Raw genomic sequence first — 87,526 nt, forward strand, 5'->3', positions numbered from 1 at the left:
TTGATTCATCTGTTTAACCATACCGATGGTATGAAGACCTTTTTTAAGTAGGGATGTAATCATCGGTTCATTGGTAAACCAGCTGTCCATCAAAACGTAGTCGGCTGTGATACCGGAATTCAAGGCGTTATCAAGTAAACGGAGGGCATTTTGGGGTTTTTCCATAATGGCCTCTGAACGCCGCTTTGCACCATTAGTTCTTTTATCAATAGTACTCGAAGCATCATTCAGTCTGTTTTGCGTTTTGGCTGAGCTGAGCATGGCAAAATCCACAGGAACGAAGCTGTATCCGTCAGACCAGCCCAGTGTCAGAAGGGTGTATCCCTTTATAAACTGACGGCTTGTATGATCAAAAACACGGGCTAGAAGCTCGGCTTGCTTGCTTCTGGGTCTTGAAAGTATTGAATCATCAAGAATAAATACCCGAACTCTTTTGTCAGAGGTAAGAAGGTTAAATGCATCGGTAACCTTAAGGGCAAGCTGCAACAAGAACTTTCGCCACGAGTATTTAGGATTATTAAGAAAACGATAATATGCATCTTTGCCAGGTAAATCCTGACCACGTTTGCTGGCAAGGAAATTGTTCATTTTCTTACCGTGAAAAACCAGTAGAAAGATGAACTCAAAAATTTGTTGAGTACTTATACCGCTTGCTTTGCGGATATTGGCAGCATGAAGTAGTTGATTGATCTTTAACGCTTTGAATAGCTTTGCCACTTGAGATAAAACCTTTTCAGACGGATCAATTTGGTGTAACATTTACTTGTGCATCCTTTCCGTTTGACATGTTTTGTTTGGTCACTTAACATTTTACCAAACGAGGATGCACTTTTTGTGTCTATAGTGCTTTTTTATCTGTGATAAGCCTGATTTTATATGGCTTAACGGTATTTTCTATGGTGCGAAATTTGAGTTAATAATTGGAGATGAATGTTAGTGATGAAGGTTAATTGAAGAGGTGGGGTTAGTTTCTATGGATTTTTGGCAGGGTCAGTATCTGTTATTCTTAGATTATGTCAATGCTAATTTCCAATTAGTATTAGCTAAATTGATGTACACCGGAATTATTTTTTTAATTACCTATTTGTTGCTTAGACTGCGGCTTACCCTGGTTAATAAAATTTTTGACCGGTCTACTCACGATATTAATAAAGCCAATACACTTAGGACGATGTTGCTTTCGGGAACTCGTTACGTTATTTATATTGTGGCAGTTCTTACTATGCTTGCAGTTTTTGAAATTAACATTGCTCCTCTGCTGGCAAGTGCCGGTATTGTGGGTTTGGCCGTGGGTTTTGGTGCGCAAAACCTGGTTAAGGATATTATTACAGGTTTTTTTATCATGTTTGAAGACCAGTTTCATGTGGGTGATTTCATTGAAGTTAACGATCAAGTATCCGGAACGGTAGAGGAATTGGGTTTGCGCATGACCACCATTAGGGAATGGAGCGGCAAAAAGTTTTATATCGCTAATTCGGAAATTAAAACAGTTAGAAATTATAACCGTGGTCATTTGCGTACCGTCGTTTCAGTTGCGGTACCCTTTGAGGAAGATTTACACAATGTATTTAATACGCTGAATGAAGTTTGTCGGAATATTACCGGTGCACATGCCGATAAATTGATTAAGCTGGGAGACGGTTCATTTGTAGAAGCACCTCAGGTTTATGGCATTACGGATATCAACAAGGATAAGCGGGGTGTGGTGTTCACAGTTACAGCAGTTGTTGACCCAACTCATTACTGGTTTTTAGAAAGGGAATTTAGAAGATTAATATTGGAATATTTCCAGGCTGCGGGAATTGCCATGGCATATCCGCAATTAAATATTAAAACGGACCGGAGCTTTGAGATTTTGCATAATACAAAACAGGGCGGTACAGTTGATTATTCGTAAAGGACTGAAATACTGTCCTTTGATTTTGTACAAGCTATACAAAAATCAAGCAAAGCCCTTATTCCTTCGCGGGAATAAGGGCTTTGGTGGGGAGCTCTATGGTAAAGCCACGAGGGCGTATTTTGCTTAGGATTTTCCCAATTTACCGGCGATGAGCCGCCAGCTATCCGGGTCTTCCATGCCCAGGCGCCACAGGGCAATACCTTTTAAATTGTACTTATTTACCGCGTCCAGCTTAAAAGCCATGCTGCTGGAGTTTTCAAAGTAAACGCAGTGCCAGTTGCCTTTCTGGTCGGTGTAGGTAAAATAGGGAGCCTGTCCGCTTGTGCTCCACTGCACGCTTTTGCCATACTTTCTAGCGGTATCCAACGCCATCTGATAAGAGATATAACGGGAGTTGCCCAGGCCGTAATTCCAATCAAAACCATAGCCGGCAACGCCCAGAAGGATCTTTTCCGGCGGTAGCTTGGTCAGGGCATATTTAATTACTCGCTCCAGATAGGCCGGGGATGCTATGGGACCCGCCTTGCTCCCCGCGGTGTGCTCATCGTAAGCCATCACGGCTACCATATCGGCATACCGGCCAACTTTGGTAAAATCAAAGTTGTCACCCCAGCCGCCGGTAGTTTTGTCCGTTGTCTTGGCAGGCACGCAGACAATTATTTCATAACCCGACGGTTTTAGCTGGGCGGATAGCTCGGCTAAAAATTGGTTATACAGCGTCCGGTCCCAGGCATGCATATCTTCAATATCAATACATACACCATCAAAACCATTATCCTTCAGCAGATTATATATATTCATAACCAGTGTCCATCGGGTTTTTGGGTCGGCCAGAGCTGAATGCAGCACATTCCGCCCCACTGACCCACCGTAAAGCAGGTTATGTATCAGGGCATAATTTTTTATATTGTTTTCTTTGGCCAGCTTCATTACTTGCTGGATTTCCTGGGCAGTATCGTTGCCGTACTTCTCCAGCTGGCCCGGGTTGTTTCTAGCCAACCTGTACCAGAACGGGGATATGGAGGTTAGCTTGTCCTTGTGCTTTTCCACGGTGGCGTAAGAAGATGGTATGGAGGGCTCACTGCCCACGTAGAAGCCAAGCACTTCCTTTGACGATTTGGTCCCTGGAACATTGGACGGCGGTGCGGGTGCATAACCCAGTAATTTGTTGATTATTTGATTGGTTTGCGGTCCGACAACACCGTCAACTTTTAATTGATAATCGGCCTGTAGTTTGACTACTGATTTCGTGGTGATGGGGCCAAAATAACCGGTAGGTTGGGTTTGCAGGTAACCCAGGTGCTGAAGCTGCTTCTGTAAGTCAAGTACAGCCGCGCCCCGGTGGCCTTGTTTTAACGGCAGCGGAGCGGCCTGGGAGGAAGGTACGCTAATTACCAAAAATGAGAACATTAAAGCGGCAAGGGCCAGAGAAAGAAGTCGTTTCCACGGTGCTATCATAATGGCCTCCTTACAAAAATTTTAATTCGCATATAAATTATAGAATAAATGGACGGGCAAAGCATTGAATAAATATATGCACTGTTGACAGATGTTGCAATGCATTAGCAAGTTTGGTATTTAGGAGAAAATAGGCCAGCCTTAGGTGATCAAAAGAGCTGGGTATAGTGGCTATTTAAGGGAGGCCGGCATAGCGGGGGTTTTGTGGCAGAGTATTCAGGTGCTTGACAGAGCATAATAATGCCGGGTGTCTACCATAATAGCATAAAAACTTTGTGGGACGGAGGATAAACAAATGGCAGAAAGACCCTATCACGTAGATTTTAAACATCCTCGGCCCGAGTTGCAGGAGGATATACACCGGCCGGTGGGGGCTCCGCGGGCCAGGGAGATTAAGTCCCAGCAAGCCCAGCTGCACAGCGAGCATCAGCACGACATGAACAAAGGCGTCAAAATGGAAATGTCCGAGAAAACCGGCTTGAAGAATGAGTAAGAAAAAGCCCCGCGCGGGGGCTTTTTCTTACTTTAGGAAATTATGCTTGCCATATTTATGGCAAGTACAAAGATTTAAAGTACTGAAAAGCGCGCGCAGAGGGAACGAAAATGGGCGTGCTTTTCTTGTGTGTCGCCTGCTACTTACTGTCTTCGTCGCAGTTGTCAATTTCGTTCAATTTTAAGCGTAGGTAATCCTGGGCTGCTTCCTCATTGGCTTCCCGGTTAATCCTGTTCATCTCCTGGGCATTTTTGTCCTTAGACACTGTATCACCTCCGAGATTATTTTTTCACCAAAGCAGAGTGATTATTGCGTACAGGCGATGGAAACTAGTTATAATGTAAACAGTAAACAACAGAAGCCTAAATATATGCTGGTTAGGGGATGGATGATGAGCAGCGAAGCTTTGCGAAAATTATTAATCGAGGTACATGAGGGCCGGCTAGATGTCGATGCGGCCCTGGATAAGCTGAAGTCTTTGCCCTATGAAGATCTTGGTTTTGCCAAGCTGGACCACCACCGTGCATTGCGCAAGGGTTTCCCGGAGGTGGTTTTCTGCCAGGGTAAAACAACGGCTCAGGTTGTGGAAATCATTCAGAGGTTAGAGCAAAGCAATCACACTGTTCTGGCTACCCGTGCCGGGCAGGAGGTTTTTACTGCGGTGCAGACTGTTTGTGAGGATGCGGTTTATGTGGAACTGGCCCGTATCATAGTGGTCCGGCGCGGCGAGGGGCCTGTGCCCGGGGGCAAGGTGCTGGTGGTGACGGCCGGCACGGCTGACCTGGCTGTGGCGGAAGAGGCGGCTGTCAGCGCCGAGGTCATGGGCAACCAGGTGCGCCGGTGCTATGACGTAGGAGTGGCGGGTATCCACCGTTTGTTTGATCAACTGGAGATGTTTAAGTGGGCACAGGTGATCATTGTGGTGGCGGGTATGGATGGGGCCCTGGCCAGCGTGGTGGGTGGTCTGGTGGAGCAGCCCGTGATTGCCGTGCCCACCAGTGTGGGTTACGGAGCCAGCTTCCAGGGGTTAGCGGCGCTGCTCAGCATGCTGAACAGTTGCGCTCCCGGGGTCGGCGTAGTTAATATTGATAATGGTTTCGGGGCCGCCGCGCTGGCCAACGCGATTACTCGTCTAGCTTATCATTAATTTCTACTTCCCACTGCATATTGTTTTTCAACGGGGCCATATTGATACTGCGCAGGTGGATGTCGTGCTGAGGAAAGGGGATCTCTATGCCATGTTCCTGCAGCAGTTCGTTGATACGGTAGTTCAGATCGCTTTTGGTCATAAAGCGCAATACAGGTTCCGATACCCAGAAGGACAAGCTAAACTCCAATGAGGACGCGCCAAAATTGAGAAAGCTCACCTTGGGTGCCGGGCTTTCCAGTACGTTTTCGTGCTCGTCGGCGTCCTGCAGCAGCAGCTGTTCCAACAGCCGCACGTTTGAGCCGTAAGCTACACCAAGATGAATGGTTTCCATTATTTTGGGGTCACCGTAGGACCAGTTGGTGACTTGATTTTCGATAAAGTGGCTGTTGGGGATGATAATATGCTCATTTTTGCCGGTGGTCACTACGGTGGAGCGAATATTAATTTGCTACACATCGCAGGGTACGTCGTTGTTTTTATCTCCCACTTTGTTGGGACGTTCAAATAACAAGATCAAACCGGATATAAAGTTTGAGATAATGTTCTGCAGGCCGAAGCCGATCCCGATACCGGCTACCCCGGCAAAAACAGTGAGCGTACTTAAGTTGAAGCCAATCAAGGGCAAGGACACCAAAACAGCAATTACGATAATGATGTAGTGCAGCAGTCGGTTAAATGTGTATTGCATGCCCTGGTCCATTTCATGCCTGATATAAACCCGCTGCATGAAGAAGCGGGACAGAAAGTTGGAAAACTTGATGCTCAGGCTGATGATGATGGCCGGGATGATGAAGGTTAGCGTGTTAACCTCCGTATTTCCAACTTTAGACCAGGTTTTATCTATCCAAAAGGTGTTTTCAAAGTAAACAATGGCGTAGATAATTATGGCGTAAAATGTACCCCAGTTAATCAGGGATTGTATATAAGGAGCCAGGTCTTTTTTATCCCTTCTGTTAGTCAGTGCAGCGTTAAATCTTTTTAGTATCCAGTACCGCAGCAAAAAAAAGTAGCGGTATATAGACGACAAAATTTATCTCGTTATGGTACCGGTAATTATGCCAGAACTCGTACCATTCCAGTATGCCTTCCATGTCGGCCCCTCCGCAAACGTTATTATTGTATCGTTTTCTCCATATCATAACACATTTTTTTTAACTCATACACAAATAACTGCCCGGCCATAATAAGCATTAAGCTAAAATATTTCGTGACAGCTTGTGGTTAGCAATACTATACATGTAAAAGGAAAGGACTGGTGCCTGATGCCGGGTAAATCTGATGACAGGGATACAGCAATGCAGCAGAAAGTCCAACAAATGCTAGATAATGATCAGGATTTGCGGGGTTATGCTTTAAAGGCCAATGTCATTGATGGTGAAGTGCAGGTGAGCGGCGTGGTGGACGCGCTCGCCGAGCAAAACAGGCTGCGGGAAAAGCTTGCCGGGATGCCCGGGGTGAAAAGTGTGGAGCTGGATCTGGCGGTAAGCACGGACGGGGCAATTAACGATAGTGCGGTGAATATGGAGGTCATGGAGGAACTGGAGGCTAATCCCCGGGTAAACTTGCGCCACGTGGGGGCTAAAACGGTGGATGGTACGGTCTTTCTGGTGGGCAGGGCAGCGTCGCCGGAGGAAGAGCAAGAGGCGATAGCCAGCGCATCCAAAGCCCGGGGCGTGATCAAGGTGGTCAGCCAGCTGAAAAGTAAGCCGGATGACGGCTATGATGAAGAAAGCATTGAGGAAATCTTTCACCATCAGGTAAACAATGACAGGGAAAACGATGTGCTGAGAATTTAATAAAGCGAGGGGCTATAATGAGCGAGCCAAATAACGATCCTGAGATCCAATATATTGGCGATGAGAATGAGTTAATGGTGGACAGGCTGGTTGAAAAGGCGGTGCAGGCCCAGCAGGCTTTACTGCGTTTTTCCCAGGAGCAAATTGATGACATAGTCAAATCCATGGCCCTGGCCGGTCTGGACCGGCACATGGAACTGGCCAAGCTGGCGGTGGAGGAAACTAAAAAGGGCGTTTATGAAGATAAGTCGATAAAAAATATTTTTGCAACCGAATCTATCTACCACAGTATTAAATATAAAAAAACAGTCGGCGTGATCAGTCTAAATGAAGAAGAGGACTTAATGGAGGTGGCCGAGCCGGTAGGGGTGATTGCCGCCGTGGTACCCGTCACCAACCCCACCTCCACCACCATGTTTAAATCGTTGATTTGCTTGAAAACAGCCAACCCGGTGATTTTTAGTTTTCACCCCGGAGCGAAAAGCTGCAGTTCGTCAGCTGCCCGGGTGATGTACAACGCTGCGCTGGCTGCCGGTGCACCGGAAAACTGCATTAGCTGGATAGAACAGCCCTCACTGGAAGCCACCAACTACCTGATGAACCATCCCGGAGTGCAATTGATCCTGGCTACCGGGGGAGCAGGATTGGTGCGGGCAGCTTACAGCACGGGCAAGCCGGCTCTGGGGGTAGGGCCGGGTAATGTGCCTTGCTATATTGAAAAATCAGCTAATATCAGGCGGGCGGTAACCGACTTGATACTAAGTAAAACATTCGATAATGGCCTGATTTGCGCCTCGGAACAATCGGTGATCATAGACCGGGATATTTACCAGGAAGTCACTAGCCTAATGCAAGAGTATGGCTGTTATTTTCTGAACGAGCAAGAAACGGGTAAACTTGAAGCGTTGGCGGTAACAGGTGAAAAATGTGCCTTAAATCCCGCCATTGTAGGACAACCCGCCTTTGCAATCGCGCAGATGGCGGGATTTGAAGTGCACATGGATACCAAAGTGCTGGTGGCACCTCAGGAGGAGGTGGGGCCCGGACATCCCCTGTCTATGGAAAAGCTGAGTCCTATCCTGGCCTGCTACCAGGTAGCCGGTTACCAGGAGGGTATCAAGCGTTGTGAGGAAATTGTGGGCTTTGGGGGCCTCGGCCATTCGGCGGTGCTGCATACCGAAGATAAAGATGTGCTGGCCGAATTTTCCCGGCGCATGCGCACCGGAAGGATTATCATCAATTCCCCGTCCACTCACGGGGCAATCGGGGACATCTACAATGTCAATACACCTTCACTCACCTTGGGTTGCGGCTCGATGGGCCGAAATGCCACTACTTCCAATGTCAGCGTGGATAATCTGATTAATATCAAACGGGTTACCGGTCGACGGGACAAGCTGCAGTGGTTCAGGGTACCCGAGCGCATTTACTTCACTTCAGGCTCGGTGCAGTATTTGCAAAAAATGCAGGGCATAACCAGGGCATTCATTGTTACCGACCCGGGGATTGTAAAGCTCGGTTTTGTGGATAAAGTGGTCTACCATTTAAATAAACGCAATAACCCGGTCAGTATAGAAATATTCTCCAATGTAGAGCCGGACCCATCGGTGGAAACGGTGCAGAAGGGTGTCGAGGTGATGAAGCAGTTCCGACCAGACGCCATCATCGCCCTGGGGGGCGGTTCGCCGATTGACGCCGCCAAGGCAATGTGGCTGTTTTATGAGCATCCCGAGGTAGAGTTTGATTTTCTGCGCCTGAAATTCATGGATATTCGCGAGCGCACCTACAAGTATCCTAAAACGGGGAGGAAGGCTCAGCTGGTTGCTATACCAACCACCAGTGGTACCGGCTCGGAAGTAAGCGCCTTCGCGGTAATTACCCACAAGGGCGAGAATATCAAATATCCTCTGGCCGATTATGAGCTGACTCCGGATGTGGCGATTATTGACCCGGATTTCGTCGTTACACTGCCCCCTGAGGTTATCGCGGACACCGGTCTTGATGTGCTGACCCATGCCCTGGAGGCTTATGTTTCAGTGATGGCCTCGGACTACACCGATGCGATGGCTATGAAGGCAACCGAACTGGTGTTTAATTATTTGCCCGCCAGTTTTGGGGAAAAGGATAATTTTGAAGCCCGGAGCAAAATGCATAACGCTTCTTGTATAGCTGGTATGGCCTTTACCAATGCTTTTTTGGGCATCAACCACAGCCTGGCCCACAAGCTGGGCGGGGAGTTTCACATTACCCACGGCCGGGCTAACGCTATTTTGCTACCCCATGTGATCAGGTATAATGCTGGGCCACCCAGTAAGTTCGCCTCTTTTCCGCAATACGAATATTTCCAGGCCCCGGAAAAATACCGGCAGATGGCTGCTTTTCTGGGTATGCCGGCGCGCACGGTGGAAGAGGGTGTGAACAGCCTAATCTCCGGCGTCGAGAAACTGCGGGCCAGGGTTGGTATACCGGATACCATTGCCCAGTGCGGCGTTAACGAAGCACTGTTCAAGCAAAAGGTGCCCGAGCTGGCCGAGAATGCTTTTGAGGACCAGTCTACCGGCGCAAATCCGCGCATGCCCCTGATTGAAGAACTGGCGGGCATTTTACTGCGGGCTTACGACAACCCGCACGCTTAGCCGGTGAAATTAGGGGGCAATCAGAAGCACTGTCTGTCAACCTGCTTTTCGCTTTTTCTTATTTGCTATACTTGGATAACCTTGGGTTTTATGATAAATTGATATCAACGTAGCTGATTAGCATAATCAGGCTGAGTGCATATTAAGTTAATACAGTTAATGGCAGCAAACAGAGATGTTACTTAGTACTAAAACGTAATTAAAGGTAAGCTTCGCCATGGGGATGGTTGTAGGGGTGGGGCTGGCGCCCCACTCGCTGGATGGACCCAAAGGAAGACGACGGAACCGCCCTGTCGCGCGTTTAGGTATTGGTCTTATAATTGGTTGTATATGATTAAATACGCTATAGAAGGGAGTTAGGCCTGGTAGGGAGAGAAGTTGGCAAAGTAGAGGCCAGGCCGCTGTTATGGCGCAAGTAATGCTGGACCGGGCACGTAATTTTAAGCTTACCGAAGCAACGATAACCCGGATTAACGAAAAGTACGGGTCTGCAGAAGCTGCCATTGAGGAGCTTAAGCAAGTGAATTTGCATGCCTTTATTACTGTGGTCTGGGCGCTTTTGGCCGAGGATGACCCGGAGCTTTCCTTTGAAGATACTGCCCGGCTGCTTTACGCTAAGCCGGAGATAATGCAACAGGTTGACGAGGCTATTGTAGCCGCTTTTACCGAACAAATAGTTTCCTAACCGCATTTGGCGCACGGGCCGTCTGCAAGGGTAGGCTGGTATTGGTTTACGCCCTTTTAATCTTCCTTGTTCTCCTTGGCTACGTATACCGCGCCACTGCCGTAATGGTCCGGAGCTGTAGTTTGTCCGCTGGTATCGTCAATATGGACTGATTTGGCATGGTATTTATCAAGATTGCTTTTTTTAATAATTGGCTTGCTGCTGTTTTCGGTTTGCATGGTGTTAACCTCCCTGGCTAAATTTTTGTTGTTGTTCTTTATTCTAACCAGGACAGAGGATAAATATTGTCCCGAAGCAGGCAGCCATGAACATAGGAAGGCTCCATTGCTGAACGGAATTTTACCTGGTAAGCAGCTGCATGGCAAGGAGGTGAGATGCGGAGATGAACCAGACGCTAAAAGTTGAAGGCATGAGCTGCCGCCATTGTGAAATGGCCGTGGAAAAGGCAGTTAAAGGCCTTGCCGGTGTGGAAAACGTAAAGGTGGATTTAGTTAACAAAGAAGTCTCGGTAACCGGTTCGGCAGACCGGGAGCAGATCGCCAAGGCGATTCAGGAAGCCGGTTATGAGGTAGTGGGCTAGCACTGAGAATTAACGAAGAAATGGCCTGGTTTATAAAGCCAGGCCGCTTTGCTTCAGTCGGCTGATTTTGCGTACGATGGTGGACTGGTCTACCTTTAAGGCCTGGGCTGCCCGGTTGGCGCTGCCGCATTCCTTGATGGCGGTGCTGATTAGCTGCCGCTCTACCTCCAGCACCGCGTTTTTAAGCGGCATGATCCCCTTGACATAAACTTCAGGCTGCTTGTCCTCCAGGTTTTCAAAAACATGCGCCGGCAGGTGTTCTACGGAAATTTCATCGTCAGCGGTGGTTACCAGCAGCCTTTCCATCATATTATCAAGTTCCCTGACATTGCCGGGCCAGTAATAATTCAGCAGGGCATCATAAACCCGGGGACTAACTCTTTTACGAATGCCGTATTTTTTCTCATATTTTTGTATAAAGGTACAGGCCAGCGGAATGATATCTTCTTTGCGTTCCCGAAGTGGGCAAATATTTAACGGTACCACGTTGATCCGGAAGTACAGATCTTCCCTGAACTGGCCTTCCTTGACCATTGTTTCCAGGTTGCGGTTGGTGGCCGCAAGGATGCGTACATTTATGGGCTTGGGCTTGCTGCCGCCCACCCGGAGCACTTCTTTTTCCTGGATCGCCCGTAGCAGTTTAACTTGAAAACTGATGGGTAAATCACCAATCTCATCCAAAAATAATGTGCCGTTGTTGGCTAGCTCAAACATACCCGCCTTGCCCTCGCGGTTAGCCCCGGTAAAAGCGCCCCGCTCGTAGCCAAACATCTCCGATTCCAGCAGGTTTTCTGGTATAGCCCCACAGTTGACGGTAATAAAGGGCCCGTTTTGGCGTTTACTGTTATTATGAATCGTTTTAGCAAAAACATCCTTGCCTACCCCGGATTCGCCCAGAATCAGCACTGTGGTATCAACACTGGCCAGGCGTACGGCGGTCTGTAACAATTCCTGCATTTTGGGGGAGTTAAAAACCAACCCTTCTTGTTTTAATAGCCGGCCTCGCAGCTCGTTAATCTCATCCTGGTAGCGCTCGCTCATTTCCTTGGTTTGCCTGAGCTGTTCCCGCAGTTCATTAAGCTCGGTGAGGTCACGAATGTTAATTACAATGCGCTCAGTTTCCCCCTCCTGGTTTTGTACAGGACTGCCGGTGATTAAAAACTGGTCCTTTTCCACCACGGTAACGGGTTCACCTGCAGCGAGCACAGCTTCGACGATGGAATGGGTATAGACTCCTTTTTCTATCAGGTAGTCCATGGGCTGGCCTTGAATTTTGGCCGAGGGTATACCGATGATTCGCTCGTGTGCCTGATTAGCCCTGATGATCATTCCATCGGCATTAGTAATAATAATGCCATCGTAGGATGACTCAATGATTAGCTCAAGCTTTTTGTTTAATTGTTTAACTGAATCAAGTTCTTCCGAAATAAATTCCAATTCGGAAATGTCCTGGAATATAGCCACGGCACCGACAACTTGTCCGTTTTCATAAATGGGACTCTGGTTGGTCAGGTAGGTGCGGTTGCCCTGGGTATAGGTCATGGATAATTTAAAATCTTTGCGGCTCCTGCCGTCTTTTAATACATCCAGCAGTCCCTGCAGGCTGATCACTTCAGACAGATGACATCCCATGGCAGAGCTTTTGGGCAGCCTGGTCATTTTTTCTGCAGCCTGGTTGTACAGGCGGATTACGCCGTTGTTATCGATGGCGATAATACCGTTGTTTACTGAATCTAAAATAGTATCTACCTGGAGTTGTATGGAGTTGGCTTTGTTTAACAGTTCACACCCCACCCTGGTTTTGGCAAGAAAGCCGCACAGGCGGTTATCCTGGTTAACCACGGGAAAAGCCTGCCCGTGTATGGCCCAGGCGTTGGCCCAGGAATCATTTTCGCCAATGGTCTGCACCGGGCTTTGCATAATATCGGCTACTGTGGTGTTCTGTTCAAAAACCTTTGCTCCCCATTCAATGAGATCATTTCTGGTCACCATGCCTATAATTTCTTCGTTTGGGCTTAGCACCGGCAGGCCGGTAATTTTATGCTGCCGGATAAGTTGCCAGGCCTCTGCAGCCGGCTGCTCGGGACGCAGACTGACGCTTAATGGCGTCATGATCTTGTTAACCAGCATTATTTTACCCCCTGAGATGAGCTGCAATATTTTAATAATTGTTTTCCGATTTTCCGGTCACAGATATATGTAATTCCGCATAATAAGTATTTCTGTTTAACCTGTATAAAACCTGCTGTTGTTTAATAAATATTTGCTGTCTGAATTGCTGGAAGGGGCTCAGCCGATGTTAAATAAAAAGTGAACCGGTGATGCTCCCGGTTCACTGCGGTAGTGTGTATGTGGGTCTGTTATTTACATGGTTCTTGGTGTTAAACGGCGGGTGATTTCTGCCAGCTCGTTGGCAAAGCTGGACACAGGCATGCCTTCGGCGATCCCTTTATCAATATTTTTCAGACGGGTAAAAGTATCGGCATCCGAGCTTACAAAAACGGTATTAATGCCGGTCTCAGTGCCTCGAACTTGCTTAATTACCGCTTCCTCAACTGCTTTAGTTTGCTCATTTTCCAAATTGGCTTTGATATCCAAGCCAATATAGGCGGTATTCCCGGCTACTACCACGGTGGAGCTTTTCACACCTTCAACCTGGTCGACTTTCTGAGCAATGTCTCTGGCCTGCTGCCGGGCATCATCATTAGCCTGGTTGTCATTGTTTGTGTCGGTTTGGTTCTGGTTGGGGACAGGCTGTGTGGGCCCTGGTTTTCTAGCCTCCGTACACCCGCTCAAAATAACGAGCGCAGTGATAAACAGTGCTACCAACAGGGTGGAAAAATTTTTAGTATTCATTTAAACGCACTCCTTTTGTAATTAGTTTTTCTTAGAATGCGAAAAATGATTAGATAATATTCAATAGACGAAGCGCTTATAGTGCTGATATGAGAACAGCCCCACCTTATAATGGCTTAAGATGGGGCTGTAGGTTTATTTATTTATTTCTTTCCAGTACGTGGTGCCATTCTTCCTTGTCCAGGAAACTTCCTGTAACATTGGCCTCCATGGCCAAAAACATTTGGTAGGGTACTGTAAATGACAGGATATCTTTATCCACATGCTTGCGGGCCGAAATATCGATCAAACCGATGATAGCCCGGGGGGTTTCCCGCTGTGCTTCTTGATAGGGGATAATACCAATACTGTGGCAGCCTGCACCAAACGGCACAACTACATTTTCATTGGTCTCCCGGTCGTAATTAGCCATAACCGTCAGAGCGGAAATCTGGTCAGGATTGGCCAGGAAAACAATGTTTTGGGGTGTCTCTCCCGCTGATAAACTGTCCAGCGGTTTAAAAACGACATAATCGGTGGGTACATCTGTCATGGGCAGGCATTCAACAAACTTTTTGGCTACGGCAGGGTTTTTCAGGTAGCCTTCGCCATGTTCCAGAGCAGGCATATTTTTCACTATATTCTTGCCTATCTCGGATTGGCAAAAGTCCTGGTTGCCGGTGGAAAGGAAATACTCAATCCCACCGGGGAAGTTGACGTAAGTGTTGCCAAAGCCCAAACCGGCGCCACCACCTAGGCAACCAAAGGTTTTCCGGTCAAATACGGCAGTTCTGCCTTTGGCTGCCGCGCTGAGCATAGCTACTACACAGCCCCAGCGACTTTCCTTAAATTGCAGGGCCAGCTCTGGTTTTTCGTTGGTGAACACTACTGCTACGGGTGCATACTTGAGCTGAATGGCCCGGGCTAATTTACTCTCCATATTTAAACCACCCTTTCTTTCTTTTTGTTAAGCATTATTGTGGTAAGAAATGCGGCTATGAGGCCCATGAGCAAGTTATTATCAGGTTTTCTACAATTCTATGAAAATCCCTGCAGGATGTATCAAAGGCAGTACCTGGTTATTACATCAGGGAAAAATTAACCTTTAAGGATAAAGGTTAACTTACCGGTTATGTCGAATAATATTGGCAAATTATAAAGGGGGAGTAGCATGTTGCATAAGTTAAAAATGCTTTTGGTTACCGTGCTGGTGGTTGTTTTCGGTTCCCTGGCTCTGGCCGGGTGTGGTGGAGAAAAACAGGAAAGCGGCAACGATGGCGACATCCAGGGAGTAACTGCGGGACAAAATGCGCAAAATACGGAGAAGGAATCGGCAGCGGATTTATTCGCTAAAGGGCAAAAAATTGAGGGCATGACCTGTGATTATGTTTTAACGGCGTCCGGCACCACTATGCAGGGTAAAATGTGGGTGCAGGGCGATAAGGTGAAGCATGAAACCTCGGCTCAGGGTGAAAAAGTGATTATGCTTTTTGACGGTAGTGCTTTTTATATGTATAACCCGGCGCAAAATATGGCGCTCAAATATACTAAAAAGGACCTGCCGGGGGGAAGCGAGGAAGTAGATACGCCCTTTGATTTTACGGAAGAAGCTAGTGATGGACTAATTACTGAACTGGAAACTGTAGACTTAGAAGGGCATAAATGCAGGGTCCTTTTGGTTCAAGAAAAAGATTCTAAAGATGAAGTAAAAATGTGGGTGCGGGAGGATTACGGTATCCCCGTGCGTGTAGAAGCTTCGGATGAGAATGGTGGCAAGACGGTCATGGAGTATAAGAATGTTGAGGTGGGAGCTCTGCCGGCTTCTACATTTGCTTTGCCTGAGGGTGTACAAGTGCAGGATATTAGTGATATGATGAGCCAGCTGCAACAGGGTGCCGGCAACTGAGCCGGTGCTTGCAATGAAAAGGTCGCCAAGCATTTTTTAAGGATGGGTGTCTTGGCGACCTTTTATGCTTTATAAATGTTTATATAACGGGTTGCAAGCTGGTTATATGACTTAGTATGATTAGACTAGCTCAATTCAAAATGACGAGGTGCTTATGATGTGTGCGGATAAGACTTTTTGGGAAAAAGCAGTTGAATTTCACGGGCATGCCTGCCCCGGACTGGCCGTCGGGTACCGAGTAGCGGAAATAGCACTGGAGCATCTTAAGGAAATACGCTCGGCCGACGAAGAGCTGGTGGCTATTGTGGAAAATGACGCCTGCGGAGTCGATGCCATCATGGTGCTGACCGGCTGTACCCTGGGTAAGGGTAACCTGCTCTTCCGTGACCTGGGCAAGCAGGTGTATACCTTTGGCAGCCGCAGCAGCAACCGGGCTCTGCGCATCTATGTGGATGATACCAGGGTGCACCCGTCCGACCCGCAAAAGGACCGGCTGCGGGACAGGGTTTTCGCCGGCACGGCCACCGAGGAGGAACTGGCGCAATTCGAACAGGAGCGGAGCCGGTGGATCGAACAACTGTTGCACATGCCCGAGGAAGAGTTCTGCAAGGTGGAGCAAATTGATTTTCAATTTCCCTCAAAGGCGCTTTTGTTCACTTCCGTGCAATGTGCCCGCTGCGGGGAATATGTGATGGAGCCCCGGGCTCGGGTGCGGGACGGTAAGTTTGTCTGCCTGGATTGCTTCGAGGATTACACCCGGGGATGGTAACAGTTGTCATTTTTAATTTGTTTTATACATGGGCGGAATAATTACATAGGATTTTAATTTACCGTATTCGATAAATCTATCGTATAGTTTCAGCTCCTCAATTAAAAAAGTTAAAAACATCTCTCTGATGCTAGGGGAAGTACTATGCATAAAAGCCATAGTATGCGTAGGTAAAAAGGATTGAATACCCCTTAAAACGCGCCGGAATATATATCTATCTGTGAAAGCCTCAATATTAACCGTAAATTGGGTTTGTTTCGGGGGCCTAACTGGAAGCGCGATTCCATAGGCCGTCATATTCTTTTCTAATAAAGAAATATGTTTGTCAAGCGTTTTTTTACCCAGCTTAAGAATTAGCCTTAAATCCTCATCGTGAGCAAAATTTTCAAATATATTTGTCAGATATATTATGTGATATCTTTGGATTAAATGATTCCACAGGTGAAATACATCGGTGACGCTGATTTTTTGTTGTTTATCCGCAGTAGATGCAGTTAGACTACTCAATATTTCTTTAGCCTTTAATATTTTCATTTGCCTTTTACCTCTTTTTAATATTATGCTCAGCTATGCATTATAAGTGGGAGGAATATTCAAATAACCCTTTAGCCTACCGTACTCGATAAGTATCTCATGAACCTCCATTGTAGTTATTAAATGGTTTTTGAATGTTTTTCCAACTATAGGGGAAGTACTTTGCATAAAAGCTCCCGCTAGAATATGGAAGAATGATTGAATGCCGATAAATAAGGTTTGATAGACAAATCTATCTGTTATGTGCTCTAATTTAGCTGTGGTGTTAATAGCGGCCGGCGGGCGACTCGGGAACGGTATACCGTAATTGCTCATGATGCTTTCCATACTGGCCATGCCTTCTTTAATAACAGCGGTTACCTTATCGATAATTAATCTTAAGTCTTTATCTTCAGCAAAATTACCAGTAACTTGAATACATTCCATAATATCTGATTTAGTAACCAGAACATCCCACACATAAAAAACTTCTGATACATTTATGTATTGCTGTCTTTCTTTGGTAGACTTACCGATTTCCCGTATCTTTTGAATCTTATCCATTACATCAACCAAAAGAGATACCTTCTTTGCGTTATTTTTATTGATATATTTTGATTATTTTATGTTGTTTATTCAGATTATATTTGCCTAACATCATTACTTTGATTTATAAACTAGAGTAAAATGGAGATAATGCATAATAAAAGGATTATTGTTGTGGATTTTAAGCGCTTACGGTATTTGCCATTCGTGCTTTAAATGCAATACTATCATTCTATAAGTTAGCACTCGCCGGGGTTGAGTGCTAACAATAGACTACTATATAAACTAAACTAAATTTGCTCAAACCACTTTACCAATAGGGAGGGTATATATATGGCTGATGAAGCTGATAACAAACAACAACAGACGCTGGAGTTTCAGGCCGAAGTTAAACAACTGCTGGATATTGTGATTAACTCCCTTTACACCGACCGAGAAATATTTTTACGGGAGCTGGTCTCCAATGCAGCCGATGCCCTGGAAAAATTAAGATACCGCACCATTACCGATAAAGAAGTAACAGACCCTAACCTGCCGCTTGAGATCACCATCGAGGTTAATGAGCAGGATAAAACTTTGACCATCAGCGATACCGGTACCGGTATGACCAGGGACGAACTGGTGGATAACCTGGGTACCATTGCCCGGTCCGGCTCCAAGGCATTTTTACAGCAGCTGGCTGAAGCGGAACAAAAGGATTTGAACTTAATTGGCCAGTTCGGGGTGGGCTTTTACTCAGCCTTTATGGTGGCCAAACGTGTGCGGGTGCTGACGCGCTCCTTTGTACCCGGTGAGGAAGGCTGTGAGTGGGTTTCAGACGGTGTGGGCAGTTACACCATTGACCAGGCGACGGGTCTTACCCGGGGCACAAAAATAATTCTGGAGCTTAAAGATGACGCCGGGGAATTTGCTTCTCCCGATACCATTAAGCGGATCATCAAGCGCTACTCGAATTTTGTACCATTTCCCATTATTTTAGCGGGTGAAAAGATTAATACAGTGCAGGCCATCTGGGTGCGCAACAAAAATGAAATCACGGACGAGGAATACACCGAGTTTTATAAGTTTATCGCCAATGCCTATGATGAACCTTATTACCGGCTGCACTTTTCTGCTGACGCACCCCTGGCCATTAATGCGCTGTTATTTGTACCCCAGGAAAATTTGGAACGCTATGGTTTTGGCAAAACCGAGCCCGGGGTGGCCTTGTATTGCCGCAAGGTGATGCTGCAACAAAAAGCCGAGGGTCTCTTGCCAGAGTGGCTGCGTTTTGTCAAAGGTGTAGTGGACAGTGAAGACATTCCCATTAATATTTCCCGGGAAACCATGCAGGACAGTGCACTGGTGGGCCGGCTGCGCAAGGTGCTGACTGGGCGCTTTCTTAAATTTTTGGGCGAGCAGGCCAAGACCGATCCGGATAAATACGGAGAGTTCTGGAAGAAGTTCGGTATTTTTCTTAAAGAAGGCGCGGCTTCAGATTTTATCTACAGTCAGGATATCGCGCCGCTGTTGCGCTTTGAGTCCTCCAAATCCGAGCCCGGCAAGTACGTTTCCCTGGATGAATACCTGGAGCGGATGCCGGAAAATCAAAAGCACATTTACTATATTAACGGGCCGACCCGGGAGGTCATTGAAGCCGGACCGTACCTTGAGGCCTTTAAATTGCGGGATATGGAGGTGCTTTACACTCACGAGCCTGTGGATGATTTTGTGCTCACCAACCTGGCGCAGTACAAGGAAAAGAAACTGGTTTCCGCCGACCAGCCCGAGCTTGATTTGCCGGATACCCAGGCTGACCTGGCCGACTCAGGAGACGCCGGCAAGCTGGAGGGCTTGGAATTGAAGAATTTACTGGCCTTTATGAAGCAAGCCCTGGGAGATAAGGTCAGCGAGGTACGGGAATCCAAGCGTTTGGTGGACAGCCCGGCGGTGCTGATTAATATGGATGAGGGCATGACCAGCAGCATGCAGCGGGTGATGCAGGCGCTGCAAAAGGAATTTGGCGGTACGGGGTTCGGCCAAAAGGCACTGGAGATCAACCCCGGCCACAAGCTGGTCAAAAGTCTGGAAGCACTGCGCCAGAATGATGCCGATTTTGCTGCCCTGGCTGTAGAGCAAATTTACGACAACGCTCTCATTGCAGCAGGCCTGCTCACCGACCCCCGGGATATGGTGGACCGCATGTACCGCATTCTGGAGCGGGCACTGGCGGAATAGAAGCCGGTTGCCTCATTTTCCCTGTCAACAGGTGATGAATAATTTAATTACGCTGTTCAGGCCTGATGCCGGTATTAAACCGGAGTCTGGCCTTTTTATGTTTCCGCAACTTTAAGATAACATAAATTTAATTTTAGTAAAAGGTTCAAGCATCGGTCAGGGCGGCACGGGGATATTATCTTTTGAATATGGGAATTTTAAAACAGTAGCTATGTTTTAACATGCCTGGAGGAGCCATATGACAAAAAACGAATTTAAGCGACTGCCCAAGCATATAGGAGTAATCCCGGACGGGAACAGAAGGTGGGCTGTGGGCAAAGGGCTGCCTAAACAAGCCGGTTATCAAAACGGTTTGGACCCCGGTATGATGCTGTATGAACTGTGCGTGGAGTTGGGTATCCCTGAGCTGACCTTCTACGGTTTCACCCAGGATAACACCAAGCGCCCGGCGGAACAGACCAGAGCCTTTCAGCAGGCCTGCGTAGATGCTGTGGATATGCTGGCTAACCGGGATGCCTCCCTGCTGGTCATGGGTGATTATGATTCACCTCTTTTTCCACCGCAGCTGAAGGAATACCGGCAAAGAAAAACCTTTGGCCGTGATTTAATTAAAATTAATTTTCTGGTCAATTATGGCTGGAAGTGGGATTTGCATCATTTTCTCAATGCAGGGGAAGACAGCAGCTGCAGTACCAAACGCCATATATTACAAACTATAGCCTCCCGCGATATTTCCCGCATTGATTTAATTATTCGCTGGGGCGGGCGCAGAAGGCTCAGCGGTTTTTTACCTGTGCAATCAATATATGCTGATTTTTACGTGGTGGAGGATATGTGGCCTGATTTTAAAAAAGAGCATTTTTATGAGGCATTGCACTGGTATGAGAATCAGGATATTACCCTGGGCGGGTAAGTGGCATGGCTTCCAGGAACACCTCCAGGTACCGAAAAATAATCATTCTTTGTTCAAAGTTTGTACCTTAATGCCGGGCATACTAAAACCAGCGCTGTGGAACTGCTCAAAGCTATGGCGCAATAAATCAATAGGAGGTGAAGAATCCTGTTTTTCAGCTGTACGGCGCTGGCGACAGGCTGAGCTGTTGCCGGCTCGAGCAACTGACTTTCACCGGTAGCCTTTCCAGGCTTGTACCGGCGGGAGAGAAACCTGCAGCATTGTATTGCGGTTTCTTAACAGGTAGCGCTGATGAAGAGGAGTATATTGTGTTTAACCTTAACTCTGTTCTTGCTATGCGGAATAGTCCAGGTAGCTGCGGCTGCCGGCACGGGTTGCGGTGTCGGACCTCACTTGCCAGGCAGTGGTGAGTGGGTTAGCCCGGTGGAGGTTTTAGACCTCACCGACCAACAACTGACTAAAATGCGGGCAGTTAACCAAAGCAGCTACGAGCAAATTCGCGATCTACGCATCAAGCTGATGGACAGCAGGCACGAGTTGATGCAGCTGCGATTACAGAAGAAACCTGATCAGGCTGCGGTAGAGGCCAAAATTAAAGAAATCAATGAAATGCGTGAAAAAATTCACACTATTTTTCAGCAAGGCAAGCAGGAGTGCCAGTCTATTCTTACCAAGGAGCAGCAGGCTAAATTACAAGAGCTGCCACACAAAAAGGGTAGCTTCAGGGGTTGCCCCGGCATAGGCAGGGATCAGTAGTTAGAGAAGTTGGCAAGAGGGGCGAGGTTTATCGCCCCTCTTGATTATTGTTGGACATTATATTTATTATTACACTTAAAAAAACAATATAATTGCGTATTTAATTGAATATGGTAGGACTTTATCAATGGAGGCATATGATGGTTGTTTGTCCCATTTGTGGTAACCAGAATCCTGCTGAACAACCATATTGTGGCAGCTGTGGAGGCAGGTTAGGCGGTGCCACTGGGTTAATCAAGAAAGATACCATATTGGAAGGACGTTACCTGATTATTAAACTGGTGGGCCGGGGTGGCATGGGGGCGGTTTATAAAGCGTTAGACCGGCGTCTGCAAAACCGGGTGGTGGCGATCAAGGAGATGAGCACTGGCGCTGTCGGCCAGGATAATATTGCTTTAGCAGTGGAGGCCTTTGAACGCGAGGTCGGCATGTTAATTAACTTGGATAACCCTGCTCTGCCCCGGGTCTGGGACTTCTTTGCGGGGGAGCAGCACCGGCTGTATTTAGTGATGGATTTTATCGAAGGGGAGTCCCTGGAAGCCGTGCTCCAAAGACGAGGGCCTGTACCGGAAGCCGAGATCCTTGATTGGGCCAGGCAAATTTGTGCTGTGCTGCATTACTTGCACAGTCACCAGCCTCCGGTGATTTTTCGGGACCTGAAGCCGGCAAATATTATGCTAACTCCCCAGGGCAGGATCAAGCTGATTGATTTTGGGATCGCGAGACACTTTAAACCCGGGCAGACTACGGACACGGTTACTTATGGCTCCGTTGGCTTTTCAGCTCCTGAACAATACGGGCAAGGTCAAACCGATGCACGGTCAGATATCTATTCCCTTGGTGCAACCCTTTATTACTTGATAACCGGTATTAATCCAAGTAAAAATCCCTTTCAATTTGAGCCGGTGAGCAGCCTGGTAGGGGTAACCAAGCCAACCGAGAGGGCAATCCACCTGGCATTACAGCTGAATCCGGCTGACCGGCCGGCCAGTGTAGGGGAGTGGCTGGCCCTGCTTGACGCTCCAGGTGCGGACAAGCATATTGTTGACGATACTGTGCTGCTTAGCAGTGACCCTGAGTTAACGGTAAAACTGCCTCACTCGGATACCGGCAGCGACTCTACCACCATGTTACCCAAACCGGGCTTCCGGGCTAATTTGAAATGGGTTGCAGGTGCCCTGGCCATGGCATTGCTGCTGCTGGCTGTTTGGTTTGGCTTTGCTGGTGACGAAAGCTTTAAACAGGCGGTTGAGCGGGAGACGGCCGCTCAGCTGTCCAGCCGGTCAAATAATGAACCTGCTCCCATTGAGGGGACCGCTATCGGGGATACTACATCCCCAGCAGTAGTCGAGGAAGTTAAACCGCCGGCAGCTAAAGATAAAGATAAAAAACAGGCTAAACCAAAAAACAACGCTGTTAAAAAAATACAATACCAAAAATATCGGAACGAACGGTTTGGTTATGCCATCGACTATCCCAGGGATTTTACTGCCGGCGTGTCACCGGAAAACGGTGACGGGCGGGTGTTTTCATCTCCCGGCGAAGAAGCTAAGTTAGTGGTTTACGGGGCCAATGTGTTGCAGAACGAATCCCTAGCGGACATCTATCAGGTGGCCAAAAAGTATGCCGGGGGGAAAATAGCTTACCAGCAAATGGGTAATAACTGGTTTGTATTGTCCTGGGAAAAGGATGATATTATTTATTATCTCAAAACATTTGCTGGCCGGGGTTCCGCCAATTCCTTTATCTTTACTTACCCTGAAGCTGAAAAACAATATTATGACCAGATCACTGTCCACTTAGAGTCCACCTTTCGCCCCGGGGACGTTAATCAAATCTGGTAATAGAAAAAGAATGCCACCGGCATTCTTTTTTGAACGCACAAACTTGTGCTCAGCATAATCTATAGGCTTATATAAACATGGTTTTAAAAAGCATAAAAAGGTATTTGCCCCATGTTATGTCGAAATAATACTAAGAATATACTTTAATATTTGAATAATTAAGGGAACAAAATATGCTGGTTATCGTATATAATATATATGTCGGCTAGTTTGTCCAAATGTGGCGTGTAATGCTCGAAAAACCAAATTCCGAAGGGATTGAAAAATTTGCGGTTTAAAAAAATGTTTATCTTGCTGACCTTTGTTGCTTGTTGGGTATTCTATGTGCCTCAGGCCTTGGCTGGTGTGGAAGTTTATGTGACCGGGAAAATCGTGCAGTTTGATGTCCCTCCGGTCGTTGATACCGCCTCGAACCGGACGCTGGTTCCCTTTCGGCATATATTTGAGGCTTTAGGTGCCGAGGTGTGGTTTGATAGCCGCGCGAATGCTGCTTTTGGCAAAAAAGGAGACCTGACCATCGAACTACCGGTGAATCAAAAAGTGGCATACAAAAATAATGAGCACATCCAGTTGGATGTGGCCACTCAGGTGGTTAACGGCCGGACGATGGTGCCGTTGCGTTTTATCAGCGAATCACTGGGTTGTCAGGTGGATGCACACAATACGCCCGATGGTTTAAGAGTGGATATAGCTTGGCTGGAGCCTGACCTGCCGGAAGAGGTAACCTTGTCCAATGAGCGCACTTTAACGGACATCACCACTACAACCAGTGATACGGAATTGATCATTGAACTAACCGTTGAAGATGGCTTGAACAAGGTATTTACGCTACGCGGTCCGGACCGTCTGGTGCTTGACTTGCAAAATACTACCAACAGAGCGGCTAAAGAAGTTAACCTGGAGCATCCGCTGGTGTCTGCTATTAGGACAGGCCAGTTAAACAGTGAAACTACCCGGGTGGTTTTGGATTTAAACAGAGTGGTTAGTTACCATTTTGAAAAAAATAACGACTCCCTGCTCATTAAGGTATCCGGCGAACTGTCTTCAATAGCTGATACCATTACAACTGACGAACCGTCCGGCCAACCCGCACATCCGGTGCTGGTAGTTGATGAGCAATTAATTATCCTTGATGCCGGGCACGGCGGTAGAGATATTGGGGCTACCGGTGTTTCAGGAAAATATGAAAAAGATTTGGTGTTATCTATAACCAATCAATTGAAAACCGCACTGGAGGATGAAGGTTATAAGGTGATACTAACCCGGTCGGACGACACTTATGTGTCGCTCGATGAGCGGGTAGCTATAGCCGACCGGACCAATGCCTTTGCATTTGTCAGTATTCATGCTAACAGTACTGCTAATCCTGCTATCCAGGGGCTGGAGATTTTTAAATATTATGGCTCCGATGGCCGGCTGGCCCAGCATGTTCTGGAGGGGATACTTGAGCGGACCGGTCAGAACAATCGAAAAGTTAAGGAAGCAGGTTTCTACGTGATTAAAAATACATTGATGCCTGCGATTCTGATAGAGACCGGGTTTATCAGCAATATCCAGGAGGAAGCATTTCTATGGGAGCCAAAAAACCAGGCGGATATTGTGGAAGGTATTGTGGCGGGTATTATGGCTTACCAGGGCAGGTAAAAAGCCACTATTCTTTAGCCGGTAAATGGAGCAACTGCTTAGATAATAAGCAGTAAGATATTATAAAAGCCTGTATTATTGATGATACAGGCTTTTATAATTGAAAAAATATTCCATTTATTTCATGATACAATTGTTTTTGCGAAACAAAGAACTTGATGGCGGAATTTGCGATCGAAACATTGACGTATTCAAAGGTTTTTTTGACAGAAAAGTTGAAAAATACATTATTAGTCAGTAATGATGTATTATCAAATGTAAGTTTAGCTTTTGTGCCATATAACTTCTTTACATTGAAGATTGCGTGGTGTGATATGAGCCAGATATTGCTATTTTATCTACAGGGAATTCCAGAAATGACGGGTGTTGTGGCCTGTTGCCTGGCTTTGGCCAGGGTAAAACTGCGCTGGGGGGTGATCCTGGCTTTTGCCTGCGTTTTAGCGACGGTAATTTATATAATTAGGAACCTGCCGGTCACCTTTGGACTGCATAGCGTAGCGGCGATTTTATTAACGGCGCTGCTTATCACCCGGTTTACCAGGGTACCGTTTTCAACAAGCTTTATTGTCGCGTTTGCCAGTTTTGCCCTTTTGGCGCTACTGGAGGTAAGCGTATATGAACTAGTCGGACAACTTTTAAATATTGAATCCAGTTATTTTGCATTTACTCCTTATACGCGAATGCTGATGGGGTTGCCCCAGGCCATTATATTGATTGTCATTGCGCCGGTTATTGCCAGGTATCGCAAACCTCTGGAAGGCATGTGGAAAATATGAGCTATTTATCCTTTAGTAGACGTTGGGCAGGTTACTTAAGCCGTCAAACCAACCTCCCGGCGGAACAGGAAACTGTTCTGACCTATATTATTGAGGTGTTGGCCTTAACCTTTTTGAATGTCTTTTTAACACTTCTGGTGGGAGCATTCCTGGGAGTACTGCCCGGGACCGCAGCTTGTTTGGTTACAACTGCATTATTCAGACATATTGCCGGAGGAGCCCATTCCAATTCCCCCCTGCGTTGCGCTGTCGTTACCATTATCATATACCCTATGCTTGCCCTGTTGAGCACCTATTTTAACCGCTTGGGCCAGGGGGCGGTTGATATGCTGTCGATTGTGGCTTTTGGGGTGGGAATGATGGCTATGATAGTGCTGGCTCCGGTAGATTCTGTAGCCGCCCCCATTATCTCTACTGTCCGGAGAAAAAAACTAAAATATGCCTCCGTTGCTTTTGTGATGTTGGTGATTGTCGCGACGCTGTGGTTTAGGGGCAGTCAGTGGCAGTACGCTGAAATGGTTCGCACCTGTGTTGCCTTAACGTTGCTGTGGGTTAGTTTTATGCTTACCGGTTGGGGCCATGGATTCATGGCAGTAATTGATGGTATTTCATTAAGGAAAAGATAGGAGGTGAAACAATGAAAAAGGTTAAAGCACAATTGTTTGTCCTCGTGGTTTCAGCGTTACTGTTCTTGGCCAATGTCACTGCTGCTTTTGGGGCGAGTTGCGCGATTACCTCATACCAGCCTGAAGTGCCTGAAGCACTGAGGAAATAGAGAAAGAACATTTTGGTGCTATTATGTTTTGGCTATTGCAGGGGTGGTGATTCCACCCCCTATTTAGTGTTCTTTTAAGAAGGTGAAAGGCATGGCAAAGGACAATGTTTCCCACAGGGAAAAAGAACTACAAGAATATCTGCTTACTACGCATATGCTTTGCCTGCTGATTGTAATATCTTCACTGGTGCTCGGTAATAAATTTAACGTATCGGACCAGATGTACCCGCTTAACAATGTGCGTTTATTTATCGTAGCAGGTCTAGTAGCACTGTACCTTCTAATTATTTTAAAAACCAGGAGTATTTCTCTATTGGATGATATTCATGCCATGTCGTTTGCCAAGGCAGTTTATTTATCTTTTCCCCTGTTGCTGACGATAGTTGCCCTGCTGGCTACAGGTGATAGCATTAATAACATTGAAACCATCTTGCTGCTGCCCGTTCTAATAGCTGCTTCTATTACCGGTAAAACAGGCGGGTTAATTATGTCTACTCTGTGTACGATGGGATTGGTCTTTTATAACACCTATATAAGCAGCTTGAATATATACCAGGCCGGAGAAGAAAACTTACTTTTCATTGGTATGATGTATATAATGGGCTGGCTGGTGGGTGGACTGACCGATATGGAGTCAAACAACCGCAAGCATTTAAACCAAAGCCTTCAATCCCTGAAGGAAGAAGTTGCTTCCCGGAAGAAAGCCGAAGAACAGCTCAGAGTACTTTCCAGCGCTGTGGAGCAAAGTCCGGTGATGGTGGTTATTGCAGACACCAGCGGCAGGATACAATATGTTAATAGTAGTTTTACTAGTATTGCCGGCTATTCCCTTGCAGATGTTGCCGGCAAGGGGATTATGGAAATAATGGGTGAGGAAAAAAATCAGCTGGAACAGTTACCGGGGAGTATGAAATCCGGCGGGGAATGGAAGGGAGAAATCACTGGTTTGAAAAAAAATGGTGAGTATTATTATGCCAATACTCATCTTTCCTCCCTAAAAGATTCGGCGGGTAGGATAACTCATGTTTTAGGGATTGCTGAGGATATTACCGCAAAAAGGCAAATGGAACAGGATATGGCCAAACTGGACCGCTTGAACCTGGTGGGGGAGATGGCTGCCGGTATTGGTCATGAAATTAGGAATCCCATGACCACGGTGCGCGGCTTTTTGCAGTTACTGAGCGACAAGGAGGATTGCCGGGACTACAGGGAATATTTTAATTTGATGATCGAGGAACTGGACCGGTCTAATTCGATAATTACGGAATTTCTTGCTATGGCCAAGGACAGGCCCGTTAATTTAAAAAGGCAAAACCTTAACGGCCTGGTGGAGGCGATGATCCCGCTACTCAATGCCGATGCTATAAACTCTGAGAAAAGCATTGAAGTTGACCTGCAGGCGGTACCTGACCTGCTGCTGGATGAGAAGGAAATCCGGCAGTTGCTGTTGAATTTGGCCCGCAACGGGCTGCAAGCCATGCAGCCAAAAGGGAGGTTGACGATACGAACTTTTATGAATAGGGATGCAGAGACGGTTTTAGCGGTGTCAGATCAAGGCTGCGGTATTGCTCCTGAGTTGCTGGATAAAATCGGCACCCCCTTTTTTACCACCAAGGATGAAGGAACCGGCCTTGGCCTGGCAGTATGTTTCAGTATTGCCGCCCGGCATAACGCGAGCATAAAAATTGATACAAGTACAACGGGCACCACTTTTTCTGTTGTATTTAGGCAGCAGGGATAGCGATAACCCTCGATTGCTATGTATAACTCCACTCCCTATCTAGATCTACCTTGCAGATTGACTCCTATAAAGCTTAAAGAATAACCCTTCAAGGATGTTTACCTTTTAAGGGTTTTTTTGTGCTTTTTTTATATTCATTCATGACACGATAATTTATTTTTATCATTTCATAATATACTATAAACATATTGTATCAATACTATAAAGGAAGGTAATGAGGAGATCAAGAATATCATTACGAACATAGAATTATGAAATTTTGAAAGGGGGGCAAATATTTTGCGTTCTAGAACGCCGAAATTGAAATAACCAACAAGCCTAGTAGTTATTATCTAATGAAAAGGACTGATATGGTTACTGATCCAGTGGACAGGATGAAAAAGATACTAAGACGGACATGAAGTTATTGTTTTTGGCTTTGCTGAGGACTGGATTAACTAAATGGATTAACTAAATGGAAGGAAGTAATCTTATGAAACGGTTTACTGTTCTTATTGGCCTGCTTTTCCTGCTAACCTTTACATTGGTAGGCTGTGGCCAAAATCAACAAGGTAATACTCAAAATGAAGAAGAAATACCGGAGGTTAATTTAGGGTACATATTCACCAACCACCAAACACCTCTATTGGTTGCCGCTGCTAATGGCGAAGCTTTCAAGGATATGGGTACCTACCTGAAGGAGGTAGTGCCTAGAGAAAAATATGAACTTATGTCGGATGGCAAAAAGTTGGCTGATATTAATCTAGTTGTAACAAAAAGTGGTTCTGAAACAACAACCCTCTTTGCCCAGGGTAATCTGGATGTTGCTTTGGGATCTGTCACTGCGTTTATACAAGGGGTAGACCAAAATGTTCCTATTAAAGTGCTTTGCCCGATTCAGACTGAAGGTATGGGACTAGTTGTGCCGAAGGATAGCAAGATCAATGATTGGAATTCCTTTGCTGCCTATGTAGAGGAAGCTGAGCAGCCGGTTAAAATTGGTTACCATTCTCCTACCAGTGGACCTAAAATTGTTTTTGAAGGCGCTCTGCATAAGGCCGGCATTAGTGCTACCCAGGACCCCAACGATATGAATGCCGAAATATTGCTGGTTGACCTTAAAGATACTGCTAATCTAAATTCGGCTTTGACCAGTAAGCAAGTTGACGGGTGGGTTGGACCGGCACCCTTTCCTGAAGTTGCTGTTACACAGGGTCTTGGTAAAGTGGCCTTGGAACTCAGGGATCTGCCGCCTGTAGGGGAATGGTACGACTTCCCTTGCTGTGTAGTGGGAGCTCATCAAGACTTTATCGACCAAAATCCCCAAGTTACTGAAGCCATTATGGAAATCATGACTAATGCTTCCGAGTGGTGCAACCAGAATAAAGATAAAGCGGGCGCCATTACTGCCGAATGGATCGGTATTCCTGTTGAGGCAGCAAAAGCCTCCACATTGGTATATAACACAGATCCCTCGGAGGAATGGATGTCTGGAGTTGGTGTTTACATTGACATTTTAAATGATATGGATAAGTTTGAAGGCCAGCTAAAGGACAAGACGCTGAATGATGATGTTAAAAAGTTACTCTTCGACTTTAGTTTTATAGAAGAGCGTTAATCAATATAAGTAGAGGTTCCCGTGGTGAGGCTTTAGGGAACCTCTACTTATGAATCCATGGGTGAGATTAATGAGTAAGAATGTCGCCAATATATGTATAATGCTTATTTTACCTTTAGTATTTATAATTATCTGGTTTTATTTGGCTAAGTCTATCGATAATACCGTCATACTACCATCACCTGCCATGGTGCTACAGTTACTGAGCCATCCTTCGGAAAACTTAATTAGTATGGGTTCACTTACCAATAACATATTTATCAGCCTGCTGCGTGTCTTGGCCGGGTATATATTAGCCGTAATGCTGGCCATACCACTCGGCATACTGATGGGTTATTATGCTAAAATATTTCAGTTGTTTAATACCTTTGTGGGTTTATTTAGGCCGATACCACCACTGGCTTGGGTGCCATTGGTTTTAGCCTGGTTTGGCATCAGCAGTTTTGCAACACTAACAGGAGTAGAAAGAGGAATCCTTTTTATATATCTCAATAACATAAAATTATCAATGGTGTTTATTATCTTCATCGGTGCCTTTTACCCGGTACTGACCAGTGCCATTTATGGTGTGAAAAACGTTAAGAAGACATTAATTGACTCGGCACGAGTACTTGGAGCCAGCGAGTCGGATATTTTTTTCAAGATTTTAATTCCTGCGGCTAAACCATCAATAGTTAACGGGATGAGAATTGGGTTGGGGGTAGCTTGGATGTGCCTGGTTTCGGCTGAGATGTTACCGGGTAGTTTGTCCGGTATAGGCTATCTAATCACACATGCCTATACAATTGCCAGGACAGACGTTGTAATTGCCGGTATGATTAGCATTGGTGTGGTAGGGGCACTCATGGATACCCTTTTTAGGATTTTTGAAGAGAAGAAGTTTAAATGGCAGCGTTTAATAAGGTAGGTATAGTAATTCATGCCGGAACCAATAATTACAATTAACCAGCTAAGTAAAACTTATCATACCGAGCGGGGCAAGGAAATTAAAGCTATCGAGAATTTTAATCTGCAAATCTATGTAAATAATTTCATTTGTATCGTAGGGCCGTCCGGCTGTGGCAAATCCACCTTGCTGAGGATTATTGCCGGCCTTGATAGTGCCAGTTCAGGGCTTGTTTCTTTCCAGGGTCAGCCTATTTCCAAGCCCTCCAGGGATATCGGCATGGTATTTCAGGAATACTCTCTGTTGCCCTGGCTAACGGTTATTGATAATGTTGCCCTTGGCCTTGAGTTTGCTAAGCAATCCAGGTCGGTGAGGTTGGATGTAGCCGTTAGTTTTCTCAAAATGGTAGGACTCGAGGATTATGCCAGGGCTTACCCATACGAATTATCCGGGGGTATGCAGCAGCGAGTGGCCATTGCCCGGGCATTAGCTAATAACCCACAGGTTCTTTTAATGGATGAGCCCTTTGGCGCTCTTGATGCTCACACTAGAATATTGATGCAAAAGGAACTCCTGGCTATTTGGGAAAAGAATATGAAAACCATTGTTTTTGTTACCCATAGCGTTGATGAGGCCATTTATCTGGCCGATACCATTATAGTAATGTCTTCTCATCCCGGAGGAGTTAAAGAAGTCATCAAGGTAAACATGGCTAGACCCAGAGATCGAGCAAACCCTATTTATGGGCAGCTGGCTTCACAAATACTATGCATGCTGGAAGAAGAAGTTACCAAAGTAAAGTAAACGAAAAAGTTACTGCTTATTACATATCCAACTCAGTGAGGTAAACAGATAAAAAGCCTGTACTTGTAATGAATCGCAAGCTTTTCGTTATATTGCCATAAAAATATATTTTATTACGTCCCTATGCAACATAAAAACATTAAATAAACAACATAAAGGAGTTGTATGAAACAATAAAGAAAATACTTTTAGTTTTAGAGGATTTATGTAATTTTACATGGGAGGTTTGAGCTATTGCGTCCTGAAACAATGAGAATCGTCGATGACCTGCGTGATCAAAATATACTTAACCTGGAGCATGCGAAAAGGGATAATCAGAAAATCGTGGGTATGTACTGTGCCTATTCCCCCAAGGAGCTGGTGCTGGCTGCCGGTGCGCTGCCGGTTAGCCTGTGCGGTACCAAACAGGAGCCCATTGCCGCGGCGGAAAAGATACTACCCCGCAATATCTGCCCGCTGATTAAATCCAGCTTTGGCTTTGCCATCACGGATACCTGTCCCTATTTCCGCATGTCTGACTATGTGATTGCCGAAACCACTTGTGACGGCAAGAAAAAAATGTTTGAAATGCTTAAGGATTATAAGCCGATGCATGTGCTGCACCTGCCCCAGGGCACCAACCGTCCGGGGGCTTTAAAATGGTGGACTGATGAACTGTATTTGCTTAAAAGTCAACTGGAGGAAAACCTGGGTGTAGAAATCAGCCGGGAGAGCTTAAGAAAGGCCATCAAACTGGTTAATAAAGAGCGTTTGGCTATGCGCAAGCTGCACGAGCTGAATAAAGTCGACCCGGCCCCGCTCAGCGGTTTGGATATGCTGACCACCCTTTGGATGAAGGGCTTTAATGTTGATGTAGAAGAGGGTATTGAGCTAATCAACCAGCTCGCCGAGGAAGTTGAGGAAATCGTGCGCCTGGGAGCCTCTCCCTTTGCCGCGGGCACCCCGCGGATCTTGTTAACCGGCTGCCCGGTGGGCCTGGGCTCTGAAAAGGTACTGAGGCTATTGGAAGAGTGCGGTGGCAGTGTAGTTGGCCTGGAGAACTGCAGTGGCTTTAAAACAGTAGATACGCTGGTGGATGAAGATGAAGCCAGGGACCCCATGGAGGCCATTGCGGAAAAATATTTGCAGATACCCTGCTCCTGCATGTCGCACAATGAAGGCAGATTCGATTTAATCGACAGGATGATCGAAGAATATAAGGTCGACGGGGTGGTGGATTTGACCTGGCAGGCCTGCCATACCTACAACGTAGAGGGCGAATTGCTTAGCCGGCGCGTCAAAGAGAAATATGATCTGCCCTACCTCCATTTGGAAACGGACTATTCCACCTCCGACCTGCAGCAGCTGCAAACCAGAATCGGTGCTTTTATAGAATTACTCAACAGGAGAAAAGCATAGTCATGATCACAGTGGGCATTGATGTAGGTTCCATGACCACCAAGGCAGTGCTGCTAAACGGACATGAGTGGAGCAGTGTAATCAGGCCCACCGGGTGCAGTCCCCGGCAATCCGCTCGGGAAGCATTTGATGAGCTGTTGCTGAAAGCCGGCCTGAGTGCCGGGGCAATCAGCCATATCACCGGTACCGGCTATGGTCGGATAATGTTGGATTTTATCAATAACGCGGTGACTGAAATAACCTGCCACGCCAGGGGCGCTCATTACCTGGTAGAGGGGACCGACCTGGTGATTGATATCGGCGGGCAGGACAGCAAGGTAATCAGGACGGACGGGCAGGGCAATGTAATTGATTTCGCCATGAACGATAAATGCGCTGCGGGGACCGGCCGGTTCCTGCAAGTAATGGCGTCTGCCCTGGGTGCTGATGTCAGTGAACTGGCTGCGCTGTCCCGGGGTGCCGAGCCGGTGGAAATTAGCAACATGTGTACAGTCTTTGCTGAGTCGGAGGTAGTCAGTCTGCTGGCCCAGGGGGTTACCAAAGAGAACATTATCGCCGGTATCCACCGCTCGGTGGCTCGCAGGGTAGCGGCTATGGCAGGCAGGCTGGGCTTGGGCAGCCTGGTAACCTTTACCGGCGGGGTGGCTAGAAATGCTGGGGTTAAAGCTTTTCTGGCTGAGGAACTGGGAGCTGAAATACATGTGGTGGCGGCGTCTCAACTGGCCGGGGCTCTTGGGGCAGCCCTACTGGCCCGGGAAATGGCCAAAGATTAGTGAGCAGTGGGGCGCGCAGAGGGCGTGCTTAGGTTAAAGGAGGCTTGGTTATGGCTAAGGTCCAGGTTGAGTTTATCAATACCTGACCCAGTTGTGATGAATATGCCCGGGTGATCAGGCATGCAGCCGCAAAATACGGAGATGTTGTTGAGGTATTTATTTATTACGCGGGTAAAGATATGGGTTACCTTAAAAAATACGGCATGGTAACCAGAGGTACGATGATTGTTAACAGCAGAAAGAAATATGATATTCTCTCCAGAGCTGTCATTGAAAAAGCTATCGAAGAAGCAGTTAGGGGCAGTGCATAGTGATAGCAGAACTACTTAACCGGATAATTTTTCTTGCCTTTGATATTCTTAACGGCGCTTCGGTGTGGCTGGTAGCCAGCTTTATCCTGGCCGGTTTGCTGCACAACGTTTTAAGCCCGGACAAGCTGCAGCGGATGCTGGGCAATACCAAAACTTCATCCATCATCAAGGCCACCCTGTCGGGTATGCTGCTGCCCATGTGCAGCTGCGGGGTGATTCCCCTGGCGCTGGGACTGTATTATTCCGGTGCTTATCTTGGCCCGACCCTGGCTTTTATGACCGCCACCCCCATCATAAACCCCGCTGCCGTACTGCTGGCCTACGGTTTTCTGGGGCCTCAGATTGCGACCATTTATCTGGCGACAGGTTTTGTTATCCCGCTGTTCATTGGCCTTACCGGCAATAAACTGGCAGGGCCGGAGCTTCACGCCCCAGGTATTGATACAGAAATTAATTTGGTGGAGTTGGAGTCCGGAGGGGGGGACAGCCTGGCGCAAAAGCTGCGTTCCGGCTTAGAGTGGGGCTTTTTGGATATGGGCGTTTCGGTCAGCAAGTATGTCTGCCTGGGCATGCTGTTGGCCGGTGCGATCATTGCGCTGGTTCCCCCTAGCTTTATCCAGCAGTACCTGGGCAATCCAGGTATGCTTTCCCTGGTTAGCATTGCTCTGCTCGGCTCCATTATGTATGTATGTGCCGTGGGCCATATCCCCTTTATTGCTGCCCTGGTAGCCAGTGGAGCTGCACCGGGACTGGCCATCACCTTTTTATTAACCGGGGCGGCCACCAATTTGCCGGAATTAATCAGCATCTATAAGCTTATTGGCCGGCGGGCGGTAGCTATCTACTCCGTGGTATTGATCGGCGCCTCTTTATTAATTGGTTACCTGACCAATATGCTGCTGACTGATTTTGTCCCTTTATTTGATCTGTCTAAAGTTCGGGATACGGTCGGCATAGCGAATAAATTTATTTTTTCTACACCGGCTGCTTTAGAATACTTGTGCTCGGTGATTGTTGTGGGATTGGGGATTTATTCGGTTTGGCCAAGGCTTAAGCTTTACCTAGCGGAAAGGATGGCCTGATGTTAAGCCGAACTCAACTACTGGTTATACTTACATCTTTATTGATCTTCCTGGGGTGTGGCGGGTGCGGTAATCAGCCGGCAGAAAATGATGCTGTCCGTGCTACTGAAGCGCTGATGCGGAGCGATGCTCTACTGCAACATTTTAAGTCCGTTCATCCGGACAAGGAGGTGATCGTGTTTGCCCGGGCCGATGTAAACAACACCGGTAACGATGACAGGGTGGTGATATATCGGGATACCAGGGATCAAAACATGATGGTAGTGGTTTTTGATGCCGCGGGGAAATTGCAATGCTCGAACAAGGTTCCGGCTCCGGCTACCAACCAGATGATCCAATTCAAGGATATAGATGAGCGACCGCCGCTGGAATTTATCGCCTCGGGTGTCAAAGGCGCCAATTATGGCTACGCCATCTTTCGTCTGGAAGCAGGTGTCCTGAGCGACCTGTTTGGGGAAGGCATGGAAGATTGCTGCTAAAGCTTTTGTAAAGGTAAAATTAAATGTTTATGAGAGGGAGACTACATATGCAAAAAAAGAGCCGGCTAATACTGCTCATCGTTACTATCCTGGCACTCTCGCTGCTGGCAGGCTGCGGCGGTGGGGAGGATAAAACAGCGAGTTCAAACAAAGCGGCCAATAATGCGATACCGGAAAAAGATAAAGATTATGTAGTGCAGCTGGGCTACTACGATTGTGACCATATGACCGGTGCCTGTATCGCCAAGGATGCCGGAATTTTTGATGAATTAGGGCTCAAGGTTAATGTGCTGGGTAACGGCAAAGTGCCGGAAGCTATGGCTGCTGGAAAGATGGACGCCGGATATGTCGGCAACAGCGGCACGATGCGGGCCTTTTTAAAGGGGGCCCCCATTCTAGTGGCAGCTAATAACCATATCGGCGGTTCGTATTATCTGGTGGCTTCAAACGATATTAAAGATCCTCAAGAGTTGATAGGGAAAAAAATAGCGCTGGGTACAGACCCGGAGAAAAATAACATCTCATGGATCGGTATGGCTAAAGAATTAGGCCTCCCCATAGAAGGTAAGAACTATGAAGTGTTTGACATGTCTGACAAAGACGAGTACTTTGCTTTGAAGGCCGGACACTTGGATGCTTATACAGCTTGTGATCCCTGGGGATCGATGGCTGAATACGAGAAAACCGGCCAAATCCTGGCGATAGACGGTAAGCTGCCCTCCGGCGAATGGGGAGAGTGCTGCGCCTATCATTTAAGTAAAAATTTTGCCGCTGAGCACCCGGAACTGGCCAAGTTAATGGTTTTAGCCCATACCAGGGCACTGCAGTATATATACACCAAGCCTGTGCATTCTGCCGAAATCTTTGCGGCCAATTACAATGTACCTCTGGAAGTTGCTTTTATGACGATTTACAAAAAAACTGTTGCTGAAGGTAGAACCCTTACCTGGACGATTGACTATGACTACTGGCAGAGACAAATTGATTTGGAACTAGCCGAAGGAACCCTTGAAGCCGCACCAAACGTAGACGAGTTTATCCAGCCACAGTACCTGAACGAGTGCGGTGCGGATGACTTTGATACTTTTATTAAGGAAAAAGTAGATCCGGTCTTTCCAATCGGCATGAGCTATGCTGATTGGAAAGCCAAAGCCTATCAACTGGAGGGGAAAAAGGCTTAAACCTGAAGATGAGAAATTATCTTGTCCTGGCAGCAGTACTCGGGTTGCTGCTTATGGCCGGCAATGTCACTTTGCCACAACCGGAGAAGGACAATAGACTAGTAAAAATCGGAACACCGGATGATACTGGTGGCTTGATTATCCACTACCTAGTCAATACCAAGGGCTACGCAGGCGCAATGGTACAGCAGGACTTTACCATGTATCCGGTCAAGGACTGTTGCGCCAGCACGGCTCAGTGGGGTCTGTCCACCAATCTGTATGACCTGGCTATCATGTGCCCTGATGCAGCAGTAAGCCTGATAGCCAAGGACAACCGTTTCGAAATTGTTAGCCCAAGCCTGGTGAATTCAGACATCGTCGTCATTAAGTCCGGGCAGGCGCCAAAAAAGATTGGGGTAGCCCAGAACCGGAACCACCAGGTAAAGATAGTCGCCGATCATTTTGCCGGGGACTGTGCCACTGTACCTATGCTGCCGTCAGCGATACCATATGCTTACGTGAAAAATGTCGTTGACGGGGTTGTCGTAGATGCACTAAAAGGCCTTACCATGCAGGGAACTAAACTGCCCGCCACAACTAACGAGTCGGAGGAACATGTCACTTATGTCCTGGTGGTGAATAAAAGTTTTAAGCCTGATCCGCGTTATCATAAATTCCTGCGTTTATTTGCTGAATCAGCTGTTGAATTAAATCAACCGGAGATTCTGGCGACAGCGATTAGTAACTATAAAAATATCGACTTTGGGCATGAGGAGGTGAACCAATGGAACCGGTTGAGAATAAAGCACGTATTTACAACTCCAGGAATTCGCGGCTAATGCGAGAAACATTCATGGGCTCAATGGGCTATAAAAAACTATTCTACCGGGCGATCACTATTGCCTCATTTTTAGCTGTCTGGCAATTGGCCGCTAACTATTACAACAGTGAGTTTATGATGCCGTCACCCTGGACGACAATGGTTACTTTTGCTGCCATCCTGCATGACCCGGAAGTCATCGCCAATCTCCTCCTCACTTTAAAGAGAGTTTTAACAGGTTTTTGTTATGCCCTGCTGATCGGGATTCCGCTGGGCTTTCTGATGGGCTACTCTAAAATAGCCATGCAACTATTTGACCCGCTGATCGATTCGCTAAGACAGGTGCCCATTATGGCCTGGGTGCCGCTGACCATAGTCTGGTTCGGTCTCGGTGACGGACCGACCGTATTTTTAATTGCTTTCGCCGGTGTATTTCCTATCATCATGAATACCATCGCCGGAGTGCAAAACATCTCTAAAGATTATTACCATGCGGCTCGAAGTATGGGAGCTAAGCCTTGGAGCGTATTTGCTCATGTCATCGTTCCCGCTTCCTTGCCCGATATATTAATTGGCAGTAGGGTTGCCATTGGCCTGGGCTGGATGTCTGTCATATGAGCGGAATTTATTGCGACGAGTGCCGGTTTCGGCTACTCCATGGTGGAAGCTCAGACAAGAATGGAGACCGATAAATTGGTTGCCCTGATGATCATGGCCGCACTGGTGGGTTATGGCATCGACCGGGTGATTCAACTGTTCAATAGCAAGGCTACTAAATGGAGGTTTATCCAGTAGTGAATTTAAGTGTGGAAAATTTAAGCAAGGTTTTTATCAATGACGGTAACGTGCATACCGTGCTCTCGGGAGTAAATTTTACTGTTCAGGAAGGTCAATTTGTCACCTTGCTGGGTCCTTCAGGGTGTGGCAAAACCACTTTGTTGACCATTATCGCCGGCTTTCAGAGCGCTACCGAGGGCAGCGTATTGCTTAACGGCCAGCAAGTTAGCACGCCAGGTCCTGACCGTGGCTTTGTTTTTCAAAACTACGCGCTATTTCCCTGGATGACGGTTCGGGAGAATATTCTCTACCCGATGAAAAGGCGTAAAATGCCGAGGCAGCAACGGGAACAGCGCCTGCAGGAACTACTGACGATGGCCCAGCTGGAAGGCAAGGAGGGGCTTTATCCCCAGCAGCTATCCGGGGGGATGAAGCAAAGAACCGCTTTCATCAGGGCTTTAGCCGGCAGCCCGGAAGTATTATTAATGGATGAACCCCTGGGAGCAGTGGATTTTCAAATGAGGCAAATACTGCAAGAAGAGCTGGAGTCTATCTGGCTGAAGGATCAAACGACGGTGCTTATGGTCACCCACGATGTAGACGAGGCCATTTATTTAAGTGACCGGGTGATTGTGATGTCTGCTCAACAAGGTAACATTCTGGAGGATTTGGCGATCAAGCTGCATCGGCCCCGCAATAGAAACGGAGAAAAATATATTAAGTATAAAGTGCACTTAATGAATTTATTAAAGAAAGCGCTGCATAAGGAACCGGAGGCGCCGGGAAAGGAATTGGAACTTTGTCTGGCTTAAGTATGAACAACTTAAATAAAGAAAACACCAGTCGTTTTAAGTATTACTCGGAAGAAGCGCTGAGTATAGCCAGCATATCATCAAAGCTTACGGCTAACGAAAGATTAGTGAGAAATTATATTATGGAAAGCATCATTAACTATGCTGCGCTGGTAAATGTGGCTGATTTGGAGCAGGTATTCAATACCCGGCTGGATGATGTCCTTGCTATCGTGGATAGCCTGGTCGATAAAAGAACCGTGGTCAGAGATGAGCTGGGCAATATTGTTTTTGCTTATCCGGTATCAGCCCTGCCCACCGCTCACCAGGTGAACCTGCAAGACGGTCGGCATCTGTATGCGATGTGTGCAGTGGATGCGTTGGGCGTGGCGTTTACCTTTAAACAGGATATTAAAATTGAATCGGTGTGCCGGCACTGCAATGCTCCGGTTGCCCTGCAGATCATCAATGGAGAAATATTTGACCTGCATCCTACCACTGCCCATGTGATGCATGTAGACCTAAAAAAGCTGGATAATTGGGCGGGCAGCTGCTGAAACATTATGAATTTCTTCTGTACGAAGAGTCATTATGATGTATGGTCTGCCGTCAATGGTATCAATGAGGAAGAAGTTTTTTGTTTAGATGCCCATGAGGCGTTGATTGTGGCTGAGATGCTATTTAGCGTTTAATTGAAAGAATAACCAATGAAAGGGGTAAGTTTAATGAAAGTGGCTTACGTTTTTAGCACCACCAACTCACAAAAGATATTGAATAACATGATTATCCCGCAGCTGGAAAAGGATACTCATGTGGCGGAAGTGGTGGGTATGTTCTTTTTCATGGATAATACTTTTTTCCTTTTAAGAGGCACTGAAATGGGTGAGCGCCTGCAGCAAATCCATGATAAGACGGGGATGCTGCTCATGGCATGCGATCAGTGTGCCATTGAACGGAACATAGAAAAAGACCTGGTGCCCGGGGCTTCAATAGGGTGCTTCCCCCAGCTGTACACTGCTTTGGCCGGTGTTGGAGTGGATCAGGTAATTACCTTATAAATTACAACGCTCCGCAGATTAGAAACGACTAAAAATATTGAATTATGTTGCACTACCACCTATGGCAGCACAGCCAAAAAAAGCAAAAAACAACGAACGTACCTGTCCGGAAGATCACAAGGCCAGGTACGCTCGTAATTGTATTAGCACTTAAATTACTTAATTCTTATGCACTTGCCGTTTTTGTTTTCACTCTATCAACGGTGGTAGCTGCTTGACCAGGCGTGTGACTAGGCAAGATATGGAAATTCTCTACGATAAATAGATAGCCGAGCACCCCGATAGCGATTAAGCCGATGGTGACCAACCACTCAATAACCGAGGGGAAGTAAGCGCCGCCCATGAAATCTGCCATGCCGGTAAAAACTACGTTCATTCGGTTGAGAATCACGCCAGATACCACCAGTACCCCAAAGGTTACCAAACCGCTTACACTGTTCCGCAGCTGGGGGGTGAAGCAGATAATGATGGGAATGAGCACCCCACAGACCATTTCCAGCAAAAACAAGTTGCCTTCCAGGTTACCCGCAAAGACCAATCCTGCAGCCCCGCGGTAATAAAGGTCAACTACTTTAAGCAACAGGTAAACTAGCATTACATAGCCCGAGATCTTAATAAAGGACTGCAGCAGGCTAATATCCGGTTTGTGGCCGTGGGCCCGGGCGCCCAAAAAGGTCTCTACGGTTACCATCGCCGGTCCCACAAAGAAGGAGGACATTAAGAAAAACACCGGCAGAAGCATTGACCACCACAGCGGGTATAATTTACCCACTTCGATCACGTAAAGTGAACCCAGCGAAGACTGGTGCAGGGTGGGCAGCAACACACCAATAATCAGCAGCGCAGGCAGCATTTTTTTGAATAAGTTATGCCAGCCCTTTTTCACCTTTTCGGTAGCAATCTCGCCAAACTCGAGTAGCTGAACCATTGTGTACAGGGACACGCACCAAAAAACTTCAAACAACACACTTGTATAGCCCCAGGAAACAAACGGGCGCCAGAAGTTGAACCATCGACCGATATCCATAAACAGTCCGGCCATGACCAGTAAATAACCAATTAAGGAAGTTAACAAAGCGCTGCGGGCAATGGGACTATATTTTTTTACGCCTAAAATGTGTACGATCAGGGCGGTGCTGTAACCGCCGCCGGCTAGCGCCACTCCGGTGAGCACATCAAAGCCAATCCACATACCCCAGGGCCATTGATCGTTTAAATTAGTGGCACTGCCCAACCCGGCCACCAGCCGGTACACCATCCCCAGTACACCCAGCAGACCCAGCAGCAATAGCAGTTTCCTAGTAGGTGTCATGGTAAAATGCCATTTACCTTGGTCAGCCATGACAAAGCCTCCTTGTAAAATAGTTTTTTCTAGTATTGCGGAGGAGGGTAAGATCTCCTTGTATTATTTATTACCGGGCTTTTCCTTCTCCTTGGCTATTTCATTGCGCCGGCGGTTATAAACATACATGCCGGTCAGCAGCGCTCCCCAGCTAAGCCCCACAGCGGGTGTTAAGCCCAGGATGCTTTCTGTGTATTCAGGCAGCGGCTTGGTGGTGACGTTGGTACGGAAGCCCAGGTTTTCAAAGGGTATATCTGAAATATACAGCCAGCTGGTACCCCCGGCTTCTTTTTCACCGAAGATATGTTTTACATAACCGCCGTCGCCATTGATTTTTTCCCTGGCCATAGCCAGGATAGTTTTATGCTCGCCATAGGTCAGCGCCCCGGCCGGGCAAACACTCACACAAGCCGGGCTATCACCGTTATAAACGCGATTGGCGCACATCTGGCACTTGCGTACCTCTGGAAAGGCTTTATCCCACTCGTATTTGGGTACATTAAAGGGACAGGCCAGCATGCAGTATCGGCAGCCCACACATAAACTCACGTCATAGACCACCGGGCCCTCCTTGGTCTTTTTAAGAGCTTTGGAGAAGCAAGCCGAAGCACAAGCCGGTTCATCGCAGTGCAGGCACTGGTATTTAATAAACCGCCAGGCCGGTTCATTGTCCTTTTTGACCTCAGCTCGATTAATCACAGTCCAAGTATCCGCGTCCAGGTTACTACCCTGCTGCTGTGAAGTTTGGCTGTAAGGCAAAGCATTCCACATTTTACAGGCTACCGAACAGCTGCCACAGCCGATACACTTAGTTAGGTCAACTAAAACTCCCTTGGACAATTCATTCACCTACCTTTGAGCAATTTCAAAGTTTCTAAAAATTAGAAAAATATTTAAGTTTATTAAGAAGTGAGAGCATTAATTTTCTTGCCTCTATCGGTGTAAGAGGTATGCAGCAGTTCCTCGGACAGCTCACTCATGGGGTGCTGTAAAAATTTCTCGTAAATAGCCAGTATTTCGGAGTTCTCGTGGCTTGCACGGAGCGGTGCTTTAGCATCTGCCTGATACAGGCTGTTGATTCTGGCCATACGTATCTCATCAGAGGGCGGTACCGAAGACCTGGGTTGTCCTCCACCGTTGATGCACCCGCCGGGACAGGACATGAACTCCACGAAATGCCAGGGAGCGTTACCCGCGCGCACCGCATCCAGGACCTGCCGTGCATTGCTTAGGCCGTGGCAAACGGCTACCTTCACTGTTCCCACACCGGGCACCTCCACGGCTGCCTCTTTTACACCTTCCAGGTAACGTACCGGGGTAAGGTTGAATAAATCGGCCGGGGGCTGCTGCTTGGTGATCAGGAAATACGCGGAGCGTACCGCCGCCTCCATAACGCCGCCTGTAGCGCCGAAGATAATAGCGCCGCCGGTGCCTTCACCCATAATGGGATCATAGTTTTCTTCAGGCAGTTTGGATAAGTCGATTTTTTGCTGCTTAATCAACCGGGCCAGCTCCCGGGTGGTTAAGACCACATCTACATCTTGTATATCTTTTTTATGCCAGTAATGGGCGCTGTCGTTCATTTCAGGGCGCTGCGCCTCGAATTTTTTGGCAGTGCAGGGCATAATGGATACCGATACGATGTTTTCCGGTTTTATATTTTTAACCTTGGCGTAATAGGTTTTAGCAACTGCCCCCAGCATTTGCTGCGGAGATTTACAGCTGGACATATGGGGTAGCAGGTCCGGGTAGAAGTATTCACAAAACTTCACCCAGCCCGGGCTGCAGGAGGTGAACTGGGGCAGCGGTGCATTTATTTCGCCGGTAACCCTTTTAATCAGCTCGGTGGCTTCTTCCATGATGGTGAGGTCAGCAGTAAAATTGGTATCGAATACTGCGTCGAAGCCCAAGCGTTTTAAAGCCGCGACCTGCTGGCCGACTACCCAGGTGCCGGGGGGAAGCCCGAATTCCTCGCCCAGAGCTACCCTGGTGGCGGGAGCTGTTTGCACGATGACATGCTTGTTGGGGTCGTTAATGGCCTGCGTTACTTTTTGGGTATCGTCACGTTCAGTGATGGCTGCGGTGGGGCACCAGAGGGTGCACTGCCCGCAGTTAACGCAGATAATGTCGTCGGCCATGGGCATGCCATAGTGACCGGCTACGGTTTGGACCCTGGTGCAGACTTCCATGCACTGGCCGCATAAAATGCATTTTTGGTCGTCTCTAACGATGGAAGGGTTATCCGGATCAATAGGCACTCGCCCTCGCACCTGAGCAGGCCAGTTACCTCTGCCTTGGTATTGCTGGGGCAGCCACCCGTCCCCGCCGGCCTGCTCTGCCATCGTTGTGGTATTACTACAACCAGTCAGACCTATGGTGATCCCGGCCAGGCTCAGGCCGCCCATCATTTTGAGAAAGGAGCGCCTGGTTACCTGCTTATCTTCTTTTACTTGGTCATCCATAAATTAAGCCTCCTTGGGTCAGACTTAAATACTCAGTAAGTTAACTATCTACGAATTAAAACGTTAATAAAAAAGCCTTTCTTTTTCCTTATTCAGTCATTGCTCCGCGGTGCCTGATTTTATCCAGTAGGTTTTTTAAAGTTGCCTTAGGATTAAAGGTTTTGCCGGCCTGTTTACGTCGTGCCTGCCATTCCACGGCGCGGACGATGGTGGCGCTTATTTCGTATAGCAGGTACATTGGAGCGGCCATCAGCAATACCGAGAAGATGTCGGGTGAAGCCACAAGCGCGGAGGCAATAACTACAGAAGCAAGGATGGCTATTTTCCGTGCCTTAATCATGGTGCGATAGCTGATTACGCCCAGCTTGGCCAGGCAATAGCTAGCCAGGGGCAGTTCAAATACCAGCCCGAAAGGCAGCAGAAAGTTTAAAGTGAAGGATACATATTTGCCTATAGTGAGCATAGGCAGCAGCTCACTGCCCCCGTAGCTCAACAAAAAGTTGACACACATGCGGAATACCACTAGAAAGCCAAAGGCTATGCCTCCCATAAAAAACAGAAAAGACAATAAGATAAACAAAGTAAAGTAAATGCGCTCTACCTTATACAGTGCAGGTATAATAAACCCCCAAAACTGCCAGAGGGTGATGGGCAGGGAGGCCAAAAACCCCAAAAAAAAGGCCAGCTTTAATTTGGTCATTATTGCTTCAGTGACGCCGATATAGATTACATCGTAATCTTTGCTGGTGATGGGCTCCAGTAATATTTTGAGTACGGGATCGCTAAAAAACCAGCAGACCCCTGCGGTAATAAAGGTGGCGATAAGCGATACGATGATTACCCGGCGCAGTTCCTCAAGATGTTGAATGACCGATTGTTCGTCCTGCTGGGATGCCCGCTGGTTGATGAGAATCACCCCCTTAAGCTTTGCCGGCTTTATATGCCAGAGTTTTTACTGCAGATTGGTGTTTTGCGGTGCGTTTTGGACTGAAGCGGCGGCATTGTTGGCTACTTTTAGTTCTTCGCTGTTTGGTTTGGCTTCTTTTTTCTCATCATCTTCAGAGAATGAGTGCCGCATGTCCCGCAGTGCTTTACCCATCGCCTTAGCAGCGTCGGGCAGTTTTCCTGGCCCATAAATTATCAGGACTACAACAAGGATAAGAATTAAATGGGTTGGTTGAAAGATTCCGCCAAACATCAATACCCCTCCTTTTTATGCATGTATTTATTACTTAATAATTGAATTGTATGATTATTCTAGATAAAATCATAGTAAAACTCAGTATATCAAGCAAACACCCTGAATACTGAATACGCAGCTGAAGCATAGGGGCAATGGAAAGTATGCCTGTCTGTTTATTTATATTAAGATAAACAGGAGGTTTATGATCTTAATCTTAGAAACCTCATCTCTAAATTAAGACGCATACAAAGGGAAGGTGGTTCATATTTGGGGAGAAAAAATATTTTTAGACGAGATAATATCTAACTCTAAAATCCACTCCAATTTCGTTAGCAATGGCTCGACAGGTTTGAATATCTTTTGGGGAAATCACATCTACAACAGTTAAAATAACCTTAGGGACATGTTTTTTGCACTTTATGGCAAATTCAAGCATTGCATCGAAAGCGGCATCTCCGTACATTGAATGGCAGAAAGCCTGGTAACTAGCTTTATTACTCGCATTCATACTAATCGAAACAGTATCCACCCAGCCTTCCAAGAGGGGGGTGATATCCTGTTCGAATATCAGGTTGGCTTGACCGTTAGTGTTGATGCGTATAGGTATATTGTTAGAGGACTTTATTTTTTTGCAAATCTCAACTATATCCAGGGCGCGCATCATTGGTTCTCCATAACCGCAAAATACCAGTTCCTGATATCTGGATAGATCACACTCTTGTATTGCTTGTATAATTTCATCTACAGTGGGTTCACGGTCAAGCCATAGATTACTTGCATTACCAACTCCGTCAGCTTTGGACCGCACACAAAAAGAACAATTGTTGCTGCAGCGATTAGTTATGTTAAGATAAAGTGAATCGCCAATTTCATAAGTAATGGTCATGGACATAAATTTAAACTCTCCTAACTATATTAGATACTATGAACAACTTATTTTATTCTCTGTTTTATTTACGCATCTTAACATAGAGGCGTCAAGAGAATATTTTACAATTCTATAATATTTTAAGGTTAGCCCTTTAATCAACCTGCCCATAAATGCATACGCACTGCTAAAATTTTTATCCAAGGGCACAGCTGGCTGGTCATACTGTAATCCAATTGGTTAAACTTTTTGACATAAAATTATTAAATTTCATAGGCAGTGTTCAAAGGCTGTCACTTGCTGTTTAAGTTTCTGCGCGAATTGTTGTTCCTATCTTCAAAATTTGGTTTCAATGGTTAAGCTGTATATAACCGGTGTAAAAAAACCTGGACTACTGCCGTTAGACTGTCCAATACCGGGGAACAATAATATTATTTGTACGTCTTTTTTTATGAGCAATCTTGTCCGGGTGCGCTTAAATTTTAATCAAAGGAGGGTCTGGAGATAAAACATAAATTTATAACCTTGATGATATTTGTTTTGTTTGTTCTGGGGTTAGCAGCTTGTAATGCAGAGCCAGGTAATAACGGAGAAAAGGTGAACCAGCAAAATGGAACCACAGGCGCCAATTCATCTACTGTCGGCAATGTATTGAATACTGACCCGGATGAAGGCAGCCGGGCTAACACGGAGAGTATTATACGTGGCCGGGCGGCAGAAATTCTTGCTTTTATTAAGGCCAAGGACATGGAATCCCTTGCTCAAGCAGTGCATCCGGATAAAGGTGTTCGCTTTTCACCTTATGGTTATGTGAATAAAGAAAAAGATCTGGTGTTTACCGCTGACAAAGTCAGGCAGTTACCGTCGGACAATACCGTGTACGTTTGGGGAAGCTATGACGGCTCGGGTGAACCAATAAGACTGAGTTTTGCGGATTATTATAACAAGTTTGTCTACGATAAAGATTTTCTGAATGCTAAAGAAGTAGGGTATAACCAAGTTCTGGGTAAGGGCAATAGCTTAATTAACATTGCCGATGTATATCCTGAGGCTAAGTTTGTGGAGTACCACTTCCCGGGTTTTGATCCACAATATAATGGCATGGATTGGGTAAGTTTACGGCTGGCTTTTGAACAAAAATCTTCGAAGTGGTATCTGGTAGGCGTTATCCATGATCAGTGGACGATATAAATTTTCGAACTGAAAACTAGGTTTATAAGAAGAAAGCAGCGATCTTAAAAAAATTGTTTAAAAATTACTTAACAGGTGTATAATTTACATGGACGGTTCTTTGTTTTAGTTAACAAAAGAAGCCGTCCATAAATTTAATAAAAAGAGAATGAGGGTAAACGATGGATTATAAAAAGTTGGCGGAGATGCTTTTCCCGGATATAACTAAATCAATGGCTTATTATGAAGAAATCGTGTTTCCCAGTAGAGAATTAAGCACGGGAGCAAAGGTTACTAGATTAGCCCCTAGCCCTACAGGTTTTATTCACCTGGGCAATTTATATGGGGCTTTCGTGGATGAGCGTTTAGCCCACCAAAGTAACGGGATATTTATACTGCGTATCGAAGATACCGATGAAAAACGCAAGGTAGAGGGAGCCGTAAAACTCATTATTTCATCCTTGGCCTATTTTAACCTAATGTTTGACGAAGGAGCAAGCATTGATGGGGAAGTAGGAAATTACGGCCCGTATTTTCAAAGCAATCGCGGAGAGATATATCAAACGGTAGCTAAATATCTAGTTGAGATTGGTAGGGCGTATCCCTGCTTTTGTACTGAGGAAGAGCTGGGAGAGATAAGGAAGCAGCAAATAGCTGCCAATGTAAACACAGGATATTATGGTAAATGGGCCAGGGATAGAGATTTATCCCTGGAAGAAGTCCAAGCAAATTTACAAAATAATATAAGCTTTGTACTTCGATTAAGATCAATGGGCAACGAAGATTCCACATTTGAAATAGATGATGCTATTAGAGGTCAACTTTCATTACCTGTAAATTATCAGGATGTAGTTATATTAAAAACTAACGGCATTCCGACTTATCATTTTGCCCATGTGGTGGACGATCACCTGATGAGGGTGACCCATGTTGTCAGGGGCGAAGAATGGCTTTCTACCTTGCCGATACATTATGAATTATTTAAGACATTAGGATGGGAGCTGCCGGTATACTGCCATACGGCTCATTTAATGAAGATAGACAATGGGGTAAAGAGGAAGTTATCCAAGAGAAAAGATCCCGAATTGGGTTTAGAGTATTACATGAAACTGGGCTATCATCCAGCTGCAGTTAGAGAATACTTGCTGACGATTTTAAATTCCAATTTCGAAGAATGGAGAATTAAAAATCCAGACAGTAGTACGGATGCTTTTCAATTTGCATTAAATAAAATGAGCAATTCCGGTGCTTTATTTGACTTGGACAAACTTAATGATATCAGCAAAAATGTTTTATTAAAAATTCCAGTGGAAGAAATTTATGATTTTCTACTTAAATGGGCAGAGGAATATAAAAAAGATATAGTTAACCCTTTAACTTACCATAAAGATGCTGTGCTTAAATTGTTATCTATAGGTAGAGATTCTGCTAAGCCACGTAAAGATTTAATATATTGTGAACAGATATTTGATTTTATCAGTTATTTCTTTGATGATTACTTCCAAATTGTTGATAAGTATCCGAAAAATATAGAGGATGAGGAAGCGAAAAAATTACTGAAAGCATACTTGGATACCTATAATCACAGTGATGATCAAAACCAGTGGTTTGATAAAATTAGAGCAATAGCAGCGGTAAATGGATATGCAGAAAAACCAAAGGACTATAAGAAAAATCCCCAAATGTACAAAGGCCATGTTGGTGATGTAAGTACTGTAATAAGAATAGCTGTTATAGGCCGCAGCTCATCACCGGATGTTTGGGAGCTCCAGCAAATAATGGGTGAAGAAAAAGTTAGGAGAAGAATTCAAAATTTGTTATAGTGGTTTTTCACTTTTATGCTGATTAAAAAATACCCTGCGTCTGGTTTGCAACGGTGGGGTATTTCTTCTGATGTAGATTAAGGTATTTTTGATAAACTGTTGCGGGGCATCTGAGCCAATACCTGTTCCAGTTCGGCTAAATCTACCGGCTTGCCAAGTGACAATCAAAACCGGCATCAGCAGGATTTTAAGGTGTTCATTAAAAAATTGCTCAGCGGTAAAGGTTTTACCAGCTGCACGGATGCTTTGGTTGATTTGTGCAGCTTAGAAGTGGAGGTTAACTGACCAGGTAGACAGGGTGCGATGTGCCTAAATGGGTAACAGTGCTGTGGGGATAGTTTAAGGCCTTCGTTGGTGGTACGAAGGCCTTTGCTAACAGTATTTGCCGTAAGACGAAAAGATAAGTATATAGGGACCTTAATCCTGGTCCGATGTGCAGTAGGGGCATTTCGTAGCATCAATATGAATCGTACTAAAGCAATATTTGCATGTTTTCTCGGTTACAAGTGCCGGTTCCTCTTTCTTTTTGTTAAGTTTATTAATTTGTTTAATAACGATAAAAATTGAGAAGGCAATAATCAGAAAGTCTAGGATATTATTTAAAAATAGGCCGTAATTCAAGGTAGCCGCACCGGCTTTTTGGGCTTCTTCCAAGGTTTTGAAGTTGCCGTCACCCAGTGTAATAAACAGGTTGGTAAAATTAATATTGCCGGAAACTAACCCAATTAAAGGCATGATGATATCATTGACCATTGAGGTAACGATTTTTCCAAAGGCTCCGCCGATCACAACACCAACTGCTAAATCAATAACATTTCCCCGCATGGCAAATTCTTTAAATTCTTTCCACACTCTTAACACCTCCCATTATGCTATGAGAATTTTTGGAACTTATATTCCCTGATATGCTTAGGCAATATATGGGATCAAACATAGTCCTGGAATATCGTTTTATTTCGTTAATTGCTTTACTGGGGTCATGTTCTCTTTATAAATGCGGTGTGATGTCATAGCATCATGGCTGTCTGCAATTCTAATAATTCTTACCAGTAAAGGAATGTTCTAATTTTTCTTAATTATTATAACACGTTTTAGTTGAAAAGTAGATAATCTCCTGTTCTTATTAATATATTTTTTGTTGGTGTTAAAATGGTAGCGACTGTTAATGAATGTGAATTGCTTATGATTGGCTAATAGAGAGAATGGAAAAAAATTTATTAGCGGCTGTGCAGTGTATATGGGTTTAAATGTCATTGGCACACTAGCCAGCAGAGATAAGTCGATGCACCATTACCAATCGCGTTAAGGTAACCGAAGGGTGAAGGGAGGTATTGCCGGGAGGACATGCAGAAAGGTTGACCCGCATGAATAAATTTTAACTCTAAAGGAAGGTTATGGCCTTTTGGATCTGTGCGCAATAAACGCAGCTATAAATAGCAAATAGTAAAGGCATTCCAGCTTAACATAAGCGGGGTGCCTTTTATATTTCTTAAATAAATCTAATTGGAAACTTTTTCAACCAGCATTTAATATAATGTCTAATGTCGCTTTTTAGAGATTGTTTAGTTAGGCCGGGTGAGAGTAACACATATGGAACTAATTTCATACATTGGTATCGTAAGTTAAATAAAATTCAAGGAGGCAAAAATAATGTATGAAGTTGATGCTAAACCATCAGAAAAAATGGTTAAAAAACAGGTTTTGGATGTTAAAGCTACTACTGAGGCATTGTGTGACAATACCCCCGTTACTCCAGCACCAATAACCACTGCTATAGCCAAAATACCGGTTGTACTTGCAGAGCTGACTGTACAGATTAACATTGATGCCAAGATTAACTTACCTGAGCCCGCTATTGAGCTCAAACGCATTAACAAACGTTTAAAAGTTACCCAGTGCCGGCTTATCCAAAATACCAATAAGCTATTTATCAGCGGCTTCATCCGCAAGAACATTGAATACGCCACTCGTAAGTTTTCCAATAAAGAAGGTATTTGCGGAAATATCTCTCACTGCACTGTCGATGTGCCCTGGAACTGTGTCACAGCTATTACTGAATTCGTGACAGCTCCGGCTCCTGTGTTGTTTAACACTTCAGATCAATTTGAATACCTGGTACAACAAGATCTTGGCCCCAAATTCCCGGCAAAAGACCAGTTATTGTCCGGCGACCTGACTGAACTGAATCAAGTAACAACCGAATTCTTTAACGAGCTTCCATTCTGTGAATTAATCAGTGCTACTATTACCGAGTTTGATGAGGCACTGGACCGGAAAGATCCGTACTATGCTGCTCCTTTTGAGGAATTCGAATTCGACAGTATTCAAGAAAAAATTGTTATTGATCTGACCCTTAAAGTACTGCAGAAACAACAGGTAGCCATTAATGGTCTTTAGCGGCTAAAAAGGTGTAACTGTCAATTACCACATAACATAAAGTAAGAAGCCAAGATAAATAATATCTTGGCTTCTTAACTTGGGTTTTGTTTGATTAAGGTTGCGGTTATAGAATTAACTTGAGCTTTTGCTTTTTTAATCGGGATAGTCTCATGCACTACAACAGGGAGTTCGCAGACCACTACCGGCTCAGTTTTATTGTACACTTTGCCCCGTTTGATTATTTTTTCTGGGTGTTTGGGAAGCAACAGGTCCAGTTTCATACTTGAAATTTTATCTAAATCTTCCCTGTTATGTATAGCTATAGTAATTGTTTCTTGGAGCTGTTTAGCAGACACATGGCTCCCTCCTTTTATTCGAACTTATTTAACTGAGGGTAATTTTTTTAATTTTGCCAGCATTGCCTGTAATATATTATGAGGTTATTTTTTTTTTTGTTTAGTGACGTTAATGGTATTTAATAACAGTAGTATTCTGTAACTCAACTATGTTAGCAGGAATAACTTTAATAGTATATGCAAAAAGATTTATGGGAGGTCTTGCGGATGGCCTGGGTGCCTGGTTTTGTGGAGTTTTCAGTCGACCTTAAAAAGCAAAATTATTTTGAAGGAAATATACAAATCACAAGGGTAAATGAAGTGGTTTTTCACGGCGTGGTAACGGAAGGCGACGAAAATAAACCTGTTGCCGGAGCGCTGGTTAAGGTATTTGCCTGTATAGATAATAATCAAGAACTGCCTCTCAGTCATTCAATTAGTGGTCATGACGGGCATTATCTATTGTATATCAATAAGGACAGCCTACCGGACGGTACCACTGCAATTATTGTCAGGGCTAGCGCTGGTAATCCGGATAGCGAATAAATTCTGGTACCGGGTTTGACTCATTATCAAGAAATTGATGCTATACCGGTCTGCAGGTTAGGGGTTGAAGGATTGGATAGTAGTAATTTGCAATTAGGAGAAGGTATTTTATGAACAAAAAGTTAACCGGGTGCGCGTGTACAATGCATGATTCGGCAGTTTCGGAAAATGAACAGCATTTATGCTTTCATGGCATAGTTAAGGACAATAACGGTTTGTACGTCGGCAATGCCATTGTGCTGTTGTTGGCCTGCTTTGACAATGGGATTGAAAAACCCTTGGGGTATACGTTTACTGACCGGGAGGGCCGGTATTTTATTGCTATACCAAAGCTTTCTGGTGATCACAAGCTTTTGCGGTACAAATTGATGGCTAGTAACAATGACATACCTGGCCAATTATTAAATTATCCGGATAACCTCCTAAAAGAAACGCATCAAGAGCTGGAACCAGATGGACAATGTTCTGTAACAGAATGTGCAGAGGAACCAGGTAATGATACATATGAGTTGTATTTAGGCGTCTCGGGACAAGATAAAATTACTAAACAGGTAAATGTTAGCTTGTCTGCTGATGAGAGAGATCTTACAATAATTGACTTAGCTATGGTAGACGAAAGTGAAAATCACGTGCCAATCTCGGAAGGGGATATTAAGGACGTATTAATGAGCGTGCCAGGCAAGCCAATGTTAAACTTTACCAAGACATTAAAAAAGAGTGATTTAACTTTGCCGACCATGCACATGTTGCTGTTGCTTACCTTGTTTGGGTTTGTTTTCCAAAAAAATGTCTTACCAGGTTACACCAATTACCCTAACTATTCGGGAAGAATAGTTAAATAACACCAATATGTTTTATGATAGATTAAAATAATCAGTCCCAGAATGCAAACAAAGCTTAATGGGCTGATTTTCTTTTGTTTTAATTTCTGAAGATGCTGAATTATTCATTAATTTGCATGCTGTTTATTGGAACAATATATCAAATAATTAAGTCATATAAACAGATAAGAGAAAAGGGGGATTGAGATCAGTATATATCCATTTGGTTTGAGATCTGTTAAGTTTAAATCTATTAAAGGGGGTCTGTAAGATGAAATTAAAATCTATGTTAATTGTATTGCTGGCAACTATATGTCTACTTACCTTTAGTACAACCTGCTTTGCTGCGGAAACTGATTTAACGAGCGTTATTTCAGTAAGCGGGGAAGGAGTGGTCAAGCTGTCCCCTAATATGGCTGATATTAATTTTTCGGTAATTACTGAAGCGAATGATGCAGGATTAGCTCAAGCAAAAAACACTGAACTAGTAACTAAAGTAATAAATTCTTTAAGAGATGCCGGTATTGCGGCTGCCGACATTAGTACTAGCGGATATTACCTTAATCCACAGTATATATACGAGGAAGGAAAATCATCTAAAATTAGTGGTTATATGGTGCGCAACGAAATAACCGTTACTGTACGGGATACAGCCTCGATCGGTAAAATTATTGACCTGGCAGTTAAGAGCGGGATTAATCAGGTACAGAATATTAGGTTCTATATTGAAGGCAGCACGGCGCAAAAAACTAAGGCACTAACCCAGGCCATAGAAGACGCTCGGGTAAAAGCAGAGGTTATTGCTGCAGCATTAGGCAAAAAAATTGTTGGCATTAAGTCTGCCAGCGGCAACTGGTACGATAATGCTCCACAGCCGATTTATTTTGAGAAGGCTATGGATGTTAGGATGGGGGGAGATAGTATTTCGTCCACTCCCATTAACCCCGGCATGGTAGAAATTAGGGCAAATGCGGAAATGGTTTATTTAATTAACTAACAAAGATATTAATATAGTTCGCTTTCTTGGCCGATTTTTGGATGGTGTAACCAGTCCCCAAAACCGGCTACAATTTTTTATCAAGCTGCTATTTATCAACCGTTGCATGGTTACGGCATCATGTAAAACATTAAAACACTTAGTAATGGACGGGTAGCACTTGGAGCAGGTACCCAATATGGCGCAATTAGCACATTGTTGGAAAAAGGATGGATAGAACTAGAAGCGAATGAAAAAAGTCACGGAAGAAAGTTTACCAGGTCACTCCATCATTGTTGTGCTGCTATTAAGATATATGCTTTGGAAAAAGAAAGGAAAATCAGAGAATAATTGTTTGCATGAAACATCTATATTGCTGTATGCGAGAATTCCGGAAATTTGTCTAAGCTAGCAGGGATTGAAGCTGTTAAAAGCGAATTTTAATGTCAAATATCGAAATCGCGTTCAATAAGTTGATGAAAGCAGATGTACAGAGTTGTAGTTTCTGGTTTGGTCAAAATAATATAATTGCTCCGAGCCCTCATACCTAAAGGATGTAACCCCAAGGTTACAGGGCTGTCAGGTTGACCTGGAAACAGGCCGGCCTCCCACTGTGCAAAGGAGCTATCGCTCGGAAGCCAAGATCCGGCTGGCTCTTTTTTGACCAACCGGATTTATTTTTTTCATGAAAGGAGGTTAAGGTTACAGTACATGAAGCTGTCTTTGTCTGATAACCCTTTATATAGTGGGTAGGCTTAATAAAAAATACTAAATATATAACAAAAAATGTAATTTAACTGAGCCGTACTACTCGAAAAAAAGGAGGGAAACGTGTTGAAAAAACAATTATCGCTTATCCTGGCTTTAATGTTGGTTTTCGCTCTCGGTTCCGCAGCGGCTTTGGCCGCGCCTCCTGCCGTACAAGTAATAATTAATGATGAGCAGGTAATATTCCCGGATCAAGGGGCTTTTCTTGACGTCGTTTCCGGGCGGACCTTTGTACCTCTGCGGTTTGTAAGTGAGGCCTTGGACGTTGCGGTGAAATGGGACAAGGCAACTCAATCGGCTATTGTTACAATGGGGGATTCCATGATCACTATGCCTGTGGGCAGCAGTCAGGCCACTGTTGACGGTCAAGCAGTGGCGCTTGACTCGCCGGCTAAATTGCAAAATCAGCGGGTTATGGTGCCGTTAAGCTTTGTTAGTGAGGTTTTGGGTAAGACAGTAGACTGGAACGAGGCCGAAATGATTGTCACTGTAAGCGGCGAACTCGAACCTTCCATCCGGTTGGCGAGCACAATCGGCCCTATTGACGCGGGTATCGTAGGCGCCCTGGCCGAGCTTTTTGAAGAGAAAACGGGTATTAAGGTGGAATTTGAGGGTGCAGGTACCGGTAAGGCACTGGAGATGGCCAAGACCGGAGACTTTGACTTGGTGCTGGTACACGCTAAGGCGCTTGAGGAGCAGTTTGTAAACGAGGGTTGGGGTACAGAGCGCATCGACCTGATGTATAATGACTATGTCTTTGTTGGTCCGGCATCCGACCCGGCCGGAATTGAAGGGCTGACCCCGACGGAGGCCTTAAAGAAGATTATGGAAATGGAATCTCAGTTTATCAGCCGTGGCGACAAATCCGGCACACATGTAGCTGAGATGGAACTTTGGAAAGCCGCAGAAATGGAGCCCAAGGGCGATTGGTACCAGGTTTGGGAGGGCGGCTCGCAGGGCAACTCTGCCACATTGCGTTACACAAATGAACAGCAGGCTTATACCGTCATAGACAGGGCTACTTATCTTACACTCAAGAATGAGATTACCTTAAAGGTTCTGGTGGAAAAGCATGAATCACTTCTAAATTACATCACTTTGATCCCGGTTAACCCGGATAAATTCCCTCAGGTTAAGCATGATATGGTGATGAAATTTGTAGACTTTACTACTTCAGACGAGGGTCAAACGTTGATCCAAAACTTCAAGAAGGATGTTTACGGCGAGCCGCTTTTCTTTCCCAACTCAGCGCAGTGGCGTGCTAAGGCGACACAAAAGTAACAGGTTTATAACCGTGCCTCGTTTTGCCGGGGCGCGGTTTTTTTATGCTTAACGGCACTTCATCCGGGAGCCGTTATTTTTACGGGTATTGACACATCAATTGAAATTATTATATTCTATCGTTAGCGATAATCGTTAACGATAGGGAGTGGACCGCTTGCTTATAAAAAAACCATACCAAGACCTTATTGACTTTTCCAAGTTAAGTGGAGGATTGTTGCTAAGGGGATTCTTGTCTTTTTATGTACTTAGTCTGTTAGCGGAAAAGAAAATGTACGGCAAGCAAATAATTGATCAAATAACAAATATGACCAGGGGTGAATGGAAACCCTCGCCGGGTTCAATATACCCGGTGCTGCAAAAAATGGTCAGGCTGGGTCTGGTAACTGTATACGTGGGCAATGTCAAGGGACAGTCTACTCGAGTTTATGAGCTGACCGGCCTGGGCAGAGATGCACTGAACGATATGCGTAAAGAAATCAAACCTAGATTAAAAAAAACCATCGAGCTTTTAAATCAGCACTTATTGGAGTTGGAAAAAGTGTAGAAAGGAACAGATATTATGTCTATGTTACAAAAAATTCTTAGTCTCACCATGAACGTGGCTTCCAATTCTTGTCGAAGAAAATTTGAAGAAGACACTTTACAGGCTGGTGCAGTTAATCAAGCAGTATTAAAAGAAATATTAAACATCAATAAAGATACGGAATATGGACGCAAATACCAATTTTCTTCCATCATGTCGGCTGCAGATTATAAAGCCAAAGTACCCGTAACTAGTTATGAGGATTACCGGCCTTATATTGAACGAATGGCCGATGGCGCAGTCAATATCCTTACCTCTTTGCCTGTTATTTATTTTGGCTTAAGCTCTGGGACAACGGGTAAAAGTAAATTAATACCTGTTACTGCTCAAAGCCGGAAAGTTGTAAACAGTAATATGATGTTGTTGACCCAGGGCATGCTGTTGCAGGCTGTACCTGAAGTCCGAAAGGGCGGACGGGGGCTGTTTCTGATGAACAGTGTTAAGGCCGGGATGACCGCAGGAGGTATTCCCACCGGTGCGGCAACCTCAGGCGGCATGAATTCAATGCGGTTTATTGTCCCCTACCTGTGGACGTCGCCGCCCGAAATACTGCAGCTGGCTGACCAGCGCACAGCCCTTTATTTGCACTTACTTTTTGCTCTGCAGGAAAAAGATTTGGCATATATTAATGCACCTTTCCCATCACCTATATTACAGCTATTCCGCCTGCTGGAAGAAGAATGGTTGAGCTTAGTGAATGACCTGGCAGAGGGTAGCATTAGTAAACAGCTGGAACTGGAGCCGGAGGTAAGGAGTAAGTTGACCAAGCGGATGCGGCCTGATACAGCGCGGGCCGAACAGTTGGCAAAGGAAGCTAGACGAGGCATGGGTAATATTACCAGTCGCCTGTGGCCTAAAGTACTCTATATTTGCTGTGTAGCCGGGGGAAGTTTTAGTATCTACATGGATAAACTACGCCAGTATACCGGTGATATACCTTATTATTCAGCGGTGTACGGCGCCACCGAGGCTATGCTTGGAATATGTACTCGGACAAATGATACTACCTATGTAGTTTCACCCCGAACAGCTTATCACGAGTTTATCCCGGTGGAGGAAGCAGAGATGCCTAATCCTGCTGTGCTAAATTTAGAGCAGCTGGAAAAGGGTCAGAGTTATGAAGTGGTGATAACGAATCAAGCCGGTTTTTACCGTTATAAACTTGGAGATGTTGTCAAAGTGGTGGATTACTATAACTGCAGTCCTGTGATTGAATTCTTGTATCGCAAAGGCCAATTGCTCAATGTAGACGCCGAGAAAACACAGGAGGCTGCTGTTCTGGCTGCATTAAAAAAGGCAGCTAAAATTTGGGGCAGTGACTTAGTGGACTATACTACCGCTATTGACTTAGATGGGCCTGTAGGCAGGTATGTGTTTTTTGTTGAAGTGCAGGAACCTGAAAAAGTATTAGATTATACTACCTGGCAAGGGATACTTGAAAAAGCTCTTAAAGAAGCTAATCCCAGGTACGGGGCTGGCATTGAAGCCGGCCGGATAGGTAGTTTATTGCTGCAAATTGTCCGGCCGGGTACCTTTCAACGTTTCCAACGGGAATTAATATTAAGAGGAGCTTCAGAAAATCAGGTTAAAATACCCCGGGTGCTGAGTGATGAGGTTCTGAAGGACTTTTTAGAACAATGCACTTTATCAGAAGGGATTAGGAAATGAGTAAAAAAAACAAGCCGATAGCCGTATTGTTTATGACACTGCTGCTGGTAATGATGGGGTTTGGGATTGTGATCCCAATTTTCCCTTTCTTAATTGTTGATTTAGGTGGCGGGGCAACTGCCCTTGGCTTTTTTATGGCTGCTTACTCCATAATGCAGTTTATTTGCGCACCATTCTGGGGCAGCCTGTCCGACCGGATTGGGAGGAGGCCGGTATTATTAATCGGCCTGGTTGGATACGGAGTTACCTTTACTCTGTTTGGCTTTGTTTCTGATCTGTGGATGATGTTTGCCATAAGAGTATTATCAGGGATTCTCTCATCAGCCACATTGCCTACCGCCATGGCCTATATTGCCGATACAACCAGTGGTGCAGAAAGGTCTAAGGGAATGGGCATACTTGGTGCGGCAATGGGGTTGGGAATGATTATAGGGCCTGCTATGGGAGGCTGGCTGAGTAATGACAATTTTGCCTTGCCCTTTTTTGTGGCCGGCGGGCTGGCAGTGCTTACTTTACCTTTTGCTATTTGGTTTTTGCCTGAATCTCTGTCGGAATCCAGAAAAAATACTCCCGACGAAAAGGCCGTAATTACCCTGGAAGTAATCAAACAACCTCTATTTATGGTGTTTTTAATTTGCTTTGTATTTAATTTTACTTCGTCCTTATTTCAGGGTACTTTTGCTTTATTTGCGGCGGATAAAGTTGGCTTTGGACCCAAGGAAATGGGTATTTTGTTTGCTGTTTTAGGTATTGTTAGCGTAATTATTCAGGGAGGTTTAGTCGGAAGACTGGTTAAAAGATTCGGCGATGTAAAACTAGTTAAAGCAGGTTTGCTGATCGGTTCGACGGGTATGCTGCTAATGCTGATGGCGACAAATGTATTGGGGTTATACGTAACATCTGCGATATTTAATATAGGTTGGACTTTGCTTGGTCCCACTTCTTCGAGCCTGGTAACCCAAAATGCATCAGGCGGGCAGGGTGTTGCATTAGGGATTATGCAATCGTTCAGTAGCTTTGGGCGCATTTTCGGACCTATGGTTGGCGGGGTATTATATGATATCCAGATGAATATTCCATATGCTTTAGGGACAGTGAGCATGTTGCTCATGGTTTTGTTTTCAGTCAATAAACTGTCTTTTCTGGATGGGGAAAAAGCTACTGATAGTATTCAATAGCTTTTTATTATGCAATAAATCATTCAATTTCTCCTTAAAATTGACCTCTCTAAGGCAGAATGCTACACAAGTTTTTTGTTTAATTACTTAAATTGGCCGCCTACAATTCGGCCTTTTCTTTTTTGAGTTTAGGATATTATTATAGTAATGTTATAATCATTCGGAGTTTTCTATGAAAATTGAAATGGAGTTTTCTATATGCACCTCGAATACAAGGTAACAGAGGATCATCATAAGCAAAAGGTCTCACAGATACTCAAAAGCCAGCTGAAAATTTCCCGTGGTGAAATGCGCAGGCTTAAACGCTGTGCGGGGGTTATGATAAATGGTCAAACAGTTCGTTTGAACGCGCCGGTTAAAGCAGGCGATTTAATCCAAATAAATTTTCAGGAGGATAAAAATCAACCGGTAATACCCCAGAAGCTGCCCTTGGATATTCTGTTTGAGGATGAGCACATCTTGGTACTAAACAAACCTAGCAATATGCTGGTACACCCTCTTTCTTATCACGTGCTGGACACTTTAGCTAACGGCGTTATTTACCATTTGCAGCTGCAGGGGCGGAACAGTAAATTCAGAGCAGTCAGCCGGTTGGATAAGGATACTTCCGGGGTGATCATTATTGCAAAAAACAGTTACAGCTGTTATCAACTTGCCGAGCAGATGAAAAAGGGCTTTTGCCAGAGGGAATACCTGGCAGTAGTGCACAACAGCATAGATATTGATACTGGCACAATCAATCTTCCTATCGGCCGGCCTTATGATGGTTCACTTATCTTTGGTGTAACACCCCAGGGTAAAGCAGCGATCACTCATTTTTCCGTAATCCAGCGTTTTGCCGGCGGCAGCCTGGTAAAACTGCGGTTGGAGACAGGCCGTACCCACCAAATAAGGGTGCATATGAGCCATTTAGGCCATCCCATCATGGGTGATGATTTATACGGGGGTGATCTAGAGATTATCCGGCGCCAGGCTTTGCACAGCTGGCGTTTGAAATTTAACCACCCGGTTACCAAGGAAACCATGCAATGTGAGGCCCCTCTACCTGAGGATATGACGGCTTTAATTCACAAGTTATAAGCTTTCCTGCAGCAAAGGAAAAGGAGACAAAGCTCGCTTTAAAATACCCATAACATAAGCAATACAAACCCCGTAATTAACAACGGGGACTCCCGCAACTTGTGCCTGCATAATCCGGGACAGCATTTCCCGCCGGTTAATCATGCATGCTCCACAGTGCACCACCAGTTTGAACTCCGACAAGCTGGCTGGTAAGCGGTTGCCGCTACTCCATTGAAAATCAAGTTCTCCGCCTGCCAACTGGCGCAACCACCGGGGTATTTTTACTGTACCGATATCATCCTCCATGCGGTGATGGGTACAGGCTTCAGCAATCAATACTTTATCCCCGGGGCGTAGATTCTTTATGGCTTTAGCACCAGCGACCAGGGTCTTCAGATCTCCTTTGTAACGTGCAAAGAGAATGGAGAATGAGGTTAGCAGGACATCCGGAGGTGTCTCGGTAGCGGCTTTTTGAAATGCCTGGGAATCGGTAATGACTATCCGTGGTTTCTTTTGCAGGCTCAGCATGCATGCCTGTAGTTCACTTTCTTTAACCACATAGGCCATTGCATGGTGGTCCAAGATATCCCTGATAGTCTGGACCTGGGGCAGAATCAAGCGACCTTTGGGTGCGGCCGGATCAATCGGTACCACTAGAATTGCCAGGTCACCCGGTTTTAACAGGTCGCCAACTATAGCCTGTTCATCCCAGCTGGGCGGGGCCGACTTCATGATAGCAATTTTCACCTCGGAAATACCCTGGCCGGTCAGGGCACTGGTAACCACCGTCCTTACGCCCAGTTGCTGCCTGGTTTGTTCAAATTGTTCAGCGGTTACCGGATGTATGTCATTTTTATTAATTACCGTAACTATGGGCAGCTTGTTTTCGCGGCAGGTGCGGGCGATATTTTCCTCAAATTCAGTTACTCCGGCGGCTGCATCAATGACCAGTAGGACCATATCCGCTTTATTTAAAACCTCCAAGGAACGCCGGACCCGCAGCTGCCCCAGTTCTCCTTCATCATCAATGCCGGCAGTATCGATAATTACCACCGGTCCCACCGGTAGTATCTCCATAGCTTTGAAGACCGGGTCGGTTGTAGTTCCCGGGACACTGGAAACCAGGGCGATGTCTTGATTAGTTAAGGCGTTGATCAGGCTTGATTTGCCTGTATTGCGCCGTCCAAAAATAGCAATGTGCAGTCTGTTCCCTCTGGGTGTTTGGTCCATATGGCCACCTCCGGTTTAATAAATTCAATAATTCAGCCATGTAAGAAGAGTAGCTGGTGCTTATTTCTGCGCCTGTCTGGCTGCATAGTGCCTGGAATCGCCCCAGGTCCGTAGTTCTACCTCATAACCGTACCCTCTAATCTGCTCAATTAACTTTAGCGGCCGTGTATAATTTTTATCGGCATACAAACTATAGCTACTGCGGTAATTTTCCGGGGTCAGTACCGGCATTACTATATTGGCACCAGCCTTTAAGCCCAGTTCCAGTCCCCGTGGGTTGATTGTCTGTAGTGCTGTTGAACATACGATATTTATATCGGGCATCATCAAACGGGCCAGGGCGATTATTTTTAGGGTCATGATAAAGGGATCATAATCAGGCACCTGTTTCATATACAAAGGAGTATTCGGGTGGGGGATATACGGCCCCATCCCGAGCATATCAATATCTCTTTCCACAAAAAATTGAAGATCCCGTACCAGATTTTCAATTGATTGTCCGGGCAGACCAACCATGATTCCGGTACCCACCTGGTAACCAATCGTCTTTAAAGCATCCAGGCAATGGAGGCGTTTCTCATAGCTTTGACCGGGAGGATGAATCTGGCTAAAAAGCCGGGGGTCTGAAGCTTCGATGCGTAAGAGATAGCGATGTGCCCCTGCCTCCCATAATGCCTTGTACTGATCAAAGGTTAATTCACCTATGCTTAAGGTAATACCCAGACCCTGACCGGTATTATCCCTGGCCAGGCTTTGGGCCTTGATTGCTTGAACAAATTGCACAACTTCATTAATTTTCTGGGGATCATCGCTTTCTCCCGACTGCAGGGCAAGGGAAGAGTAACCGGCGTCAAATGCTGACATGGCCAGAGCAATGATCTCGTTGTTAGGAAGACGATAGCGAAGGATCGACAGATTACCATTTCTGATGCCGCAATAGAAACAATTGCACCGGCATTCATTGGAGAACTCAATTAGACCCCTTAAGAAAACTTTGGGGCCGACACTTTTTCTGCGGCAGCGGTCGGCAGCATCAAGCAATTCGTCCAATATTTGGTGATCCCGGCTGGATAATATACTGGTAATTTTTTTTTCAGACCATGACTTTGCCATTATAATGCTCCTTAATAATAGCCATAGCCTGGTCCAACTCCACAGGCTCCACCAATTTAGCATTATCGATACAAATACCGTAATCCTGGCTTAATTGTATTCTTAAAGAACTCTGGCCCAGGTCCCCTGAATTACCATAAATATAAGCCCATCTTTTCCCGTAAATATGCACCCAACGCAGGTGCAGGCATGGATAGATTTCTGTCAGTACTCCATGACAGGCTTTAATAAAATTAAGGTCATTATCATGTTGATGCTCCTTGACCACTGCCTGTAAACGATCCAACAACTCCAACACCACCTTTAAAAATCAACAGATTATATCCGGTTAGTATTAAAGCGGCTGAGGCTTTTTTTTGTTTTCTTTATTGTTAAAGTTTCAAACTTTCAACACCTGGCATCAGCGGCGCAGCCTAGAAAAACAAGTCGCGCTCGCCGGCTTCGATTCTCTTCAGGTACTCCTCGGTCCTTGCTTTAACAGCTTGGTTGGGCAAAGCCGCCAGCTCTTGTTCGATTAAAGGTTCTCCGGCTTTTTTGGTTTCTTCACTGGCATAGTCAAGGAGGTATTCCTTAAAGGTTAAAATCGCATTGGGCATGCACAGGTTATGAATTTTTCCTTCTTTGGCAAAACCCATGAAGCAGCTGCCGGTGCGCCCGCAGCGATAATCGGCAGTGCAAAAGGAAGTAATTCGGCCCATCAGGGCAAGGTCACGAACAGCTTCATCCAGGCTGCGATTGTCACCAAGAATGAATTGCTGCCGGTTGTAATCCAAAGCTTCCCTGGCATAGCCGCCAATACCGATGTTGGATCCGGCATCTATCTGGGTTATCCCTACGGGTATAACATTTTGCCGCACAGCGGCATTTTCCCGGGCGGTTAAAATCATTCCAGTGTAAGGAACAGACAGGCGAAGCACTGTCACTAGTTTCTTAAAGGTATCATCATCGATTTTGTAGGAGGTTTTTTCAACGAAAGGAGTATTAACAGCTGGCTCAAGTCGTGGGAAAGAGATGGTATGCGGCCCGACTCCATTGAAATGCTTTTCTAAATCAATAGTATGCGCTAATAAGCCCATGACCTCAAATTTCCAATCATAAAGCCCAAACAAAGCACCAATACCAACGTCATCAATACCGGCCTCCATAGCCCGGTGGAGAGAGTACAAGCGCCATTCATAATTAGCCTTTAAACCAGACGGGTGCAATCTTTTATAAACACCGGGGTGGTAGGTCTCCTGAAATACTTGGAATGTACCGATACCTACTTCCTTTAATTTGTGATAATCTTCTATAGACTCAGGGGCTGCATTGACATTGACCCGGCGAATTTCACCATTGCCTACCTTAGTGCTGTAAGCTACTTTTATTGTTTCCGCAATGTAATCAACGTCGGAACAGGGGTGCTCGCCATAAACCATAATTAATCTTTTATGCCCTTTATTTACCAGGGTTTTGATTTCTTTACGCAATTCATCCATGTTCAATTGCTGGCGGTCAATATGTTCATTGGACTTTCTATAGCCGCAATACACACAATTGTTCACACAAAAATTGCTGATGTATAAAGGGGCAAAGGTGACAATCCTACGCCCATAAACTTTTTCCTTAATCCTAAGGCCGGCAGTATACATTTCATCCCACAAGTCTTCGTCCGTGCAATTTAATAAAGCTGCCGTATCTTCCGGCTCTAAACGGTACAGGTCAAGGGCTTTAGCAATTATTTCCCTTATTTCCTGTTTCTCGGGTTGCCTCTTAGCCAGCAAGGTTTCATTAATGTAAGCTGTATCAATAAAAGTATTTCCATCGACCTTATATTTTTCATTTTGTTCCGGTTTAATTACCTGAGCGATCCATTCCTGAACAGCTGTTGATTCCATGTATAAACCCTCCAATTGCATAACTCAATATAGAATTAAGATCATACTTTGGTTAAGGCGCTTTTTACTGTAACATAAGGGATATTTCCCAGTTTGCCGGTTAGGGAGCCCACCTGATCAGTGGTGCCGTCCACAATTAATGAAATGACGGAAACTTCCCGCTCCCGGTGCGGCAGCCCCATGCGGCCGATAATCATCTCCGCGTGTTCACTTATGATTTGGTTAACCTGCGGTACAACTTGACGGTTCTCCACTACAATACCAATAACACCTAATCGCTTATCCAACTTCATCAACTCCAGTGCTTTAAGTTTAGTAATATAATATAAAAGGATACAGATGATATTTTGAGCATAATCCGCATCCTTCTGTACCGAATAAATAAAACCGCTCATCCTAAGATAAGCGGTCAGCATATTACACCTGTGGTGCATAAATATGATGACCCCTTTAACTTAGCCGTGGACCTTGTTAGCAGGGTTTACTTTTTGTATTGATAAATGTACCTGCAGAGCAGCCCTTAAAGACCTTTCTGCAAGTCCGGGTGCTAATTAGATCAGCCGTTTATTCTTGGCATGGTAATGTGTATGCAGGAGTTCATGGGATTTGTGCCCCAGAGGCTCATGCAAGAATTCTTCATAAATCATTTTAATTTCCGGGTTTTCGTGTGATTTCCTGATGGCGCACTGCTCATCTTCAATGTAGATGTTGGCAATACGCTCTTCTCGCTTTATGTTGCTCCTGGTAATTGGCTGCCCGCCGCCGCCGATACAGCCACCTGGGCAGGCCATAATTTCTATAAAGTGGTAGGGCGACTCGCCTGCTCTAACTTGGTCCATTAGCTTGCGAGCGTTGGACAGGCCGTTGGCAATGGCTACTTTAACTACTGTGCCATTTAAATCGACCTCGGCTTCCTTGATGCCCTGGAAGCCACGTGTTTCTGTGAAGTTAACATCTTTCAGTTCTTCCTGTGTTACCACTTCATAAACCGTGCGCAGAGCAGCTTCCATAACACCGCCGCTAGCGCCGAAGATTACGGCTGCTCCGGTGTAATCACCCATCCAGGGATCAAACTCGGAGGGTTCAACTTTGTCAAAATCAATTTCGCACAATCTTAATAGCCGGCCAAGTTCACGGGTGGTTAATACAATATCTACATCCTGATAGCCGCTGGCGTTCATTTCCGGTCGGAAAGCCTCGTATTTCTTGGCGGTACAGGGCATGATGGAAACAGAGAAGATTTTCTTCGCATCGATGTTCATCTTGTCGGCCCAATAAGTCTTTAATAGAGCACCAAACATTTGCTGTGGTGACTTGCAAGTAGATAGGTTATCTAATAAATCCGGATAGTAAGTCTCACAGAAATTTATCCAGCCCGGGCTGCAAGATGTAAACATAGGTAGTATACCACCAGTAGTCAACCGTTGCAATAGTTCATGGCCTTCTTCCATGATAGTCAAGTCAGCTGTAAAATTGGTGTGCAGAACATAATCAAAGCCGATTTGACGAAGGGCGGCTACCAGCTTATTCATGGGCATTTCACCAGTCTTCATGCCGACCTCTTCACCGATGGCCACTCTTACAGCCGGCGCAATTTGGGTAACTACAATGGTATCTGGGTCGGCAATGGCTTCCATTAGTTCATCGATATATTCAACTTCGCCGATTGCTCCCACCGGGCAGGCATGGATACACTGTCCGCACATTACGCACGGGCTGTCACCTAAATTCTTGCCCATACTGGGCACAATCATTGTATGGTAACCGCGGTTTTCCAAACCTAAGGCACCTACTCCTTGAATTATTGTACAGGTTTCTACACAACGGCGGCAAAGCACGCATTTGTTAGGATCCCTAAAGATGGCTGGAGTCGAGTAGTCTTTGGGCAGCCCTTTGGTTTTTAATTTAAATGGGTTTTCGCGGATACAATATTCTTTGGCCAGATGCTGGAGTTCGCAGTTAACATTTCTAATACAATTCAGGCAGTCCTGCGGATGGTTGGATAGAATAAGTTCTAATATGATTCGCCTGGCCTCAATTACTTTGGGGCTTCTGGTCTTGACAACCATTCCTTCAAAAACGGGTTGCGAACAAGCTGTCTGTAGAAGTTTGCTGCCTTCGACCTCACATACGCATATCCTGCAATTCGACTTAACGTTCCGATCAGGGTGAGCACACAGTGTTGGAATATGAATACCGACTTTTTGAGCTGCCTGTAGGATGGTTGAGCCGTCAGGAACGGAAGTTTTTATTCCATCAATTATTAAATTAATCATTTAATATCACTCCTTTAGCTCAATTCCTACATCAGTTTGGCTTCATAATCGTCACTGAAACGTTCTATGGTAGTTAAAATAGCCGTGGGGGCAGCTTGTCCCAGACCGCACAAACAAGTAATCGACATTACCCGGCCTAATTTTTTCAGCAGAGTGATATCTTTAGCCGAGCCCCGACCGCTGTTGAGTTTCCACATTAATTCATGCAAACGGGCTGTACCTTCACGACAGGGGGCACATTTTCCGCAGGATTCATGTTCAAAGAATCTAGCGATTCTAGTTGTTACATCTATGATATCCCTTGTTTCATCCAGTACATAAACTGCGCCCGATCCCAGCGTTGAGTTAATAGCCGACATAGCATCAAAAGATATTTGGGTATCCAGGCTGTTAGCAGCAATAAAGGCACCGGAAGCTCCACCAATTTGCACAGCCTTGAATTTTTTATCTCCGGGGATACCGCCGCCAAACTCGAAGATAACCTCTCTGATGGTAGTATTGGTAGGTATTTCAAAAAAGGTGCGATTATTAACATCACCGGTTAGCGTTAAAATCTTGGTCCCGGGATATGTTGGTGCGCCTATAGCTGCAAAATGAGCAGCTCCTTTATCGATAATTACCGGAATATTAGCCAGGGTTTCTACGTTGTTTACGACGGTTGGTTTTTGCCACAAACCCTTTTGAGTGGGGAAAGGAGGTCTAATCCTTGGTTCACCCCGGTGACCCTCAATGGATTCAAGTAAAGCTGTCTCTTCACCACAGACAAAGGCTCCAGCCCCGGTTCTTACTTCAATGTCAAAATCTCCCAGTATGCCGTGCTGTTTAGCCTGATAAATAGCTGTTTTAAGAATAGTAATTAAATGCGGGTATTCGCCGCGACAGTAAACATAACCTTTGTTAGCGCCAATAGCATAGCCGCAAATGGCCATCCCTTCAAATATTGCATGGGGATCGTTTTCCATAAGCATACGATCCTTATAGGTTCCCGGTTCACCTTCATCAGCGTTACAAATTACATATTTTTGGTCGTCCTGAGTTTTGTGTGCAAAGGCCCATTTCTGACCTGTATTAAAACCGGCACCACCGCGTCCTCTAAGTTTAGATTGTATAATCTCTTCAATAACTGCTTTTCTAGTCATGGTACGCGCTTTTTTTAAAGCTTCATAACCACCCACAGAGAGGTAATCTGTTATCTTAAGAGGATTTATTTTACCATAATTGCGCAGTACAACTCGCATTTCTTCGGCCATTTAGGTCCCTCCTTTCTTCTGTCCCTTATTTGATAATCAATTGTGATTATTTATATTCAGCTAGTATATCAACAACGGTAGCCGGTGTTACACCCATATACGGTTTGCCGTTTATCGTTATAACCGGAGTGTCCTGGCACTGACCTACACATTCGGTTGTTTCTAGGGCGAATTTGCCATCGGAGGTACTTTCGCCTATTCTTATGCCGAGTTCCCTTTCCAATGCAGCTACCACCTCAGCAGCCCCGGCAACATGACAGGGGGCACTTTGGCAAATTCTAATCACATTTTTCCCACGCGGTTTGATGGAAAACATGGAATAAAAGGTGGTTACGTCGTAGACTTTAGATACTGGAACGTTAAAAACCTTGGCGGCTTCAATGATAGCTTCTTCCGGTAAATAACTATATATATCCTGGATGGCGTTGAATGCCTCAATCATCCCGCCGGGGATGTTTTTGTAGGCATCAAGAATCTGTTTGTAGCCCATTTCATTTCTCCTTTCAGTAATAAATGTATGTCAATATTTTCTTTAGGTAGTCATACTAAAATGTGTTAACTATAAATGGTTATAATGAAATGGTAATACATACCTTATACATAATTCAGATACGAGGAAAAAGTTATAAATTGTAGACAAATAAGGGATTATGTCGATTTTAAAACAAATTTATTTAATTGTAAACCCGGTGTAATTATTATACTAGTGTTTTTTATTGGAAATAAACACTAGTATTTGGCGGTTAAGTTGCTGAAGGGCTTTATAAAAGGATAAGTAGCAGCCAAAAAGGCTGCTACTTATCCTTTTACTTGCATATTCTTAGGGAAAATCGAGCAATGAGCTTACCTTACTCTTTAGATAACCGATTCTAACTGTACCCTATCTCCGAAGAACGCGTTAAATTGGGACACAAAGCATGACCATTCACTGAACGGTATGGTCCATTGCTTATCTGCCTCGACACTTGCCAAATAAATTAGTTTTTTTATAGCCTCATCTGTAGAATAACAAAATTTTATATTGGTTAGTTGATATAGCAGGTTATGATAACTTTCGATGATATTGGTTGTATACATCATTTGGCGAATACCATACGGGTATTTGAAATAGGACATTAGCTCGAGCCAATTTTTCTCCCAGCATTGAATAACAATGGGGTATTTATTGCCCCAGTTTTCTTTGAATTTAACAAAGGCACGTTCTGCTTCCTCATATGATAATACCTGGTATACTTTCCTTAAATCTTTTAACAACTCTTTTTGTTCTTGGTATGTTGAATATTTTATTAAATAAAGTATTTGTCCTATGTTACAGCTATGTATTTCGGTCCTGGGAAAAACTGATCTAATGGCCTCCGGTACGACAAAAAACCCATTTATACAGGCAATCAAGATGTCATAGACACCTCTGTTTTTTAAGTCATTACATATATCAATACAAAATTCAGTATTAACATTTTCACAGACCCAAATCCCAAGTATTTCTTTTCGCCCGGAGGTATTAATACCTAGCCCAATATAAGCTATTTTATTTATTACCTTGCTATCTTTACGAACCTTGAATTGGATAGCATCCAGATAGACAATAGGGTATACACGATCGAGTTTGCGGGACTGCCATTGGTCCATCGTGGAAAATTTTTTTATAATTTGGTCAATCATGCAAGTTGAAAATGTCATGCCGTAGATGCTCCGCAACTGATTCTTGATATCGCTGGTAGGTATACCCTTAGCATACAAAGCTTTTATATGATTTTCAGCTATTACTTGATTTTGCAGTTTTTTTTCAAACCTTACCCACGAATCTTCTAGCGGTGGAGGGGTAATTGAAATAACCGATTCGTGTATTACCTCACTTAATATCTTATCACATTCTGATTTAGTGTATTCTCTCATGGTTACTTAACCTCTTCCGTTATTTATCTAATTAATGGCAATACTTTCATTTTCTAATTCAATTAATTTTCTAATTTTCTGTCTGGCGTTGAATAGACGGGATTTTACAGTGCCTACCGGTAAATTCAGAGCAGTGCTAATTTCTTCGCAAGACATTTCCCGGTAATACTTTAAGTATAATATTTGACGGTAACTGGGACTAAGACAATTAATCTTTTGCTTAATCATTATTTTGTCTTCCTCTTGCAAAAGGCTGGTTTCCGGGGATAATGGTTGGCTGTTTGGGTAAACATTCCTGGTTTCCATATAAAAAGTGTTTCTTAAGCGTCGGCGAATTAAGTCACGTGCAATGTTAGTTGCGATGCGACACAACCATGCTTCTAACTTGGAAGAGTCTTGAAGCTGATCTATTTTATACTTCATCTTCAGGAAGGATTCATGAACAACATCTTCGGCAAGACTTGGGTCCTTAATAACATAATAGGCAGCCTGATAAACCGGCTTATAGAATAATTCATAAACAATTCTAAGTGTTTGCATATCACCGTTTTTTATTTTTGAAACAAGGGTTTCTGTTTTTGTCAAAATAAAGACCCTCCTATCAAACTAACCTATAAGTAATAAGGCTAATATTTTTAAGGTAATCTAATCAAGATAACCCCAAAAATATTAGCCTTCCGTGAATTTCCAAAGGTCTTTAACTAAATTGCCGTAGAGAACTATTTATTTAATTTAATTATGATTTCATTTCAATGCTTTGTCAATAATAACCTGCGCATACATTTTCGACAAATTAACTAGAAAAATGCCAAAAATCAAGAAAAAACGACAAGTTTTGTTTTGTTGATTGATTGTTTCTTTTAAGCTAAAATAGATTAGTATTCTTATTTTTAGAATTCTAATATTTTGGTTTAATAGGTGAGGAAAATGAATTTGGAGACCGCAATAACGATTCACAATTTATTATTCACCTTCATGGGGTTATTTCATGAAAAGTATCTTCTTCGCCTTAGGCAAGAGTCACAGGAATTAAACTTTAGGCCTGGCTTTAAAAAGAATCATATGAAAATCCTTAACACTCTATACCAAAATGACCGTATAACCTTAACAGAGATTGGCAAAATGCTGGATATCGAAAAAGGCAGTCTTACCACTCTGATTGACCAGCTGGAAAAGGAGGATTTCGTGCTTCGTTTAAATGACCCGCTGGATCGCAGGAAATCTCTTATTTGTTTGAGTCAACACGGTAGAGAGGAGATGGATCGCATCACGTATTTTTGTGTTGCCAAAGTGGATGAATTGTTGTTAAGTTTTAGCTCTGAAGAAATTCAGCAATTTATAACCAGTTTACAAAATGTGGTTGGGTTTATGAAAAAATTAGATGACTAACGGTAAAGAAGGCTAATATATGAATAAGAAAATAGACTTAGGAAATGGCAATATCAACCGGTTACTCTGGGAGTTTTCATTACCGGCTATCATCGGTATGTCGGTGAACGCTCTGTACAATCTTATATCCCGCATATTTGTAGGCCAGGGTGTGAATTCCCTTGCCATTGCTGCCGTAACAGTAGCCCTTCCCATTATGACGATTACATTTGCGGTTTGCATGCTGATCGGTATTGGTGGTATGGCCATGATTTCAATCCGCCTTGGAGAACAAAAAAAAGAGGAAGCCAATAAAATAGCAGGTAATGCTGCTCTATTGTTAATCGTATTGCCCTTTCTTCTAACATGCATTTATTTTCTTTACTCTGACCCGTTGCTAAGGTTATTTGGCGCTACCAGCCCGGAGGTGTTGCTTTACTCCAGGGATTATATCCATATAATTATGTTGGGTTCTGTGCCGGCAGCACTTGGTTATGGTTTAAACAATTTTATACGGGCTGAAGGTAACCCCCGGTTCGCTATGTTCTCACAAATCATTGGTGCTGTGTCCAGCGTAATATTAAACTATGTTTTTATTTTCACGTTAGATATGGGCATTAAAGGCTCTGCCCTGGGTACTGTCCTCGGTCAATTGATTTCAACAATTTGGGTGATTAGTTATTTCTTGCGTGGCACCAGCCAAATTAAAATTACTATTAATAGCATGAAGCCACAGGTACGTATCGCACTGAAAATTATGGCCATTGGTTTTGCTCCTTTTGCTATGCAAATAGCCAGTAGTGTTCAGCAAACTATTTTAAACCAGATCGTCTTAGCCTATGGAGGTGATTTGGCCCTTTCAGCGGTTGGTATAATCATGAGCGTTGGTATGATATTGATTATGCCGATTGTCGGGATTAGTCAGGGAGCCCAGCCGATTATTGGCTATAATTTTGGAGCCAAGCAATATGAGCGAGTTAAAGAAACACTAAAAAAAGCAATTATGGCCGGTACCGCCCTGGCTATCACAAGTTATCTCGTTATAATAATCTTTGCCGCCCCTATCTCAGCACTTTTTAGCAAAGGAGACACTGCCTTAACTCAATTGACAGCTCACGCGCTAAGTATATTCTTTGCTTTTCTTCCCATTGTGGGTTTTCATATTATTGGGGCGAATTATTTCCAGGCTGTAGGCAAACCTGTACAGTCGACAATACTCAGTTCGGCAAGACAGGTGCTAATTTTTATCCCGGCCTTGCTGATATTGCCCAATTTCTGGGGCATAGAGGGCGCCTGGTGGTCATCGCCGATTTCCGATGCGTTGTCGGTGCTTCTGACAGCTACACTGCTATTTTTCGAAATGAGGAATTTACCCCAAAAGTCAAATTTAGCCAGTTAACAAACGAGCAATTAGTAAAGAGGCTGCTAAAGCTTTTGCTACTTGGCATTTTTAATTATACCGGTATTAGCTTTACTGGAGCGCATGCGTATAGGCCTGCCCGCTTGGAATATACTAATCAAAAAAACGGCGGTAATGATATGAATGAACAGGCAGAACTGGCTTTAAGATTGTTTCTGGCATTTGCAGTAGGAATTTTATTCGGTTTGGAAAGGGAAAAACGCCACAAACCTGCCGGATTACGCACCCATGCGCTGGTTTGCCTGGGGGCAGCACTTTTTACTATCATTGGTATTACCGGTTTCCCCTTGGCCAACCAGGAAGTGACGATGGTGAGGAATATAGACCCGGCCAGGGTCGCTGCCCAAATAGTAACCGGGGTGGGGTTTATTGGCGGAGGGATTATATTCAAGGAGCAAGACCATATCAAAGGTATTACCACAGCGGCAAGTATTTGGTTAACTGCAGGCCTTGGGATGGGCTTGGGTGCCGGGTTGTACTTGCTAAGTGGAGTTGCGGCAATTCTGGGTCTTACCGGGCTGAAACTTGACCGGCTGTTGCAGGAAAAAGCATGAATTTACCGGTTAATTTAATTGATATGCTAAAACCACCGCGGTGAGGCGGTGGTTTCTCAGTGTCACTCACCAGTTGGAAGCTAATAGATAAGCATAATTTACTTTACTATGGCCGGATAACGCTGTCTAAACCTCCAGGGCGCCTTAGTAATTTCCTCCAGGAGTTTAGCTTGTAATAGATAAATACAACTCACTCTAATTTTACAGTCTACCTTCAACTTCAAAGATACCGATATCTTTCATACGAGGTAGGAAAAAAGGAAATTTGTCATTGCCCGTCTTAACAAGTTTCTCGGTTAAGAAGCTATCCAGTACTTCAGGTGTTATACCCGGTGAATGAGACTGCACAAATTTAACGGCATCATCTTTGGAGACAAGTGGTTGCCCGAATTCAAAGATTGCTTTGCTAAGAATATAAGGTATGCCTTTCTGCTGCAGCGTTTGTTCTATTTTAGGGACTGTTTGTTTTTTGCTAGGGCTGTACTTCCCGGGTGTGAGCTCAGTCTCATGACTACCGGAAACGACCGCAAACAACTTTTTACAGTGGGGCAAAAAATCATCCATATTACTGGCCCCGAAAAAACTTGTGACAATTACATCCCAATTTTCATTGATATCACTGCTATCCATTACCCGGGTTTCAATATTGGTAATGTTCCTGTCCTGTAGAGTTTTTTGCAGGGCGTTAATAGCTTCCTGGCTGATATCTATGCAGGTTATGTGTTTAATACTGTGGCAAAGTTCCAGATCCAAAAGCCCAAGGCCACAGCCAATATCGCACAGCGTGTCATAACCCCCCAGCTTGGGGGCAATTAATGCCGCCACATGCTTAAAAAAACCGGTATATTCATTTGCGTTTTGGTACCACCTAATTGTATCGTCATTCCACTCAAATCTCACTGGCATGCCCCCTTACTAAACATCTTTACGATCACTTTTTTTGAAGGATACTTTCTGTCCGGTGGAAAACATTCTTACCCTTTCAGAACCGGTAGCGATTCTAAACGCCCGTGAAGTGTCTTTAATCATAAAACCTGAAAGATCTCCAACTCCATAATCGAATAAAACCGGTGCAAGCGGGGTCCCTGGTCCGACTAGTGTGACCTGCTTGGCCCTGCCGGCTAACTCGAGGAGCCTGGGCAGTGTCTTATTGATCACGCAAATATAGGATAGAAATACATAATCACACTCTGGAATAATGTATTCGCAAGCAGAAAAAGGATAATCCCCATCCTCCGGCTCCCATTCGAAAAGTGAAAAGTCACAGATTGGTTCGAGTAGACTTTCCAAATGTGGAAAATGACCGACCACCGCTACTTTCTTACCCCGGACATCATTTTGGGACATGATAAAGGGATCAAAGATTCTATCCTCAACCCGCTGGGAATCGGAGAACTCTACGCCATTAGCCCTGGCCACCCGGGGATTATTATAATAAGCATTTATTGCGGCCAGACCTACCGAGGCTTCGACAAAATTCCAGGACTTAATGCAGCTAGCGACCTCCTGGAGAGTGGCGCCGAGTAGATTCTTGGAAAACATGGGCTTTCTGGTTTCGCAATGGTCAAGCCCGCTAATACCAACGCCATCCCCACTGTGGACATAGGCATAGTGGTTTCCGCAAAAAAGCTCATCTACAAGGAGGTCTGCTGGGATTCCATTGAGCATAGCATTATAAATTTGCCACATCATTCAACACCTCTTATATTATGCTTTGAGCAGATCTACTGTGATTTGGTCTCCTTCACGCAGGCGATGGCGGAGGTTTTGCAGGATATTGTCCAGTTCTTCGATGGCATTGAGGCTTTGCTTTTCTGCCTGTGTAATTTCCAAGATCTTGATAATACCGCCATTCTTAATCACAATCCGTTTATCAGCACCCAAAGCCAGCAGGGGATCGTGGGTGGATATAAAGACCAGCTTTTCCCTTTGAGCTAGCAGCTCAATTGCCTGACGCCGGTCAATACCGGCGTTTTCTATTTCATCAATAAGGACAATGGGGGAGTTGCTTATATATGCCGTATCGGCAATCATTAAGGCTCTGGATTGCCCGCCACTTAGCTGGGTTATCTTGGTGTCTAATAAAAATTTTTCACCCGCCAGAGCATTAGCGCCGAGAAAACATTTTTCTACTACTTGTTCTGCGTCGACCGTTAATCTGCTTTTAGCATGCAAATATAAAAATTCACGGACAGTCAGGTCCATAACAAAATTCATGTTTTGGGAAAGCTGAGCTACCAGCTTGCCCTCCATCTCAAAGCGCTGGAGGTCATCAAGTTCGACCCCGTTAACTAGGATGCGCCTCATGGTCGGTGTATCACCCTGGGCCAGACACTCAATGTCGTTTAACAATCTGCTTTTACCGGAACCGGTTGGTCCTACAATACTTACAATTTCCCCCGAGGAAATAGTCAGGCTGATGTTTTCCGGTTCCCCGGACTTATTTAAACCGCCAATGATGGTAAGGGTGGCAACCGCCGGATTTTGGTTTTTAGCAGTAGAAAATGTTTCCATAAATTCGCAAAAACTAAGGAGTACCCCAAATTTGTCCAAGCCAAATTCTTGAAGAATATCCTCATCCATTTCTTCAATGGCCAGTGACAAGGGCAGCTGCTTGGGAATATTATCTAATCTTAGATTAGCCAGGAAATCGGCGACAATAGGATGTTCAATCAATAAATCTTCAATACTAATGTCATTGGCCAGTGCTAATAAATCCTTTCTGATCATAACTCTTTAAACTCCATTTTTTTCATCATGCCCATTTGGTGAGATTCTCCGATTCTCGTTTCTCCAGTGCAATAGGAGCATACTGCGGCGGGAGTGGTGAAGCGCAATTTCATATCTCGGAGGGTTTGAATATCACGGGCTTGCTGTAGATACTTCGCCAGAAGGAAGGAACCCTGGCCGGTGATGCCGTTGACAAAAACTACCCTGGCATGTGAGTTCACCTGTTTAATACTGAAAGCAAATACTTCACGCTCAGCCTGGGAAATTATATCCGCTTTAGTCACTGCCACTACATCAGCCAATTTCAGCAGGGGTCCTATCTTCCTGGGGGTGTTGGTCCCGGACAGGCTATCAATAACGCAGACGGAAAATATACCGTTGATATAGGGGGAGCATCGGTTGCACAGTCCGGCGCTTTCGGTAATTAGCATTTGAAAGCCTGAGCGGATACCCCACTGTACAGCGTCATCGATATTGCTGACAAAGTAATGGTCCGGACATATCTTCCCGGAAAACCCGGTTTGGATTGGAATGTTCGCTTCCTGGTAGCGCAGGTTGTCAAAAGAAGTAAGACAGTCAAATTTTACCACACCCACACTGCCTATTGGCAACCCCATGCACTCAATTAATTTTAAAATTACTGAGGTCTTGCCTGAAGAGGGTGGACCCGCAATAGTAATGAGCTTCATAGCGAACCTTCTTTCCACAAGGTCAATTATTGAGTCATGGTTGTGCGGAAACAATATTACATCACATAGAGCTAGCGAGTGGTTTTCTATATCTTATATTTAATCATAAGTTCTACAAGCTCATCAATAAACCTGCAATCAAATGGGATAATGTTCCTGTTACCTGTTAGAAATATTTTTTTCTTACGCTAATACGAAATTATGCTGCTAATACGTAAAAAACCGCATAACACCGGTTGAGATGGCTAATATTTTGGGCTTGACACTGTCTGAATATCAAGGCACTTATTAGTTCGACCAAAATAAGTGTTAATGAGGTATAATGTAGCTTAAAATTACGCTTTGCTGCCATAAGTGAAAGCAATTGATATGTTGTATTAAGTTAACAAATAGTTAATTAGCAAGAGGCTTTGGAAAATGCTCAGTTCTCCAAAGCCTCTTGTTAGTTGCTGCAAGTTTAACATTGACATTATACATGTTATGATTAAGTAACTGTCATTTATGTTATTTAGAGTAATAGGGATTTCACTCGTTCTCCACTGGGATAGCAGGTTAATAGGTTAGTCCTGCTATCCCGGCAGAACCCCGTCAGACGCTCAGGTTTGCCCCACCAGAGCCTATCCCCCAACGGGAAAGAGCCATTAAATAGCTTAACCAATTAGAGCCTGAGCAAAACATTATTTATGTTATTTTAATTTGAGGTTAGAATAAATATGACAAAACAGTTAGGAAATCACTGGGATTCAGTAACATTCGCATCGTGGGGCTGAGATTGGTGTTAACGTAATAGTATAACAGGTATGCCGGATTTGACCACCCTTTTTAAAGGAATTGTATGTGCGATATCTTTTTGAACCGGAGGTAGAGTAATATATGGATATAGAAGAGCTAAAACAGTTTTTACAGGAAAATAATTTAGAAATTGCATTGAAGAAAGTTAATGATAGTGAGCATACAATAACCTTTACTTATCAAGGATATAAAGGAGACAAGCTTCTTTTTGCAGTTGATGTTGAAGTGCCGGTGATTGACGTTAGGCAATTCGGACTATGGGACCTTATAGAAAACTATAAACACACAGCTTGGTTGTACAGCATTTTTCTTGAGCATGAAGGAGTTAAACCTTTAGAAAGATATACCGACGGGTTGAGGCGTTTTATTAAGGCTCTTAATGTTTATGGTCCACCGGTAATCTGGATTGGCCAGGGAGAATCTATGCTGCACATTGCCACAGATAATTTTAATACTGAGCATGGATTTAGTTTTTTTCTAGCCGGGCAAAAGGTAGCACAGCTATCAACCAATACGATTATTACACCCAGCCTGTTAGGCAGGCCGATCAATTTATTTGTCCAGTGCAAGGCGTGTTTTAGTATCAGTGATGCGCATGGGTTTATCTGTTATATGTATTGGCCTCAGTAAGTGTATATACATATTTAACGCAAGACTAGAGAAATACAGCAGTGCCGGTTTTTTGTATCCGGCTATTTTAGCAGCACAGCCATACCTATATAAACAACTATAATTTTTATGCAAATAAGGTAGCGACGCATGTTGTAGACTAATGGTTACTTCCGGAGCCGTTGTTTTGTTCACCTGTGTTTAATTTTTCATTTTGTTTAACTTTTTCTTGATGACTGTACTTGTGCAAGTCCTCTGGTTCAAGTGTTTTTAATGTCATAACGTGGATACTTACTGCGACACCGATAACCAGCAGTAATAAGCTTATGTGTAAATTTGAGGTAATAAACATAGAAATAATAAGCGTTAGCCACAAAAAGCCAAGTGAACCAATCTTTGCACCCCTGGTAATGGCTTTATGATTCATATAATTATAAATATAAGCCCCAAAAATTCTATGGTTTATTAGCCAAACAAATAAACGCTCTGAACTTCGCATGTAACAAAAAGCTGCCAGAAGTAAAAAGGGGGTAGTCGGCATTATAGGAAGGAATATACCTATAATTCCTATGGCAAGTGCAACTGAGCCTGAAAAAATTAACAGGTATCGTTTTATTGATAAACCCTTCATGATAACCGGTCCACCGTTCATTCGAAGTAGGGGGAGCAGTAATACTGCTCCCTCTTTATAAAATACTATTTCTTTTTCAAGCTCCTGATATCCTTTTGTATAGAATTCCCATCGACGCAAAAAAGTCCTTACAGGTAAAAAAATTCATAACTGTTTGACATACTTAAAGCAGCTGCATCTCGGCTTAATAAGTTAAAGAATATTAATAAAATTCAAGCATTTTTGCTTAATTATTTAACGAAGATATTGTATAATTTAACTAGCAAGAAACCTTTTATCAAGACTAGGATTTAAGCTTATCAACAACGAGCCCTATAACAGCGCAGTAATACAGTGTTTAGCCAGTGTAAAGATAACTGGCAGGGGTAAAATAACTTGACGAAAAGCTTACGAAGGGAGATGAGCAAATGTCTAAAAAAGTACTGATAGTGGGTGGAGTGGCCGGTGGGGCCGGTACAGCCGCCAGGCTGCGCAGAATGGATGAAACAGCCGAAATTATTGTGTTTGAACGGGGAGGCTATATATCCTTCGCCAACTGCGGACTACCTTATTACATAAGCGGCGTGATTAGAAAGAGGGATCGCCTTTTGGTGCAGACCAAAGAAGCGATGGAAGCAAGGTTTAATATAGATATTCGCCTCCATAGTGAAGTGACTGCTATTCTTCGTGACACCCGTGAGGTAGAGGTGAATTCCGGCGACCAAATTTATCGGGAGAGCTATGACTACTTAGTCCTTGCACCCGGAGCTGCCCCAATTGTTCCACCTATACCAGGTATAGAACGGGCAGGGATTTATACATTAAGGAACATGGTTGATGTTGACCGGCTTAAAGCTCTGGTAACCCAGAGAAGGACCGGTAGGGTAGTGATCATCGGCGGAGGAGCTATTGGTATAGAGATGGCTGAAAATTTAAAACTTGTGGGCTCGGACGTGACCATTGTGGAAGCGGCGGCTCAGATTTTGGGACCTTTGGATGAAGATATGACTAAGTTGGTGGGAAAAACCTTGCTGGATAATGGAATCAAGATTATATTAAATGATGGTGTGAAGAGCTTTACCGGCCAGGAGAATATTGAGGTGGTCTTAAACAGCGGTAAATCAGTGGAGGCAGATTTTGTGATTCTGGCCATCGGAGTCAAACCGGAGAATAAGCTGGCCCGGGAAGCCGGCCTGGCTCTTGGCGAGCGGGGTGGAATCAAGGTTGATGATTATCTTTGCACCTCGGACCCGTATATCTATGCCCTGGGGGATGTTATAGAAGTAAGAGATATCGTTACTGATCAACAGGCTTTGATTTCCTTGGCCGGTCCTGCCAATAAACAGGCTCGGATCGTAGCCGACAATATTGCCGGCCGCAAGGTTAAATTTAAAGGTTCTCAGGGCACATCGATCATCAAAGTGTTTGACCTAACAGCAGCAAGCACAGGGAACAATGAAAAAACACTTAAATTAAATGGGATTCCCTATGTCAAATCATATACAATATCGCCATCCCACGCAGCGTATTATCCCGGTGCCATACCAATAATTGTCAAAATCATGTTTTCACCTGAGGGTGGAACCTTGTATGGAGCTCAGATTGTCGGCAAGGTTGGGGTGGACAAGCGTATTGATGTATTGGCTACAGCGATAAGGATGGGGCTCACAGTGTTTGACCTGGAGGAGTTAGAATTGGCTTACGCTCCACCCTATTCTTCCGCTAAAGATCCTGTGAATATAGCAGGCTTTACGGCAGCTAATATCTTAAAGGGCGATGTGCGGGTGATGCACTGGGATGAACTGGACAGCCTGGCCAAAGACAGCTATATCTTGCTGGACGTGCGGATGGATAAAGAATACCAGCAAGGTCATGTGGATGGAGCGCTGCATATACCATTGGACAGCTTGCGTGAAAGGTTAAATGAACTGCCTCGGGATAAGCAGATTATTGTTCATTGTAAGACCGGTTTAAGGAGCTATATTGCTAACCGCATACTGATGCAGAACGGTTTTAACGCTGCTAATTTAAGTGGCGGTTATGATTTATATCAGGTGCTGCAATACCAGTATGGTAAAGCCATTAATATGAACGAACAAATGACAAGACAGGAAAAGTAAACCCGGCAGAGTGCCGGGTTTGCTATACGGGTGAGAATAACCTCGGTGATGGAACCATGAGCTATTTGCATACCAGAGGGGAAAGTATCGGTAGATAATGCAGCGGAGACAATCTATGACTTAATTGAGACTGCCCCTTTGTTTTGCCAAATAAAAATTTTTAAACGCTCTGGTTTTTAAGAAAATCAATAGTATTTATTGTCCATGCCCTCAGGGATTTTCTTGTAAATACAAAGAACTTAAATCAAGGTAGTAATGAATTGCATCCGCGTAAGGGTCAGCGCTAATATTTATATTCTTAAACACAAGCAGGGCGGTCACTTCCGGGGTTTCCAGCTGCAGGCTCATCTCCTCTAAGGTTGCCTGTGTGGGTCTTGGCTTTCCTGGTGGATACGCTTTGGTAATTCGGTCAAGATAGGTATTCATGTTTTGCTCGAGGATTACGCGATCGTTCAGATCGATTTTCAACGTGGGAATACCTATCTGCATATCCACCGTCCAGTTGATCCGGTATATGCCTCTGTCACCATTAACCGTAACCGAAGCGCTATTTTCTTTATTGTTTTCAGCCAGGGTCTGCATATCGAAAGCCCAGCGAAAATCACTGATGTCGATAGCCTCAGGCGGTAATATCAGGGATGTCTCCAAATAATCACTGGGGTAAGATTTTTCGGGTTTCGGCCAGGTTTGTTCGAAGCCGAGTTTGTCCTTGAAGATATTGCTTTGGGCGAGTTCTCTATCAACCATACCGGCAGCTTGGTATCCTCAGCGTAAGCGAGGTAGTTTACGGCATCGGTAATTGATTCCCGTACAGCTGCTTCCGGTTTTTCAGCTGCGGGGATTAACTGGTTATCCTTAAGCATGCCCTGGTTGACTAGCAGTGTTTCGAGACGGTTTACCTGTGCGGTAACCGGCAAAGCGTGGTAACCAACCACTGGCAGCACCGAGATAACAGCCATAATGCAGGTCAGTACGGCAATAGGCAGATGCGCTTTTGCCTGCCAGAAGAACAGTAGTACAGCAGACGCCAAAGCAATTATCCAAATGATTATGAATGAATACGAGTCTATTTGTAAACTTACCTTTTGCAACTGGGTGAGCAATGCCCAGGCCTCGAAAGCGAGGATTACCAGTGCGGCAATCGGATAAAAACGGCGATAAAATTTGGACAACCAGGTTTCATAGTGGGTTACCAGGACGTGGAGCAAAATGCCGCTGAACGTATATGCAGTCGCAATGCTTGAAAGCTGTATGAAAGATACCCGCATGCCGCTAAGTATAGTCTTGACTGCCCAGAGTAACAGTACGACAGTCAAAGCCAGTACAATCGGGATTAGGATATACTCGCATAAAATTTTCACAAACCGTGGTTGTTTCTGGGCGGCTTGGCGGTGTTCATCAAATTGACCTTTACGGAAGTCCGGAAAATAACCGATGAAAATGGTAAAAGCCAGGAAGCCGGCTATAGTGCCAATATACAGGTAGACTTTTTCGCTCATCCCCTGGTAAAGCAAGGCTTCAATGGCACCTGCTACTCCAGATACGCCGCTCATGAGCACTGTGCCGTATAATAAGGCAATAAAGAAGGCTTTTATCGTCATGAACAAGGAGCGTGCAATGTCGGACTGGTCTTTGGGGTAAGCAGCCAGGCTGATAAAGGCAATGAAACTGATCAGGATAGCCACACTAACACGGGATGCAGCTAAACCAGAAAGCAAGATATAACGATATTCTGTCTGTGCGGGGTCTGTTCCGCCAAAAAGATAAAGCGTCAGAAAAGTAACGGCTGCAGCCACAAGACCAAGCAGGTTGGCCAGCAGTAACGCTCCGGATTTGTTATAGCGGCTTTGGGCCCCAGTTATGGCAGCTAGACTAAATATGGAGCCAAGTGCAAAGGCCCAGTGCAGGCAGTTGAACAGAAAATTGTAAGCTTCCTGCTGAGGCCAATCCAGTTGAATCCTGATCATTGTTACAATCGCGAACGCAAGTGCGCATGCAATTGCAGCAGGAAATTTTTGAAATGCACCAGCCGCCCCATGCAAAATGTTCAAAATTGATTTGCTAAAATTATTCATGATCCTACTCCTAACTAAAACATTTCTTTGTTTAATTATACGTTAACACAAGTATAATTGTGGTTATTTTCAAAATATTTTGCCTCAATAACATCTAAACTATTATTTAGATAATTATTTAAAAAATTTATTGTCCAAATAAACGTTATATTAGACCCTTTTTTCCCTCTATCCATTTATTTATTTAGAATATTATATAGGAAGGAAATTTTCGTATACTCTATTTGCTTTATTGCCCAAATGAAAGATCCATATTTCATATCCTTTATCATCGTCTTTAGATATGATATCATATAAATATTCAAATAATATAGATTCGGGAATTTTTACCAGCTGGGCAACACAGCTAATTACATACTGGCATTTTATATTAACAGATAGATAGAAATGGTTATGTAAGCGTAACCAAAATAAGTTTGTTACAACATCCAGAGCCCAAATTATTTATTAATTCTTAATATTTAGGGCAGCAAAGACCTCTTCATAAGATTAAATTCAAGGATAATATTCAGCTTATATGCACTTAATAGGGTTAATGCAAGGCTTTGGTTGGAACAGTGGTTAAATCGGGCGAAAGCAGTAAAAGACTGCTGCCTCGTTGTTTTTTGAATAGAATTAAATCCAGGAAGGGGGTGTAGTATGGTTGGAGGTGGATTGAGAGTAATGCCAGGAGGGACCCAAGTAGCCGGATTGACTGGCACAGCATAATTGCATGAGAATTTAGTCCTTTCATTCAAGTAACAGCTTGTTTGCTAAAACAAAGATGACAGCGTAATGTTTACCTCCAAAATTAAGATATTTATCCCCTGTTGAAAAAGCAGCATGTGCAATATAATAAGCTTAAATCAAAGAGAGGAGGTCTTGAATGGATGAAATAAAAGATACCGCTAAAGAAACATTGCTTGCCATTTTGCCTATAGTACTATTAGTTATTGTAATACAACTGATATTGTTTGATGACCCCTTATATGAAGTTCTCCAGCTTATCATTGGCGCGGTAATGGTCAGTATTGGATTGGGTCTTTTCCTACTTGGGGTAAAGGTTGGGCTATTGCGCGCTGGTGATATTATCGGCTCAGAACTTCCCCAGCGTTTTTCTTTTCCACTGCTTCTATTTTCCGTATTTTGTATTGGTATAGCCGTCACCGTGGCTGAACCTGATGTTCTAGTTTTGGCGCAGCAGGTAGATTATGTCTCAGGTGAACAAATGTCTAAAACAGTAATTATAGCCTTTATCGGTTTAGGAGTAGGTGTGTTTATGGCTATTGCTGCTGCTAGAGTGTTCCTGGGCATTCCAATGCGCTATATATTAGTTGCCGGTTACATTTTGGTATTTGTGCTAGCCTGCTTTGTACCCCCTAGTTTTATGCCTGTAGCTTTCGACTCGGGCGGGGTAACTACAGGAAATTTGACGGTACCGTTTGTTGTAGCCCTTGGTGTAGGTTTAACTTCAGTCCTTGGTGGTAAAAGCTCCCTTAGCGACAGTTTCGGCTTTTTAGCTTTGGCATCATTAGGCCCTATTCTAGCAGTCCTTTTACTGGGGGTGCTCTATGCATGAATGATCTAATTGTATTTTCAGGCTATTTTAATGTTATTCAGGAAGTTGCGATTGCTTTGACGCCCCTTTTAGTTATCATGTTTGTGTTCCAATTTGTCCTTAGGTTGCCCTGGGATGAAGTTAAACGTATATTGATTGGTATATTTATATCTTTTATTGGCTTGTCTCTTTTCCTGCAAGGTGTTAAAATTGGCTTTATGCCGGCAGGGACTTCGTTGGGTGTATATATTGGCCAGCTGGACTATAATTGGATAGCGATTCCGATCGGGTTGCTGCTGGGTTTAGTCATTGTTATAGCTGAACCATCTGTTTGGGTACTAAACCATGAAGTAGAGCAGGTTTCCAGCGGGTATATCAACCAGCGCACCATGATGTTGACCTTATCGATAGGGGTGGCGATTTCAGTCGCCCTGGCGATGGCCCGGATAGTATATGGCATACCTCTGATGTATATACTTATCCCAGGATACGCAATTGCGCTAATTATGACACATTTTGTATCACCTACCTTTGTCTCATTGGCTTTCGATTCCGGTGGAGTTGCTTCGGGCACCATGACGGTTACATTTGTTTTGGCTATGACGGTGGGAATAGCTACCGGAATAGAGGGCAGGGATCCGTTATTGGATGGGTTTGGCGTAGTTGGGCTGGTCGCCCTTACCCCAATATTGTCAGTATTACTACTGGGAATTGTCTTTGGAGGTGAGAAAGTAGAAAATGAAGATAGCTCGGGAGCATGAATTAATAGTAACAATTGTTAGAAAGGGCTGGGCCGAAAGAGTAATTAATGCGGCAAAAAATGCCGGTGCCAGGGGCGGTACTATATTGCACGGGCGCGGTGTCGGAGTGCATGAGCAGAAAAAGTTACTTGGTTTGCCTATCGAACCGGAAAAGGAAATCATTTTAACGTTAATTCATAGGGATAAAACTAATGAGGTTTTAAAAGCAATAGTTGATGCCGGACAACTGCAAAAACCGGGGATGGGTGTTGGTTTTGTACTTGATGTTGATAAAGTAGTTGGCGTAGTAGAATTGCTGGAGCAGTGTGGAGAAGAAATATAATGGATAAGACAGTTGTTTTAGGTGATATATATCAAATAATAATGCCCTTGTTGGATCATCACAGTTGAAGATATTCTCAACTGTGTTTCTGTTATCATCGGATTATATATCCAGGGATATGTGTCTTAAGACAAGCAGTGGTTGTAGACTATAGCTATCTCATATTATGGTTGCGAGTCATTGTTTGTTCTTCTATCGACCACGACTAAGACAGCATAGTTTGCTGTCTACTTTTATGCGATGTATATTACAGTGTTTTTTGCTTAAGATATGTTTCTAATTTTAGAGGAAATAAAGGCCACGCAGCGAATAAATATTTGCAATCTAGGTATTTTTCATATAACTGCATAATGTGCATATTCATGGATAGCAGTATGTAAAAGGAAGGTGATTTTACTGTGCGATATACTCCGAAATCTGAGCTTGACCAGAGGGTCGCTAAACTACAAGCATTATTAAAAAAACAGGATATCGACGGGGCATTAATAATTCAAAACGCGGACTTATTTTATTTTTCCGGGACTATTCAGCAATCCCACCTATTTATACCGGCGGAGGGCAAACCTCTGCTGATGGTTAAAAATACTTTTGAACGGGCCGTGGAAGAGTCCGCCCTGGACAATATCGTTTATGTGGATAGCTTAAGGGAAATATTGCCAACCCTTCAGTCGCACGGCTTCAGTGGTTTTAAAACACTGGGCTTTGAGCTGGACGTGCTACCTGCTAACCTGTATTTTCGTTACCAGGAACTCTTTAGACCGGCCAAGGTGGTTGATGCTAGTGAGCTTATCCGCACTGTTCGCATGATCAAATCTGAGTACGAGCTGGAAATACTGAGAGAAGTGAACACAGTACAGGCGCAGTTATTCCCTTATATCAGTGCTAATATCAGTGAGGGCATGTCTGAGCTAAAATTGGCGGCCATGATTGAAGCGTTCTACAGGGAGAAAGGTCATCCCGGTTTAATGAGAGTACGTGGCTTTAACACTGAACTGCATCAACAGCATGTGGTATCCGGCAGTAATACTATCCCTAGCTATTTTTGGGGAGCGGTCGGCGGCAGAGGAGTAGGCCCGGCATATGCTCAGGGAGCTAGCCATAAGCTTATTGGCCGGGACGAGCCTGTGTTAGTGGATATCGGCTTTAATGTCGGCGGGTATTCCTTGGACCAGACCAGGATTTTTTGCATTGGTAAACTGGCTGATCACCTGACTCAGGCTTACCAGGTAGCCATCGAAATTATCGAGCAGATCAAGCAGATGGCCAAGCCGGGGGTGCCCTGTGGTAAACTGCACGAATTGGCGCGGCAAATAGCCGATGCGAGTCCATTTGCCAATCATTTTACCGGCTACCCCAATCAATTGACCTTTTGTGGCCACGGTATCGGCCTTGAGCAGGACGAACTGCCGGTGATTGGATATAAATTTAAAACGCCGCTGGAGCCGGGCATGGTCTTTGCGTTGGAACCGAAATTTACCTTCCCTGACGGCGCCGTAGGGATTGAAAATACCTATCTGGTAACTCAAGACGGGTTAGAGACTTTGACTGTATTTGACGAGGGGATTCAGTACGTCTAGCCTATACCCGGGGGTTTAGTAATTCGGTTAAGCTTGACTGGTTGACATGCCCAGTCGTATCGTATCATATAAAATAAGTTCAAATATAAAATATTAATACAGCCACGAAGGCTGAATACATTTCATAAGGAGTGTATTTAACCTTCGTGGCTGTATTTTTGCCTCAAAAAAGGAAGGGATATTATAACTCAAGTTTGACAGCACTATCCAAAGGAATTCAGTAATATCAACGGTTTCCGGGCACACCAAATAGACGTACCACTACAATATTCCTTTATATGGTAGATTTGTATCCTAGTATCCTTTTTGGCGGTCTGCTACCAACAGCCTTAAAAATATCAAAGATATTGCCCTTTAACTCTGTGCGCAAAATAAACTCTTCCTGACCGATGGTAAATTT

Annotated in this window: 87 protein-coding genes, 1 pseudogene and 1 riboswitch; of the genes and pseudogenes, 52 read left to right on the forward strand and 36 right to left on the reverse strand. The window is 44.6% G+C overall.

The annotated features are described in order from the left end of the window. Positions 1–759, reverse strand: a 759-nt coding sequence (locus SPSYN_RS12480; protein ID WP_161822835.1) for an IS4 family transposase, incomplete at its 3' end; no start/stop codon positions are given. Positions 760–973: 214 nt separating this feature from the next. Between SPSYN_RS12480 and SPSYN_RS12485 the strand changes: the two genes are divergently transcribed. Then, entirely contained in the window at positions 974–1,897 is a 924-nt protein-coding gene (locus SPSYN_RS12485) for a mechanosensitive ion channel family protein (protein ID WP_161822836.1), read from the forward strand. Between the two features lie 126 nt (positions 1,898–2,023). Here SPSYN_RS12485 and SPSYN_RS12490 read toward each other — a convergent pair whose 3' ends face one another. Further along, positions 2,024–3,358, reverse strand: coding sequence for a glycosyl hydrolase family 18 protein (locus SPSYN_RS12490; RefSeq protein ID WP_161822837.1), 1,335 nt, complete (start codon positions 3,356–3,358; stop codon positions 2,024–2,026). 295 nt (positions 3,359–3,653) lie between these two features. Here SPSYN_RS12490 and SPSYN_RS12495 point away from each other — a divergent pair, with 295 nt between their 5' ends. Beyond that, positions 3,654–3,851: a hypothetical protein gene (locus SPSYN_RS12495; protein WP_161822838.1), complete on the forward strand. Its 198-nt coding sequence runs from the start codon at positions 3,654–3,656 to the stop codon at positions 3,849–3,851. A gap of 139 nt (positions 3,852–3,990) precedes the next feature. On the opposite strand, the gene SPSYN_RS16275 is transcribed toward SPSYN_RS12495, so the two are convergent. Further along, positions 3,991–4,116 (reverse strand): hypothetical protein, encoded by a 126-nt coding sequence (locus tag SPSYN_RS16275; RefSeq protein ID WP_279279291.1) that lies wholly within the window; start codon positions 4,114–4,116, stop codon positions 3,991–3,993. A 126-nt stretch (positions 4,117–4,242) separates the two neighbouring features. Between SPSYN_RS16275 and larB the strand changes: the two genes are divergently transcribed. Continuing rightward, complete coding sequence (larB, locus tag SPSYN_RS12500) at positions 4,243–4,998, forward strand: nickel pincer cofactor biosynthesis protein LarB (RefSeq protein WP_161822966.1); 756 nt, start codon at positions 4,243–4,245, stop codon at positions 4,996–4,998. Here the strand turns inward: larB and SPSYN_RS16365 are convergent. Then, on the reverse strand, positions 4,976–5,332 hold the full coding sequence (locus tag SPSYN_RS16365) for a mechanosensitive ion channel family protein (protein WP_341478889.1): 357 nt from the start codon (positions 5,330–5,332) through the stop codon (positions 4,976–4,978). The two genes, larB and SPSYN_RS16365, sit on opposite strands and share 23 nt — an antisense overlap. A 78-nt stretch (positions 5,333–5,410) precedes the next feature. Beyond that, a pseudogene (locus tag SPSYN_RS16370) lies at positions 5,411–5,728 on the reverse strand (mechanosensitive ion channel family protein); the annotation flags it as partial. Positions 5,729–6,263: 535 nt separating this feature from the next. On the opposite strand from SPSYN_RS16370, the gene SPSYN_RS12515 reads away from it, so the two are divergent. From SPSYN_RS12515 to SPSYN_RS12525, 3 genes are all read left to right on the forward strand, one after another. Next, positions 6,264–6,797, forward strand: a complete 534-nt coding sequence (locus SPSYN_RS12515) for a BON domain-containing protein (protein WP_161822841.1) — start codon at positions 6,264–6,266, stop codon at positions 6,795–6,797. Positions 6,798–6,814: 17 nt separating this feature from the next. Beyond that, entirely contained in the window at positions 6,815–9,433 is a 2,619-nt protein-coding gene (adhE, locus tag SPSYN_RS12520; protein ID WP_161822842.1) for a bifunctional acetaldehyde-CoA/alcohol dehydrogenase, read from the forward strand. Positions 9,434–9,839: 406 nt separating this feature from the next. Further along, complete coding sequence (locus SPSYN_RS12525) at positions 9,840–10,118, forward strand: hypothetical protein (protein ID WP_161822843.1); 279 nt, start codon at positions 9,840–9,842, stop codon at positions 10,116–10,118. A 56-nt stretch (positions 10,119–10,174) separates the two neighbouring features. On the opposite strand, the gene SPSYN_RS12530 is transcribed toward SPSYN_RS12525, so the two are convergent. Further along, positions 10,175–10,336, reverse strand: a complete 162-nt coding sequence (locus tag SPSYN_RS12530; RefSeq protein WP_161822844.1) for a hypothetical protein — start codon at positions 10,334–10,336, stop codon at positions 10,175–10,177. A 164-nt stretch (positions 10,337–10,500) separates the two neighbouring features. Between SPSYN_RS12530 and SPSYN_RS12535 the strand changes: the two genes are divergently transcribed. Next, positions 10,501–10,698 carry a CopZ family metallochaperone gene (locus tag SPSYN_RS12535; protein ID WP_161822845.1) on the forward strand — a complete coding sequence of 66 codons (198 nt, stop codon included), beginning with the start codon at positions 10,501–10,503 and terminating at the stop codon, positions 10,696–10,698. 30 nt (positions 10,699–10,728) lie between these two features. On the opposite strand, the gene SPSYN_RS12540 is transcribed toward SPSYN_RS12535, so the two are convergent. The 3 genes from SPSYN_RS12540 to SPSYN_RS12550 all read right to left on the reverse strand — a co-directional run bounded on the left by SPSYN_RS12540 (position 10,729) and on the right by SPSYN_RS12550 (position 14,473). Then, on the reverse strand, positions 10,729–12,828 hold the full coding sequence (locus SPSYN_RS12540) for a sigma 54-interacting transcriptional regulator (RefSeq protein WP_161822846.1): 2,100 nt from the start codon (positions 12,826–12,828) through the stop codon (positions 10,729–10,731). 234 nt (positions 12,829–13,062) lie between these two features. Further along, positions 13,063–13,554, reverse strand: a complete 492-nt coding sequence (locus SPSYN_RS12545) for a YhcN/YlaJ family sporulation lipoprotein (protein ID WP_161822847.1) — start codon at positions 13,552–13,554, stop codon at positions 13,063–13,065. A gap of 139 nt (positions 13,555–13,693) precedes the next feature. Continuing rightward, positions 13,694–14,473: a DUF169 domain-containing protein gene (locus tag SPSYN_RS12550; RefSeq protein WP_161822848.1), complete on the reverse strand. Its 780-nt coding sequence runs from the start codon at positions 14,471–14,473 to the stop codon at positions 13,694–13,696. 231 nt (positions 14,474–14,704) lie between these two features. Between SPSYN_RS12550 and SPSYN_RS12555 the strand changes: the two genes are divergently transcribed. Beyond that, positions 14,705–15,439, forward strand: a complete 735-nt coding sequence (locus tag SPSYN_RS12555; protein WP_161822849.1) for a LolA family protein — start codon at positions 14,705–14,707, stop codon at positions 15,437–15,439. Positions 15,440–15,593: 154 nt separating this feature from the next. Then, complete coding sequence (locus tag SPSYN_RS12560) at positions 15,594–16,208, forward strand: FmdE family protein (RefSeq protein ID WP_341478883.1); 615 nt, start codon at positions 15,594–15,596, stop codon at positions 16,206–16,208. A 12-nt stretch (positions 16,209–16,220) separates the two neighbouring features. Here the strand turns inward: SPSYN_RS12560 and SPSYN_RS12565 are convergent, their stop codons facing one another. Both SPSYN_RS12565 and SPSYN_RS12570 read right to left on the reverse strand, forming a co-directional pair. Next, the gene (locus tag SPSYN_RS12565) at positions 16,221–16,742 is read right to left on the reverse strand and encodes a DUF3231 family protein (RefSeq protein WP_161822850.1); all 522 of its coding nucleotides are present in this window, start codon (positions 16,740–16,742) and stop codon (positions 16,221–16,223) included. A 33-nt stretch (positions 16,743–16,775) separates the two neighbouring features. Then, positions 16,776–17,297 (reverse strand): DUF3231 family protein, encoded by a 522-nt coding sequence (locus SPSYN_RS12570; protein ID WP_243153043.1) that lies wholly within the window; start codon positions 17,295–17,297, stop codon positions 16,776–16,778. Positions 17,298–17,600: 303 nt separating this feature from the next. Between SPSYN_RS12570 and htpG the strand changes: the two genes are divergently transcribed. From htpG to saoD, 23 genes are all read left to right on the forward strand, one after another. Beyond that, positions 17,601–19,484, forward strand: a complete 1,884-nt coding sequence (gene htpG, locus SPSYN_RS12575) for a molecular chaperone HtpG (protein ID WP_161822851.1) — start codon at positions 17,601–17,603, stop codon at positions 19,482–19,484. Positions 19,485–19,722: 238 nt separating this feature from the next. Beyond that, on the forward strand, positions 19,723–20,397 hold the full coding sequence (locus SPSYN_RS12580) for an undecaprenyl diphosphate synthase family protein (RefSeq protein WP_161822852.1): 675 nt from the start codon (positions 19,723–19,725) through the stop codon (positions 20,395–20,397). A gap of 291 nt (positions 20,398–20,688) precedes the next feature. Next, the gene (locus SPSYN_RS12585; RefSeq protein ID WP_161822853.1) at positions 20,689–21,153 is read left to right on the forward strand and encodes a Spy/CpxP family protein refolding chaperone; all 465 of its coding nucleotides are present in this window, start codon (positions 20,689–20,691) and stop codon (positions 21,151–21,153) included. Between the two features lie 137 nt (positions 21,154–21,290). Further along, on the forward strand, positions 21,291–22,997 hold the full coding sequence (locus SPSYN_RS12590; RefSeq protein WP_161822854.1) for a serine/threonine protein kinase: 1,707 nt from the start codon (positions 21,291–21,293) through the stop codon (positions 22,995–22,997). A gap of 267 nt (positions 22,998–23,264) precedes the next feature. Next, entirely contained in the window at positions 23,265–24,641 is a 1,377-nt protein-coding gene (locus SPSYN_RS12595) for an N-acetylmuramoyl-L-alanine amidase family protein (RefSeq protein ID WP_161822855.1), read from the forward strand. Between the two features lie 314 nt (positions 24,642–24,955). After that, positions 24,956–25,417, forward strand: a complete 462-nt coding sequence (locus SPSYN_RS12600) for a hypothetical protein (protein ID WP_161822856.1) — start codon at positions 24,956–24,958, stop codon at positions 25,415–25,417. Then, the gene (locus SPSYN_RS12605) at positions 25,414–26,043 is read left to right on the forward strand and encodes an accessory gene regulator ArgB-like protein (protein ID WP_161822857.1); all 630 of its coding nucleotides are present in this window, start codon (positions 25,414–25,416) and stop codon (positions 26,041–26,043) included. The genes SPSYN_RS12600 and SPSYN_RS12605 overlap by 4 nt, the downstream gene beginning before the upstream one ends. 11 nt (positions 26,044–26,054) lie before the next feature. Further along, positions 26,055–26,192, forward strand: coding sequence for an AgrD family cyclic lactone autoinducer peptide (locus SPSYN_RS12610; RefSeq protein ID WP_161822858.1), 138 nt, complete (start codon positions 26,055–26,057; stop codon positions 26,190–26,192). A gap of 91 nt (positions 26,193–26,283) precedes the next feature. After that, positions 26,284–27,933: a PAS domain S-box protein gene (locus tag SPSYN_RS12615; RefSeq protein WP_161822859.1), complete on the forward strand. Its 1,650-nt coding sequence runs from the start codon at positions 26,284–26,286 to the stop codon at positions 27,931–27,933. Positions 27,934–28,405: 472 nt separating this feature from the next. Beyond that, positions 28,406–29,530, forward strand: coding sequence for an ABC transporter substrate-binding protein (locus tag SPSYN_RS12620; RefSeq protein WP_161822860.1), 1,125 nt, complete (start codon positions 28,406–28,408; stop codon positions 29,528–29,530). Between the two features lie 70 nt (positions 29,531–29,600). Continuing rightward, positions 29,601–30,437 carry an ABC transporter permease gene (locus SPSYN_RS12625; protein ID WP_161822861.1) on the forward strand — a complete coding sequence of 279 codons (837 nt, stop codon included), beginning with the start codon at positions 29,601–29,603 and terminating at the stop codon, positions 30,435–30,437. Positions 30,438–30,449: 12 nt separating this feature from the next. Then, a complete protein-coding gene (locus tag SPSYN_RS12630) occupies positions 30,450–31,220 on the forward strand; it encodes an ABC transporter ATP-binding protein (RefSeq protein ID WP_161822862.1) in 771 nt (256 codons plus the stop codon). Between the two features lie 234 nt (positions 31,221–31,454). Then, on the forward strand, positions 31,455–32,618 hold the full coding sequence (locus SPSYN_RS12635) for a double-cubane-cluster-containing anaerobic reductase (RefSeq protein WP_161822863.1): 1,164 nt from the start codon (positions 31,455–31,457) through the stop codon (positions 32,616–32,618). Positions 32,619–32,620: 2 nt separating this feature from the next. Continuing rightward, positions 32,621–33,391, forward strand: coding sequence for an acyl-CoA dehydratase activase (locus tag SPSYN_RS12640; protein ID WP_161822864.1), 771 nt, complete (start codon positions 32,621–32,623; stop codon positions 33,389–33,391). Positions 33,392–33,441: 50 nt separating this feature from the next. Beyond that, a complete protein-coding gene (gene saoT / locus SPSYN_RS12645; protein WP_243153044.1) occupies positions 33,442–33,702 on the forward strand; it encodes a thioredoxin-like (seleno)protein SaoT in 261 nt (86 codons plus the stop codon). Continuing rightward, a complete protein-coding gene (saoE, locus tag SPSYN_RS12650; protein ID WP_161822865.1) occupies positions 33,702–34,784 on the forward strand; it encodes an efflux transporter SaoE in 1,083 nt (360 codons plus the stop codon). The genes saoT and saoE overlap by 1 nt, the downstream gene beginning before the upstream one ends. Continuing rightward, a complete protein-coding gene (gene saoC / locus SPSYN_RS12655) occupies positions 34,784–35,263 on the forward strand; it encodes a Cys-Cys-COOH (seleno)protein SaoC (protein ID WP_161822866.1) in 480 nt (159 codons plus the stop codon). Before saoE ends, saoC begins: the two co-directional genes overlap by 1 nt. A 47-nt stretch (positions 35,264–35,310) precedes the next feature. Continuing rightward, complete coding sequence (gene saoX, locus SPSYN_RS12660; RefSeq protein WP_161822867.1) at positions 35,311–36,444, forward strand: ABC transporter substrate-binding subunit SaoX; 1,134 nt, start codon at positions 35,311–35,313, stop codon at positions 36,442–36,444. Then, positions 36,402–37,265, forward strand: a complete 864-nt coding sequence (gene saoB / locus SPSYN_RS12665) for an ABC transporter substrate-binding (seleno)protein SaoB (RefSeq protein ID WP_161822868.1) — start codon at positions 36,402–36,404, stop codon at positions 37,263–37,265. The genes saoX and saoB overlap by 43 nt, the downstream gene beginning before the upstream one ends. Continuing rightward, positions 37,211–38,041, forward strand: coding sequence for an ABC transporter permease subunit SaoP (saoP, locus tag SPSYN_RS12670; protein ID WP_239591052.1), 831 nt, complete (start codon positions 37,211–37,213; stop codon positions 38,039–38,041). The genes saoB and saoP overlap by 55 nt, the downstream gene beginning before the upstream one ends. Next, positions 38,041–38,835: an ABC transporter ATP-binding protein SaoA gene (gene saoA / locus SPSYN_RS12680; protein ID WP_202623831.1), complete on the forward strand. Its 795-nt coding sequence runs from the start codon at positions 38,041–38,043 to the stop codon at positions 38,833–38,835. The genes saoP and saoA overlap by 1 nt, the downstream gene beginning before the upstream one ends. Then, positions 38,823–39,371 (forward strand): MerB-like organometallic lyase SaoL, encoded by a 549-nt coding sequence (gene saoL / locus SPSYN_RS12685; RefSeq protein ID WP_161822871.1) that lies wholly within the window; start codon positions 38,823–38,825, stop codon positions 39,369–39,371. Before saoA ends, saoL begins: the two co-directional genes overlap by 13 nt. 168 nt (positions 39,372–39,539) lie before the next feature. Then, the gene (gene saoD / locus SPSYN_RS12690; RefSeq protein WP_161822872.1) at positions 39,540–39,872 is read left to right on the forward strand and encodes a DsrE-related protein SaoD; all 333 of its coding nucleotides are present in this window, start codon (positions 39,540–39,542) and stop codon (positions 39,870–39,872) included. 166 nt (positions 39,873–40,038) lie between these two features. On the opposite strand, the gene nrfD is transcribed toward saoD, so the two are convergent. The 6 genes from nrfD to SPSYN_RS12720 form a co-directional block, all read right to left on the reverse strand. Continuing rightward, positions 40,039–41,214 carry an NrfD/PsrC family molybdoenzyme membrane anchor subunit gene (nrfD, locus tag SPSYN_RS12695; protein ID WP_161822873.1) on the reverse strand — a complete coding sequence of 392 codons (1,176 nt, stop codon included), beginning with the start codon at positions 41,212–41,214 and terminating at the stop codon, positions 40,039–40,041. Between the two features lie 63 nt (positions 41,215–41,277). Next, a complete protein-coding gene (locus SPSYN_RS12700; protein ID WP_161822874.1) occupies positions 41,278–42,054 on the reverse strand; it encodes a 4Fe-4S dicluster domain-containing protein in 777 nt (258 codons plus the stop codon). Between the two features lie 62 nt (positions 42,055–42,116). Beyond that, positions 42,117–43,676, reverse strand: a complete 1,560-nt coding sequence (locus SPSYN_RS12705) for a [FeFe] hydrogenase, group A (protein WP_161822875.1) — start codon at positions 43,674–43,676, stop codon at positions 42,117–42,119. A gap of 88 nt (positions 43,677–43,764) precedes the next feature. Beyond that, the gene (gene tatC, locus SPSYN_RS12710) at positions 43,765–44,592 is read right to left on the reverse strand and encodes a twin-arginine translocase subunit TatC (RefSeq protein WP_243153045.1); all 828 of its coding nucleotides are present in this window, start codon (positions 44,590–44,592) and stop codon (positions 43,765–43,767) included. A 36-nt stretch (positions 44,593–44,628) separates the two neighbouring features. Next, positions 44,629–44,874, reverse strand: a complete 246-nt coding sequence (locus SPSYN_RS12715) for a twin-arginine translocase TatA/TatE family subunit (RefSeq protein WP_161822876.1) — start codon at positions 44,872–44,874, stop codon at positions 44,629–44,631. Positions 44,875–45,145: 271 nt separating this feature from the next. Then, complete coding sequence (locus tag SPSYN_RS12720) at positions 45,146–45,751, reverse strand: TIGR04100 family radical SAM protein (RefSeq protein WP_161822877.1); 606 nt, start codon at positions 45,749–45,751, stop codon at positions 45,146–45,148. Positions 45,752–46,324: 573 nt separating this feature from the next. On the opposite strand from SPSYN_RS12720, the gene SPSYN_RS12725 reads away from it, so the two are divergent. Continuing rightward, complete coding sequence (locus SPSYN_RS12725) at positions 46,325–46,918, forward strand: hypothetical protein (RefSeq protein ID WP_161822878.1); 594 nt, start codon at positions 46,325–46,327, stop codon at positions 46,916–46,918. 161 nt (positions 46,919–47,079) lie between these two features. Next, positions 47,080–48,720, forward strand: coding sequence for a glutamate--tRNA ligase (gltX, locus tag SPSYN_RS12730; RefSeq protein WP_161822879.1), 1,641 nt, complete (start codon positions 47,080–47,082; stop codon positions 48,718–48,720). A 417-nt stretch (positions 48,721–49,137) separates the two neighbouring features. Here the strand turns inward: gltX and mscL are convergent, their stop codons facing one another. Further along, on the reverse strand, positions 49,138–49,572 hold the full coding sequence (gene mscL, locus SPSYN_RS12735; protein ID WP_161822880.1) for a large conductance mechanosensitive channel protein MscL: 435 nt from the start codon (positions 49,570–49,572) through the stop codon (positions 49,138–49,140). A 798-nt stretch (positions 49,573–50,370) separates the two neighbouring features. Between mscL and SPSYN_RS12740 the strand changes: the two genes are divergently transcribed. After that, a complete protein-coding gene (locus SPSYN_RS12740; RefSeq protein WP_161822881.1) occupies positions 50,371–51,117 on the forward strand; it encodes a CsxC family protein in 747 nt (248 codons plus the stop codon). A 74-nt stretch (positions 51,118–51,191) separates the two neighbouring features. Here SPSYN_RS12740 and SPSYN_RS12745 read toward each other — a convergent pair whose 3' ends face one another. After that, positions 51,192–51,455, reverse strand: coding sequence for a hypothetical protein (locus SPSYN_RS12745; RefSeq protein WP_161822882.1), 264 nt, complete (start codon positions 51,453–51,455; stop codon positions 51,192–51,194). A gap of 207 nt (positions 51,456–51,662) precedes the next feature. Between SPSYN_RS12745 and SPSYN_RS12750 the strand changes: the two genes are divergently transcribed. From SPSYN_RS12750 to SPSYN_RS12785, 8 genes are all read left to right on the forward strand, one after another. Beyond that, positions 51,663–51,980: a hypothetical protein gene (locus tag SPSYN_RS12750; protein ID WP_161822883.1), complete on the forward strand. Its 318-nt coding sequence runs from the start codon at positions 51,663–51,665 to the stop codon at positions 51,978–51,980. Positions 51,981–52,090: 110 nt separating this feature from the next. Then, positions 52,091–52,822, forward strand: coding sequence for a hypothetical protein (locus tag SPSYN_RS12755; protein WP_161822884.1), 732 nt, complete (start codon positions 52,091–52,093; stop codon positions 52,820–52,822). Between the two features lie 250 nt (positions 52,823–53,072). Further along, entirely contained in the window at positions 53,073–53,798 is a 726-nt protein-coding gene (locus SPSYN_RS12760; protein WP_161822885.1) for an SIMPL domain-containing protein, read from the forward strand. Positions 53,799–54,296: 498 nt separating this feature from the next. Beyond that, a riboswitch (molybdenum cofactor riboswitch) is annotated at positions 54,297–54,417 on the forward strand. A 194-nt stretch (positions 54,418–54,611) separates the two neighbouring features. Continuing rightward, positions 54,612–55,826, forward strand: a complete 1,215-nt coding sequence (locus SPSYN_RS12765; RefSeq protein ID WP_243153046.1) for a substrate-binding domain-containing protein — start codon at positions 54,612–54,614, stop codon at positions 55,824–55,826. Between the two features lie 157 nt (positions 55,827–55,983). Further along, a complete protein-coding gene (locus SPSYN_RS12770; RefSeq protein WP_202623832.1) occupies positions 55,984–56,373 on the forward strand; it encodes a PadR family transcriptional regulator in 390 nt (129 codons plus the stop codon). A 15-nt stretch (positions 56,374–56,388) separates the two neighbouring features. After that, entirely contained in the window at positions 56,389–58,080 is a 1,692-nt protein-coding gene (locus SPSYN_RS12775) for a GH3 auxin-responsive promoter family protein (RefSeq protein ID WP_161822887.1), read from the forward strand. Continuing rightward, on the forward strand, positions 58,077–59,258 hold the full coding sequence (locus SPSYN_RS12780) for an MFS transporter (protein ID WP_161822888.1): 1,182 nt from the start codon (positions 58,077–58,079) through the stop codon (positions 59,256–59,258). The genes SPSYN_RS12775 and SPSYN_RS12780 overlap by 4 nt, the downstream gene beginning before the upstream one ends. Positions 59,259–59,456: 198 nt before the next feature. Continuing rightward, positions 59,457–60,338 (forward strand): RluA family pseudouridine synthase, encoded by an 882-nt coding sequence (locus tag SPSYN_RS12785; protein ID WP_161822889.1) that lies wholly within the window; start codon positions 59,457–59,459, stop codon positions 60,336–60,338. Here SPSYN_RS12785 and hydF read toward each other — a convergent pair. From hydF to SPSYN_RS12835, 10 genes are all read right to left on the reverse strand, one after another. Beyond that, positions 60,333–61,550 carry a [FeFe] hydrogenase H-cluster maturation GTPase HydF gene (gene hydF, locus SPSYN_RS12790; protein WP_161822890.1) on the reverse strand — a complete coding sequence of 406 codons (1,218 nt, stop codon included), beginning with the start codon at positions 61,548–61,550 and terminating at the stop codon, positions 60,333–60,335. The two genes, SPSYN_RS12785 and hydF, sit on opposite strands and share 6 nt — an antisense overlap. 60 nt (positions 61,551–61,610) lie before the next feature. Beyond that, positions 61,611–62,663 carry a [FeFe] hydrogenase H-cluster radical SAM maturase HydE gene (hydE, locus tag SPSYN_RS12795; protein ID WP_161822891.1) on the reverse strand — a complete coding sequence of 351 codons (1,053 nt, stop codon included), beginning with the start codon at positions 62,661–62,663 and terminating at the stop codon, positions 61,611–61,613. Beyond that, positions 62,644–62,952, reverse strand: coding sequence for a hypothetical protein (locus tag SPSYN_RS12800; protein WP_161822892.1), 309 nt, complete (start codon positions 62,950–62,952; stop codon positions 62,644–62,646). The genes hydE and SPSYN_RS12800 overlap by 20 nt, the downstream gene beginning before the upstream one ends. Before the next feature lie 124 nt (positions 62,953–63,076). Further along, the gene (gene hydG, locus SPSYN_RS12805) at positions 63,077–64,540 is read right to left on the reverse strand and encodes a [FeFe] hydrogenase H-cluster radical SAM maturase HydG (RefSeq protein ID WP_161822893.1); all 1,464 of its coding nucleotides are present in this window, start codon (positions 64,538–64,540) and stop codon (positions 63,077–63,079) included. 41 nt (positions 64,541–64,581) lie between these two features. Beyond that, a complete protein-coding gene (locus tag SPSYN_RS16375; RefSeq protein ID WP_341478886.1) occupies positions 64,582–64,974 on the reverse strand; it encodes a TM1266 family iron-only hydrogenase system putative regulator in 393 nt (130 codons plus the stop codon). Between the two features lie 117 nt (positions 64,975–65,091). Next, positions 65,092–66,816 carry an NADH-dependent [FeFe] hydrogenase, group A6 gene (locus SPSYN_RS12815; RefSeq protein WP_161822894.1) on the reverse strand — a complete coding sequence of 575 codons (1,725 nt, stop codon included), beginning with the start codon at positions 66,814–66,816 and terminating at the stop codon, positions 65,092–65,094. 26 nt (positions 66,817–66,842) lie between these two features. After that, positions 66,843–68,066, reverse strand: coding sequence for a complex I 51 kDa subunit family protein (locus SPSYN_RS12820; RefSeq protein WP_161822895.1), 1,224 nt, complete (start codon positions 68,064–68,066; stop codon positions 66,843–66,845). Positions 68,067–68,112: 46 nt separating this feature from the next. After that, entirely contained in the window at positions 68,113–68,556 is a 444-nt protein-coding gene (gene nuoE / locus SPSYN_RS12825; protein ID WP_161822896.1) for an NADH-quinone oxidoreductase subunit NuoE, read from the reverse strand. A 365-nt stretch (positions 68,557–68,921) separates the two neighbouring features. After that, a complete protein-coding gene (locus tag SPSYN_RS12830) occupies positions 68,922–69,962 on the reverse strand; it encodes an IS256 family transposase (RefSeq protein WP_161822897.1) in 1,041 nt (346 codons plus the stop codon). A gap of 27 nt (positions 69,963–69,989) precedes the next feature. After that, a complete protein-coding gene (locus SPSYN_RS12835; protein ID WP_243153047.1) occupies positions 69,990–70,547 on the reverse strand; it encodes an RNA polymerase sigma factor in 558 nt (185 codons plus the stop codon). 342 nt (positions 70,548–70,889) lie between these two features. Here SPSYN_RS12835 and SPSYN_RS12840 point away from each other — a divergent pair, with 342 nt between their 5' ends. The 3 genes from SPSYN_RS12840 (at position 70,890) to SPSYN_RS12850 (ending at position 73,304) form a co-directional block, all read left to right on the forward strand. Beyond that, on the forward strand, positions 70,890–71,351 hold the full coding sequence (locus tag SPSYN_RS12840; protein WP_161822898.1) for a MarR family winged helix-turn-helix transcriptional regulator: 462 nt from the start codon (positions 70,890–70,892) through the stop codon (positions 71,349–71,351). Between the two features lie 19 nt (positions 71,352–71,370). Continuing rightward, the gene (locus SPSYN_RS12845; RefSeq protein WP_161822899.1) at positions 71,371–72,729 is read left to right on the forward strand and encodes an MATE family efflux transporter; all 1,359 of its coding nucleotides are present in this window, start codon (positions 71,371–71,373) and stop codon (positions 72,727–72,729) included. A gap of 140 nt (positions 72,730–72,869) precedes the next feature. Further along, positions 72,870–73,304 (forward strand): MgtC/SapB family protein, encoded by a 435-nt coding sequence (locus tag SPSYN_RS12850; RefSeq protein WP_161822900.1) that lies wholly within the window; start codon positions 72,870–72,872, stop codon positions 73,302–73,304. Between the two features lie 201 nt (positions 73,305–73,505). Here SPSYN_RS12850 and SPSYN_RS12855 read toward each other — a convergent pair whose 3' ends face one another. Genes SPSYN_RS12855 through SPSYN_RS12870 form a run of 4 tightly spaced genes read right to left on the reverse strand, consistent with a single transcriptional unit; the run spans position 73,506 to position 76,723 of the window. Continuing rightward, entirely contained in the window at positions 73,506–74,204 is a 699-nt protein-coding gene (locus tag SPSYN_RS12855; RefSeq protein ID WP_161822901.1) for a class I SAM-dependent methyltransferase, read from the reverse strand. A 15-nt stretch (positions 74,205–74,219) separates the two neighbouring features. Next, complete coding sequence (locus SPSYN_RS12860) at positions 74,220–74,996, reverse strand: Rossmann-like domain-containing protein (RefSeq protein ID WP_243153048.1); 777 nt, start codon at positions 74,994–74,996, stop codon at positions 74,220–74,222. Positions 74,997–75,011: 15 nt separating this feature from the next. Continuing rightward, positions 75,012–76,034, reverse strand: coding sequence for an ATP-binding cassette domain-containing protein (locus tag SPSYN_RS12865; protein WP_161822902.1), 1,023 nt, complete (start codon positions 76,032–76,034; stop codon positions 75,012–75,014). Further along, positions 76,031–76,723 (reverse strand): GTP-binding protein, encoded by a 693-nt coding sequence (locus SPSYN_RS12870; protein WP_161822903.1) that lies wholly within the window; start codon positions 76,721–76,723, stop codon positions 76,031–76,033. The genes SPSYN_RS12865 and SPSYN_RS12870 overlap by 4 nt, the downstream gene beginning before the upstream one ends. An 873-nt stretch (positions 76,724–77,596) precedes the next feature. Here SPSYN_RS12870 and SPSYN_RS12875 point away from each other — a divergent pair. Beyond that, complete coding sequence (locus tag SPSYN_RS12875) at positions 77,597–78,145, forward strand: hypothetical protein (protein ID WP_161822904.1); 549 nt, start codon at positions 77,597–77,599, stop codon at positions 78,143–78,145. Between the two features lie 139 nt (positions 78,146–78,284). Here the strand turns inward: SPSYN_RS12875 and SPSYN_RS12880 are convergent, their stop codons facing one another. Continuing rightward, a complete protein-coding gene (locus SPSYN_RS12880) occupies positions 78,285–78,875 on the reverse strand; it encodes a YbaN family protein (protein ID WP_243153049.1) in 591 nt (196 codons plus the stop codon). 287 nt (positions 78,876–79,162) lie between these two features. Between SPSYN_RS12880 and SPSYN_RS12885 the strand changes: the two genes are divergently transcribed. Then, positions 79,163–80,854 (forward strand): FAD-dependent oxidoreductase, encoded by a 1,692-nt coding sequence (locus SPSYN_RS12885; protein WP_161822905.1) that lies wholly within the window; start codon positions 79,163–79,165, stop codon positions 80,852–80,854. Positions 80,855–81,064: 210 nt separating this feature from the next. On the opposite strand, the gene SPSYN_RS16060 is transcribed toward SPSYN_RS12885, so the two are convergent. Both SPSYN_RS16060 and SPSYN_RS12890 read right to left on the reverse strand, forming a co-directional pair. Continuing rightward, entirely contained in the window at positions 81,065–81,502 is a 438-nt protein-coding gene (locus tag SPSYN_RS16060; protein ID WP_243153050.1) for a hypothetical protein, read from the reverse strand. Beyond that, positions 81,487–82,929 carry a DUF4153 domain-containing protein gene (locus SPSYN_RS12890; protein ID WP_243153051.1) on the reverse strand — a complete coding sequence of 481 codons (1,443 nt, stop codon included), beginning with the start codon at positions 82,927–82,929 and terminating at the stop codon, positions 81,487–81,489. Before SPSYN_RS12890 ends, SPSYN_RS16060 begins: the two co-directional genes overlap by 16 nt. 865 nt (positions 82,930–83,794) lie before the next feature. Between SPSYN_RS12890 and SPSYN_RS12895 the strand changes: the two genes are divergently transcribed. The 4 genes from SPSYN_RS12895 (at position 83,795) to SPSYN_RS12910 (ending at position 87,126) form a co-directional block, all read left to right on the forward strand. Beyond that, the gene (locus SPSYN_RS12895) at positions 83,795–84,487 is read left to right on the forward strand and encodes a DUF1538 domain-containing protein (RefSeq protein ID WP_161822906.1); all 693 of its coding nucleotides are present in this window, start codon (positions 83,795–83,797) and stop codon (positions 84,485–84,487) included. Next, a complete protein-coding gene (locus tag SPSYN_RS12900; protein WP_161822907.1) occupies positions 84,484–85,227 on the forward strand; it encodes a DUF1538 domain-containing protein in 744 nt (247 codons plus the stop codon). Before SPSYN_RS12895 ends, SPSYN_RS12900 begins: the two co-directional genes overlap by 4 nt. Beyond that, positions 85,205–85,549 (forward strand): P-II family nitrogen regulator, encoded by a 345-nt coding sequence (locus SPSYN_RS12905; protein WP_161822908.1) that lies wholly within the window; start codon positions 85,205–85,207, stop codon positions 85,547–85,549. The genes SPSYN_RS12900 and SPSYN_RS12905 overlap by 23 nt, the downstream gene beginning before the upstream one ends. A 398-nt stretch (positions 85,550–85,947) precedes the next feature. Next, positions 85,948–87,126 carry a M24 family metallopeptidase gene (locus tag SPSYN_RS12910; RefSeq protein WP_161822909.1) on the forward strand — a complete coding sequence of 393 codons (1,179 nt, stop codon included), beginning with the start codon at positions 85,948–85,950 and terminating at the stop codon, positions 87,124–87,126. The last annotated feature ends 400 nt before the right edge of the window (positions 87,127–87,526 follow it).

Origin of the sequence: Sporotomaculum syntrophicum, assembly GCF_009932395.1 — a bacterium.
Classification (GTDB): Bacteria; Bacillota; Desulfotomaculia; order Desulfotomaculales; family Desulfallaceae; genus Sporotomaculum; species Sporotomaculum syntrophicum.

Excerpts from the sequence above, each read along its gene's own strand:
- SPSYN_RS12550 (WP_161822848.1), bottom strand. The coding sequence starts at position 14,473 with ATGGAGAGTAAATTAGCCCGGGCCATTCAGCTCAAGTATGCACCCGTA.
- htpG (WP_161822851.1), top strand. The coding sequence starts at position 17,601 with ATGGCTGATGAAGCTGATAACAAACAACAACAGACGCTGGAGTTTCAG.
- saoC (WP_161822866.1), top strand. The coding sequence starts at position 34,784 with ATGTTAAGCCGAACTCAACTACTGGTTATACTTACATCTTTATTGATC.
- SPSYN_RS12865 (WP_161822902.1), bottom strand. The coding sequence starts at position 76,034 with ATGATCAGAAAGGATTTATTAGCACTGGCCAATGACATTAGTATTGAA.
- SPSYN_RS12705 (WP_161822875.1), bottom strand. The coding sequence starts at position 43,676 with ATGGATGACCAAGTAAAAGAAGATAAGCAGGTAACCAGGCGCTCCTTT.
- SPSYN_RS12540 (WP_161822846.1), bottom strand. The coding sequence starts at position 12,828 with ATGCTGGTTAACAAGATCATGACGCCATTAAGCGTCAGTCTGCGTCCC.
- SPSYN_RS12890 (WP_243153051.1), bottom strand. The coding sequence starts at position 82,929 with ATGAATAATTTTAGCAAATCAATTTTGAACATTTTGCATGGGGCGGCT.
- SPSYN_RS12525 (WP_161822843.1), top strand. The coding sequence starts at position 9,840 with ATGGCGCAAGTAATGCTGGACCGGGCACGTAATTTTAAGCTTACCGAA.
- SPSYN_RS12620 (WP_161822860.1), top strand. The coding sequence starts at position 28,406 with ATGAAACGGTTTACTGTTCTTATTGGCCTGCTTTTCCTGCTAACCTTT.
- saoD (WP_161822872.1), top strand. The coding sequence starts at position 39,540 with ATGAAAGTGGCTTACGTTTTTAGCACCACCAACTCACAAAAGATATTG.
- SPSYN_RS12830 (WP_161822897.1), bottom strand. The coding sequence starts at position 69,962 with ATGAGAGAATACACTAAATCAGAATGTGATAAGATATTAAGTGAGGTA.
- SPSYN_RS12870 (WP_161822903.1), bottom strand. The coding sequence starts at position 76,723 with ATGAAGCTCATTACTATTGCGGGTCCACCCTCTTCAGGCAAGACCTCA.
- SPSYN_RS12535 (WP_161822845.1), top strand. The coding sequence starts at position 10,501 with ATGAACCAGACGCTAAAAGTTGAAGGCATGAGCTGCCGCCATTGTGAA.
- larB (WP_161822966.1), top strand. The coding sequence starts at position 4,243 with ATGAGCAGCGAAGCTTTGCGAAAATTATTAATCGAGGTACATGAGGGC.
- hydE (WP_161822891.1), bottom strand. The coding sequence starts at position 62,663 with ATGGCAAAGTCATGGTCTGAAAAAAAAATTACCAGTATATTATCCAGC.
- SPSYN_RS12515 (WP_161822841.1), top strand. The coding sequence starts at position 6,264 with ATGCCGGGTAAATCTGATGACAGGGATACAGCAATGCAGCAGAAAGTC.
- SPSYN_RS12775 (WP_161822887.1), top strand. The coding sequence starts at position 56,389 with ATGTCTATGTTACAAAAAATTCTTAGTCTCACCATGAACGTGGCTTCC.
- SPSYN_RS12530 (WP_161822844.1), bottom strand. The coding sequence starts at position 10,336 with ATGCAAACCGAAAACAGCAGCAAGCCAATTATTAAAAAAAGCAATCTT.
- adhE (WP_161822842.1), top strand. The coding sequence starts at position 6,815 with ATGAGCGAGCCAAATAACGATCCTGAGATCCAATATATTGGCGATGAG.
- SPSYN_RS12850 (WP_161822900.1), top strand. The coding sequence starts at position 72,870 with ATGAATGAACAGGCAGAACTGGCTTTAAGATTGTTTCTGGCATTTGCA.
- SPSYN_RS12905 (WP_161822908.1), top strand. The coding sequence starts at position 85,205 with ATGAAGATAGCTCGGGAGCATGAATTAATAGTAACAATTGTTAGAAAG.
- SPSYN_RS12760 (WP_161822885.1), top strand. The coding sequence starts at position 53,073 with ATGAAATTAAAATCTATGTTAATTGTATTGCTGGCAACTATATGTCTA.
- nrfD (WP_161822873.1), bottom strand. The coding sequence starts at position 41,214 with ATGGCTGACCAAGGTAAATGGCATTTTACCATGACACCTACTAGGAAA.
- SPSYN_RS12755 (WP_161822884.1), top strand. The coding sequence starts at position 52,091 with ATGAACAAAAAGTTAACCGGGTGCGCGTGTACAATGCATGATTCGGCA.
- SPSYN_RS16375 (WP_341478886.1), bottom strand. The coding sequence starts at position 64,974 with ATGCACCACAGGTGTAATATGCTGACCGCTTATCTTAGGATGAGCGGT.
- SPSYN_RS12590 (WP_161822854.1), top strand. The coding sequence starts at position 21,291 with ATGATGGTTGTTTGTCCCATTTGTGGTAACCAGAATCCTGCTGAACAA.
- SPSYN_RS12490 (WP_161822837.1), bottom strand. The coding sequence starts at position 3,358 with ATGATAGCACCGTGGAAACGACTTCTTTCTCTGGCCCTTGCCGCTTTA.
- SPSYN_RS12780 (WP_161822888.1), top strand. The coding sequence starts at position 58,077 with ATGAGTAAAAAAAACAAGCCGATAGCCGTATTGTTTATGACACTGCTG.
- SPSYN_RS12555 (WP_161822849.1), top strand. The coding sequence starts at position 14,705 with ATGTTGCATAAGTTAAAAATGCTTTTGGTTACCGTGCTGGTGGTTGTT.
- SPSYN_RS12625 (WP_161822861.1), top strand. The coding sequence starts at position 29,601 with ATGAGTAAGAATGTCGCCAATATATGTATAATGCTTATTTTACCTTTA.
- SPSYN_RS12640 (WP_161822864.1), top strand. The coding sequence starts at position 32,621 with ATGATCACAGTGGGCATTGATGTAGGTTCCATGACCACCAAGGCAGTG.
- SPSYN_RS12840 (WP_161822898.1), top strand. The coding sequence starts at position 70,890 with ATGAATTTGGAGACCGCAATAACGATTCACAATTTATTATTCACCTTC.
- hydF (WP_161822890.1), bottom strand. The coding sequence starts at position 61,550 with ATGGACCAAACACCCAGAGGGAACAGACTGCACATTGCTATTTTTGGA.
- SPSYN_RS12600 (WP_161822856.1), top strand. The coding sequence starts at position 24,956 with ATGAGCCAGATATTGCTATTTTATCTACAGGGAATTCCAGAAATGACG.
- nuoE (WP_161822896.1), bottom strand. The coding sequence starts at position 68,556 with ATGGGCTACAAACAGATTCTTGATGCCTACAAAAACATCCCCGGCGGG.
- SPSYN_RS12740 (WP_161822881.1), top strand. The coding sequence starts at position 50,371 with ATGTATGAAGTTGATGCTAAACCATCAGAAAAAATGGTTAAAAAACAG.
- SPSYN_RS12815 (WP_161822894.1), bottom strand. The coding sequence starts at position 66,816 with ATGATTAATTTAATAATTGATGGAATAAAAACTTCCGTTCCTGACGGC.
- SPSYN_RS12615 (WP_161822859.1), top strand. The coding sequence starts at position 26,284 with ATGGCAAAGGACAATGTTTCCCACAGGGAAAAAGAACTACAAGAATAT.
- SPSYN_RS12610 (WP_161822858.1), top strand. The coding sequence starts at position 26,055 with ATGAAAAAGGTTAAAGCACAATTGTTTGTCCTCGTGGTTTCAGCGTTA.
- SPSYN_RS12900 (WP_161822907.1), top strand. The coding sequence starts at position 84,484 with ATGAATGATCTAATTGTATTTTCAGGCTATTTTAATGTTATTCAGGAA.
- SPSYN_RS12580 (WP_161822852.1), top strand. The coding sequence starts at position 19,723 with ATGACAAAAAACGAATTTAAGCGACTGCCCAAGCATATAGGAGTAATC.
- SPSYN_RS12585 (WP_161822853.1), top strand. The coding sequence starts at position 20,689 with ATGAAGAGGAGTATATTGTGTTTAACCTTAACTCTGTTCTTGCTATGC.
- SPSYN_RS12715 (WP_161822876.1), bottom strand. The coding sequence starts at position 44,874 with ATGTTTGGCGGAATCTTTCAACCAACCCATTTAATTCTTATCCTTGTT.
- SPSYN_RS16365 (WP_341478889.1), bottom strand. The coding sequence starts at position 5,332 with ATGGAAACCATTCATCTTGGTGTAGCTTACGGCTCAAACGTGCGGCTG.
- SPSYN_RS12605 (WP_161822857.1), top strand. The coding sequence starts at position 25,414 with ATGAGCTATTTATCCTTTAGTAGACGTTGGGCAGGTTACTTAAGCCGT.
- SPSYN_RS12860 (WP_243153048.1), bottom strand. The coding sequence starts at position 74,996 with ATGATGTGGCAAATTTATAATGCTATGCTCAATGGAATCCCAGCAGAC.
- SPSYN_RS12545 (WP_161822847.1), bottom strand. The coding sequence starts at position 13,554 with ATGAATACTAAAAATTTTTCCACCCTGTTGGTAGCACTGTTTATCACT.
- SPSYN_RS12485 (WP_161822836.1), top strand. The coding sequence starts at position 974 with ATGGATTTTTGGCAGGGTCAGTATCTGTTATTCTTAGATTATGTCAAT.
- hydG (WP_161822893.1), bottom strand. The coding sequence starts at position 64,540 with ATGGAATCAACAGCTGTTCAGGAATGGATCGCTCAGGTAATTAAACCG.
- SPSYN_RS12785 (WP_161822889.1), top strand. The coding sequence starts at position 59,457 with ATGCACCTCGAATACAAGGTAACAGAGGATCATCATAAGCAAAAGGTC.
- SPSYN_RS12845 (WP_161822899.1), top strand. The coding sequence starts at position 71,371 with ATGAATAAGAAAATAGACTTAGGAAATGGCAATATCAACCGGTTACTC.
- saoX (WP_161822867.1), top strand. The coding sequence starts at position 35,311 with ATGCAAAAAAAGAGCCGGCTAATACTGCTCATCGTTACTATCCTGGCA.
- SPSYN_RS12495 (WP_161822838.1), top strand. The coding sequence starts at position 3,654 with ATGGCAGAAAGACCCTATCACGTAGATTTTAAACATCCTCGGCCCGAG.
- SPSYN_RS12820 (WP_161822895.1), bottom strand. The coding sequence starts at position 68,066 with ATGGCCGAAGAAATGCGAGTTGTACTGCGCAATTATGGTAAAATAAAT.
- SPSYN_RS12560 (WP_341478883.1), top strand. The coding sequence starts at position 15,594 with ATGATGTGTGCGGATAAGACTTTTTGGGAAAAAGCAGTTGAATTTCAC.
- SPSYN_RS12565 (WP_161822850.1), bottom strand. The coding sequence starts at position 16,742 with ATGAAAATATTAAAGGCTAAAGAAATATTGAGTAGTCTAACTGCATCT.
- SPSYN_RS12875 (WP_161822904.1), top strand. The coding sequence starts at position 77,597 with ATGGATATAGAAGAGCTAAAACAGTTTTTACAGGAAAATAATTTAGAA.
- gltX (WP_161822879.1), top strand. The coding sequence starts at position 47,080 with ATGGATTATAAAAAGTTGGCGGAGATGCTTTTCCCGGATATAACTAAA.
- SPSYN_RS12630 (WP_161822862.1), top strand. The coding sequence starts at position 30,450 with ATGCCGGAACCAATAATTACAATTAACCAGCTAAGTAAAACTTATCAT.
- SPSYN_RS12720 (WP_161822877.1), bottom strand. The coding sequence starts at position 45,751 with ATGTCCATGACCATTACTTATGAAATTGGCGATTCACTTTATCTTAAC.
- SPSYN_RS12895 (WP_161822906.1), top strand. The coding sequence starts at position 83,795 with ATGGATGAAATAAAAGATACCGCTAAAGAAACATTGCTTGCCATTTTG.
- SPSYN_RS12885 (WP_161822905.1), top strand. The coding sequence starts at position 79,163 with ATGTCTAAAAAAGTACTGATAGTGGGTGGAGTGGCCGGTGGGGCCGGT.
- SPSYN_RS12750 (WP_161822883.1), top strand. The coding sequence starts at position 51,663 with ATGGCCTGGGTGCCTGGTTTTGTGGAGTTTTCAGTCGACCTTAAAAAG.